This is a genomic window from Streptomyces olivaceus (assembly GCF_000721235.1).
Taxonomy (GTDB): Bacteria; Actinomycetota; Actinomycetes; order Streptomycetales; family Streptomycetaceae; genus Streptomyces; species Streptomyces olivaceus.
Map to the genome: position 1 here is coordinate 1 of NZ_JOFH01000011.1, position 115343 is coordinate 115343.

The following is a 115343-nucleotide window of genomic DNA, read 5'->3' on the forward strand; positions in this document are numbered from 1 at the left end:
TCCCCGACCAGCTCGAACTCCCCTACGACCGCCCCCGCCCCGCCGTCGCCACCTACCGCGGCGACCGCATCCCCTTCGAAATCCCCGCAGAGCTGTACGACGGGATCGCCGCCTTGGCACGGGACACGCAGGCGAGCCCCTTCATGGTGCTCCAGGCGGCCCTCGCCGCCCTGCTGACCCGGCTCGGTGCCGGCGAGGACATTCCCATCGGCACCCCGGTCGCGGGCCGTACCGACGAAGCGCTCGACGACCTGATCGGCGTGTTCATCAACACGCTGGTGCTCCGGACGGACACCTCCGGGCGTCCCTCGGCGCTCACGCTCATCGAGCGCGTCCGGAACCAGACCCTGGAGGCGTACGCGCATCAGGACCTGCCGTTCGAGCGGCTGGTCGAGGCGGTCAACCCGGAGCGTTCACTCGCCCGGCACCCCCTCTTCCAGGTGCTCCTGGCCTTCAACAACACGGACACCGCCGCCGTCGAGGGCGCGGTCGCGAAGCTGCCCGGACTGTCGGTCTCCCGTGCGACGGCCGACACCGGTGTGGGCAAGTTCGACCTCTCCTTCGCGTTCGCCGAGCATGCGGGGTCGGGCACCGGGCTTCAGGGCGTGCTGGAGTACAGCAAGGACGTCTTCGACCGGGAGACCGTGCAGACACTGGGCCTTCGCTACCTGCGCCTGCTGCGGGCCATGGTCGACACCCCGCAGAAGCCCGTCGACGAGGCGGAGTTGCTGGACGAGGCCGAGTCCCGCACCCTGCTCTCCGAGTGGAACGACACGGCGTGCGAGGTGCCGGGGCGTTCGACGGTGGAACTGTTCGAGGAGCGTGCGGCCTCGGACCCGGCTGCCGAGGCCGTGGTCGCCGGTGCCCACACCCTGTCCTACGGCGAACTCAACGACCGCGCCGACCGTTTGGCCCGAGTACTGGCGGCGCGCGGAGCCGGCGCCGAACGCTTCGTCGCCGTCGCCCTGCCCAGGTCCACCGACCTCGTCGTCACCCTCCTGGCGGTCTGGAAGACCGGTGCCGCCTACCTTCCGCTGGACACCGAGTACCCGGCCGAACGGCTGGCGTACATGCTGGACGACGCCAACCCCGTCCTGCTCCTCACCACCAGCGACCTGACCCCCGTACTGCCGGCCGCCACACAGGTTCCCCGGGTCCTCCTCGACGAGCCGGGCCTCCAGGAAGAGCTGTCCGCGCCGGCCGGTCCCGGCCCGCTGCGCGGCATCCACGATCCGAGCGCCTCCGCCTATGTGATCTACACGTCGGGGTCGACGGGACGCCCGAAGGGCGTGGTCGTGCCGCACGGCCCGCTCGTGAACTTCCTGACGGCCATGCAGCGCCAGTTCCCACTCGGCGACAACGACCGCCTGCTGGCCGTCACCACCGTCGGATTCGACATCGCCGGACTCGAACTGTTCCTGCCGCTGCTCACCGGCGCCTCCACCGTGATCGCCGAACGCGACACCGTACGAGACCCCGCCGCCCTGTGCACCCTGATCCGCACCAGCGGCGCGACCACCATGCAGGCCACCCCCAGCCTGTGGCGCGCCGTGCTCGCCGAAGACCCCACCGCCCTCACCCCCCTGCACGTCCTCGTCGGCGGCGAAGCACTGCCCGCGGACCTCGCCACCGCCCTCACCCATCACGCCACCTCCGTGACCAATCTCTACGGACCCACGGAAACCACCATCTGGTCCGCCCACTGGCCCGCCACCCCCGACACCGCACACCACCCCCGCATCGGCCACCCCATCGCCAACACCCAGGTCTACCTCCTCGACCACACCCTCCAGCCCGTCCCCACCGGAACCCCCGGCGAGCTCTACATCGCCGGCCACGGCGTCGCCCGCGGCTACCACAACCGCCCCGACCTCACCGCCGAACGCTTCACCGCCAACCCCCACGGCCCCGCCGGCACCCGCATGTACCGCACCGGCGACCTCGCACGGTGGACCCCTGACGGCAACCTCGAATACCTCGCCCGCGTCGACGACCAGGTCAAACTCCGCGGCTTCCGCATCGAACTCGGCGAGATCGAGACCGCACTCACCACCCACCCCCACGTCACCCAAGCCGCGGTACTCGTCCGCGAAGACCACCCCGGAGACCCGCGCCTCGTCGCCTACCTCACCCCCACCACACACCAGCCCATCCCGACCACGGACCTGCGCCAGCACCTCGCCACGCACCTGCCCGACTACATGCTCCCCACCGCCTACGTCACCCTCGACGCCTTCCCCCTCACCCCCAACGGCAAGCTCGACCGCCGCGCCCTCCCCACACCCGACTACGCGGCCCACACCGAAGACGGACGAGCCCCCCGCACCCCGCGCGAGGAGCTCCTGTGCACCCTCTTCGCCGAAGTACTCGGCGTCGACGCCGTCACCATCGACGACGACTTCTTCACCCTCGGCGGCCACTCCCTCCTCGCCACCAAGCTCGTCAGCCGCATCCGCACGGTCCTGGACACGGAACTGGCCATCCGGCAGCTCTTCGAGGCGCCGACGGTGGCACGGCTGGCCGGGGTGCTGGACTCCTCGGCCGCCGCTCGCGGCCGGCTGGTCGCCGCGCCGAGACCGGCCCGGGTACCGCTCTCCCACGCCCAGCAGCGGCTGTGGTTCCTCCAGCACCTTGAGGGGCCGAGCGACGCGTACAACGTGCCGATCTCGCTCGACCTGACGGGAGAGCTGGACCAGGAGGCGCTGCGGCTGGCGCTGGCGGACGTCGTCGACCGGCACGAGAGCCTGCGGACCGTCGTCGTCGAGGACGGTTCCGGCGCCGCCCACCAGGTCGTACTGGGCCGGGAGCAGACGCGGGTGCCGCTGGCCGTGGAGCACCTCGCCTCGGACGCGGAGGTCGACGCACGGATGCGGCGTGCCGCCGGGTACGTCTTCGACCTCGCCTCCGAGATCCCCCTGCGTGCCACCCTGTTCGAGGTCGGGGAGGGGGAGTCCACGGACCGCTGGGCCCTGCTGCTGCTCACCCACCACATAGCCAGTGACGCCTGGTCGCGGGGCATTCTCATCCGGGACCTGGTGGCGGCGTACGCCGCGCGCACCACGACGGGCCGGGCGCCCGACCTGGCGCCGCTGCCCGTCCAGTACGCCGACTACAGCCTCTGGCAGCGCAGCGTCCTCGGCTCCGAGGACGACCCCGCCAGCGAGGCCACGCGCCAGCTCGACCACTGGAAGCGGGCACTGTCCGGGCTGCCCGAGGAGCTGTCGCTCCCGTTCGACCGCCCGAGGCCGGCGGTGGCCTCGTACCGGGGTGACCGGGTCGCCTTCGACCTGCCGCAGGACGTGTACGAGCGGCTCGTCCGGGTGGGCCGCGAACAGGGGGCCAGCCTGTTCATGGTGCTGCAGGCGGGGCTGGCCGCACTACTGACCCGGCTGGGGGCCGGCACGGACATCCCGCTGGGCACCCCGATCGCCGGCCGCACCGACGACGCCCTGGACGACCTGGTCGGCTTCTTCGTGAACACGCTGGTGCTGCGCACGGACACCTCGGGAGACCCGACGTACGCCGAGCTCGTCGACCGGGTCCGCGCCGAGTCCCTGGCGGCGTACGCGCACCAGGACCTGCCGTTCGAGCGGCTGGTGGAGGCCGTCAACCCGGAGCGTTCGCTGTCCCGGCACCCGCTGTTCCAGACCATGCTCAGCTTCGACAACGCCGGTCGTGCCGCGTCGCACGCGGAGCTGGCCGGGCTCGCGGTCTCCGGGCGGACCCTCGGTGCGCCCGCCGCGAAGTTCGACCTGTCCTTCGAACTCGCCGAGCGTCCGGCGGGCCCGGACCGGGCGGCGGGTCTGAGCTGCGCGCTGGACTACAGCACCGACCTGTTCGACCGCGGGACCGCGCAGGACGTCGCCGACCGCTTCGTCCGCGTGCTGACCGCGCTCGCCGACGACCCGGGGCGCCGGATCGGCGAGACGGAGATCCTCGGCCGGGACGAGCGGCGGCGGATGCTCGTCGAGTGGAACGACACCGCGGTCCAGCACGCGGACCGCACCGCGGTCCACGTCCTCTTCGAGGAGCGTGCCGCCGCCGAACCGGAAGCCCTCGCGGTCGTGTCCGGTGAGGAGCGGCTCAGCTACGGCGAGCTGAACGCGCGGGCCAACCGGCTGGCGCACCGGCTGCTCGGCCGGGGCGTCGGCAGGGAGAGCCGGGTCGCGGTCTTCCAGGAACGCTCCGTGGAACTGATCGTCGCCACCCTGGCCGTGCTGAAGGCCGGCGGTGTGTACGTGCCGATCGATCCGCAGCAGCCCGCGTCCCGGTCCGAGTTCATCCTGCGGGACACCGGGGCCGTGGCCCTGCTCACCGACCGCGACCCGGGTGACCTGCCCTTCGCGGTGGACGTGCCGGTCCTCGACGTCGGTCCCGGCACGGACCTGTCCGGGGAGGCGGACACCGACCCAGGGGTGCCGACGGACGCCGAGCAGCTCGTGTACGTGATGTACACCTCGGGCTCGACCGGTACTCCCAAGGGCGTGGCCAACACCCATCACAACGTGGTGCACCTGGCGGCGGACCGCTACTGGCGCGGTGGGCGTCACGAGCGGGTGCTGATGCACTCGCCCTACGCCTTCGACGCCTCGACGTTCGAGATCTGGACGCCCCTGCTGACGGGCGGCACGGTCGTGGTGGCCCCCGCCGGGCGGCTGGACGCGGCCGACCTCGCCGCCGCCATCTCCGGGCACGGGGTCACGGGGCTGTTCGTCAGCGCCGGTCTGTTCCGGGTGCTCGCCGAGGAGCGGCCCGAGTGCTTCCGCGGAGTCCGGGAGATCTGGGCCGGCGGCGACGTGGTGTCCCCCACGGCCGTCCGCCGGGTCCTGGAGACCTGCCCGGGCACGGTCGTCGCCAACGAGTACGGGCCCACGGAGACCACGGTGTTCTCCGCGGTGAACCCGCTGCGCGACCCGGCGGAGGTACCGGAGGCGGTCGTCCCGATCGGCCGGCCCCTGTGGAACACCCGGCTGTACGCCCTCGACGAGCGGCTGCGGCCGGTGCCCGTGGGGGTACCCGGCGAGCTGTACATCGCGGGCACCGGTGTGGCCCGTGGCTACCTCGGCCGGGCGGCGCTGACGGCACAGCGCTTCGTGGCCGACCCGTTCGCGGGCGCCGGCGAGCGGATGTACCGCACCGGTGACGTCGTACGCTGGCTGGCCGACGGGCGGCTGGAGTTCCTGGGCCGGGTCGACGACCAGGTCAAGCTGCGGGGCTTCAGGATCGAACCCGGCGAGGTGGAGGCGGTCCTCGCCGGCCACCCCGAGGTGAGCCAGGCGGCAGTGGTGCTGCGGGAGGACCGGCCCGGCGACAAGCGGCTCGTGGCCTACGTGGTCGCGGGGGCCGGGGCCGAGCCCGAGGCTTTGCGGGCGCACGTGGCGGGCACCCTGCCCGAGTACATGGTCCCCTCTGCCGTGGTCCTGCTCGACGGGCTGCCGCTCACCCTGAACGGCAAGCTCGACCGGCGGGCGCTGCCCGCCCCCGACTACGGTGCCGACACCGAGCGGCGCGGCCCGCGCACCGAGCGGGAGAAGGTGCTGTGCGCGCTGTTCGCGGACGTCCTGGGCCTGGCCGAAGTGGGCGTCGACGACGGGTTCTTCGACCTCGGCGGCGACCATGCGGTGGTTCCTGGAACGCGGCGGTCCGGCCGACCAGTTCAACCAGTCGCGGCTGGTCCAGGTCCCGGCGTCGCTGCGGCTGCCGGACCTCACGGCCGCCCTCGGCGCGCTGCTGGAGCACCACGACGCGCTGCGGGCACGGCTGACGGACGGTTCGGAACGACGGCTGGAGATCCGCGGGCCGGGGGCGGTCGAGGCCGACTCCGTCGTCCGCCGGGTGGACGCCGCCGGTCTGGACGACGACGCCCTGCAGGACCTCGTCCGCGGGGAGACCGTCGCGGCGCGGGAGCGCCTGGACCTCGGTGCGGGACGGGTCGTGCAGTCGGTCTGGTTCGACCGCGGGGACACCCGGCCCGGCCTGCTGCTGCTGATCGTCCACCACCTGGTGGTCGACGGGGTCTCCTGGCGGATCCTCGTACCGGATCTCGCCGAGGCGCACCGTGCCGTGGCGGCGGGACGACCGGTCGAGCTCCAGCCCGTGGGGACCTCGCTGCGCCGCTGGGCGCAGCGCCTCACGGAGGTGGCGGGTGATCCGGCCCGCACGGCGGAGGCGGACTGGTGGCGGTCGGTCCTGCGGCCCGCGGACCCGCCGCTGGGGCGGCGGCCGCTGGACACGGCGCGGGACACCTACTCCTCCGCCCGCCATCTCACCCTGACCCTGCCGGCGGCGGTGACCGAGCGGTTGCTGACCCGGGTGCCGGCGGTGTTCCGGGCCGAGGTCAACGACGTCCTGCTGGCGGCGTTCGCGCTCGCCTGGGCTCGCCGCGGCGGCGGACGGGGAGCCGGGGTGCTGCTGGATCTGGAGGGGCACGGGCGCGAGGAGGAGCTGGTCGGCGGCGCGGACCTGTCCCGCACGGTGGGCTGGTTCACCAGCCTGCACCCCGTGCGGGTGGACGCGGGGCCGGCCGACCTCGCCGACGCGTTCGCGGGCGGACCGGCTGCCGGTGCCGTCGTCAAGCGGGTCAAGGAGCAGCTGCGCGAGGTGCCCGAGAAGGGCATCGGGTACGGGCTCGTGCGCCATCTCAACCCGCGCACGGCACCCGGCTTCGCCGGGCTGCCGACACCGCAGGTCGCCTTCAACTACCTCGGCCGGTTCACCACCGCGGGTGTCGAGAACGCGGGCAGTGAGGCGGTCCCCGACTGGACGGTGCTGGCCACCGCGTCCGGTGTCGGCGGCACCGACCCCCGGGTGGCGCTCGCCCACCCGCTGGAGCTCAACGCCCGTACCAACGACGGGCCGCGCGGGCCCGAGCTGTCGGCCACCTGGTCCTGGGCCGGCGGAATCCTCGACGAGGACGAGGTGCGGGAGCTGGCCGAACTGTGGTTCAGGGCGCTCGAGGCGCTCGCCGACCACGCGGAGAACCCGGAGGCGGGCGGGCTGACCGTCTCGGACGTGTCGCTGAGCCTGCTGGACCAGAGCGAGATCGAACTGCTGGAAGACGAGTGGAGGAACCTCTGATGACGAAGCAGTCCGGACTGCAGGACATCCTGCCGCTGGCACCGCTGCAGGAGGGCCTGCTCTTCCACAGCGTGTTCGACGAGAAGGCACCCGACGTCTATCTGGTGCAGCAGGCCATCGACCTGGAGGGTGATCTGGACACGGCGGCGCTGGCCGCCGCCTGCCGGACCCTGCTGAGGCGGCACGCCAATCTGCGCGCGGCCTTCCGCTACCAGGGACTGAAGCGGCCGGTGCAGCTGATCCCGCACCAGGTGGAGCTGCCGTGGGAGGAGACGGATCTGTCCCACCTCCCCGAGCCGGAGCGGTCGGCGGCCGCGGACCGGCTGCTGGAGGAGGACCGGCTGCGCCGCTTCGACCTGGGCCGTCCACCCCTGATGCGCTTCACGCTGATGCGTCTCGGGGACGGCCGGTACCGCTTCGTGCTGACCAACCACCACATCCTGCTCGACGGCTGGTCGCGTCCCATGCTGGTGCGGGAGCTCCTGGCGCTCTACCGGACGAAGGGCGACGACGGCGCGCTGCCAAGGGTCCGCCCCTTCCGTGACTACCTCCAGTGGCTCGCCGGGCAGGACCGGGACAGCGCGGTCGCCGCCTGGCGGGAGGTGCTCGCCGGACTGGACGGGCCCACCCTGGTCGCCCCGCAGGCGGGCGAGCGGACGCCGGTGGTGCCCGGTCGCCTGGAGACGGAGCTGGCCGACGCCGACCACGCGGCGCTGACCAGGCTGGCCCGGGAACGCTCCCTCACCCTCAACTCCCTGGTGCAGGGCGCCTGGGCGGTGGTCCTGAGCGGGCTCACGGGACGGGACGACGTGGTGTTCGGCACGACCGTCTCCGGGCGGCCGCCTGAGGTCGCCGGGATCGAGACCATGGTGGGGATGTTCATCAACACCCTGCCCGTGCGGGTGCGGTTGCGGCCCGACGAGCCGTTCCTGGACGCCGTGCGCCGCACCCAGGACGAACAGACCCGGCTCCAGTCGCACCAGCAACTGGGCCTGGCCGAGGTGCAGCGGCTGGCGAGCGAGGGCGAACTCTTCGACACCACCATGGTGTTCGAGAACTATCCGGTCGACATCGGCGCCGAGCGGGACGAGCCCGGCGGCATCGGCGGGGTGACCGTCACCGGCACCCGCAACCGGGACGCCACCCACTATCCGCTGGCGCTGGTGGCCGTGGGCCGCGACGGGCTGCGGCTGCGTCTCGACCACCAGCCCGACCTGGTACCGCCGGCGGCGGCCCGGGCCGTCCTGGAGCGGTTGGTGCGCGTCCTGCGCGGGGCGGCCGCTGAGCCGCACCGCACCGTCGGACAGCTTGAGCTGCTCTCCGCCGAGGAGCGCGGCGCCGTGCTGTCCCTCGGCCGTGGCACGGACACGGGCCCCGCCGACGCGACGCTGCCCGCGGCCTTCCGGGCCCAGGCCGCGCGCACTCCGCACGCGGATGCCGTCCGCTGCGGTACGACCGTGCTGGACTACGCCGAACTCGACGCCCGGTCCGACCGGCTGGCGCGTGCCCTGGTGGCGCACGGGGTGGGGGCCGAAACCCCGGTGGGGCTCCTCATGGACCGCTCCGAGCATCTGGTCGTCGCGCTGCTGGCCGTGCTCAAGGCGGGCGGCGCCTATGTGCCGCTCCGGCAGGGCGATCCGCTCGACCGGCTGCGGCAGGTCACCGCCCTGGCCGGCGTCTGCCACGTCCTCACCGACGCGGAACACGCGCCCCGGGCGCAGGAGCTGGGCCTGACCGCCGTGCGGGCCGACGCGACGGACGCCCCGGCCGGGGGTGCCGCATTGCCCTCCGGCCCCGGGCACGCCGACCGGCTGGCCTACGTGATGCACACCTCCGGCTCGACCGGGATGCCCAAGGGGGTGGCCGTCACCCACCGGGACGTGGTCGAGCTGGCCCGCGACCGGTCCTTCGCCGGCGGCGCCCACGCCCGCGTGCTGGTCCACTCCCCGCACGCCTTCGACGCCTCCACGTACGAGGTGTGGGTGCCGCTGCTGTCCGGCGGGACCGCCGTCGTCGCCCCGCCGGGAGACCCCGTCGCGGACACCCTGGGCAAGGTGCTGACCGAGCACGAGGTGACCGGGCTGTGGCTGACCTCCGGGCTCTTCCAGCTCGTCGCCGACGAGGCGCCCCACCACCTGGCGGGGGTACGGGAGGTGTGGACGGGCGGCGACGTCGTCCCGGCGGCCGCGGTCCGCCGGGTCCGGGAGGCATGCCCCGGCACGGTGGTCGTCGACGGGTACGGGCCCACCGAGACCACCACGTTCGCGGTGCGCCACCGCATCCCGGCCGACGCCCCGGTGCCGGACACCGTGCCCATCGGCACGCCGCTGGACAACACGCGGCTGCTCGTCCTCGACACCGCCCTGCGCCCCGTCGCCCGGGGCGTCGCGGGTGAGCTGTACCTCGCGGGGGCGGGGCTCGCCCGCGGCTACTGGCGGCGGCCGGGCCTCACCGCGGAGCGGTTCGTCGCCGATCCCCACGGCCCGGCGGGCACCCGCATGTACCGCACCGGCGACCTCGTACGGTGGACGCCGGACGGCACCCTCGAATATCTGGGGCGCGCCGACGAGCAGGTCAAGATCCGCGGGTTCCGCATCGAACCGGGCGAGATCGAGGCCGTGCTGGGCCGCCACTCCGAGGTCGCCCAGGCCGTCGTCACGGTGCGTGAGCCGCGCCCCGGCGACAAGCGGCTGGTGGCGCACCTCGTGGCGGAGCAGGGCAGCGACCCGACGCCCGCCTCCCTGCGGGCCCACCTCGCCGCCGAACTGCCCGACTACATGGTCCCGTCGGTCTATGTGACCCTCGACGCGCTGCCCCTGACCGGCAACGGCAAGATCGACCGCAGGGCGCTGCCGGTGCCCGATCTCACCACCGCCGACGCCACCGTCGAGAGCCGGGCTCCGCGCACCCCGCGGGAGGAGATCCTGTGCGGCCTCTTCGCCGAGCTCCTCGGCATGCCGCGGGTCGGCGTCGACGACGACTTCTTCGCCCTCGGCGGGCACTCGCTGCTCGCCACCCGGCTCGTGGGCCGGATCCGCGCGGTCCTCGACGCGGAACTGACCGTGCGGCAGCTGTTCGACGCGCCGACGGTGGCGGCCCTGTCCCGCGCCCTCGACACCGCGGGTGCGGCCCGTCCGGCCCTGCGTCCGGCCGAGCCCCGCCCGGAGCGCGTCCCGGCCTCCCCCGCGCAGCGCCGGCTGTGGTTCCTGCACCGGTTCGAGGGCCCGAGCCCGACGTACAACATCCCCTTCGCGCTGCGGCTCTCGGGCGACCTGGACCGGTCGGCGCTGCGGGCCGCGCTGGCCGACCTGACGGGCCGGCACGAGAGCCTGCGGACGGTGTTCGCCGAGGATGCCGAGGGACCCCGGCAGATCGTGCGGCCGGCCGCCGAGGCCCGGCCGGAGCTGACCGTCGTCCCGTCGGTGCCGTCGGACGCCCTGGAGGCGGAGATCACCCGGGCGGCCTCGCACTCCTTCGACCTCGCGGCCGAGATCCCGCTGCGGGCCTGGCTGTTCGAGACGGGCGAGCGGGAACAGGTACTGCTCCTGCTGGTCCACCACATCGCCGGCGACGGCTGGTCGGTGCCCCTGCTCGCCCGTGATCTGACCACCGCGTACACGGCCCGTCTCGGGCAGCGCGCGCCGGAGTGGCGCCCGCTGCCCGTCCAGTACCCCGACTACACCTTGTGGCAGCGCGAGGCGCTGGGCTCGGAGGACGACCCCGAGAGCCCCGCGGCTCGGCAACTCGCCTACTGGCGTGACGCTTTGGCGGGGCTGCCGGAAGAGCTGGCGCTGCCCGCCGACCGGCCGCGTCCGGCGACGGCCGGGGGGCGGGGCGGCCGGGTGCTCTACGAGGTGCCCGAGGAGCTGCACGCCCGCATCGTGACCGTGGCGCGGACCTGCCAGGCCAGCCCCTTCATGGTGGTGCAGGCCGCCGTCGCCGCTCTGCTCACCCGGCTCGGCGCCGGCGAGGACATTCCGCTGGGCACCCCCGTCGCCGGACGCACCGACGACGCCCTCGACGGTCTCGTCGGTTTCTTCGTCAACACCCTGGTGCTGCGCGCCGACACCTCCGGCAATCCCGCCTTCCGTGACCTGGTGGCCCGGGTCCGCGAGACGGACCTGGCGGCGTACGCGCACCAGGACGTGCCCTTCGAGCGGCTCGTGGAGGTGCTCAACCCGAAGCGCTCACCGGCCCGGCACCCGGTCTTCCAGACCATGCTGACCTTCAACAACACGGACCGCCGGCCGGGCGACGGCCTGCGTCTGCCCGGCCTGGACGCCGAGTCCCTGTCCGCCGACACCGGCACCGCCAAGTTCGACCTGCTGTTCTCCTTCGCCGAGCGGCACGACGCCGAGGGGCGCCCGGCCGGACTCGGCGCGGGTCTGGAGTTCAGCACCGACCTGTTCGACCCGGACACCGCCGAGGCCCTGGTCGCCCGGCTGCTGCGCCTGCTGGACGCGGTGACCGCGGCACCGGACCGGGCCATCGGTGAGGTGCCACTCCTCGGCGACGAGGAGCGCGCCCGCGCCCTGTCCGCCTCCCTCGGGCCGACGCGCGTACCGGTCGGCGGGTCACTGCCGGAGCGCTTCGCGGTGTCGGTCGCGCGGGCCCCGCACGCCGTCGCGGTCGAAACGGCGGAAGGCGTGCTGACGTACGCCGAGCTGAACGTCCGGGCCAACCGGCTGGCCCGGCTGCTCGTCGAGCGGGGGGTGGGGCCGGAGAGCCTGGTCGCGGTGGCCATGCACCGGTCGGCCGAGCTGGTCACCGCGTGTCTGGCGGTCCTCAAGGCGGGCGCGGGCTACCTGCCGGTCGACCCCGAGTACCCGGCGGACCGGATCGCGTACATGCTCGACGACGCGCGGCCGGCCTCCGTCCTGACCACCCGGGACCTCGCCGGCGCGCTGCCCTCCGGGCCGGCCGGGCCGCCGCTCGTGGTGGACGATCCCGCCATCGTGACCCGCCTCGGCTCCCTGTCCGACGCCGACCTCACCGACACCGAGCGGACCTCCCCGGCCGGTCCGGCCCATCCCGCGTACGTGATCTACACGTCCGGCTCGACGGGGCGCCCCAAGGGCGTCACGATGCCGGTGCGCGCGCTGGCCAACCTCCTCGACTGGCACGAGCGGACCCTGCCGGGCGGGCCCGGCACCCGGGTGGCGCAGTTCACCGCGGTGAGCTTCGACGTCTCGGTCCAGGAGATACTCTCCGCGCTGCTGGCCGGCAAGACCCTGGTCGTCTGCCCCGAGGACGTCCGCCGCGATCCGGAGCGGCTGGCCGGGTGGCTGGGAGAGCGGCAGGTCCAGGAACTGTACGCGCCCAACCTGGTCATCGACGCGGTCTGCGAGGCGGCCGTCGCCGCCCGCCTCGATCTGCCCCACCTCACCGACCTGGTGCAGGCCGGGGAAGCGCTGACTCCGCACGGCGCCATGCGCGCCTTCTGCGCCGCCCGGCCCGGCCGCCGCCTCCACAACCACTACGGTCCCGCGGAGACCCACGTGGTGACGGCCCACCGGCTCCCGGCCGACCCGGCCGGCTGGGGCCCCTCCGCCCCGCCGATCGGCCGGCCCGTCGACAACACCGCCGTCCGGCTCCTGGACCCGTGGCTGAATCCGGTTCCGCCGGGCGTCCCGGGTGAGCTCTACATCGGCGGGGACGCGCTCGCCCGCGGCTATCTGGGCCGGGCCGACCGTACCGCCGAGCGGTTCGTCGCCGACCCCTACGGTGCGGACGGCGCCCGCATGTACCGCACGGGCGACCTCGCCCGGCTCACCCCCGACGGGCTGCTGGTGTACTTGGGCCGGGCCGACTCGCAGGTCAAGATCCGCGGCTTCCGCATCGAACCCGGTGAGATCGAGGCGGCGCTCACCGCACACGCCTCGGTGGCACAGGCCGCCGTCGTCGTGCGGGAGGACCGTCCGGGGGATCGCCGGCTGGTCGGCTACGTGGTGGCCGCTCACCAGGAGGCCCCCGACTCCGCGCGGCTGCGCGAGCACCTTTCGGGGCGGCTGCCCGCCCACATGGTGCCGGCCGCGTTCGTCGTCCTCGAAGCGCTCCCCCTGACCCCCAACGGCAAGCTGGACCGCACCGCGCTGCCCGTGCCCGAGTACGCGGCGGGCGGCGGGTCGAGGGCGCCCAGGACGCCCGCGGAGCACCGGGTGTGCACGCTCTTCGCCGAGGTGCTGGGCGTCGAACGGGCCGGTGTGGAGGAGGACTTCTTCGAGCTGGGCGGGCACTCCTTCCTGGCCGCACGCCTGGTGGCACGGCTGCGCGAGGAGTTCGGCCAGGACCTTCCCGTCCGTACGGTCTTCGACTCCCCCACGCCGGAGGGCGTCGCCGCCGTGCTGACCGGAACGGCCGACGGCGGCCCGGGGCGCTCCTCCGAGAGCCTGCTCGGGCTGCGGGCGCGCGGCACGGCCGCCCCGCTGTTCTGCCTGCACCCGGGCGGCGGCTTCAGCTGGTGCTACGCGGGGCTCGTCCGCCATCTCGGCCCGGACGTCCCGGTCTACGGCATCCAGGCGCGAGGTCTCGACGGGAGCGGCCCGCTGCCCTCGTCCATGGCGGAGATGACCGCGGAGTACCTCGCCCTGATCCGTTCCGTGCAGCCGAGCGGTCCCTACCGGCTGGCGGGGTGGTCGTTCGGCGGCCTCGTCGCGCACGCCCTGGCGACCGCGCTGCGCGCCGAGGGCGAGGAGGTGTCCCTGCTCGCCCTGCTGGACGCGTATCCGCCGGGCGAGAACGCGGACACCTCGGAACCGGTCGAGCACGAGGTGGTCGCGCACAATCTGCGGGCCATGGGCTTCGAGTTCGACATGGCCGAGCTCATAGCAGACCAGGAAGGCGTCCTGCGACGTTTCCGGGAGTTCCTGCAGTCGGGTGACCAGGCACTGGCGCAGCTGGAGGCCCGGGACATACTCGCACTGAAGGACGTATACGTGAACAATGTCCGGCTCATGCGGAAGTTCACACCGGAATTCTTCGACGGGGACGTCCTCTTCGTCTCCGCCGAGCGGAAATCCGCGGACGACCGGGAGGGCCGCCTGAATGTCAGCTTGTGGCAACCGTTCACGGGTGGTTCGGTCGAGGTGTGCGCCATAGACTCGACGCACGGAAATCTGATGACGGATGCCCGTCATATGGCCCGGATCGGCCAATTCCTCGCGGACCGCCTGTGACCTTTCACGAGGTACCCGAAACCCCGTCCCAGAGAAACAGTCAGCGCTGAGAAGGAGCGATGGAATGAGCAGCAATCCCTTCGAGGACCCCGAGGGCACCTACCTGGTCCTGGTCAACGACGAGGGGCAGCACTCGCTGTGGCCGGCGTTCGTCGAGGTGCCCGCCGGCTGGCGGACCGTCCTCGAGGAGAGCAGCCGGGACGCGGCGCTCGAGTACGTCAACACCCAGTGGACCGACATGCGTCCCAAGAGCCTGGTCGACGCGATGGACGGCGCCGCCTGACCCGAGCGCCGCACGACCCGCGGCCCCGGGCGTCCGGGGCGCGGGTCGCCTGCGTGTGCGGGCACGTACCGCACGACCACCACGAAAGGGGAGAGGCACCATGCCGGTCATTCCCGTGAACGGGATTCGGCTCAGCTACGACGAGGCCGGCACCGGCGACCCGGTGGTGATGATCCAGGGCACCGGCGGCGGCCGTACCGTGTGGCAACTGCACCAGGTACCCGCGCTCACCGCGGCCGGTCTGCGCGTGATCACCCTCGACAACCGGGGCATCCCCCCGTCCTCCGAGTGCCCCGAGGGGTTCACCCTCCAGGACATGGTCGGGGACGTGGCCGGTCTCATAGAGCGTCTGGACCTCGGTCCCACCGCCGTCGTCGGCACGTCCATGGGCGCGTTCGTCGCCCAGGAACTGGCACTGGCCCGTCCCGACCTGGTCAGCCGGGCCGTACTGATGGCCACCCGGGGCCGCACCGACTTCCTGCGCGCCGAGCTGACGCGCACGGAGATCGACCTGTACGACTCGGGGGTGCGGCTCCCGGACCGCTACGCGGCCGTGCTGCGCGCCCTGAAGTCGCTGTCGCCGCGGACGCTCGACGACGACTCGGCCATGGCGGACTGGCTCGACCTGTTCGAGCTGACGTCCGTGCCCGGGCCGGGGCAGCGGGCGCAGATGGAGGTCAGCCGGCTGGCGAACCGGCTCGCCGCGTACCGGGGCATCCGCGTCCCCTGCCAGGTCATCGCCTTCGCCGACGACCTGGTCACTCCGCCCCGGCTGGGCCGCGAGGTCGCCGACGCCGTCCCCGGCGCCCGCTTCGACCTCGTCGAGGGCTGCGGGCACTACGGCTACCTGGAGGACCCGGAGACGGTGAACAAGCTGCTCGTGCAGTTCCTCACCGGTCCCTGAGGGCCGGCCCGGCGGACGCCGGGCCCCTCCGCCGTGGTGTCAGGCGCTCGGCGCGAGGGAGGCCGCGTAGCCCTTCAGGTAGGCGGTGGGATAGAGGAGCCCGTTGGCCCACAGGGTTCCGTCCGCCGTCGGGTACAGGGCCGTCACCTCGGAGCCGGGCGTCGCCCCCGGGGCCGCGGCCGTCTCCCAGGCGGAGCCGTTCCAGCGGGCCAGGCCGCGGTCCTTGGTGCGGTCCGCGTACAGGCCCGCCCAGACGGTTCCGTCGTGGACAGCCAGGGCCTGCACGGACATGCGGTCCTCGGACGCGTCGCCGGTGGGTGCGGGCACCGGCACGTAGGTCGTCTGCCAGTCGGTGCCGTTCCCGCGCAGCACGAACGCCCCCGGCGTGCCGCTGTCGGTGTAGATGTTGCGGTCGGTGCCGCCGATCCACACCTCGCCGTCCCGCACGGTCACCGCGTTCGCGGTCGCCGAGAGCCCCGACAGCCGGGGCAGGGCCACCTCCTGCCAGGACGTGCCGTCGTAGTGCGCGGCGTAGGGGCGGCCGCCGCCCGAGCCCACCACCCAGACGTCGTGGGCGGACACGACGTGCACGGCCTTGATGTCGGTCCAGGCGTCGGGCGCGCCGAGCTTGGTCAGCGTCCAGGCCGAGCCGTTCCAGTGGGCGACCGCGCCGGGCACGCCCCCGTCGCTCTCCCGGTAGTTGCCGACCGCCCACACGTCGGTGCGGGAGACGGCACGGGCCGCCAGCACCTCGAAGTCCGGGAGGGTCCGGTCCGTCCACCGCGAGCCGTCCCAGTGGTACTGCCCGAAGTCGCCCCGCTCGCCGCGGCCGAAGGCCCACACGTCGTGCGGGGCGGTGCCGGTGAGCACGTCCGTGGAGGCGCCGGCGGGGGGCAGCGGGAGGCTGCGCCAGGCACCGGCCTGGCGGGTCCACAAGGTGTGCTCGTACTCGCAGGGCAGGCAGGTGGTGCTCGTCTGTACCGTGCTGCGCGCCACGGCCGACGTCGCGTCGAAGGGGACGTACGCGCTGACGCCGGCCGGGGCTGGCGGTGGCACGGCCTGCCATTGGGCGGCAGCGTGGCCCTGAGCCGCCGCGGTCAGGCCCGCCAGAAGCGCCAGGAGCAGCGCTGCCACCCCGTGCAGCGCCGCCCGTAACCGGTTCGTGGGTCTCTGTTCGATCCGCATGCTCACTCCGTCGAGGTCGGTTGAGCCTCCACCGTTGCCGCGGAACGGGCCGAGCGGGACGCGTTGGCAGCTAGTTGCCGGGCAGGGCGTCGCGAGCACGGCGGCGGGCACGCGAGAAGAAGAGGAAGGAGGGCCGTCTCCGTCCGGGGGTGACGGGCGACCCTCCTTCCTCGCCGGAAGGACCTGGCTCTACTGCTGGTAGTAGCCGGGTCGCGAGGCGTCGTCGCGGTACGGGCCGGACTGCTGGTAGCCGCCCTGCTGGTAGGGATCCTGGTGGTACGGCTGCTGGTAGACGCCCTGCTGGTAGTGCTGCTGCGGAGCCCGCTGGTACTGCTGCTGGTCGGCGGCGAACCGCGCGTACTGGGGCTGCTCCTCGGCGTGGCGGTTGCCGGGCTCGGTCTGGTCCGGGAGGGGGGCCGGTCCGTCGGGGCCGGCGGAGAGCTTGCCGGGCCACCAGTTCCACTTGCCCAACGCCGTCATCAGGGCCGGCAGTACGTAGATCCGAATGATCACGGCGTCCAGCAGGATGGCGGCCGCGAGACCGACGCCCAACTGCTTGAACTCGACCATGCTCAGGGTGCCGAAGATCGCGAAGACTCCGACCATGACGATCGCGGCGCTGGTGACCACGCCCGCGGAGCGGGTGATGCCTTCACGGACGGCGGTCCTGGTCGGGGCGCCCGCGAGGGCTGCCTCGCGGATCCGGCTGACCACGAAGACGTGGTAGTCCATCGACAGCCCGAACAGGACCACGAACAGGAACAGCGGCAGCCAGGAGACGACCGCGCCCGAGCTGTGGAAGTCGAGGAAACCCTCGGCCCAGGTGTTCTGGAAGACGGCGACCAGCACACCGAAGGAGGCCGCGGCGGAGAGCAGGTTGAGCAGGATCGCGGAGAGCGCCACGGCGATCGACCGGAAGATCATCACCATGGTGACGAAGGTCAGCAGCAGGACGAAGCCCACCACCCAGGGCATGCGCTCCTCGAGGTGCCCCGTGAAGTCGACGCCCTGCGCCACCTTGCCGCCGACCGCGCTCTCGGCGCCGGGCACGTCCGCCATCGCCTGCGGCACCCACTCGCGCAGCAGGTCCAGCGACTGGCGGGCTCCGTCGCTCTTCGGCTGGTAGGGGGTGCCGACGTCGACGGTGTGGACCCTGCGGTCCTCGGACACCTTGACGGTGGGGGTGGAGTCGTGGGCGAAGAGTTCGTCCTTCGCGGTGCGCTCCAGGAGGCCGTTCAGCGCGCTCTCCACATCGTCGGCCCGGTCGGCGGGCGACCGGACCGCGACCTGGTGCACGGTGCCCTTGCTGGGGAAGTGGTCGGTGAGCCGGTCCATCGCCCGCACCACGGTGATGTCCCGGGACAGGTCGTCGGAGCCCGGCTGCTTGAGCTTCATGTCGAGGGCCGGCACCGCCAGCAGCAGCAGCACGCCCACGGACACCACCAGCGTGATGAACGGCTTGGACAGCGCCGGACGCAGCAGCGCGGGCCACACCCGCGACTCGCCCGAGCGCATGGTGAGCCGCCACAGGAACGGCACCTTGGGCCTGTCGACCCAGCGTCCCAGCTTGGCGAGGAGGGCGGGCAGCACGGTCAGCGAGGCCAGTACGGCCACCGCCACCACGAGGATCGAGCCGGTGGCCAGGGAGGCGAAGGTCGCCTCGTTCGCCAGGTAGAGGCCGGCCATGGCCACGATGACGGTGGTTCCGGACACCACGACGGTGTGCCCGGAGGTCTCCGCCGCGACCTCGATGGCGTCGACGTGGGACTTGCCCGCGCGGCGTTCCTCGCGCTCCCGCTTCAGGTAGAAGAGCGAGTAGTCCACGCCCACGGCCATGCCCATGAGCAGGATGACGTTGCTGACCGCGCTGGTCTCGGGAAGTACGTGGGAGGCGAGCGTCGACAGTCCGATGGCGGCGCCCACACACGAGAGGGCCAGGATCACCGGCACACCCGCCGCGATAATCGCTCCGAAGACCACGAGCAGGATCAGGAGGGTCAGCGGCAGACTGATCAGCTCGGCCTTTTTGAAGTCCTCGCCGAGCGTCTCCGACAGACCCTTGGCGGTCGAACCGGTGCCCACCTCGTCGACCCGCAGGCCCTCGTGGGCGTCCTGGACCGACGCGCTGGCGTCGAGCAGCGGCTGCACACGCCGGTCGGCGTTCTCGGTGTCGCCCTTCATGGTCACGGGGACCAGCAGGGCCTTGCCGTCGGGCGCGGGGACCGGGTCGCCGACGGCCTCCACCTCGTCAAGGGCCTTCATCCGCTCGACGACGTCCGCGGCGGCCTCGCGGCCAGCCCCGGGGTCCAGCTTCCCGCCGTCCTCGGCGGTGATCAGCACGTTCTCCTCGGCCTTCTCTGGGAAGTCACCGGAGTGCACGATCTTGCCGGCCCGGCCCGACTCGCGGACCCCCGACTCCTCGTCGCTGATCGAGTTCGTACCTGCCGCTCCGCCCAGAACGAGGCACGCGGCGACGAAGACGACCCACAGGCCGATGGCGGACCACGGGTGCGTGGCACTCCATCGCGCAATCCGTACCGTTGCCGGCTTCTTTCGCACCTTGCTTCCTTCCGTTGCTGCAGGTCCGGCCCTGGAAGCCGGTCGGATCTCGATGAGCAGAACGCTAGATCCACCGACAGTCGGGGGGATACGAGGTAAACCGTCGTGCTGACCGTTGCTTCCCGCAGGTTCACCGTACGGAAAACCGCAGGTCCGCCTTGCGGGAAACCGCAGTGAGAAACCTGCGGAAAACCGTAACGCACCTTGGAATCCTTGACCATTAAAAGCCGGACGGTTATGTTCGGAGCGCGAATTGACCGGCACCCCCGAAAGGGTACGCAATAGCTTCCTGCTTGAAGTGTCGGCCGAGCGCGGATCGTAGCTCATCGAATGACAGACGCACATTCCTTAGCAATTAGTTGCCGAGGAGCGACGACAATTGAGGGGAGAAAATGGAAACCACGGTCCTCACCCGGCAGCATGTTGCCAAACTCGTCAAGGAGAGCGGCAACGACCGCTTCATGGACCGGATGATCGTCCGGCTCCAGGAGGCCTTCACCGCTCCGGACAAAGGCGTGAGCCCCACCCGGGACGGTTTTCTGCGCGGCCCGGGGAACACGGCCATCCTCGAGTGGATGCCGCACCATGATCCGGGGCGTTCCATAACGATCAAGACGGTGGCCTACACACCGTCGAACCCCGGCACGTTCCAGCTGCCCACCATCATCGGGTCCCTCACACGCTACGACGACGTGACGGGCCGTCTGCTGGCGGTGTGCGACGGCATCCTGCCCACCGCGATCCGCACCGGAGCCGCCTCGGCGATCGCCAGCAGGATGCTGGCCCGTCCCGACAGCCGGGTCCTCGGCCTGGTCGGCGCCGGCGCCCAGGCGGTGACCCAGGCGCACGCGCTGAGCCGGGTGTTCCCGCTGGAGCAGATCCTGGTGCACGACATCGACCCGGACCACGCGCGTTCGTTCGCGGACCGGGTGGACTTCCTGGACCTCGACATCAAGGTCGTGGAGTTGGCCGAGCTGGAGTCGGCGGCGGACATCATCTGCACCGTCACCTCCGTCGGTGTGGGCGACGGCCCGGTGCTGAGCGGCACGAACCTGCGGCCGCACGTGCACATCAACGCGATCGGGGCCGACCTCATCGGCAAGTTCGAGGTCCCGGTGCCCGTCCTGAAGTCGGCGTTCGTGACGCCGGACCACCTGGCGCAGGCGCTGCGGGAGGGAGAGTGCCAGCAGCTGGAGGAGGGCGATGTCGGGCCCGACCTCATGACGATGTGCGCCGACCCGAAAACCGCAGCGCCGCACCGGGACGGTGTCACGGTCTTCGACTCGACGGGGTTCGGGCTCGAGGACCACGTGGCCCTCGACGTGCTGCTCGAACTCGCCGAGGAGGCCGGTATCGGCGACCGCGTCCAGATCGAGCACCTGCCGGACGACGCGCTGAACCCGTACTCGTTCCAGTGACGGGGTCTGAGTGACCGGTGAGCCGTCGGGCCGGTGACGACGACGAGCCGGGCGACGGGGACGACCCGACGCCCGGCTCTTCACGCGTCAGGACTCCAGATACCGCAATACGGCCAGGATCCGGCGGTTGTAGCCGGTGGCGTGGACGAGTTCGAGCTTGTCGAAGATCATGTTGAGGTTTTTCTCGACGGTACTCATGGAGACGTGCAGTTTCTCCGAGATCGCCGCGTTGGTGTACCCCTGCGCCAGCGTCTCCAGGACGCTGCGCTCCCGAGGGGTCAGCCGGGCCAGCGGGTCGCTGTGCGTCGTGCGGATCACCAGCTGCCGTACGACCTCCGGGTCGATGGCGGCGCCGCCCGCCTCGATCCGTTCCAGTGCGTCGAGGAACTCCTCCACCTGGGCGACCCGGTCCTTCAGCAGGTAGCCGACCCGCTCCGCGTTCGAGGTGAGCAGCTGCGCCGCGTAGTTGCGCTCTATGTGCTGGGACAGGACGAGCACCCCGACGCTGGGCCACCGCTTGCGGATCTCCAGCGCCGCCCGCAGTCCCTCGTCCGTGTGGGTGGGAGGCATCCGGATGTCCACGACGACCATGTCCGGCCGCAGCTGCTCGATCTCCCGCAGGAGGGCGACGGCGTCGCCCACCGCGGCCAGGACCTCGTGACCCTCCTCGCTGAGGAGGCGGACCAGCCCTTCCCGCAGCAGGGTCGAGTCCTCGGCCAGCATTACGCGCACGGCAGCTCCGCGGTGATCGTGGTGGGGCCCCCTGAGGGGCTGTGGACGTGCAGCCGGCCGTCCAGGGCGCCGACCCGGCTGTGCAGCCCGGTCAGTCCGCTGCCCTCCGGCCTGGCGCCGCCGACGCCGTCGTCCTCGACCTGGACGAGGAGGACCGGTCCGTACTTGCGGACGCTCACCTGGATCTCCGTGGCGGCCGAGTGCTTGGCGGCATTGGTCACCGCCTCCGACACGACGAAGTACGCGGCGGTCTCCACGGAGGCGGGCAGCGGCTCGGCGAGCGCGAAGTCGGTCCGGATGGGGATGCTGCACCGCTCCGACACCCCGGCGAGCGCCTCCTGGAGCCCCAGGTTGTCCAGCGCCGTCGGATACACCCGCCAGGCCACTTCCCGCAGTTCCGTCAGGACGTCCTGTGATTCCTTGTGCGCCTGTTCCAGCAGGCTGCGCGCCTGCTCGGGCGTGCGGCCGCCGCGCCGGGCCCGCCCGAGGAGCATGGCCAGCGCGACCAGACGCTGCTGCACGCCGTCGTGCAGGTCCCGCTCGATGCGCCGGCGCTCGGTGTCGACGGCCTGGAGCACCGCCGCCCGGCTGGTGGCCAGTTCGTCGATGCGCTGCTGCATCAGCTCACGCTCCGAGGGCCCGAAGCACTCGCGGGCCATCCGCGCGTCGAGCGCCTCCAGCGAGAACAGGCCCTGTACGTCCAGGAAGAGCAGCACCCCGCCCAGCACGACCTGGGTGACCAACTCCCGGCCGTCGAGGGTGCCCCGGGCCAGACTCGCGACGAGCAGGCCGGCGAGGACGGCGCCGAAGCCGAGGAGGCCGAGCACCACGCCGGTGATCAGGCCGGCGTAGGTACGGGCGGCGAGGTAGCGCAGGATCTGCTGGTCGGGCACGGGACGATCGGGGAAGGAGTTCCCGAAGAAGACCGAGCGGCGCCACCGTTCGAAGGCCGTCAGCCGCCTGGCTCCGGAGGTGAGGACGACGAACGCCCGGCGCCGGGTACGCGGCCACAGCAGGAGCGGGCCGAGCGGGACACCGGCGATGACGAAGTAAAGGAGTCCTAGCACCGCGGTCAGGCAGCCCAGGAAGACCCCCGCGGCGCGCAGGGGCAGCGCCGGGGCGGGCTTCGCCTCGGGCTCGCCTCCCGCCAGCGCGGTTCCGGGCACCGTCGGGAGGGGCTGGATGGTCGTGTCCGCCGGTTCCCCCTGCACGTTCGCCGAGCCTAGTGGGGCGGTGCAGCCGGGGCAAGATCGCTCGGTCCGGGTCAGGAGGGGACTGGTCACGACGGGCGGCGGTGCTGGGCGGTGCCGCGCGAGCGCAGCCGGACCACGATGTAGAAGGCCAGGGCGAGGACCACCATGACCAGGACGGCCTTGCTGATCACACCGACGTAGTCGCCGACCTTGTCCCACTGGTCGCCCAGCCAGTATCCCGACAGGACGAGCACGGCGTTCCACACCAGTGAGCCCAGGCCGGTGAGGACCAGGAAGGTCGGTAGGGGCATGCGCTCCAGGCCGGCCGGCACGGAGATCAGGCTGCGGAAGATCGGCACCATGCGGCCGAGGAAGACGGCCTTGGTGCCGTGCTTGGCGAACCACTCCTCCGTCCGCTCCAGGTCGGCGGTCTTGACCAGCGGCAGCTTCGCCCAGATCGCGTACATCCGCTCTCGGCCGATCAGTGCGCCGATCCAGTAGAGGGCCACGGCACCCACCACGGACCCGAGAGTGGTCCAGAAGAGGGCCGCGAACAGGCTGATGACTCCCTGTCCGGCGGCGAAGCCGGCCAACGGCAGGATGATCTCGCTCGGCAGCGGCGGGAAGAGGTTCTCCAGGGCGACAGCGAGGCCGGCACCGGGCGCGCCCATGGCGTCCACCAGGTCGGCCGCCCATCCCGCGATGCCGTCCGCGGGCTCCTGTGGCAGCGCAAGGGTGATGTGGTCCATTCGAAGTCTCCAGGTACGAAGCACACGCCGCGGGCTGGTGCCGCGATCCGTTGACCACGCTAGAAGTGCCAGCTCAGTGCCGGTATGCGGTTAGCCCTCGAACTCGTGCGGTTTCCCCCACCTCGGACCATACGGTTTTCCGCAGGGGCGGGCGGGGAATTGGCAGCAAGGTGCCAGCGGAACGGCATGCGTTGGACGCCCTGTTTCCGGTCAGGTCAGTACCGCCCCACGTACCCCTCAAGTCCCTTTGCATAAAACGGACTTGACTTGGCGCTCATCCGGACGAACGGCGTGACCGTGCAGCTGACAGTCGCTCCGGCCACCGAGCTCGTCGTGGCACCGGTGACGATCACTCCGACCAAGCCCCCACCCAAGTCAAGGGCCTGCTGTGGACCGCCGTACTCGTCAAAGCGAGCGCCCGGACCGACGGGGTGCGGCTGGTGGGAGCTGACCGCGGCCGTCGGCGTGGAGGACATCGACCCGGCTGCGTTCGTCGCCGGCGCCGGAGCCCGGCTCGCGGACGGGCTGGTACCGCACCGCCTTCCTCGCCGGCCGTGGCCGCAGCTGATCGCCGTCCTCGTCTGGAACAGACCCTCACCTCCCTCTACCTCCCCCGCGTAGGGGAGACCTTCCGGCCCGGTGTCCAGCTCTTCGCGGCTCCCGTCGCGTCCTGCGAGGCGTCGGATCCGCTCCGACCATCAACTCCGTCACGGCCATGGCGCTGGGCAGCGTGCACCGCATCTGACGGGCATGGCCAGCGCCACCACCCACGTGCTGCGCCACCTCGGGTCCGCCGTCGAGTCCAGTCCGGTCGTCCTCGGCGCGGTCACCCCAGCGGCGCGGGGTCGGCGTTTCCCGGGCGGCGGCCTCATTACCGCGTTCCTGGTGCGCGCCGCGACGCCGCTGTCGCCGCGGCATTCACCATCTCCGGCGTGATCGGCGCCGCGCCGACGAACTCGCATGGGACGCGGTGTTTTCTTGTACCGCCCGGCCACAACGGCCGGGCGGCGCCTGATGCCGTCGCCGCGCGCCCCTCACTCCCGTGCCCGCCGATAGCCGACGGGCGGATCTTCGCATCCGCTGCTGCCGCCAGGAAGTCCGATCGGCGCGTCCGCTCAGCCCCTTCTGCCGGCAAACGCAATCGCGGCCGCGTCGACACAACGTCGGGCCGACCTCCACTCGCGACGAGCCACCCGTGCCGACGACATCGCAACTCCCCGCCCTCCCGGCAACGGCGCCCCGGTGCGGGCCATCGACGAGGATGTCGTACAGCTTCCGTGCGTGTTCAGGCCGATGATCGCGTGGGTGGCGGCGCTGCACGGTTGGCGCTCCCCAGCGCTGATCCGGCCTCCGTACTGGTGGCACTCTCCAACTTCGTCCTCCACGACGTTACCGGCAATTTGGTCGCTAGGTTGGTGCTGCTGGCCGCCACTACTGGCTAGCAGCGTGCCCGTACCCGATGGCAGGTGCGTCGGGTGCTTCCCAGCACCATCGAAAGAGACGATCCCCCGTCTGATCCTCGCCGAGCCCACCGGGGCCTCGGCCGCTTGTTCTCACAAGCAGCCGAGGAGGGCCGGTTGCCCCTGGTCGCGTCCCACTTGACTCGCAAATCCGCAAGTCAGATCCCTTTGCGGCAAGCTCCAGTATTGCCCCGCATCGCACATGATGCGCTCTCGTCTCTTCGAGCGTCAGGAAAGGGGGAACCAGATCGAGAGGCGCTTGGCGACAGCCGGTACATCGACGTTGTCCTGCGCGACTTCCTCGACGAAAGGACCGGCGACGGAGACAGGCGGCGGGGCAGCACTGGCACTGACGCCGTTGAACCGCAGGAAGACGCGCATCGCGAGCCAGGCGGTGCGTATGTTGCCGTCGATCAGCGCGCGATTGCGGGCGACGGAGTGCAGCAGCGCCGTCGCCTTCTCGTGCAGCGTGGGATACAGCTCGGCTCCGAACACGTTGGTCCGGGGCCGTTCAACCGCCGATACGAGAAGACCCAAGTCACGCACACTGTGCTCGGTACCGTTGACTGCGCGGGCGATGGCCAGGATCTCGTCGACCTGGAGGTAACGCACGTCCGTCACTTCAGGTAGTCCAAGATCTCCGCATCGCTGTCCGTCAGCTCGGCCAGGACGTCATCGACCTTCAGCTCGGCCCGGTCCTGGGCCTGACGGATGGCCTCGATGGCAAGCTCCTGCTTGCTGCGACCCTCCCGACGAGCCCGCTCGGTGAGCTTCGCGTCAAGGTCGTCGGGGAGCCGGAGTGTCATCGCTATACACAGATGATACCTGGCCGGTATCAGAGTGGTGCGGTCGGGCCGCGTTCCCGGCCTCCAAGGAAAGTGGGGCCGGAATGGTCACTCGCATCGCCTGCGGCGGTGCAGCAGAGACTTCCGCTTCGAGCGTCATCCGAGCGTCACGAATCTCCGAACGCCCCTCTGAAGGCGTCGCCGATGCGGGCACCTCGCTCACGAATCCGCAGGTCAGCGAGGTACAAGAGTGATCCGTCCGCTCGAACCCGCTGCACGGAGGGCAACAGGTCGAGCAACCCACCACAACAACAAAACCGCAGGTCAGGCACCCTTGGTCGCAGGCTCAAGGATCGCCACGCACTCCACATGGTGCGTCATCGGAAACAGGTCGAACACCCGCAGTGTCCGCACCCGGTACCCCCCGTCCCGGAAGTACGCCAGGTCGCGGGCCAGGGCGGCCGGGTCGCAGGCGACGTAGGCGATGCGGCGGGCGGAGAGGGTCGTGAGGTGCTGGACCGTCTTGCGGCCGGCGCCCGCGCGGGGCGGGTCGAGGACGACGAGGTCGACCTCGGAGATGCCCGTGCGGGGCAGGACCGCCTCGACCTTGCCCTGTTCCACCCTGACCCGGTCGAAGCCGGCGAGGTTGTGGCGGGCGTCCTCGACGGCGCGCTTGCCGGACTCGATGCCGAGGACCGCGCCCTGGTCGCCGACGCGGTCGGCCAGCGCGCCGGCGAAGAGGCCGACGCCGCAGTACAGGTCCAGGGCCATGTCGCCCTTGCGGGGCAGCAGGCCCTGCATGACCGCCGTCACCAGCGTGTCGGCCGACTTCGGGTGGACCTGCCAGAAGCCGCCGGAGCCGACCCGGTAGGTGCGGCCGTCGGCGCGCTCGCGGACGAAGGAGCGGCCGTGGACGCGGTGGACGCCGCCGTCCTTCTCGTCGACGCGCATGACCGAGACCGGGCGGTCCAGTTCGACGAGGGGGAGGCGGGCCCCGGGGCGGGGGGTGAGGATGACCTGGCGGTCCTGGGAGCCGGTGGCCGCGATCGCCTCGACCGTCGCCATGCCGGGCCAGTCGCGCTGCTCGACGCCCAGCTCGCTGACGCCGTCCGCCGCGATCAGGCAGTGGTCGACCGGTTCGACCTCGTGGGAACGGTGGCGGCGCAGGCCGGCGCGGCCGTCCGCGTCCACGGCGTACTGGACGCGGGTGCGCCAGGAGGGGACCTGCCCGGCGGGCAGCTTGTCGCCCTCCGCCGGCATCACCGTGCCGTCCCAGCCGGCCTCCTCCGGGGTGAGGCCCGCGAGGCGCTGGAGCTGCTCGGCGACGACCTCGCCCTTGAGGCGGCGCTGGGCGCCCGGCTTGGCGTGCTGCCAGTCGCAGCCGCCGCAGCGCCCGGGGCCGGCGAACGGGCAGGGCGCCTCGATGCGGTCCTTGGAGGCGTCCAGGATCTCCACCGCGTCGGCACGCAGGAAGCGGGCGCCCTCCTCGCCCTCCGTCACCCGGGCCACGACGCGCTCGCCGGGCAGCGTGTGCCGGACGAACAGCACCTGGCCCTCGGAGGTGCGGGCGACGCAGTGGCCGCCGTGGGCGACGGGCCCGACCTCGACCTCGTACTCCTCGCCCACCAGCGAGGCCGGTCGCTCGGCCGGCTGCGGCGTCGCTCGCGTCTCCGCCTGCGTATTCGTCGGTTCTGCCTGCATGGCGGGGTGACTCCAGAGAACGGGGGTGACGGCTGAGGACAACAGCCGTCCAGTCTACGTGGACGAAGAGGTGGACGAGGACGAGTCCTTCGTGCGGTCGTGGTGGGCGGGGCCCCGGCGGACCGCGCCGGGGGCGCTCCAGTTCTGGCGTCTGCGGGCCCGGCGCCTGGCCGCCTCGGAGGACTCCAGCTGGTAGGGGACGGACGTGACCATGACGCCGGGGGTGAACAGCAGGCGGCCCTTGAGGCGCAGCGCGCTCTGGTTGTGCAGCAGGTGCTCGTACCAGTGGCCGACCACGTACTCGGGGATGATCACGGAGACGGCGTCGCGCGGGGACTCCTTGCGCAGGCCCTTGACGTACTCGATGACCGGCCGCGTGATCTCGCGGTACGGCGAGTCCAGGACCTTCAGGGGTACGGCGATGCCGCGGCGCTCCCACTCCTCGCGCAGGGCCTTCGTCTCGGCCGGGTCGACGTTGACGCTGAGCGCCTCCAGGCTGTCGGAGCGCATGAGCTTGGCGTAGGCGAGGGCGCGGAGCGCGGGGCGGTGGATCTTGGAGATCAGGACGACCGAGTGGACGCGGGAGGGGCGGACCATGTCGTCGCTCTGTGCCTCCTCGGGGTCCTCGGGGGCCGCGATCTCCTCGGCGACGCGGTCGTAGTGGCCCCGGATCGCCGTCATCGTCGCGAAGAAGATGCACATGCCGAGCAGGGCGACCCAGGCACCGTGGGTGAACTTGGTGGCCAGGACGACGACCAGCACCAGGCCGGTGAAGAAGGCGCCGAAGGCGTTGATCGCCCGGGAGCGGATCATGTGGCGGCGCCTGGCCTGGTCGCGTTCGCCGGTCAGGTTCCGGTTCCAGTGGCGGACCATGCCGATCTGGCTGAGCGTGAAGGACACGAACACGCCGACGATGTAGAGCTGGATCAGCCGGGTGGAGTCGGCGCCGTAGACGACGACCAGGAGCATGGCGGCCCCGGCGAGGAGCACGATGCCGTTGGAGAAGGCCAGGCGGTCGCCGCGGGTGTGCAGCTGCCGGGGCAGGTAGCGGTCCTGGGCGAGGATCGAGCCGAGCAGCGGGAAGCCGTTGTACGCGGTGTTCGCGGCCAGGAAGAGGACGAGCGCGGTGGCGGCGGCGAGGACGACGAACAGGAAACTGCCCTCGCCGAAGACCGCCTCGGCGACCTGCGAGATCACCGGGTGCTGGACGTAGTCCGCGCCGACCGCGACGCCGTTGTGGAAGAGGTCGGTGGCCGGGTTCTCCGACATGCGGACGTCCGTCGCGGAGGCGAGCGCGATGATGCCGCAGAACATGGTCACGGCGAGCAGGCCCATCATGGCCAGGGTGTTGCCCGCGTTCTTCGACTTGGGCTTGCGGAAGGCCGGGACGCCGTTGGAGATGGCCTCGACGCCGGTGAGCGCGGCGCAGCCGGAGGAGAAGGCGCGCAGGAGGAGGAAGACCAGGGCGAACCCGGCCAGGCCGCCGTGCTCCGGTTTGATCTCGTAGTCCGCCGTCGGGGAGCGCATGGTGTCGCCCAGGACCAGGCCGCGGAACGCGCCCCACACGATCATGATGAAGACGCCGGCGACGAAGACGTACGTCGGAATCGCGAAGAGGGTGCCCGACTCCCTGACCCCGCGCAGGTTCATCAGCGTCAGCAGCAGGATCACGGCGACCGCGCACAGGACCTTGTGCTCGACGACGAAGGGGATGGCCGAGCCCAGGTTCTCGATGCCGGAGGAGATGGAGACGGCGACCGTCAGGACGTAGTCCACCAGCAGGGCGCTGGCCACGGTCAGCCCGGCCTTCGGGCCCAGGTTGGTGGTGGCCACCTCGTAGTCGCCGCCGCCGCTCGGGTAGGCGTGCACGTTCTGCCGGTAGGAGGCGACGACCGTGAACATCAGGACGACGACCGCGACCGCGATCCAGGGACTGAAGTGGTACGCCGACACGCCCGCGATGGACAGGACCAGCAGGACCTCGCCGGGCGCGTACGCCACCGAGGACAACGGGTCGGACGCGAAGACGGGGAGGGCGATGCGCTTCGGCAGCAGCGTCTCGCCCAGCCGGTCGCTGCGCAGGGCGCGCCCGATCAGGATCCGCTTGGGCACGTCGGTCAGTTTGGACACAACAGAGGATCGTAAGCGTTCGAACGAGCGGCCGCCCACCCGCCACCCCCGATCCGGCCGCCGTCTGCCCTACGGGTGAACTCGGGGGGCGGGGCGGCTGCGGATTGCGCTGGTGGCGGGGTTCGCATGCCTATATGACCAACACCGGCCGAACCGCTGTCCGTCGCGCTGAGGGAGACTCCATGCACCTGTCCGCGGAGCTGATCGGCGGCGGCGTCACGCTCGTCGGCCTCGGAATCCTGACCTTCGCCAGCGTGCGCAGCATCGGTCGGCGGGGAACTCCGGCGGAGGGCTGGCACGGGCGGCCCTCCGTGCACGTGGGGGACGAACTTCGCCGTCCGTGACGTACGCCGAAGAGGAAGTAGGAAGTAGGAAGCAGGAACGACACGGCGGCGTACATCCCTCGCCCCGCTTCTGTCCCGGCCGGCCCGAGTCATCGTCGGGTCCGCGGCCTCGTCCGGCGCGCGTCCGTGCCTCGTCTGCCCACCCACCCCGGCGGGGGCGTGCCGCGGCGGGCGGGCATGATGGTGGCATGCGGCTCCCAGCGGGGCCGCATGTGTGTGCCCGTCGAGCCGAAAGAGGAAGATGAACGGGACGTTCACCCCGCTCAGTGGGCTGAGAAGAAGAGTGGTGTAAGCCGTGCACATTGTCATCATGGGCTGCGGGCGGGTCGGCTCCGCTCTCGCCCAGAACCTGGAACAGCAGGGGCACACGGTCGCCGTGATCGACCAGGACCCCACCGCCTTCCGGCGCCTCGGTTCCTCGTTCGGCGGTCGCCGGGTCACCGGCATCGGCTTCGACCAGGACACCCTGCGCGAGGCGGGCATCGAGGACGCCGGCGCCTTCGCCGCCGTGTCCAGCGGGGACAACTCGAACATCATCGCCGCCCGAGTGGCCCGCGAGATGTTCGGCGTCGAGAACGTCGCCGCCCGCATCTACGACCCCCGCCGCGCCGAGGTCTACCAGCGCCTGGGCATCCCGACCGTGGCCACCGTCCGCTGGACGGCCGACCAGATGCTGCGCCGGCTGCTCCCCTCGGGCGCCGAGCCGCTGTGGCGCGATCCCACGGGCGGCGTCCAGCTCGCCGAGGTGCACACGTCGTCGTCCTGGGTCGGTCACAAGATCAGCCGGCTCCAGGAGGAGACGGGCGTGCGGGTCGCCTTCGTCACCCGGCTCGGGGAGGCGATCCTGCCCACCTCGCAGACGGTGCTGCAGGAGGGCGACCTGGTGCACGTGATGATGCGCACCGACGAGGTCCACAAGGTCGAGGCGGCGTTCGCCAAGGGTCCCGAAGAGGAGGGCGGTCACTGATGAGGGTCGCCATTGCCGGTGCCGGCGCGGTCGGCCGTTCGATCGCGGGCGAGCTGCTGGAGAACGGCCACGAGGTCCTGCTCATCGACAAGGCGCCGACCGCCATCTCGGTCGAGCGGGTCCCGATGGCGGAGTGGCTGCTCGCCGACGCGTGCGAGATCACGTCCCTGGACGAGGCGGCGCTGCAGCGCTGCAACGTCGTCATCGCCGCGACGGGCGACGACAAGGTCAACCTCGTCGTGTCGCTGCTGGCCAAGACGGAGTACGGCGTCCCGCGGGTCGTCGCCCGGGTGAACAACCCGAAGAACGAGTGGCTCTTCAACGAGTCCTGGGGCGTGGACGTCGCCGTCTCCACCCCGCGTCTGATGTCGGCCCTGGTGGAGGAGGCGGTGAGCGTCGGCGACCTGGTCCGGCTGCTGCGCTTCAGCCACGGCGACGCGAACCTGGTCGAGCTGACGCTGCCGGAGGAGTCGGCGCTGGCCGGTACCCAGGTCGGCGACGTCCAGTGGCCCGAGGACACGTCCCTGGTGACGATCATCCGCGGCACCCGGGTGCTGACGCCGTCGCGGGAGGACTCGCTGGAGGCCGGTGACGAACTGCTGTTCGTCGCGGCGCAGGCCCGTGAGGAACAGCTGGAGGACCTGCTGTCGGCGCGGCGGCGGCCGGACGGCACGGTCTGAGCCGAGACGGCACGGCCCAGGCCGGGGCGGCCCAGCGGGCCGGTTCACGGCGGCCGGTACGTCCCGGGCAAGGCGATACGGCGGTGGGGCGCCCCGAGATCTCGGGGCGCCCCACCGCCGTATCGCCTTGGTCGCCTTGGTCGTCCTGCCGGTCAGGCCTTGCGGTGCCTGCCGCCGCGCAGGTCGGCGCCTTCCCCGTCGGCTCCGTCGGCCCCGGCGGCCCCGGACGGCGACCCCGGCAGGGTGCCGTCGGCCTCCTGCTCGCGCCGCTCCCGCCCGGCCTTCTCAGCCTTCTCGGCCTCCTCCGCCGCCTCCATCTCCGCGAACACGTCGATGGGTGCCGGGGCCTTGGCCAGGAAGACCCAGGTCAGCCACACGGCGAGCAGGAAGGGCGGGATCTTCAGGGTGACCAGGACCCAGCCGAGCTGCTCGGTGTCGGCGAACCAGTACAGCGGGAAGAGGATCGCGGACTTGGCGAGCAGGATGAGGCCCCAGGCGTAGCTGGCCTTCGTGTACGCCTTCTTGCGGCCCGGGTTGCGGGTGCGCCAGGAGAGGTTCTCCTTGAAGACCGGGCCGAGGATCAGGCCGATCAGCGGCACCCCGGCCAGCGAGGTGACGATGTAGGCGAGGGCCAGGCCCAGGGTGTACAGCATGCCCGGCAGGTAGAAGTTCTTGGCGTTGTCGGTCATCATCGCGAAGACCACGCCGAAGGCGACGCCGAAGACCCCGCTGAACGCGTGCTTGACGGTGTCCTTCATCACCAGCCGGACCACGACCAGCACCAACGACACGGCCAGGGCCGCGATCGCCGACATGTGCAGGTCGTTGTTGAGCGTGAAGATGGTGACGAAGAGCAGGCCCGGAAGCACCGTCTCGATCATGCCCCGCACGCCGCCGAACGCCTCGAACAGCGCGGCCTCCGTCACCGCCCGGGAGTCGTCGGCCTCTGTCGTGTCTTCGGTCGGCTTGTCGAGCGACGTCACCGGCTACTCCCGTCCGAGGGGTCTCAGTTCGTATTTCGGGTTGAAGAGCACCCGGCGGCCGTGGCTCATCGAGACCCGGCCCGATGCGATGAGCTTGCGCCCCGGCTCTATGCCCACGATGGAGCGTCTGCCCAGCCACACCACGTCCAGGGCGGCGGACCCGTCGAACAGCTCGGCCTCCAGGGCCGGGACGCCGGCGCGTGGCCGCTGGGTGACCGTGCGCAAGGTACCAGTTACCGAGACGACCTGCCGGTCCTGGCAGTCTCCGATGCGGGTGCAGCCGGTGGTGTCCGTGTCCTCGCGCAGTTCCTCCGACTCCAGGTCCTCCTGGGACGAGGAGAGCCGGTCGAACATGCGCCGGAACCGGCCCACCGGCTTGTCGGAACGCGGAGCAGCACTCATATCTGAAGCGTACCGGGGCCCGCCGACAGCCACGCACCCCGCTCGGGGAGGGATGGCGAGGCTCACGTTCCGCTCCCCCGGCCCCGCCTTCACTTCTCGAAGCGGTACCCCATGCCCGGCTCGGTGACGAAGTGCCGGGGGTGCGCCGGGTCCGCCTCCAGCTTGCGGCGCAGCTGGGCCATGTAGACCCGCAGGTAGTTCGTCTCCGTCCCGTACGACGGCCCCCACACCTCCTGCAGCAGCTGCTTCTGGCTGACCAGGCGCCCGGTGTTGCGCACCAGCACCTCCAGCAGGTGCCACTCGGTGGGCGTCAGGCGTACGTCCCGCCCGCCGCGGTGGACCTTCTTCGCGGCCAGGTCGACGGTGAACTCCGCGGTGTCCACGATCACGTCGTCCTCGCCGCCGGGGACCGGCTCGGAGCGGCGGACGGCGGCCCGCAGCCGGGCCAGCAGCTCGTCCATGCCGAAGGGCTTGGTGACGTAGTCGTCGGCGCCGGCGTCCAGCGCCTCGACCTTCTCGTCGGAGGAGTGCCGGGCGGACAGCACCAGGATCGGCACCCGGGTCCAGCCGCGCAGGCCTCTGATGACCTCGACGCCGTCCATGTCCGGCAGGCCCAGGTCCAGCACCACCACGTCGGGCTGGCGGGCGGCGGCCAGCTGGAGGGCGGTGGCACCGTCGTGGGCGGCGTCGACCTCGTAGTGGCGCGCCTTGAGGTTGATCACGAGGGCGCGCACGATCTGCGGTTCGTCGTCGATCACGAGGACGCGGGTCATCCGGCGGCCTGCCTTTCTGCTGTCGCTGGGTGGGGTGCCGGCGCGGGCCGGGCCACCGCGCGGAGGGTGAGCACCATGGTGAGGCCGCCGCCGGGCGTGTCCTCGGCGTTCAGCGTGCCGCCCATCGCCTCGGCGAAGCCCCGGGCCACGGCCAGACCGAGCCCGACCCCGGCTCCGCGCGGAGCGTCGCCGTACCGCTGGAAGGGCTCGAAGATGCGGTCCTTGGCCTCGTCCGGCACGCCCGGCCCCCGGTCGACGACCCGTACCTCAACGCGGTCCGCGAGGGCGCTGGCGGCGACCAGGACGGCCCGCCCGGCCGGGCTGTACTTGACGGCGTTCTCCACCAGGTTGGCCATCGCCCGCTCCAGGAGCCCGGCATCCACGGCGACCATGGGCAGCGTCTCCGGGATGTCCAGCTCCGCGCTCCCCTCGGGCACCCCGCCGAGCGCCATCGGCGCCACCTCGTCCACGTCGATCTCGCGGATCAGCGGTGTGACCGTGCCGGTCTGGAGGCGGGACATGTCGAGCAGGTTGCCCACCAGGTGGTCGAGGCGGTCGGCACCCTCCTCGATGCCCTCCAGTAGCTCCGCCCTGTCCTCCTCGGACCAGGCCACGTCGTCGGACCTGAGGCTTGTCACCGCCGCCTTGATGCCGGCCAGCGGGGTGCGCAGGTCGTGGCTGACGGCGGCGAGCAGCGCGGTGCGGATGCGGTTGCCCTCGGCCAGGGCGCGCGCCCGGTCGGCCTCTTCGCGCAGGCGGCGCCGGTCCAGGACGACGGCGGCCTGGGCGGCGAAGGCCGCGAGGACCCGGCGGTCCTCGGCGGGCAGGACGCGGCCGGTCAGCGCGAGGGCCATGTGGTCGCCGACGGGCATGTCCACGTCCGCGTCCTCCGGACGGTCGACCGGCGGTCCCGACCCGGCGCGGCCTGCACAGGTCCAGGGCGCCACGTCGCCCTCCCGCTCCAGCAGCGCGGCCGACTCCATGCCGAAGGTCTCGCGCACGCGCTCCAGGAGCGTCTCCAGGCTGGTCTCGCCGCGCAGCACGTCACCGGCGAGGAAGGACAGGATCTCCGACTCGGCGCGCAGCCTGGCCGCCTGGTGGGTGCGGCGGGCGGCGAGGTCGACGACCGAGGCCACGGAGAGCGCGACGCCCACGAATATGGCGAGCGCAAGGATGTTCCGGGGGTCGGCGATGGTGATCCGGTTGACGGGCGGCGTGAAGAACCAGTTCAGCAGCAGCGACCCGACGGCGGCCGAGGCGAGCGCCGGGTACAGCCCGCCGAGCAGGGCCGCGGCCACGGTGAGGGCGAGGTAGAGCAGGACGTCGTTGGCGAGCCCGAGGTGCACGGCGCTGAGCAGCAGGGTCAGCAGCACCGGTCCGCCGATCCCCGTGAACCAGCCCCAGACGATCCGGGAGCGCCCGAGCCGCGCGCCCCTGGCCACCGGCAGTCCGCGCCCCTTGGCGACCTCCTCGTGGGTCACGATGTGGACGTCCAGGTCGGCCCCCGACTCGCGGGCGACGGTGGCGCCGACGCCGGGCCCGAACACGTACTGCCAGGCCTTGCGGCGCGAGGAGCCGAGGACGATCTGGGTGGCGTTGACGCCGCGCGCGAAGTCGAGCAGGGCGGCGGGTATGTCCTCGCCGAGCACGTGGTGGAAGGTGCCGCCGAGGTCCTCCACCAGGGTGCGCTGCACCGCCAGCTCCTTCGGGGAGGCCGAGGTCAGGCCGTCGCTGCGGGCTATGTACACGGCCAGCACCTCGCCGCCGGCGCCCTTCTCGGCGAGGCGCGCGGCCCGCCGGATCAGCGTCCGGCCCTCGGGGCCGCCGGTCAGGCCGACCACGATGCGTTCGCGCGAGCCCCAGATCTTCGAGACGCGGTGCTCGCTGCGGTACTGCTGGAGGTACTCGTCGGCCCGGTCCGCCACCCACAGCAGCGCCAGCTCGCGCAGGGCGGTGAGGTTGCCGGGCCGGAAGTAGTTGGACAGGGCCGCGTCGACCTTGTCCGGCTGGTAGATGTTGCCGTGGGCCATGCGGCGGCGCAGTGCCTGGGGCGACATGTCGACCAGTTCGATCTGGTCGGCCCGCCGCACCACCTCGTCCGGCACGGTCTCCCGCTGCCGCACACCGGTGATCGACTCCACGACGTCGCCGAGTGACTCCAGGTGCTGGATGTTGACGGTCGAGACGACGTCGATCCCGGCGGCCAGCATCTCCTCGACGTCCTGCCAGCGCTTGGCGTTGCGCACGCCGGGGACGTTGGTGTGGGCCAGTTCGTCCACCAGCGCCACCCGGGGGGCGCGGGCCAGGACCGCGTCCAGGTCCAGCTCGGTGAAGGCCGTGCCGCGGTACTCGACCTCCCGGCGCGGTATCTGCTCCAGGCCGCTCAGCATCACCTCGGTGCGGGAGCGGCCGTGGTGCTCGACGAGGGCCACGACGCAGTCGGTGCCCCGCTCGACGCGCCGGTGCGCCTCGGCCAGCATCGCGTACGTCTTGCCGACGCCGGGTGCCGCACCCAGGTAGATCCGAAGCTTGCCGCGTCCCATGGCCTCATTGTCTTCCGGTCTGCGCCGAGTGCGCAGCGTCGACCTTACGACCCGCAATCACGACAAAACGGGGCGGGATGCGGTCACCGGCCGTCCTTGACGGAACTCTGACGCCGGAGCGTCACGCTCGGACGCGGCTCCGACGCCGCAGTGTCACTGCTGTCACTGCTGTCACTGCTGTCACTGCTGTCACTGCTCGACGATCTCGCCGTCCCGCAGCTCCAGCACCCGGTCGGCCAGGTCGAGCAGGGTGGCGTCGTGGGTGGCGACCAGGGCGGTGACCTGTTCGCTGCGAACGACGGCCCGCAGCAGCTCCATCACGGAGTGCCCGGTCTCGGCGTCCAGCTGGCCGGTGGGCTCGTCGGCGATGAGCAGGGCGGGGTTGTTGGCGAGGGCGCGGGCGACGGCGACACGCTGCTGCTGGCCTCCGGAGAGCTCGCCGGGCCGCTGGGCGGCGTGGTCGGCGAGGCCGACGAGGGAGAGCAGCAGTCCGACGCGCTCCTCGCGCTCGCGCGGGGCGGTCCGGCGCAGCCGCATCGGCACGCCGACGTTCTCGGCGGCCGTGAGGATCGGGACGAGCCCGAAGGACTGGAAGACGAAGCCGATCCGGTCCCGGCGCAGGGCGAGCAGCCCGTCCTCGTCCAGCTCCGCCAGCTCCCGGCCGTCCACCTCGACCCGCCCGGCGTCGGGTGCGTCGAGCCCGCCGACGACGTTGAGGAGGGTGGTCTTGCCCGACCCCGAACGGCCCTTGAGGGCGACCAGCTCACCGCGCGGCACCTCGAAGGAGACGCCGCGCAGGGCGTGCACGGCGGCGCCGCCCTGCCCGTACGCCTTCCGTACGCCCTCGACGCGCACCATGGTCTCCGCGACCACCTGGCTCATGTGCCCCTCCCCCGGTGCGACCGGGCGCCAGTATCACCGGCGGGGACGCGGTGGTTCAACGGCCGGTACCGGATCCGCCGCGGCGCCGGCCCGGCCCGGAGGGCCGGCACCACGCGCCCGAGGCTTCCGAGCACCCGTCTTCCGAGGGCCCCGAGCGGGGCCGGCCCCGGGACGGAGCGGCGCGCCCGGGCGGCCACGTCGCCCCACCACGCGCGGAGCCGAACCCCTTCCGCATCCGCGGAGCGGAACCGAACCCCGTCTCCACGCGGAGGGCCACCCACCGCCCCACCCCCTCACGACACGGAGGGCCGCACCCCTCGGGGCGCGACCCTCGCCGCGGGCGTACGGAAAATCGTACGGGACCCTTGCCTAACGGACCTCGGTGATCTCCGGTCCGCGCTGGAGCTGGCCCATGCCTCCGGAGAAGCGGGAGGCCTCCTCCTGCTGGACGCCCTCGGGGACCATCTGCGCGTCGTTCGGCAGTTTGAGGACGAGCGGGTCGCGGGGGGCCATCGGGCCCTCGCCGCGGACCACGACCGTGTCCCGGAAGATCTGCTCCAGCAGACCCGCGGCCTGCGGCTGCACCGCGCCCTGGCCGGAGATCACTCCGCGCAGGAACCAGCGGGGCCCGTCCACGCCGACGAACCGCACGACCTGGAAGCCTCCCGTGCCGTCCGGCAGCTGCACCGGCACCTGGGCCCGCAGCTCCCAGCCCAGCGGGCCCTCGACCTCGTCGATGATGCCGCCCTGCTGGGTGATGCCGGAGGCGATCTCCTCGCGCACCTCGCCCCAGATGCCCTCGCGCTTGGGCGCGGCGAAACCCTGGAGCTGGATGGCGCTGTCGCGCAGGACCACGGTCGCGGCGACGATCGCGTCGCCCGCGACCTCCACCCGCAGTTCCATGCCGTCGACGCCGGGGACGAACAGGCCGCCCAGGTCCACCCGGCCCTCGGCCGGATCGCGGACCTCACTGCTGTCCCAGGGTCCGTCGGGGCGCGGCTCGGGCTCGAGCCGTACGCGTTCGCGCTCTTCGTCCGCCTCGGTGTCGGCGCTGTCGACGACCTGCTCGGTCTCGCCGGCCGCGTCCTCGGCGGCATCCATCTTCTTGCGACGTCCGAACACGTCACTGTCCTTCCCGGTCGGATACGACCGAAGCGTATCGATTCCCACCCGTCGGGCCGCCCTCGGCGACCCGACCGCTTGTGCCGCTTGCACGGTCCAACCCGGCGTGCCCGCCGGTGGACCCGAAGCCCCCCTCGGCCCGCGCCGAGTCGGGAAGTTCCGCGACCTGACGGAAGCGGACCCTCTCGACCTGCTGGACGACCAGTTGGGCAATCCGGTCGAAGCGCTCGAACCGCACGCTTTCGCGCGGGTCGAGATTCACCACGATCACCTTGATCTCCCCACGGTACCCGGCATCAATCGTCCCCGGGGCATTCACGAGGGCGACACCGCAGCGGGCGGCGAGACCGGAACGTGGGTGCACGAAGGCCGCGTACCCCTCGGGCAGCGCCACAGACACGCCCGTGGGCAGTACGGCGCGTTCGCCGGGCGCCAGCTCGCAGCCGACGGTGGTGCGCAGGTCGGCGCCCGCGTCGCCGGGCTGCGCGTACGCCGGGAGCGGCACGTCCTCGTCGACGCGCCGGATCAGCACCTCGAGGCCGGCGCCGCTCACGGGTTCACCTCGAAGGCGCGGGCCCGGCGGACCTGGTCGGGGTCGTCCATGGCGGCGCGGATCTCCTCGTCACGTCCGTTCTCGACGAAGTGATCGACCTTGACCTCGACGAACAGGGCGTCCGCGCGAACGGCCACGGGGCCGTCGGGGCCGCCGATCCGGCCGGTGGCGGTGGAGTAGATCTTCCGGCCGGCGACCGCGGTGACCTCGGCCTCCAGGTACAGCGTCGTGTCGACCGGCACCGGCCGCCGGAAGTCGGTCTCCAGCCGTCCGGTCACCGCGATCGTGCGCAGCAGCCAGTTCAGCGAGCCGAGGGTCTCGTCCAGGGCGCTGGCCAGTACGCCGCCGTGGGCCAGGCCGGGGGCGCCCTGGTGGGCGGGGCGCACGGTGAACTCGGCGGTGATCGACACGCCTTCACCCGCCCGCGCCTGGAGGTGCAGTCCGTGGGGCTGGTCGCCGCCGCAGCCGAAACACTGGCCGTAGTGCGCGCCGAGCAGTTCGCCGGGGGCGGGCGCCTCGGGGTGCCGTACGGGCTTCACGGCGTCGGCGGGGGGCTGAAGACCTGGGGAAGTACCACTCACAGGCGCAGACCTTACCCGCGCGTCGGCCGAACACCGATACCGTGCCAAGCTTGTTCCATGCAGCTCTCGACGGCCCCGTACGAAGAACGCCTCACCGCGCCCCGCTCCTGGTGGCTGGTCTCCTTCCTCGTGGGGCTGGCGTTCGCGCTGATCCTGCTGCCCTTCGGCACGCTGCCCATGCTGGGCGGCCTGGCGGGCGGTACGGCGGTGGCGGCGGTGGCGGCCAGTTCGTACGGCGCGGTGCGCATCCGCGTGGTGGGCGGTTCTCTGATCGCGGGCGAGGCGAAGGTGCCGGTCACGGCGCTGGGCGAGGCGGAGATCCTCGATCCGGAGGAGGCCCGCGCCTGGCGCACGTACAAGGCCGACACCCGGGCGTTCCTGCTGCTGCGCGCCTACATCCCGCGGGCCGTGCGGGTGATGGTCACCGATCCGCAGGACCCGACTCCGTACCTGTACCTGTCGACGCGTGAGCCGGAGCGGCTGATCGAGGCGCTGACGGCGGCGAAGGCGGCGGCCGCGTAACGCGGGACGGCTTCGGCGCCGAGGGGCAGCGGTCCTCTTTCGGGGGTCGGGCATCGACGGCGGGGCCGGGGTCAGCGGTCTTCTTTGCCGAAGCTTTCCCCGTGGCCTCCGCGGTGGTCCTGGTCGCCTTCCCCGTGACCGCCGTCGCCGCTGCGCCCGGCGATCTCGCCCATGCCGCCCACGCCTCTCATGTCCAGGGCGTCCTGCGGCTTCTCCAGAGCGGGGAGATTCTCCAGGGCGCTCCAGGCGACCTGGTGCTTGCGCAGGTCGGTACGGATTCTCGCGGCCAGCTTGCCGGTGTCGCGGCGGTTCATGACGGCGCCGACGGCGGCGCCCACCATGAAGGGCATCAGGTTCGGCAGGTTGCGCACCATGCGCTTCATGATCTGCTGCCGCAGCTGGCGCTTCATGTGGCTGTTCATCGCCGAACCGAGGGTCGACGGCTTGGACACGTCGACGCCGCGCTCGTCCGACCAGGAGTTCAGATACGCGGTGCTGCGCTGGGCGAGGCTTCCCGGCGGGCGTACGCCGTAGACCTCGTGGAGTTCGGCGATCAACTTGAGCTCGATCGCCGCGACGCCGGTGACCTCGGCGGCCAGTTCGGTGGGCATCGCGGGCGGCACGGGCAGCATCGCGGCCGCTCCGATTCCCGCTCCCACGGTCGCCGTGCCCTTGGTCGCGCCGGCCACGAGCCGGTCGGCGATCTCCTCGGGTCCGAGGCCGGGGAACTGCCTGCGGAGCGTCGCCAGATCGCGTACGGGCACGCGCGGGGCCAGTTCGATGATCCGGTCGGCGAGGTGGGCCAGGGCCGCTCTGGCACGGGCGCCGCCGTTGCGGACGCCCTGCCCGGCCCGGTGCCGGAAGGCCGCTGCCCGGCGCCGGGCAGCGGCTGCCGGAGGCTGCGTGGTCGCCGGGTGGTCACTCCGGTCGGCCACTGCTTCGAGCGGGACCGTCCCCGTGTCGGTCGGGCCCCGCTCGTCGTCACGCGCGCTGTACGGACCGTCCAGCGGCCCTTGGTCCGCTCCCCGCCTGGAGAAGCGGCGCTTCCAGGGAGGGGTCGAGCCAGTCACGGCCGACCCCGCCTCAGTCGCAGTCGCGGCAGATCGGCTGGCCGTTCTTCTCCCGGGCCAGCTGGCTGCGGTGGTGCACCAGGAAGCAGCTCATGCAGGTGAACTCGTCCTGCTGCTTCGGCAGCACGCGGACTGCCAGTTCCTCGTTGGAGAGGTCGGCGCCGGGAAGTTCGAGGCCTTCCGCGGCCTCGAACTCGTCGACGTCGACGGCCGAGGCGGACTTGTCGTTCCGCCGGGCCTTCAGCTCTTCGAGGCTGTCCGAGTCGACGTCGTCGTCGGTCTTGCGTGGAGTGTCGTAATCGGTTGCCATGGTCGCTCTCCCCCTCTGGGTGTCTGCGGTGTCTTCAGCGCACGTAACGCGTGAGAGGCCGGACTTGTGCCCGACCTGAGGCGGAGATTTTGCCTCACATCAAGGTCTGTTACTCAATCGACACCCAACCGGACTCCTCCTGAGTGATCGGCTTGGATGGCGATGGGGACCGTACACGGTCGTAATACCGCACTTCAAAGGCGTCTCACCGTGTACTTCCCGTGATCAGGACCCTCGAAAACCGGGATTTTCCCGGCTTTCCGACAGGGTGCATGATCACGGAGAGTTGATGACGAGAAAGCCTCCGCTGTGATCGATCACACAGGCGACGCCCGGGCCGACAGCCTGGGAATTCCGCTCAAAGCGAACATCCTCGGGCTCTGGCGAGATGTCGGGGTCATGATCTCAGATCTCAGACGGGCAGGGCGACTCGCATCACGAGTCCCCCGCCCTCGCGCGGCTGCGCGTAGATGTGACCGCCGTGCGCGCGGGCCACGGACCGCACGATGGACAGCCCGAGACCGACGCCCTTGTCGCTGCCCGTCCGCTCGGTGCGCAGCCGCCTGAAGGGCTCGAAGAGGTTGTCGACCTCGTACGCCGGTACGACCGGGCCCGTATTGGTGACCACCAGCACCGCCTGACCGTTCTCCAGGGACGTGGTGACCTCCACCCAGCCCTGCTCGGCCACGTTGTAGCGCACGGCGTTCTGGACGAGGTTCAGGGCGATCCGCTCCAGCAGGACGCCGTTGCCCTGGACGACCGCGGCCTCGCGGGTGCCGCGGATCTCGACGCCCTTGGCCTCGGCCTCGCCGTGCGCCTGGTCGAGTGCCTGGCCGGCCACCTCCGCGAGGTCCACCGGCTTGCGCTCGACGATCTGGTTGTCGCTGCGGGCGAGCAGCAGCAGGCCCTCGACCAGCTGCTCGCTGCGTTCGTTGGTGGCCAGCAGCGTCTTGCCCAGCTGCTGGAGCTCCACGGGCGCGTTCGGATCGGACAGGTGCACCTCGAGGAGGGTGCGGTTGATCGCCAGCGGGGTGCGCAGCTCGTGGGAAGCGTTGCCGACGAAGCGCTGCTGGGCGGTGAAGGCGCGCTGCAGCCGCTCCAGCATGTCGTCGAAGGTGTCCGCCAGCTCCTTCAGCTCGTCGTCCGGGCCGTCCAGCTCGATCCGGCGGGAGAGGTCGGAGCCCGCCACCGCGCGCGCGGTGCGGGTGATCCGGCCGAGCGGCGAGAGGACGCGTCCGGCCATCGCGTAGCCGAAGGCGAAGGCGATCACGGCCAGGCCGAGGAGCGCCAGGAGCGAGCGGCTGAGCAGGTTGTCCAGGGCGACCTTGCGCTGGTGGTCCATGCAGTCGCTGATCGCGGCGTTGAAGTCGGACAGCGACAGGTTGCCGTTGTCGACCACGGGGCAGTCGCTGCTGGAGACCCTGAGGTCGGTGAAGTCGACGATCTTGTACAGCGGCTGGTTGCCGCTGCGCACCGCCTGGGCGGCGAGCAGGTAGATGATCGACAGCAGCAGGATGCCGGCGATCAGGAACATGCCGCCGTACAGCAGCGTGAGCCTTATCCGGATGGTGGGGCGCAGCCACGGCAGGGGGGTGGCCGAGCGCGGGTCCCACGTGGGCTTCGGAGGCGCCCCGGGGGGCGCGGGTGTCGTCGCCACGGTCGATCAGATCCGGTAGCCCGAGCCGGGCACGGTGACGATGACCGGTGGCTCGCCCAGCTTGCGGCGCAGGGTCATGACGGTCACCCGCACGACGTTGGTGAACGGGTCGGTGTTCTCGTCCCAGGCCTTCTCGAGGAGCTGCTCCGCGGAGACCACGGCGCCCTCGCTGCGCATGAGCACCTCCAGGACCGCGAACTCCTTGGGCGCGAGCTGTACCTCCTTGCCGTCGCGGAAGACCTCGCGGCGGTTGGGGTCGAGCTTGATCCCGGCCCGCTCCAGGACGGGCGGCAGGGGCACGCTGGTCCGCCGGCCGAGGGCCCGCACGCGGGCGATCAGCTCGCTGAACGCGAAGGGCTTGGGCAGGTAGTCGTCGGCGCCGATCTCCAGGCCCTCGACCCGGTCGCTGACGTCGCCGGAGGCCGTGAGCATCAGCACGCGCGTGGGCATGCCCAGCTCGACGATCCTGCGGCAGACGTCGTCGCCGTGCACGAGGGGGAGGTCGCGGTCGAGGACGACCACGTCGTAGTCGTTGACGCCGATGCGCTCCAGGGCGGCCGCGCCGTCGTACACGACGTCGACGGCCAGGGCCTCCCGGCGGAGTCCGGTGGCCACCGCATCGGCGAGCAGTTGCTCGTCCTCGACGACGAGTACGCGCACGTCGCTGTCCTTCCTGTGTCCACCCGCGCGGCGCCCGTCGGGCGCACGAGGGCAGGGGCCTGGTGGGTGTGGTGCCTCCATCCTGCCCTTTTCGGCCATAAGTCGGCTGTAAGACAGGGGACGAGGGTGAGGACCCGGGGCGCGGGAACGAGGGGCCGGGAGCGAAGAAGAGCGCGGGAGCGGGAATGCGGGATTTTCTCGCGCGGTTGAGGTTTCCGCGAAGGGGAGCTGGGGGAGGACGGCTTTACACCCCGCGATCACGCTCTGCCTGTACCGCGTCACCGCGCGGTACGCGGCGGTCCGCTTCCGCAGAGCGGGCGTGGGTGTCCGGCACCGTCGCCGCCCGGCCGGGCAGCGCTGGGCACTCCACAGGAGACGTGATCGCCCCTTCCGAACGGCACACCCCCGTGCCAATGACCCACGACCAGGACGAGGGGGCGCAGCATGGACGCTTTCACCGCAGGACTTCTGCAGCGCATAAAGACGACCGAGTCCGACCTGTCCCGGGCCCGCGACGAGGGCGACGAGTTCCTTGTCGAGGTGGAGCTGGGAGAGCTCGACGATCTGCGCCGCCTTGCTGCCGAGCACGGTGTGGAGGTCAGCGCGACCAACGCCTGACCGGTTCGTGAACAGTGTTCGAACGACGAAGCCCCGGCGGGGTCCAGCGCCGGGGCTTCGTCGTGCCGGGTGATCGCCCGGCGGGGGCCGCACGCGGGGTGCCCGGCCGCGGCACGGAGACCGGCGGGGCGGGCCCGGAGTGCTGCGGTGCCGGCCCACGCCGAGGCGCGGACACGAACCGCCCCGGGCCGGGCAGGCCTACGCGCCGAAGTCCGTCAGGAGGTGCTGCAGGGGCTCGAAGACGGACGGGGTGGCGGCGATGGTCAGGGTGCCGGACGGACGCTCACCGGGGCGTCCGCCGGTCTGCGCGCCCGCCTCCCGGGCGATCAGGTCGCCCGCCGCGAGGTCCCAGGGGTGCAGACCCCGCTCGTAGTAGCCGTCGAGGCGCCCGGCGGCCACGTCGCACAGGTCGATCGCGGCGGAGCCACCGCGCCGGATGTCCCGCACCAGCGGGATGAGCCGCCGCGCGATCTCGGCCTGCTCCGCGCGGACGTCGGCCACGTAGTTGAACCCGGTGGAGACCAGCGCCTGGTCCAGCGGGGCCGCGGCCCGGCAGGCGAGCCTGCGCTCGCCCTCCCAGGCACCCGTCGCCCAGGCCCCGCCGCCCAGCACCGCGTGGAAGGCCTCCCCCCGCATCGGCACCGCGACCGCCGCCGCCACCCGCTCGCCGTCCTGCTCGGCGGCGATGGAGACCGCCCAGGTGGGGAGCCCGTAGAGGTAGTTGACCGTGCCGTCCAGGGGGTCGACGACCCAGCGGACGCCGCTCGTGCCCTCGGTGGCGGAGCCCTCCTCGCCGAGGATCCCGTCTTCGGGGCGCCGGGCGGCGATCAGCTCGGTGATCAGCTTCTCCGCGGCGATGTCCATCTCGGTGACCACGTCGATCGGGCTGGACTTGGTGGCGGCGACCGCGAGGTCGGCCGGGCGGCCGTCCCGCAGCAGTGTGCCCGCGCGGTGCGCGGCCTCCCGGGCGATCTCCAGCAGGTCGGCGTGGAGCGGGTCGGTCGTCACGTCGGTCACGGGTCTCCTCACGCGTAGGGACTGTCGGCGCCCGCGGCGGCGGGCCGGGGAGCACGGGCGGGGCAGCAGCCGACCGGGCACAGATTGTGGCTCGCGCCCAGGGAGCCGAGGACGCACGGCGCGGCGGGGCGGCCGCGCTCGGCACCGGCACGCTCGACGACGAGGTCGCGGACCGCGGCGGCGAACCGCGGGTCGGCGCCGACGGTGGCGGAGCGGCGCACCGGCAGCCCCAGCTCCGCCGCCTTGGCGGTGGCCTCGGTGTCGAGGTCGTAGAGGACCTCCATGTGGTCGGAGACGAAGCCGATCGGGGCCATCACCACCGCGGGGGCGCCGGCCGCCTGCCGCTCCTCCAGGTGGTCGCAGATGTCGGGCTCCAGCCACGGGATGTGCGGGGCGCCGGAGCGGGACTGGTAGACGAGCTGCCAGGGGTGGTCGACGCCGGTGCGCTCGCGGACGGCGTCGGCGATCACCTGCGCCACGTCCAGGTGCTGGCGCACGTACGCCCCGCCGTCGCCGTGCTCCTCGACCGGGCCCGAGGTGTCGGCGGCCGAGGTGGGGATCGAGTGGGTGCAGAAGGCGATGTGGGCGCCGTCGCGCACCTCCTCGGGCAGCTCGGCGAGGGAGCGGACGAGTCCGTCGACCATGGGCTCGACGAAGCCCGGGTGGTTGAAGTAGTGCCGGAGCTTGTCGACCTCCGGCAGCTCCAGTCCCTCGGCCTCCAGGGCGGCGAGGGCGTCCGCGAGGTTCTCGCGGTACTGGCGGCAGCCGGAGTAGGAGGCGTAGGCGCTGGTGGCGAGGACCAGGATGCGGCGGCGGCCGTCGCGGACCATCTCGCGCAGGGTGTCCGTCAGGTACGGCGCCCAGTTGCGGTTGCCCCAGTAGACCGGCAGGTCCAGGCCGTGCTCGGCGAAGTCCTTGCGCAGGGCGTCGAGGAGGGCGCGGTTCTGGTCGTTGATCGGGCTGACGCCGCCGAAGAGGAAGTAGTGCTGCCCGACTTCCTTGAGGCGTTCCTTGGGGATGCCTCTCCCGCGGGTCACGTTCTCCAGGAACGGGACCACGTCGTCCGGGCCCTCGGGGCCGCCGAACGAGAGCAGGAGCAGGGAGTCGTAGGGGCTGGCATCGAGCACGTCTGGCATGTGTCGATCCTGCCACCCGGCACTGACAGCGGGGAAACGGCGGGGTACCGAGCGTGTGTTCCGCCTGGTGCGCGGGGGTGTTTCCGGGCGTTTTGACGCGTAAGCTGTGTCAGCTGTATTCGCGCCTTACCCAGCCGTGAACCACGCTTGCCCAACCGTGAACCGCGCTTACTCAGCCGTGAACCGCGCCTTGCCCAGCCGTGACCTCGCCCTGCCCGGCCCTGTCCGAAGCCGCTCCCGGAGACCTCGTTGGCCAGTCCCTACCGCGCTCTGTTCGCCCTCCCCGGCACCAGGGGTTTCTCCGCCGCGGGCTTCCTCGGCCGGATGCCGCTGTCGATGATGGGCATCGGCGTGGTGACGATGATCTCGCAGCTCACCGGACGGTACGGGCTCGCGGGGGCGCTGTCGGCCACCGTCGCGCTCGCCGCCGCGGTGGCCGGGCCGCAGGTGTCCCGACTGGTGGACCGGTACGGCCAGCGCCGGGTGCTGCGACCGGCGACCCTCGTCTCACTCACCGCGGCGGCCGTGCTGCTGCCGGCCGCGCACTACGGGTGGCCGGACTGGGTGCTGTTCGCGGCCTGCGCCGGCGTCGGCTGCGTGCCGAGCCTCGGCGCGATGGTCCGGGCCCGCTGGGCGGCCCTGTACCGGGGAACGCCGCAACTGCACACCGCGTACTCCTTCGAGTCCGTGGTGGACGAGATCTGCTTCATCTTCGGGCCGATCATCTCCATCGGCCTGTCCACCGCCTGGTTCCCGGAGGCCGGGCCGCTGCTCGCCGCCTGCTTCCTGGCGACCGGTGTCTTCTGGCTGACCGCGCAGCGCGCCACCGAGCCGGAACCCCACCCGCGCGAGCACAAGGGCGGCGGCACGGCGCTGCGCTCACGGGGACTGCGGGTGCTGGTCGGCACGTTCGCGGCCACGGGGGCGATCTTCGGGTCCATCGACGTCGTCACCGTGGCGTTCGCCGAGGAGGAGGGGCACAAGGCCCTGGCCAGCCTCGTCCTCGCGCTGTACGCGGCGGGATCGTGCACCGCGGCCATGGTGTTCGGGCTGCTGCGCTTCGCCGGGCGGCCCGAGCGCCGCTGGTTGCTGGGCGTCTGCGCGATGGCCGTGAGTATGATCCCCCTCCTACTGGTCGGGAACCTGCTGTTTCTGGCCGTGGCGCTGTTCGTTGCGGGTCTGTCCATCGCTCCCACGATGATCACGACGATGTCCCTCATCGAAGAGCACGTACCACGCGCGCAGCTCACCGAGGGCATGACCTGGGTGAGTACCGGGCTCGCGGTCGGGGTCGCCCTCGGCTCCTCCGCGGGCGGCTGGGTGATCGACGCCTCCGGTGCGCGTGCCGGGTACGGGGTTCCGGCGGTGGCCGGGGCCGTCGCGGTGGCGGTCGGTTTCCTCGGGTACCGCCGGCTCAAGCGGCCGGACTCGCGTCGGGGAGGCACTGTTGAGCAGCACACGCACGGCGAGCGGCAGGGCGAGCGGCCGGAACGGCACCTGGCGTAACTGGGGCGGAAACGTCTCGGCGCGTCCCGCGCGGGAGGCCACTCCGGCCTCCGTCGACGAGCTGGCCGCGGCCGTGCGCGGGGCCGCCGAGGACGGGCTGCGGGTCAAGGCGGTCGGCGCGGAGCACTCCTTCACGTCCATAGCCGCGACCGACGGGGTCCTGATCCGCCCGCACCTGCTGACGGGCATCCGCAGCCTCGACCGCGACGCCATGACGGTCACGGTCGAGGCCGGCACTCCGCTCAGGCGGCTCAACATGGCCCTCGCCCGCGAGGGGCTGTCGCTGACGAACATGGGCGACATCATGGAGCAGACCGTCGCCGGGGCCACCAGCACCGGCACGCACGGCACGGGCCGCGACTCCGCCTCGATCGCGGCCCAGATCCGGGGCCTGGAGCTGGTCACGGCGGACGGCTCGGTGCTGACCTGTTCCGAGCGGGAGAATCCCGAGGTGTTCGCCGCCGCCCGCATCGGCCTCGGCGCGCTGGGCGTCGTCACCGCGATCACCTTCGCCGTGGAGCCGCTCTTCCTGCTGACGGCCCGCGAGGAACCGATGCCGTTCGAGCGGGTCCTCGCGGAGTTCGAAGAACTCTGGGCCGAGAACGAGCACTTCGAGTTCTACTGGTTCCCGCACACCGGCAACACCAACACCAAGCGCAACAACCGCAGCGCCGGTCCGGAGCGGCCGGCGGGGCGGTTCCAGGGCTGGCTGGACGACGAGTTCCTGTCCAACGGCGTCTTCCACGCGGCGAACTGGGTCGGCCGCGCGGTGCCGGCCACCATCCCGACGATCGCCCGGATCTCCAGCCGGGCACTCTCCGCGCGGACGTACACGGACACTCCCTACAAGGTCTTCACATCGCCGCGCCGGGTGCGGTTCGTGGAGATGGAGTACGCCGTCCCGCGCGCGGCCGTCGTCGAGGCGCTGCGCGAACTGCGGGCGATGGTCGAGCGGTCGCCGCTGCGGATCAGCTTCCCGGTCGAGGTGCGCACCGCCCCGGCCGACGACATCCCCCTGTCCACCGCCTCCGGCCGCGACACCGCGTACATCGCCGTACACATGTTCCGGGGGACGCCCTACCGGGCCTACTTCACCGCCGCAGAGCGCATCTTCACCGCGCACGAGGGCCGGCCGCACTGGGGCAAGGTGCACACCAGGGACGCCGAGTACTTCTCCCGGGCGTATCCGCGCTTCGGCGAGTTCACCGCGCTGCGGGACCGTCTTGATCCTGACCGCCTGTTCCTGAACGACTACTTGCGCCGGGTTCTGGGGCCGTAGCCGAGGGATCCGGGGCCCCGTCGGATTCCTCGTCCCCGGTGGCGTCCGGGGTGGGCGCCGCGCTGGACGCCGTACCGTCCTGTTCCGCGGAGCCGCCGTCCGGCGCCGTACCGCCCTGCGAGGCGTCCGGTGTTCCGGAAGGGGTGGAGGCCGGGGCGTCGCTCCCTCCCACGCCGCCGTCCCCCGCGTCGCCCGAGCCGTCCGGGCTCTGGGCGCCTCCCGGGCTCTCGGCGTCGCCGGACCCGCCCGAGTCCCCGGACCCGCCCGAACCTCCAGGATCGGCGGCGGACTTGCCGTGGCCGGAGAAGGCGCTGCCGACCGTGGTGCTGTGGCCGCCGCTCAGGTTCTCGCCGGAGGCCAGCTCGTAGGTGGTGATCCCGGTCATGGTGACTCCGAAGACCAGGGCCGCCGCGATCACCGGACGCCGCCAGCCCGTGGCCCGGGCACGGTAGACGGTGCCCTCGGTGAACACTCCGGGCGGGCCCGGCGCCGCAGCCCGCACCGCGCCGGAAGTCGCCGCGGCGGCGGACGCCCCGCCCGGCCGCGCGGTGCCGGTCGTGCGCTTCACCCGGATCTGCTCCCCGGTGCGCTTGAAGAAGTGCTGGAAGACCGAACCCCCGCAGGTGGCGACCACGCTGATCAGACCGGCCCCCAGGATCGTGCCGTACACGCCGAAGGAGGAGGCGAGTTTGGCGGCCACCACCGCGGCGAGGGCACTGCCCGCGACCTGGGGCACGCTCAGGTCGATCCGCTTCACCCGCCCCTCCGTCCCCACATCCGTCTCACCTGCACCGTCGGACTTTCCACGCATCCTCGGACCTTGCCTGCCTTTCCCGTACGGGGTCGATCAACTGCACGAGAAAGGGACGTGCGGACGAAACCATTAGTTCCGTTTCTGGTGATTGCGTGAAGTACACCACGTACAAGATCGCGAAAAATCGCCCCGGGGACGGCCGAGTACCCCTCTTGCAGGAAGTCGGGCGGCGCGCCAATCCACGCACGTGGTCCGAATGGAGTACTGTGGCGAGCCCTGGGTCCGGTCTCCCGACAGGGGGTTCGGCGCCTCGAAGGACCGCCGGGAGGGGGCTAGTTGCACAGGGTGACCGAGTCGGTCACCCATCGTTGTGAATAGGTAACCGTGCCATAACGGCGATCCAGGGCCCGTGCCCGACACGCCGGGCAACTCGGCAAGGTTGTGGCAGGCTGCACCCGGGCAGGTCACACTCGACAGAGCGGAAGCAGCGACGCACGTGACGTCGGCAGGCACCACCCGGGAGGTCCCCATGCCCGAACTGCGTGTCGTGGCCGTCTCGAATGACGGCACACGGCTGGTGCTGAAGGCTGCGGACAGCACGGAGTACACGCTGCCGATCGACGAGCGGCTCCGGGTCGCCGTACGCGGTGACCGTCCTCGCCTCGGCCAGATCGAGATCGAGGTGGAGAGTCATCTCCGCCCCCGCGACATCCAGGCACGTATACGAGCCGGCGCGACCGCGGAAGAGGTCGCCCAGATGGCCGGCATCCCCGTCGACCGCGTGCGGCGCTTCGAGGGGCCCGTGCTGGCGGAGCGCGCCTTCATGGCAGAGCGCGCCCGCAAGACGCCCGTCCGCCGTCCCGGCGAGAACTCGGGGCCGCCCCTCGGCGAGGCCGTGCAGGAGCGGCTGGTGCTGCGCGGCGCCGACAAGGACACGGTCCAGTGGGACTCCTGGCGTCGCGACGACGGCACCTGGGAAGTGCTCCTTGTCTACATGGTCGCGAGTGAACCGCACTCGGCGAGCTGGACGTACGATCCGCCCCGGCGGCTCGTCCAGGCCGTCGACGCGGAGGCGCGCGCGCTGATCGGCGAGTCCGACGACCTCGCCGCACCCGAGCCCAGCTTCCCCTTCGTGCCGCGCATCGCCCGGCTGCCGCGCGACCGGCCGCTGGACCGGACCCTCGACCGGGAGCAGCGTGAGCGGCCGAGCCTGCCCGCGGCGCCCTCCGAACCGGACGACGAGGGTGTGGCCACGGCGGCGACCGCCTCGGTCGAGCGTGAACGCGACTCGCTCACCAGCCTGCTGGAGGCCGTCCCGAGCTTCCGGGGCGACCTGGTGGTGCCCGAGCGGGCCCCGGAACCGGCTGCGGAGCCCGTCGAGGAACCCGAGGTGGAGGAGCCCCCGGCGCCCGCGGCATCGGCCGGTTCCGCCTACGCCGACGTGCTCATGCCGCGCTCGGTGGCCAGCCACCGGGACCGCCTCACCGGCTCCACCGACCGCCAGGCCGAGGCCGACGGCGTCCGTCCGGGACGCCGTGCGGCGGTGCCGAGCTGGGACGAGATCGTGTTCGGCACACGCCGGAAGAAGCAGGAGTAGCCGACCGGTCGTCGGCGTACGAGAGCGGGGCCGTGCCCAGGTTGGGCGCAGCCCCGCTCTCGTACGCCGGGATCCGCGTCCGCCGTCCGGCGGGAGCCCCGCCCGACCATGACGACGGTTCCCCTGACAGGGACGCGTACGGCTGGCCCGCACGGCGGGGACCCACGCGGCGGGAGACCGCTCGACCGCGGCTCGCTCGGACTCGGCCCTCCCGAAGCAGCCCACCGCCCCCGTGAAACTGCCCTACTGCGGCTCCGGGCCCACCGCCACCGGCCGGGACGGGTCCGACGACCACTGGGACCAGGAACCCGCGTACAGCGCCGCAGGGATCCCCGCCACCGCCAGTGCGAGCACCTCGTGGGCGCCCGACACGCCCGAGCCGCAGTAGACGCCGACCTCGCCGTCCCCCGTAGCGCCCAGGGTCTCGAAACGCGCGCGGAGTTCGTCGGCGGCCAGGAAGCGGCCGTCGGCCGCCACGTTCTCCGTCGTCGGCGCGGACACGGCGCCCGGGATGTGGCCGCCGACCGGGTCGATCGGCTCGACGTCACCCCGGTACCGCTCCCCCGCGCGGGCGTCGAAGAGCACGCCGGAGCGGGCCAGCGCGGCGGCCCCGTCCGCGTCCAGCAGCCCGGACTCTCCGGGGACCGGCTCGAAGTCGCCCTCCGCGGGCGTCGGCGCGTCCGTCGACAACGGCCCCTCCCAGGACGGCAACCCGCCGTCGAGGACCCGCACGTTCGGGTGACCTGTCCAGCGCAGCAGCCACCAGGCGCGAGCGGCCGCCCATCCCTGGCCGCCGTCGTAGACGACGACGGGCCGGCCGGACGACACGCCCGCCCGGCGCATCGCCGCGCCGAACTCCGCGACGTCGGGCAGCGGATGCCGGCCTCCCGCACCGGGCGCGGCGGCGAGTTCCCTGTCCAGGTCGACGTAGACCGCGCCGGGAAGGTGCCCGGCGGCGTGCTCGGCACGGCCGTCGAAGGGCGGGGCGCCGGCGGCCTTGGCCGCGCTCAGCTGCCAGCGGACGTCGAGCAGGACGGGCGGGGTGGGGCCCGCGAGTTCGTCGGCGAGTTCGGGTGCGGAGATGATGGCGTTCATGGCCCCATCCTGGCGTACCGAGTGGCCGAGAAGTCGATGTCGGGCTACTCTGCCCGCCGGACAGTACCGATCACGAGGCGTACGGGTTCGGGCACATGCTGTACCACTCGGACTCCCGGGCTGCCCTACGAGCGCGCCCGGCGCGCGGCCCCGGCACGGGTACCGGCCTCGGCGCGGGGTCCGTCGGAGCGCAGCGCAAGCGGACGCACGGCCCGCGCAGGGCCGAGAAGAGAGTGACGATGACCGGAGCACGGGGGTCGGACGACGGCCCGAGCGGCGGGGCGAACGTCCGGAACAGATCCGGGACGCCCTGCTGGGTGAGTCTGATGGTCCACGGGCCGACCACGACCCACAGCTTCTACGGCGCCCTGTTCGGCTGGGAGTTCCAGCCCGGCCCCCAGCAACTGGGCCCGTACGCACGGGCGCTGCTGGACGGGCGCGAGGTGGCGGGAATCGGCCAACTGCCCGGGGACCGCCAGCTTCCCATCGCCTGGACGCCCTACTTCGCCTCCGACGACGTCAACCGGACGGCCGAGACGGTGCGCCTGTGCGGGGGCACACTCGGCGTCGGGCCGCTGGACGCCGGCGAGGCGGGCCGGATGGCCATCGGCTCGGACCCGTCGGGCGCCGTCTTCGGCATCTGGCAGGCCGCGGCGCACCTCGGCACCGCCGTCACGGGCGTGCCCGGCACCCCCGTCTGGAACGAGCTGACGACGTTCGAGACGGCAGGCGTCGCCAAGTTCTACGAGACGGTGTTCGGCTTCGAACTGGACCCGGCGGCCCCCACCGACGCCGACACGGGCGCAGACCACGTGACCCTGCGCCTCGGTGGCCGCCCCGTCGCCGCGATCCGCGGCGTCGGCAACGCCCTGGCCCGCGACCGGGGTCCGCACTGGACGACGTACTTCAAGGTGGCCGACACGGAGGAGTCCCTGAGGCGCCTCACCGAGCTGGGCGGACACGTCGTCGAGCCGGCCCACGACACGCCCCACGGCCGGGTGACGACGGTGACGGACCCGGAGGGCGCACGCTTCGCGCTACTGGAGACCGGGCACTGACGTCGGGGTTCCGCGGCCTGCCGGTGTCCTCCGCCTGCCGGCGGCCGTGGAGCGGAGGAGCGAAGCGGCTCAGCCGAAGAACGCGGTCAGCCGGACGACACCGGCAGCACGTCCGGCGACAGGGCTGCCGCGCGGGCCGTCGCGGCGGTCGTGCGGCGGCGGTGGTGGCGTCGGCACAGCACCTCGTAGCCGATCTCGTCGGCGGACTGGGCGACGTCGCCGACGACCACCTGGGCGCCCTCGACGACCATGACGCCGCCCACAGTGCGGGCGTTGTGCGTGGCGCGGGCTCCGCACCAGCACAGGGCCTCCACCTGGAGCACCTCCACGCGGTCGGCGAGTTCGACCAGCCGCTGCGAGCCGGGGAAGAGCTTGGAGCGGAAGTCGGTGGTGATGCCGAAGGCGTACACGTCGACGTCCAGGTCGTCCACCACACGCGCGAGCTGGTCGATCTGCTCCGGCACCAGGAACTGCGCCTCGTCCGCGATCACGTAGTCCACGCGGCCGCCCTGGGAGAGGTGGTCGACGACGTGGGCGTACAGGTCCTGGCCGTCCCCGACCTCCACCGCGTCGGTGACGAGGCCGAGGCGCGAGGAGAGCTTGCCCCGGCCCGCGCGGTCGTCACGGGTGAAGATCATCCCGGCCAGTCCGCGTGCGGAGCGGTTATGCTCGATCTGGAGAGCCAGTGTCGACTTCCCGCAGTCCATCGTTCCGGAGAAGAAGACCAGCTCGGGCATGAGGGGGTGGGCACCTTTCGGCGAGGGAGGGTGGACCGGGGTGTCAGGAGCGTACTTCCAGGAGGGGCACGAGCTGCTCGGCAGGGGTCATCGAACCGTGGTTGCCGACCATCGCCGACTCCTTCGGTTCGCGCTCGGAGGCGATGAGCAGGACGTCGTCGCGGGCGGCGGCGACGACGTCGCCGATGCGGGCGTACACCCGGTCGTCGATGCGGGGGCCGAACCAGCCCGCCGCGATCGCCTCGTCCCGGGACGCCACCCAGAACTGCTCGCCGAGCACCTCGCGCCAGCAGGTCAGCACGTCGTTCTGCGCGCCGTGAACGGCGTAGACGTGCCGGGCGCGGCCCTCGCCGCCGAGGAGGGCGACGCCCGCCTTCAGCTCCCAGTCCTCGTCGAAGTCGATGCGGTGGTCCTCGTCGAAGGGCACGTCGATCATGCCGTGGTCGGCGGTGACGTAGAGGGCGCTGCGCGGGGGCAGTTGCTCGGCGAGGCGCTGGACCAGCCGGTCGACGTGCCCGAGCTGGCCGCGCCAGGTGTCGGAGTCGACGCCGAAGCGGTGGCCCGCGCCGTCGACCTCGGCGTAGTACGTGTAGACGAGGGCGCGGTCGGCGGCGGCCAGTTGCCCGGCGGCGCAGTCCATCCGGTCCTCGCCGCTCAGCCGTCCGTGGAACTCGCCGCCGCTGAGCGCGACCTTGGTCAGCGGGGTGTTCGCGAAGGTCGGGGAGGAGACCTGCGCGGCGTGCACGCCGGCCTCGTGGGCGAGTCCGAAGACGGTGGGGTACGGCTGCCAGGGGCCCGGCGGGGTCCAGGGCTGCCAGCGCAGCTGGTTCATCAGCGCGCCGGTGTCCGGGTCGCGCACCGTGTAGCCGGGCAGGCCGTGGGCGCCCGGCGGCAGTCCGGTGCCGACGGAGGCGAGGGAGGTCGCCGTGGTCGCCGGAAAGCCGGCCGTGATCGGGCGCCCGGTGCCACCGCGCGAACTGCCCAGCAGGGAGCTGAGGAAGGGGGCGTCGTCCGGGTGGGCGCGCAGCTGCTCCCAGCCGAGGCCGTCGATCAGGAACACGCAGTTGCGGTCGGCGGGGGTGAGTTCGGCGATGCCCGCGGTCATGCCGGGGACGCCCAGGCCCGCGGCCAGGGTGGGCAGCAGGTCGGCGAGCGAACCCGTGCCGTACTCGGGTACGGGGGCGGAGTCGACGGAGAGGGGCTCGGGGTCCGTGTCCCAGGCGGCGGGCTGCACCATCAGCGGCCGGTGTCCGCGGTCGCCTCGGAGAGCGACTGGGCGAAGGCGAGCGCCTCGCGCACGGTCTCGGGGCCGTCCCCGGCCTCGCTGACGCGGAGGCTGAGGTCGTCGGCCGTCGAACTGCCCGTGTAGCCGTGGTCGGCCTCGCAGTTGGGGTCGCCGCAGGCGGCCGGCTCCAGGTCGAGGCGGGAGACGGCGCCCCAGCCGATGGTGAGCACGATCTCGCGGGGCAGCGTGCCCGGCTTGTACTGCTCCGGGTTGGCGACGACACGGCTGACGACGATGGACGAGATCCGGCCGAGCTTGACGGACTCCGTGGACGTCGTGGCGTAGGGCGTCGGGGAGGTGTCGTCGGCGGCCTGTTCGTCGGTGTGGCTGACGATGAAGCGGTTGCCGGTGAGCACCAGCACGGTCACGTGCCGGCGCACCTCGTTCTGGTCGAACGTCGTCTCCTGATGGACCAGGTACGACCGCATGGGCTCGCCGCCCACGGCGGCCTCCACCGCCTCGGCCACGAGGGCCGGGTAGTAGCCGCTGCGCTCGATCGCCGCTCGCAGCCCCTGGGTCGTCGTACTGGTCTTGGCCATGCCGTCCATCCTAAGGGGACCCGCTGACTGCGAGGGACGCTGCCGCGGTGCCCGGCGCGGGGCGCGCCCACCAGGAGCCCGGCGGGTGCCGGGTCAGTAGGCGGGCAGGGTCCGCGGGCCGAGGTCGTCCCTGGCGGGAGGGGGTGCGAGGCGGACGGAGGCGCCCAGGACGCTGAGGCCGTGCGGGGCCACGACCACCGGTTCCAGGGTGACCGCGACGACCTCCGGATGGTCGTCGACCAGCCGGGAGACCCGCAGCAGGAGCTCCTCCAGGGCGGCCGCGTCCACGGGGGCCGAACCGCGCCAGCCGAAGAGGAGCGGGGCGGTGCGGACGGAGCGGATGAGGGAGGTGGCGTCCCGGTCGGTGACCGGAATCAGCCGGTGGGACATGTCGCCGAGCAGCTGCGTGGCGGCACCGGCGAGTCCGAAGGAGAGCACCGCGCCGGCCGCCGGGTCGATCACCGCGCGGACGACGGTGTCGACACCGCGCGGCGCCATGCCCTGCACCACCGGCCGCAGCTCCGCCGGCTTCCCGAAGAGCTCGGTCAACTCGTCGTAGGCCCGGCGCAGTTGCTCCTCGTCCGCGAGGTCGAGGCGTACGCCGCCCAGGTCGGCGCGGTGGCGCAGGTGCGGGGCGGTGGCCTTGAGTGCCACGGGGTAGCCGATGGCCCGCGCGGCGGACACGGCGTCGTCGGGGGCCGGGGCGGGCAGCGCGCGGTGGACGCGGATGCCGTACCTACCGAGCAGCTCGCAGGTCTCCCGCATCCCGAGCGTGAGCCCCTGCCCTCGCGCGAGGAGTCCGGCTATCTGCTGGGCGGCGCCCTTCTCGTCGATGTTCTCGTACTCCGGCACCCTGCCGGGGTCGAGTGCGTCGCGCCGCCACTGGGCGTAGGAGACGGCCTGCCCGAGGGCGCGGACGGCTCGCTCGGCGGCGGGGTACGCCGGGATGAGCCGGGCCTCCTCCGCGGGGGCGCGCGGCGCGACGGGCGGCGGGACGGGCGAGGGGGCGACGGAGGGCGGCGGTCCGGCGGGCCGGGCCCCGGGGGGCCGGGAGGCGGGGCGACCGGCCGATGGGGGCGACTGCGGGCCCGGGTCCGGGGCGGTGGGCCGGGGCGTGTCGTCGGGCGCCGGCTCGTCCGGCGGGCGGAGTGCCTGCGGGGCGGTGCTCGTCGCCGCCGAGAGGGCCTGGGCCAGGCCGCCCAGCTCCACGTGGACCACCAGCACGGGCTTGGTCGGGACCGCTGCCGCCGCCGAGCGCAGGGCCTCCGCCAGCGCGGCGTCCCCGGCCGCCCCCTCCCCCACCGTCGGGATCGCCGTCACCACCACCGCGTCGCACGTGTCGTCGGCCAGGGCCCGGGACAGCGCCGCGTGGAAGTCGTCCGCCGAGGCGGCCGTCGTCAGGTCCCGGGGCGGGTGCGGGCGCAGTCCCTCGGCGAGGCACGCGTCGTACGTCAGCAGTCCCAGTGACTCCGAGTTGCCCAGGATGGCCACCCTGGGTCCGGCGGGCAGCGGCTGGCGGGCGAGGAGCAGCCCGGCGTCCACCAGGTCGGTGATGGTGTCGACGCGGATCACGCCGGCCTGCCGCAGCAGCGCGGAGACCGTGGCGTGCGGCAGCCGCGTCGCCCGTACGGCGTGTCCCTGCGGCGCGACGCCGCCGTGCCGGGCCCCCTGGACCACGACCAGTGGCTTGGCGGCCGCGGTCCGCCGGGCCAGCCGGGTGAACTTGCGCGGGTTGCCGATGGACTCCAGGTACATCAGGGCGACGTCGGTCTCGGGGTCGTCGTACCAGTACTGCAGGACGTCGTTGCCGGAGACGTCGGCGCGGTTGCCGGAGGAGACGAAGGTCGACACGCCGGTGACGCCGGTGACCCCGCCGCCGCGCCGGTGCAGGCGGGACAGGAGCGCGATGCCGATCGCGCCGGACTGGGCGAACAGGCCGATGCGTCCGGGGCGCGGCATCTCGGGGGCGAGGGAGGCGTTGAGCCGCACGTCCGGAGAGGTGTTGATGATCCCGAAGGCGTTGGGCCCGATGATCCGCATGCCGTACGTGCGCGCGTGCCGCACGAGCGCGCGCTGGCGTTCGCGCCCGTCGGGGCCGCTGTCGGCGTACCCGGCGGAGACGACCACCAGCCCCTGCACTCCGTGTTCGCCGCACTCGGTGACGACCTCGGGGACGTGCTCGGCGGGCACGGCGACGACGGCGAGGTCGACGGGGCCGTCGATGTCGCGCACGGAGCGGCGTGCCGGGACCCCGTCGAGTTCCTTCTGGTCCTCGGGGAAGGCCTTGTTCACGGCGTACAGGCGGCCCGGGAAGCCCGCGTCCCGGATGTTGCCGAGGACGCTGCGGCCGACGCCGCCGGGGGCGCGGCCGGTGCCGACGACCGCGACCGAGCCGGGCTGCAGGAGCCGCTGGACGGAACGGGCCTCCGCGCGGTGCTCGCGCGCGTACTGCACGGCGAGTGAACGGTCCGTGGGTTCGAGGTCGAACTCGAGGCGGACGACGCCGTCCTCGAAGCTGCGCTTCTGCGTGTACCCGGCGTCCATGAAGACTTTGATCATCTTGGTGTTGGCGGGCAGCACCTCGGCGGCGAAGCGGCGGATGCCGCGCTCCCGGGCGACCGCCGCGATGTGCTCCAGGAGCGCCGAGGCGACGCCGCGCCCCTGGTGGGCGTCCTGGACGAGGAAGGCGACCTCGGCCTCGTCGGCCGGTGCCGGGGCGGGTGTTCCCCCGGCGCCGATCCGGTCGTAGCGTACGGTGGCGACGAACTCGCCGCCGATGGTGGCCGCGAGTCCCACCCGGTCCACAAAGTCGTGGTGCGTGAAGCGGTGGACGTCCTTGGCGGACAGGCGGGGATACGGCGCGAAGAAGCGGTAGTACTTCGACTCGTCGGAGACCTGCTCGTAGAAGCTGACCAGGCGCTCGGCGTCATCGACGGTGATGGGGCGGACGCGCGCGGTGCCGCCGTCGCGCAGCACCACGTCGGCCTCCCAGTGGGCGGGGTACTCGTGCCGGTCCGACGAGGTCTGCATGGGCCCCAGCGTACGGCTCGCGTACGGCGGGGGCGCGGGGCGTTCCGCGGCCCGCCCCGCGATGTGGGAAACTGGTCTAGACAAGACTGGTCTAGACAACTTGAGCCAAGCACCAACGTCGACAACTCAAGCTCTGCACCACGTCAAGCCCCTGCAACACCCGCACGCCTCTGAACACCTGAAGGGCAGCATCACATGGCTGAGCGCCGCGTCAACGTCGGCTGGGCCGAGGGTCTCCACGCCCGCCCCGCCTCCATCTTCGTCCGGGCCGCCACGGCCACCGGCGTCCCGGTGACGATCGCCAAGGCCGACGGGTCCCCCGTCAACGCGGCCTCCATGCTGGCCGTCCTCGGCCTCGGCGCCCAGGGCGGCGAGGAGATCGTCCTCGCCTCCGACGCCGAGGGCGCGGACGCCGCCCTGGACCGGCTGGCGAAGCTGGTCGCCGAGGGGCTCGAGGAACTGCCCGAGACCGTCTGACGGACAGCGACACCGCTCCGGAGGCAGCAGTACCTCTCCGGACGGAGCAGCACGGAAAGGCCCTCCCGGACCACCGGGTGGGCCTTTCCCTTTTCGGCCGCCCGAAAAGCGCGCGACGCCGACCCGTCCGCGCTTTCCGGGCAGCAGGAAAAGAGCTTCCGCATTTCCCGCTCTTTGTATACGGCGCCCGTGTTACTGCCGAACGCTCGCCGTGTTTACGCGAGGTTGCGCGTTCCTCACCCGCTCCGTCCGACCGCCCCCGGGGGCGAAGCGCAGCCGGTGCGCCGGCGTGGACCGCTCGGTGTGCAGCGCCATCAGCGCCCGGGCCCGTTCGCCGTCGCCCCTGGCCACCGCGTCGACGATCGCGCCGTGCTCCGCCCAGTACTCCACCGGCCCGGCCGGCGCGTCCACGGTGTACATCCAGGCGATCTTGTGGCGCAACTGGGTCAGCAGGGCCGTGAGGGAGGGACTGCCCGCGGCCTGGGCGAGCGTCTCGTGGAACCAGCCTCCCAGCGGGCGCAGTTCCTCGCCCGCGCCCTGCCTCGCCCGCTCCTGACCGAGGCGGACCAGTCCGCGCAGCACCCTGAGGTGGGCGTCGGTACGGCGCCGGGCGGCCCGGGCGGCGCCGAGCGGCTCCAGCAGGGCGCGGGTCTCCAGGAGGTCGGCGGCCTCCTGCGCGCTCGGTTCCGCGACGCACGCGCCCGCGTGCCGCCGGGTCACCACGAACCCCTCGGCCTCCAGGGTCCGCAGCGCCTCGCGCACGGGGACGCGCGAGACGCCGTACCGGCGGGCCAGGAGCTCCTCGGTGAGTCTGCTTCCGCGGGCGTGGACTCCGGTCACGATGTCGTCCCGGATCGCCGTACACACCGAATGCGCCGGAATACGCATGCCCGACCTCCGTCTTAATCCCCGTGCAACGTCGACGATTGACGTATTCAAACGACTCTAGGCCAATCGTGCGGGTATTCCGGCGGCGGAGCAGATTTCATGGATATTTTTTGGCCACGCGGGGCCGGCGCGTCGGCTGGAATGCGAAAACCCCGGCCCTCCCGTGGTTCCGGGAGGGCCGGGGCTCTCGGTGCCGTACCGTCCGCCGTCAGACGTCGACGCCGTGGGAGCGGAGGTAGGCCACGGGGTCCATGTCCGAGCCGTACTCGGGGGTCGTACGGGCCTCGAAGTGCAGGTGCGGTCCGGTGACGTTGCCGGTGGCGCCGGAGAGGCCGATCTGCTGGCCCGGCTCGACCGCCTGGCCGACCGAGACGCCGACGGAGGACAGGTGCCCGTACTGCGTGTACGTGCCGTCGTGCATCCTGACGACGACCTGGTTGCCGTAGGCCCCGCCCCAGCCCGCCTCGACGACGGTGCCGACGCCCACCGCGTGGACGGTGGTCCCGCTGGAGGCGTGGAAGTCGATGCCGGTGTGGCTGCCGGAGGACCACAGGGAGCTGCCGGCCTGGTAGGCGGTGGAGACGTAGGAGGCCGTGATCGGCGGGACGAAGGTGTTGAGGCGCTTGCGCTCCGCCTCCCGCGCGGCGCGCTCCTTGGCCTCGCGTGCCTCCTTGGCCGCCTCGGCGGCCCGCTCGCGTGCCGCCTCCTGGGCGGCCTCGCGGGCTGCGGCGTCCGCGGCGGCCTGCTTCTGTGCGACGGCCTGGGCGTCGATCTCGTCGGCTATGGAGTCGCCGATGGTGACGACCGGGGTGAGGCCGCTCTGCTCCACCTCGGGCTCGGCGGCGAGCGCCGGAGCCGCGAGGGTGCCGACGACGCCGGTGGTGGCGAGGGCCGCGACTCCCGCCGCGCGGGCGGTGGAGCGGTGCACCCTGCCGGCACGGCGGTGCTTCCCGGTGGCGCGCGTGAACGCCATGTAGAGGCTGGTCCTTTCCTTCCCTCTCGCCTACCGGGTTAGCTGACGGGTTCGGAGCAGGAAGGTCTCCTACGGACCCCCTCGCTGCGCGCGCGGGCGTCCGATTCACCCCAGGGACTGCGGTGGGTCCCCGGCTCCCCTGGCTCGCGCCGTACGGGGACTCGGCGATGACTGTCCGGTGCCGCGGATGCGGCGCACTGCACCTGACGGACAGCCCGGACGAAGCTAAGCGGGGCTGTCTTCAATCCTCAAACACAACCGGCCTTTTGTAGCGCACGCCACAGGGCAGAAGGGCAGCCACTCCCCCAATTCGGACAAACGGCGGCCCTGGTGACACTCCGGTCACCAGGGCCGCACATTCGCGCGCCGCTACTCGGCGGCCACCACGGTGACTTCACCGATGCCGAGGGCCTCCACGGGCTCCTTGATCTGCGCCGCGTCACCGACCAGGACCGTCACCAGGCCGTCCACCGGGAAGGCGTTGACGACCGCCGCGGTGGCCTCCACAGTGCCCGTGGCGACGAGCCGGCGGTAGAGCGTCGCCTGGAAGTCGTCGGGCAGGTGCTGCTCGACCTGGTCGGCCAGGGTGCTCGCCACGGCCGCCGCCGTCTCGTACTTCAGCGGCGCCACGCCCACCAGGTTCTGCACGGCCACGTCGCGTTCGGCGTCGGTGAGCCCCTCCTCGGCGAGCGTGCGCAGCACCGTCCACAGGTCCTCCAGCGCGGGACCGGTGTTGGGCGTGTCGACGGAGCCGCTGATGGCGAGCATGGCGGCACCCGTGCCGTCCGGCGCGGACCGCAGCACCTGCCCGAACGCCCGGACGCCGTAGGTGTAGCCCTTCTCCTCGCGCAGGACCCGGTCCAGGCGGGAGGTGAGGGTGCCGCCGAGGCAGTAGGTGCCGAGCACCTGCGCGGGCCACACGCGGTCGTGCCGGTCGGAGCCGGTGCGGCCGATCAGCAGCTGCGTCTGGACGGCGCCGGGACGGTCGACGATGACGACCCGGCCCCGGTCGTCGGCGGTGACCGCGGGCACGGGCCGCGGCTGCGCGGCCGAGCCGGTCCACGCGCCCAGGGTGTCGCCGAGCAGCGCGTCGAGATCGAGGCCGGTGAGGTCGCCGACGACGACCGCGGTGGCCGTGGCGGGCCGGACGTGCCGCTCGTAGAAGGCGCGTACGGCCGCGGAGTCGACGGCCTCGACCGTCTCCTCGGTGCCCTGGCGCGGGCGCGACATGCGGGAGTCCGCCGGGAACAGCTCCTTGGAGAGCTCCTTGGCGGCGCGCCGGGAGGGGTTGGCCAGCTCGTGCGGGATCTCGTCGAGCCGGTTGCGCACCAGCCGTTCGACCTCGCCGTCCGCGAAGGCGGGCGCCCTGAGGGCGTCGGCGAGGAGGCCGAGGGCCTTGGCGAGGCGGGAGGCGGGCACCTCCAGGCTCAGCCGTACGCCGGGGTGGTCGGCGTACGCGTCGAGGGTGGCGCCGCAGCGCTCCAGCTCGGCGGCGAAGTCCTCGGCGGAGTGCTTGTCGGTGCCCTCGGAGAAGGCGCGCGCCATGATGGTGGCGACGCCGTCGAGACCGGCGGGCTCGGCGTCCAGGGGCGCGTCGAGCAGCACCTCCACGGCCACGACCTGCTGGCCGGGCCGGTGGCAGCGCAGCACGGTGAGGCCGTTGCCGAGGCTGCCGCGCTCGGGGGCCGGGAAGGCCCACGGCTTGGGCTCGCCGGCCTGCGGGCGGGCGTGGAATTCCATGGTGGCGAGCTCGGTCACTTGGCCGCCTCCTCGTTCTCGTCGGTGGCGTCGTTCTCGTCGGCGGGGGCGGTGGGCTCGTAGACGAGCACCGCGCGGTTGTCGGGGCGCAGGCGGGCCTTGGCGACCTCCTGGACCTCGTCGGCCGTCACCTCCAGCACTCGCCCGACGGCGGTGAGGGCGAGCTGCGGGTCGCCGAACAGCACGGCGTACCGGCACAGTTCGTCGGCGCGGCCCGCGACCGTGCCCAGCCGGTCCAGCCACTCCCGCTCCAGCTGCGCCTGGGCGCGCTCCATCTCCTCTGCCGTGGGGCCCTCCTCGGCGAAGCGGGCCAGCTCCTCGTCGACGGCGGCCTCGATGACCGGCACCTCGACGTCCCCGGACGTCTTCACGTCCAGCCACCCCAGGGAGGGCGCGCCGGCGAGCCGCAGCAGGCCGAACCCGGCGGCGACGGCCGTGCGGTCGCGGCGCACCAGCCGGTTGTAGAGGCGGGACGACTCGCCGCCGCCCAGGACGGTGAGCGCGAGGTCGGCCGCGTCGCACGCGCGCGTGCCGTCCTCCGGGAGGCGGTAGGCCGCCATCAGGGCGCGGGCCGGCACCTCCTCCTCGACGACCTCGCGCAGCTGCGCGCCCATGACGTCGGGCAGCGAGCCGTCGCGCGGCGGCTGCTTGCCGTCGTGGGAGGCGATGGACCCGAAGTACTTCTCGACCCAGGCGAGGGTCTGCTCGGGGTCGATGTCACCGACGATCGACAGCACCGCGTTGTTCGGCGCGTAGTAGGTGCGGAAGAACGCGCGCGCGTCCTCCAGGGTCGCCGCGTCCAGGTCGGCCATCGAGCCGATCGGCGTGTGGTGGTAGGGGTGGCCCTCCGGGTAGGCGAGGGCGGTCATCCGCTCGAAGGCGGTTCCGTAGGGGACGTTGTCGTAGCGCTGGCGGCGTTCGTTCTTGACGACGTCCCGCTGGTTCTCCATCGACTCGTCGTCGAGGGCGGCCAGCAGGGAGCCCATGCGGTCGGCCTCCAGCCAGAGGGCGAGCTCCAGCTGGTGGGCGGGCATGGTCTCGAAGTAGTTGGTCCGTTCGAAACTGGTGGTGCCGTTGAGCGAGCCGCCGGCGCCCTGCACCAGCTCGAAGTGGCCGTTGCCCTTGACCTGGGCGGAGCCCTGGAACATCAGGTGCTCGAAAAGGTGAGCCAGGCCGGTGCGTCCCTTGACCTCGTGGCGGGAGCCGACGTCGTACCAGAGGCACACCGCCGCGACCGGGGTCAGGTGGTCCTCGGAGAGCACCACGCGCAGGCCGTTGGCCAGGCGGTGCTCGGTCGCTGTCAGGCCGCCGGAGCCTGCCTGGGCTGTGGCCGTGTGACCCATGGGCATGTACGTCCCTTCGATCGCGAAATCCTTGGCGGAATCACTGGTGGAATCAGCGGGCGGAACTGCGGGATTCCGCCGGTCCTGCCACTGTATGCAAGCGTGCGGGACACCGGTGGAGTTCCCGGCCGCCGTACGCCGAGAGCGAGAACGCGGTTGACGGTCCGGCGCGTCCGAGGGCGTACCCTGCGGGCAGCGCCGGGCCGGGGGCCGGGCAACCCGTGACGGGTCCTGGTCGGTCGCTGTCAGTGCCGCAGTCCACAATGGACCTCGTCAGATCACCGTTCACGCTTCAGCAAGGAGCCGGCAGCGATGGCCCGCCGTAGTACGAAGACCCCGCCGCCCGACGACTCGTACGAGGAGAAGATCCTCGACATCGACGTCGTCGACGAGATGCAGGGCTCCTTCCTCGAGTACGCGTACTCGGTCATCTACTCCCGCGCACTGCCGGACGCCCGCGACGGCCTCAAGCCGGTGCACCGGCGCATCGTCTACCAGATGAACGAGATGGGGTTGCGCCCCGAGCGCAGCTACGTGAAGTGCGCCCGCGTCGTCGGCGAGGTGATGGGCAAGCTCCACCCGCACGGCGACGCGTCCATCTACGACGCGCTGGTGCGCATGGCGCAGCCGTTCTCCATGCGGGTGCCCCTGGTCGACGGCCACGGCAACTTCGGCTCCCTGGGCAACGACGACCCGCCGGCCGCCATGCGGTACACCGAGTGCCGGATGACCGAGGCCACCAGCCTGATGACGGAGTCCATCGACGAGGACACCGTCGACTTCGGACCCAACTACGACGGCCAGGAGCAGGAGCCGGTGGCGCTGCCCGCCGCCTTCCCCAACCTGCTGGTCAACGGCGCCTCCGGCATCGCCGTCGGCATGGCCACCAACATGCCGCCGCACAACCTGCGCGAGGTGATCGCGGCCGCCCGCCACCTGATCCGGCATCCGAACGCCGACCTCGAAGCGCTGATGAAGCACGTGCCGGGCCCGGACCTGCCCACCGGCGGCCGGATCGTCGGCCTGCCCGGCATCCGGGACGCGTACGCGACGGGCCGCGGCACCTTCAAGATCCGCGCGACCGTGTCCGTGGAGACGGTGACGGCCCGCCGCAAGGGCCTCGTCGTCACCGAACTGCCCTTCGCGGTCGGCCCCGAGAAGGTCATCTCGAAGATCAAGGACCTGGTGGGCTCGAAGAAGCTCCAGGGCATCGCCGACGTCAAGGACCTCACCGACCGCGCGCACGGGCTGCGCCTGGTCGTCGAGATCAAGAACGGCTTCGTGCCGGAGGCGGTCCTGGAGCAGCTCTACAAGCTGACGGCCATGGAGGAGTCCTTCGGCATCAACAACGTCGCCCTGGTGGACGGCCAGCCCCTCACCCTGGGTCTCAAGGAGCTGCTGGAGGTCTACCTCGACCACCGGTTCACCGTCGTACGGCGCCGCAGCGAGTTCCGCCGGACCAAGAGGCGGAACCGGCTGCACCTCGTGGAGGGCCTGCTCACCGCCCTGGTCGACATCGACGAGGTCATCCGGCTCATCCGCTCCAGCGAGAACTCGGCGCAGGCCAAGCAGCGCCTGATGGAGCGCTTCGGACTGAGCGACACCCAGACCCAGTACATCCTGGACACGCCGCTGCGCCGCCTCACCAAGTACGACCGCATCGAGCTGGAGTCCGAGAAGGACCGGTTGAACGCGGAGATCGAGGAGCTGACCCGGATCCTCGACTCGGACGCCGAGCTGCGCAAGCTGGTCTCTGCCGAACTGGCCGTGGTGGCCAAGAAGTTCGGCACCGACCGGCGCACGACGCTGCTGGAGTCGAGCGGTACCCCGGTGGCCGCGGTGCCGCTCCAGGTGGCGGACGACCCGTGCCGGGTGCTGCTGTCCTCGACGGGCCTGCTGGCCCGCACGGCGAACGACGACGCCCTCGTCACGGAGAAGGGCGCGGGGCGCGTCAAGCACGACCTGATCGTCTCGGCGGTGCCGGCCACGGCACGCGGCGAGGTGGGCGTGGTGACGTCCGCGGGGCGCCTGCTGCGGGTGAACGTCGTGGACCTGCCCCAGCTCCCCGAGTCCATGCCGACGCCGAACCTCGCGGGTGGCGCGCCGCTCGCCGAGTTCGTGTCCCTGGAGGACGACGAGGACGTCGTCTGTTTGAGCACCCTGGACGAGTCCTCGCCCGGCCTGGCGCTCGGCACGGAACAGGGGGTCGTCAAACGGGTGGTGCCGGACTACCCGTCCAACAAGGACGAGTTGGAGGTCATCGCCCTCAGGGACGGCGACCGGGTCGTCGGCGGGGCCGAGTTGCGCACCGGGGACGAGGATCTGGTCTTCATCACCGACGACGCGCAGCTCCTGCGCTACCAGGCCTCGCAGGTACGCCCACAGGGCCGTCCGGCGGGCGGTGTGGCGGGCGTGAAGGTCGCCGACGGCGCCAAGGTCATCTCGTTCACCGTGGTGGACCCGGCGGCGGACGCGGTGGTCTTCACGGTCGCCGGTTCGCGCGGCACGCTGGACGACTCCGTGCAGACCACGGCCAAGCTCACGCCGTTCGACCAGTACCCGCGCAAGGGCCGCGCCACGGGCGGTGTGCGCTGCCAGCGGTTCCTGAAGGGCGAGGACTGCCTGGCCTTCGCCTGGGCGGGCACCGTCCCGGCCCGTGCCGCGCAGAAGAACGGGACACCGGTCCAGCTCCCGGACATCGACCCGCGCCGTGACGGCTCGGGCGTGTCGCTGCCGAAGACGGTCTCGGTGGTGGCGGGGCCTGCCTGAGGACCTGGCCTACTGAGGAACTTACGCACTGAGGAACATGCGCGCTGAGGGACCGCCTCAAGGAACGGCAGGCGGTTCCTCGGCGCCGGGGCCGCCGGCGCGGGAATCGGCCCCGTCCGGTTCCTCGCCGCCCGGCACCTCGCCGTCCGGTTCCTCGCCGTCCGGGGTGCGTACGTAGCGCAGGACGCCCCACATGCCGTGTTCGTCGGCGGGCGGGGCGTCGGCGGCCCTGCGGCACGCGTCGAGTTCCCCGCCGAGGGCCGGTGCGTCGATGCCGGAGCCGATGAGGACGAGCTGGGTGCTGCGGGCGCCGGCCGGGCCCGCGGCCGTCCAGGGCTCCGGGTAGAAGCGCAGGAAGCGGCCGACGGCGTGGACGGCGTACCGGTTGCGGGTGTCGTACGGGCCGAAGTCGACGTACCCCTTGATCCGGTAGAGGCCCTCGGGCCGGCTGTCCAGGAACCGCATGAGCCGGCGCGGGTCGAGCGGCACGTCGGAGACGAACGAGAGGGTGTCGTAGTCGGCGTGCAGATGCCCGGCGTGCGCGGCGCCGCCCGCGGCGTGGTCGTGCAGGTCGTCGAAGGAGAGCTGGCCGACCCGCTCCTCGGCGGGCCGGCAGTCGTACAGGAACTCGGGGTCGACACGGCCGTAGGTGGCGGGCACCACGGCGGCGCCCTCGGCGAGCGAGCGGACGAGATCCAGTACGCGTCCGGCGTCCGGGGCCCGGTCGGTCTTGTTGACCACGACCAGGTCGGCCAGCGCCAGGTGCCGGTCGATCTCGGGGTGCCTGGCGCGGGTGGCGTCGAACTCGGCGGCGTCGACGACCTCGACGAGTCCGCCGTAGACGACCTGGGGCTGTTCACTGGCGAGCAGCATGCGCACCAGCTCCTGCGGCTCGGCGAGACCGCTGGCCTCGATGACGACGACGTCGATACCCGCCTCGGGCCCGGTCAGCCGCTCCAGGTACCCGTCCAGTTCGCTCACGTCGACCGCGCAGCACAGGCATCCGTTGCCGAGCGAGACGGTGGAGTCCCCGAGGGCGCCGGCGACGGCCATCGCGTCGATCTCGATCGAGCCGAAGTCGTTGACGACGGCGCCGATCCGGCTGCCTCCGCTGCGGTGGAGGAGGTGGTTGAGGAGTGTGGTCTTTCCGGAGCCGAGGAATCCGGCGAGTACGACGACCGGAACCTGCTGCGGAGTCGGGCGCTGCCCCACCGTGCGACCTCTCTCTCACCTACGCGTACGCCGGTCCCCGACGGGAGTACACCCGCGTACCGGACTGCCCTGTTCAGGATACGAGTCGGCCCGGTATCCGCGGAGTGAACGATTGTCAGCAGGGCGTGCCGGGCAAACGTTCTGCAGGCGCGGGACCGTGCGACCCTCGTTCCCTCCGTGCGCCGCCTCTCCGCCTCCCCGCCGGTCAGCGCCGCTCGGCACTCTGGAGGCGGCAGCACCACCCATCGCTCGCCGGTCCCCGTCAGCCGACCCGCACTCGACGACCGGTGGGCGGTCGCCCGAAACGGGGGTTGACATGGTCACACGCAAGAAGATCACGGGGAGGTTCGGCTCCGCGGCGGCCGGCATGCTGGCCGCCACGGCCGGGGTCTCGCTGGCCGCGCGGCGGCGGCTGGCGGCGGCCCGGGCGCGGCAGTTGGAGCTGGACGAGACGGCCCTGCGGCGCACGTCGCTGGCGCATCAGCAGCGCATGCACTGGGAGCTGCTGACCAGGGCGCTCGACGATCCGTCGCTGGCCGAGGTGATGGATCCGTACGACAAGGGCATCCCGGCCGAGAGGCGCCGTCAGTTCATCTACGCCAACGCCTGGTACGTGTACCTGTACCACGTGCACCAGGCGGGACTCGTGAGCCGGGACGAGCTGTACGCGGCCCTGCGGGAGTACTTCCAGAGCCCGATCTTCCGTGAGTACTGGGAAGCGTCGCGGCACATGCGGGCCTCGCTCGACGCGGACTCCGCCGAGGCGCGGATGGGACGCATGGTCGACGGCCTCGTGGAGGACATCGACGCGGCCGACACGGACGAGTGGTGGGTCGTCGGCACGCCTCCGAGCGACTGATCCACCGGCGCGTTCGCGCGTGGCCGACCGGCGACAGGGGCCGGCCGGCGGCGGCACGCGACACGACGGCGGGCATTTCGGCCTGCGACGCACCGCGACGCCGTGAACACCAGTACCGTGTGCGATCTGACACTCTGTCACTTCGTCACTCTGTCCAGAGTCATTCTGGCCGAAGCCAAGGATCGGTCCCTTTGAAGATTGTGCGCCGCATCGGTGTGCCTCCGAGCGCCCGGGGCAGTACCTCGACCTCCACCTGCCCCGACGTGTTCGAACTGAGCGACGGCAATTTCGCCGTCATCGGCACCGAGGCCACCGAGGCACTGGAGCGTGAACTGCCCGCCGACGCCGCCCGCGCCGACTACGAACGCATCGTCGTCGTGAGCCGGGAAACCCTCGTCCGGGCGAAGGAGGACATCCCCGACGCCTGACGTCACCCGTGTCTCCGGCCGCGCCCACCGCCGTCCGTGCCGGACACCACCACCCGGCGAGCAACCCGGCACCCCGTCCCTGCTCGACGCTCCCCGAACAGGCCTGGCGCCCGAACGGCACCAGGCCGCTCGTATTCCTCGGGCCACCACCGAACCGCCCCGAGCGAGAGGACGGGCGGCGCGCCCGGCACATCGCCGTGCAGGACGGCCCGGGGCCTGCGCTTCCAACCTCAGGAACGCAGGGCGACCGCGAGTTCCTCGGCCAGGGTCGCGGGCGGTCGGCCGATCAGGCGGCGCAAGTCGCCGGAGTCGGTGTACATCTCGCCGCGGTTCATGCCGCGGTCGGCGTCGGCGAGGACCTCCGCCAGCTCCGCGGGCAGACCCGCGGCGGACAGCACCTGGGCCAGGTCGGCCACCGGGAGGTCGGCGTAGGCAACCTGCTTCCCGGCCGCAGCAGAGATCGCGGCGGCGAGGTCAGTCAAGGTGAAGGATTCGTCGCCGCCGAGCTCGTACACGGCGCCGATGTGGCCTTCGGGCGCTCAGTCGGTGACGGTGACGCCGAGGGAGAAGTCGTAGTTCCCCACGCCATGGCGTCCCAGGCCCATCATCAGTACTCCGGCCCCCTCCAGCCACTGCGCCATCTGCAGGTCGCCGGTGTCCAACGGGCGTAGGCCGAGGCTCTGGATGAACGCCGCCGTGTTCACCTTGGCCTGCGCGTCGTCACCGGCGATGAACACGTCCAACGGGCCTCCCTTGGCCAGGACATGACCGAAGACGGTGTTGAACGCCTTGACGACGTGGGCGCCGGCCGGAGCGGCCTTGGCGACTTCCTGCGCGACGGAGGTGCCGTCGGAGGTGACAACCCCCGTGGCACTGGCGTTGAAGGGGTTCGTGATGTCGACGAGGACCTTGCCGGCCAGCGCGTCCCCGTACCGGCTGACGACCGGAACGGCGCTGCCGTGGGGCACGGCGAGGACGACGATGTCCCCGGCCGGGGCCGCGCCCGGTGTTCCCGCCGTGGCGCCGTGGCCGAGGGCGCCGGCCACGTCCGCGGCCCTGGCCGCGTCACGGCCGATGACCTCGACGGTGTTGCCGCCGTCGAGCGCGCGGGCGGCGAGGACGCGGGCCATCTGGCCCAGGCCGATGATGCTGATACTGCTCATGGTGAGTGCTCCTTTTGGTGATGCTGTCCTGTGCTCGCGTCGCCCGTCAGGACCAGCGCGCTCCACCGTCGACGTGGAGGGTCTCGCCGTTGATGTACGGGTTGACCAACAACGCCCGGGCGGCGGCCGAGACATCGGACGGGTCCCCGACCCGGCGCGCCGGCGCGGAGGCTGCGACCTGTCGGAACAACTCCTGCTTGTCGGCCGCGACGACGTCCCAGTTGCTGGTGTCGATCACACCGGGCGAGAGGGCGTTGACACGCGTGGGCGCCAATTCGACCGCGAGAGCGGAAGCGAGGGTGCTCACACTGCCGTTGGTGGCCGCCATAGCGGCGAGTCCCGGCGATGGCCGCCACGCGGCCAGGCCCGAGAAGAACAGCAGCGACCCTTCCTCGGCGATCAACCGCGCGAAGTGCTTCGCCAGCAGGATCGGGCCCACGACCTTGGCGTCGAAGGCCGCGTGCAGCGCGCCGCGCTCAAGGGAGGCGACCGGCCCGTTGGCGCGCTCCGTAGCGACACTGACGAGATGATCCAGCCCCCCGGCGGCCCGGACCTGATCGGCGGCGGCCCGGATCGACTCCTCGTCCGAAAGGTCGAGCGAAAGGGGCCGGACGGCGTCCCCGAGTGCCTTCGTCGCGGAGGCGGTCTTCTCGATGTTCCGGCCCGCGAGCGTGACCCGCGCGCCTTCCCGGAGGAGATCGGTCACCAGGGCGGCAGCGATGTCAGAGCCGCTCCCCACGATCAGAACGCGTTTGTCCCTCAATGAATACGGCATCGGATGCTCCAGGCATGTTCCGCGGGACAGGCGTTACGCCCGTCCTCGTCGAACACTCCAACCGCCAGGGAGGTAATGCCCTTCCCGTCCGCCCATCGATAGAAGTACGCGTTGCGATAGATCCTTCTCATACCTGGACGGCGAGCGGCAGGCCGACCTCGGGAGCGGCGTGACGGAAGCCTTCATCGCACGCCATTTCCACTAGCGGGCGGGGAATTCACATCAGTTCCATGAGGACGTCGGCGCGGGCGTAGTAGTCGGACACGGGGAGACGGTCGCGAGTGATCCCGACAAACCCCGCGTTCTCGTAGAGGCGGATGGCGGGGGCCAGCTTGGTGTTCGTACCGAGGAACAGCCGTGTCCCACCGAGTGCCTTGGCGCGGTCGACCGCTGCGGCCACGAGCAGCCGGCCGATGCCGCGTCCCTGCGCGGCGGGAGCCACGGCCATCTTCGCCAGTTCGAACACGTCATCCGGATAGGCCAGCAGCGCGACGCAGCCGACCGCAGCCCCACGGCCCGGCTCTCGGGCCACGAGCACGTCGCCGCCCGATGCCACGATGCGGCCGAACGGATCACCGAGCACCGCTCGGTCCTCGCCCTCCAGGGTGAAGAGGCGCGAGATCCACTCCTCGTTCAGCACGTAGAACGCGTCAGCGTCACTTTGCGAGGCGATCGAGGAGATCTCGACGGGGCCAGAGGCGTCGTACGACATGGGGCAAACTCCCTTTCGGTATTGCTCCCCACAGCCTCCGGCCGTACTCACCCATATGTCCAATACGCACCCGGGTGGCCATCAATAAGCTGCCCCTATGGATCGACGTATCGAGCTCCGCCATCTCCGGTACTTCCTGGCGCTGGCCGAGGAACTGCACTTCGGCCGCGCCTCCGGTCGGCTGCATATCGCCCAGCCCGCCCTGTCCCAGCAGATCAGACAGCTTGAGACGATCGTCGGCGTCGAGTTGTTCCGCCGGACTTCCCGGAGCGTCCGCCTCACAGAAGCGGGGGCGGCGTTCCAGCCACGGGCGCGGAGTCTGCTGGACACTCTGGCGGCCGACCTCGACGAGGCCGGGCGCGTCGGCCGTGGCGAGGCCGGCCGCCTGGATGTCGCCTTCATCACCTCCGCCACCACCATCGTCGGCGAGTACCTCGGTGAATTCTCCCGCCGCCGCCCCGAGGTCCAGGTCAAGCTGCACGACGGCTTCACCACCGACGTCCTGGCGGCCCTGGAGCGAGGCACAGCCGACGTCGGAATCGTCCGGGACGCCGAGAGGCGGGACGACATCGACCTTTCCCTCCTGGCGTCGGAACGGTTCGTCGCCGTCGTTCCCGCAGACCACCCCGCCGCCGGGGGCGAGCGGGTGGCAGCGCGAGCGCTGGCCGCCGACCCTCTGATCCTCTTCCCGCGGTCAGCGGGTCCCGAGGCCTTCGAGACGAACACCCGGCCGTTGCGGAATGCCGGCATCGACGTTCAGGTCGCGCAGGAATGCTCGAACTGGCACACCATCGTCACGTTCGTCGCGGCCGGCCTCGGTGTCAGCATCGCTCCCTACAGCGTCACCACACTGCTTCCGCCGGGCGCCCGAAGGCTCGAACTCGACGAACCTCCAACAGTGAGCCAGATCCTCATGGCCACCCGCCGCGGAGACGACCGCCCTCTCGTACGGGCCTTCATCGCGGCATCCGCCTCGCCCCCGTCGAGGCGACCGGACTGAACCCGGTCGGGTCGCTCCTGCGCGCCGGTGAGTCCCCCTGCTCGACCGACCGCCGCTCGCCCTCGGCCGGGACATCAGCGGCGCGGTAGCGGAACGGTCACAGTGCGGACGCCCGGCCTTGCTGTAGACGACCGGTCTAATCAACTACTAGGGTCCAAGCATGTCTGCCACCAAGACGGAGACGCGCCAAGCCCTCCTGGAGGCCGCACAGCGGATCGTGGCCGCGAAGGGCTACGCCGCGGTCGGCATCAACGAGATCCTCACCGCAGCCGGCGTCCCCAAGGGGTCGTTCTACCACTACTTCGCCTCCAAGGACGCCTTCGGCGAGGCGATGATGAAGAGCTACTTCGACGGCTACCTCACGTCCATGGACGCCATCGTCGCCGACACGGGCAGGAGTTCGGCAGAGCACCTGATGAGCTACTGGCAGAGGTTCTACGACACGCAGGCTGCGGACGACTGCCAAGGCGGGTGCCTGGTCGTCAAGCTCGGCGCGGAGGTCGCCGACCTCTCCGAGGTGATGAGGCTGGCGACGAAAGCCGGGACCACCGGGATCGTCGACCGCCTGGAGCGGATGATCGCCGACGGCGTCGCCGACGGGTCCGTGTCCGTCGACGAAAGCCCTCGCACGACGGCCGAGGCGCTCTACGACCTATGGCTCGGAGCGAGCATGATGACGAAGATTCACCGCAGTGCACACCATCTCGACCGCGCCATGACCGTCACCCGTCAGGTCCTTCTCCCCTGACAAGCCTCACCGCATGTCCTGCCGGCCCCGACACACCGGTCCAGGCGGCGGATTCACCGACTAGTAGACCGGTCTAAAACAGGAGGCCACTGTGACCACCGACCTCATCCACTCCGACGCGAGCGAACTCGCTGAACGGATCCGCGACAGGGAGGTGTCGTCCGTCGAGGTGGTACAGGCGCACCTCGATCGCATCGAGGCCACGAATCCCAGCGTCAATGCCGTCGTCACGCTCGCCGACGGAGCCTTGGAGGCCGCCGAAGCCGCCGACGCGGCAGTGGCGGCCGGCGTCGAGATCGGGCCGTTGCTCGGCGTCCCGTTCACGGCCAAGGACTCGTTCGACACGGCCGGAGTACTGACCCAGCGCGGTTCCCCGATCTTCGAGGGCCGCATCCCGGACACGGACGCCACCAGCGTGGCCCGCCTCAAGCGTGCCGGCGCGATCCTCCTCGCGAAGACCAACCTGCCGGAGTTCTCGTACTCGACCGAGTCCGACAACCTCCTGACCGGCAGGACGAACAACCCCTGGAACCTCGACCGCACGCCCGGCGGTTCCAGCGGCGGCGAATCAGCGGCGATCGCGGCCGGCATGTCGCCTCTCGGACTCGGCAGCGACCTGGCGATCTCGGTGCGCGGGCCGGCCGCTCACACCGGCATCGTCGCCCTCAAGGCAACCCACGGGCGCATCCCGATGACCGGGGTCTGGCCACGAGCACCCCGCCGCAACTGGCACGTCGGCCCGATGGCCCGCACCATCCGCGACCTCGCACTGGCCTACTCGCTGCTGTCCGGGCCGGACGGCGCCGACGGCTTCGCCACTGCTCCGCCCGGATTCGACGCAGGCCTGGGCGCGTCGCCGGACCGCCCCGTCCGCGTCGGATGGCTGACCGACTCCGGACTCGGCCCTATCGACTCGGAGGTCGCGGCCACCGTGCAGAAGGCCGCCGAAGCTCTGAGGAGTGCCGGGGCCGTGGTCGATGCGGTGGGCATCCCGGCACTGGAACGGGACAACCCGCTCGACCTCTTCTACCGACAGCACGTCATGGAGATCAAGCCGGCCTTCCAGGACGTCACCGCCGGCCGTGAAGACCAGATGGCCAAGGTCTCGAAGTACGTGCTCGCACGCCCCGACACGCCCCTCCGCGACTACGTCCTGGCCGAACAGGGCGTCGAACGCCTCCGGGACGCGTTCGCCGCGTACTTCCAGCAGTACGACGCCCTCCTGCTCCCGGTACTGCCCATCCCCGCGCACGAGCACGGGCTCTCCCGGTTCACCATCAACGGCCGGACGGTGAAGGCTGCCCACATCCAGACAGCGACCATTCCGTTCAACCTGACCGGACTCCCCGCACTGTCCATGCGATTCGGCACCAGCAGCGACGGCATGCCGATCGGCGTGCAGCTGGCAGCGAGCTGGCACTCCGAGTCGACGATCCTGCACCTCGCCTCGCTGCTGGAGTCCCTCAGCCCGGTCCGTGGCCTGTACCCCGCGCTCTGACAGGCGCGGAGGGCCGCACTGGTGCACCCGGGGCGGCCGCGCCGTACCGAGGGCGCTGCCCAGTCAGCCGGTCCGTGCGCGCGACCGGTCAGCCACGGCCCCCAGAACGGCGGCCCGCCTCGACGTGGCCGCTCTCTTCACGGGTCAGAATCGCGCTCGTGATCAGGTCGAAGAGGTGGCCGGCGCGTGGGGCGAGTGAGGGCTGGTCGCCGAGCCAGGCCAGCGCCGCCACCAGCGCGAACAGACCGGCTCCGTCGATGTCGGTCCGCGCCGCGCCCGCGCTCTGGGCGCGCGCGAGGAGCCGCGCGCCGGCTGCGCGCAGACTGACGCACGAGGCGTGGAGGGCGGATTCGGTGTCGTTGATGGCGGCCGCCATCAACACGGTCACGCCCCGGTACTCGGTTGTCCACGCGACGCAGTCGCGCAGCCACAAGACCAGAGCGTCCCCGGGTTCGCTCGCCCTCTCCAGCGCGTCCGCCTCTGCCGTCAGCTCGTCGAAACTCGCGCGGAGCAGTGCGTCAAGCAGCGCCTCGCGCGTCGGGAAGTGCCGCAGCAGCGTGGCGAGCCCGACGTCTGCCCTGCGCGCGATGTCGCGCAGGGACACGTCGACACCCTGCTCGGTGATGGCCGTGCCCGCTACTGCGAGCAACTGTTCGCGGTTCTTCCTGGCGTCGGCCCGCATCTGCCTCTCGCACTCTTGACTTTCCGGATCAGTGGTCCATATATTCGCACCAGCGATCCACTTATATGGATCGCCGATCCGAATAAGAGTACCCCGCTGTCCGGACAGGTGAAAAGCATGCCGACACAGACGATGCGAGCAATCCGGCTCCACGAGCACGGCGGCCCTGAGGTGCTGCGCTACGACGAGGTGCCGATTCCCGAGCCGGCGCCGGGCGAGGTGCTCGTCCGCGTGCACGCCGTCGGCGTCAACCCTCCGGACTGGTACCTGCGCGACGGGCTGACCACGATGCCCGGGGAGCCGGAAGCGACGGTCAGCCTGCCAACGGTTCCGGGGACAGACGTGTCCGGCGTCGTCGAGGCCGTCGCCGCGGACGTACACGGCCTCGCCCCGGGCGACGAGGTCTTCGGCCTCCTGCGCTTCCCCAGCTTCAGCGGCAGCGCATACGCCGAATACGTCGCCGCTCCTGCGTCGGACCTCGCCATCAAGCCGGCCGGCATCGACCACGTGCACGCAGCCGGGGCACCCATGGCCGGCCTCACCGCGTGGCAGTTCCTGATCGACGTCGGCCACGACCTCCCCTCGCCCTTCCAGAAGGCACGGCACCGCCCGACGACGCTCGACGACGGCACGACGGTACTCGTCAACGGCGCCGCGGGCGGCGTGGGCCACTTCGCGGTGCAGCTCGCGAAATGGAAGGGCGCACGAGTCATCGCGGTGGCGTCCGGCACGCACGAATCGTTCCTGAGGGATCTCGGCGCCGACCGGTTCATCGACTACACCAGAAGCCGTCCCGAGGAGCTCGTCCACGACGTCGACCTCGTGCTCGACACCGTCGGCGGCCCCCGCAGCGACCGCTTTTTGCACACACTCAAGCGCGGCGGCGCCCACTTTCCCGTATTCCCCGGGAACTTCGACGAAGAAGAAACCACGAAACTGGACGTCACGGTCTCCAGCGCCCAGGTCCGATCGAACGGCGCGCAACTCGCCGAACTGGGACGCCTGCTCGACACGGGAACGGTCCGCGTCTCGATCGACAGCACGTTCACACTTGCCGATGCCCGAGCCGCACACGAACGCGCCGCTCGGGGGCACATCCGCGGCAAGATCATACTCACGGTCGCCTGAAGCCGGGCAGCGCCACCCACCGGGCACCAGACGGCCGTTGCCGCCTGGAACCCCTTCCTGGCCGGAGGGCACTCCTACCGCCTCCGACCGGCCCCGCTCTCCAGCCGCTGCGCGGCCCGCTCCCCGCGCCGGCTCACAGGCTCGACGCCCCACGCCTCACCCAGACCGGCCGGCGGGATGTCGATGTAGATCGACTCGTACGAACCGGCCGGGACGACGTACGTCTCGTGCCAGATACCCACGGCACCCTCGCTGCCCCGCACTCGGCGGTTGAACGCCGCCCAGGCGGGCCGGTGTTGCCCGCCCTGGTCCGAGGCATAATGGAGACCGCTCGCCGCTCGGTGGAGGGGCTGCTGGAGCACCTCGGCTGGTCCGCCGAGCCGGGCCTGAGCATGCTGAGCAGATCGAGGCGGCCGTCGCCCTCACGGTGCTGTACGAACCGGTGCTCCTGAGCTTGAGGCGCATGGCTCACGCGGAGGAATCGGCCCGGCGGTTCTGAAGCGGGCACCGCGGAGGACCCCCCTTGCGCCGCCGCCAATGACCGCGGTGCAAGGGGGTTGGGGGGCCGACTCTCCCGGCGTTCCCGCGTTCGTGGAGGTCAGGCTGCCGGCTTGGCCACTGCGGCCTCTGCCGCGCGGGCGAGGCGCTCGACCCAGTCCTGGTGGTAGCTGTAGAGCGCACCGGGATACTTGTGTCCGAGCTCCTCGACGAAGAACGGTCCCTGCTGTGTCTCCTCGGTCAGTACGTGACAGCCGTAGTCCGTGGGCGTGATGACCCAGCCGTGGTACGCGCTCGACCCCGTTTCGTCGCCGTCGACTGTCGTCTCCCACGCGAGCCTGGTGAACGGTTCGAACTCGGTCACGTGGAGGCTCATGGGAAATCCGACCGTCACCCGGCTGAACCTGGTTCCCCGAGCCAACTCCGTGTCACCGGACAGAATCTTGACGCGGTCCTCGGGAGGGAAGTAACTCGACCAGTTCTCGGCGTCGACAAGCAGCTCCCACACCACCTCGGGCGGCGCCTTCACGTCGATGTCATTGAGCGCGTAGAGAGCCGACGACTTCGGGTCGTACTGCTCCGGCCACACAACCTTGTCATACATGGGCCATTTTCCCCTTTGAATGTCTACTGCCAGTCTTTCTGCATGTTCACTGCGAGTCCTTCGGGCACCTCACCGGTCAACCGGCCTGGTTCTCACGCTCGGTCGCCACCTTGGCGAGCGCCGCGAGGAGGTTCTCGTGCGTGCGCCAGAAGACTTCGGGGTCCTGCTTCGCCAGTTCGATCCAGAGCGGTCCCTGCATCGTCTCCTCGGTCCAGAGATGGCTCCCGTTCGGCGTGGGCGTGATGATCCAGGCGTGGTACGCCCTGGACTCTTCGGACGCCTTGGGAAAGCCACCCCATGCGATACGCGTCTCGGGATGGAATTCCTGTACGGACGCGAAGACGTCCTGGCCGGCCAGGTTGGTCTCGAACCGGGTTCCGAGACGCAGTGCGTCATGGCCGTCGAGCAACTGGACATGTCCGACGCCCGGGTAGAAGGAGGGCCAGGTGCGTGGGTCGACGAGCAGGGACCATATCGTTGCCGAAGAGGCCTCGACCTCGAGTTCGTTGGTGAAGTGAATGGGTGAGCGGCTCGGAGTCATGGCCTCCGGCCAATTGATCGCCTCAAACAAAGGAATCTCCAAATATCGGGGGGACGGTCTTGGGGTGGTTGACGTTTCAGGTGCGGTCGGCGACCACCGAGTTCCTGACCGCGTCCAGGCCGGCGGCGTGCTCGACGACGGGCTCGTATCCGAGCTCGAGCACGGCTTTGTCCGTGTGCAGGGTGCATTCCTGTCCGAGGAACCATCGAGCGGGAACGGGGACCTCGCCGGCGGCGGTCTCGGCGTCCATGTCGGGGATCGCGGCATCGGCGCCGTAGATCTCGAACTGGGTCTCCAGGAAGTCGCGGAGGGTGACGCGGTGCCGGTCGGTGACGAAGTAGGCCTGCCCCGGCCGGCCGCGCTGCCATCCGAGTACGAGTCCCTCGACGGCGTTCTCGACGAACGTGACGTCGGTGGTGTGCCGGCCTCCGTCGATCCAGGCGAACTGTCCCGCCTTCGCGGCCGCGGCCAGGCCCTCCACGAGGAAGCTGCCGGGCCCCCAGACGAACCGCGGGCGGATCGACACCGTGGCGAAGCCCGGGGCGTTCGCGTCGAGCACGATCTTCTCGGCCACGGCCTTGGTGGCGCTGTAGGCGGCTTCCGAGTCGGGCCGCAGCGGCGCGGTCTCGTCGATGTCCACGAGCGGGGCCCCTGCGAGCAGGGCGGCCTCGCTCCCGCAGTGGACGAAACGGGGAACCCCTGCATGGCGGGCCGCTTCGACGGCCGCCCGGGTGCCGCGAACCGTCACCAGTTCATGGCGTGCACGGTCGGCGGTGACGTCCGTCTCGGCGGCGAGGTGGAACACCACGTCGCGGCCCGTCAGTTCGTCCCGCCACGTGAGCGGGTCGGTCAGCTCGCCCCGCACGGGCTCCGCTCCCAGCGCCTTGATCTTCGCGGCCGACGCCTCACTCCGCACCAGGACGCCTACCGAGTGCCCCGCGCCGAGGAGCCGGCGTACCAGTACCTGGCCGATGAACCCGGAACCGCCGGTGACGAACACACGTGCCATGACCTCTCCCTCGCTCTGCATGAGCCCCTCGCCGGTCCTGGCGAGAAGGTCTCGTGGGAGAGAGCAACCAGGGGCGCGGATGGCTTCCCTCGATCACAGTCATGCTTCGAAGGCTTGCGATAAAATCCATGGATGGCTTCACTGCGGGCACTGGAGTGCCTTGTCGCCGTCGCGGACTCCGGGTCGATCACGCAGGCCGCGCTGCTGCTGCATTCGTCGCAGCCCGCCGTCTCCCATCAGCTCGCTTCGCTGGAACGCGAGACCCGAACGGTCTTGCTCCGCCGCGAGCCCCGGGGGGTCAAACTCACTGCTGCGGGCCGCGCCGCCGTGGCGGACGCCAGACGAGCGATCGAAGCGGCCGCTTCCGCGGTCAGGTCGGCACGCGCAGCGGGGCAAGCGGCCGGCGGTGTCCTGCGGCTGGCCTGCGCGCAGAGCCTCACGGTGCCGCTGCTCGCCGCGGTCGTTCGCCAGTGGCACCGCCGTCACCCCGAGGTCGCGATCACGCTGCGCGAGTCGACGGCGATGGACGAGGCACTCGGGTACGTCGACTCCGACGAAGTCGACGTGGCGGTGCTGACCGCTCCCTCGGCCGGCCGTTTCACGGTCACCGCGCTCGCGCAGGAGGAGATCGTGCTGGCGGCACCCTCCGGACATCCGCTGGCCGAGCGGCCGGCCGTACGCCTGGAGGACCTCGAAGGCGCGCCGCTCGTTCACTTCGCGCCGGACAACGGCCTCAGCGCCTGGCTCGACCAGTCCTTCGCCCGTGTGGGAGTCCACCCGGAGACGGTGATGAGGACGTCGGTGACTGCGACGGCACCGCAGCTCGCGGCCGCCGGACTGGGCGTCGCCGTGTGTCCCGTCAGCGCGGTCAGCCACGGCTTTCCAGGAGCGGTGCGCTCATTCTCCCCGCGGTGGGTCAGGGAACTGGTGGCGGTGACGTCCACGGAGCCGGACCCGCTCGTCGCACGTTTCATCGGCGATCTGCGCAAGCACGGCCTGAGCGTGCCTCGCGACGTGCGGAACCAGCTCGCACCGGGCGGCCCGCCGGACGAGACACCACCACCCCCCGCCGAGGGGGCCCACTCCGGAACGGGCCAGGAGCGGACCTGAGACACGCCAGGCTCAGTCGGCCCGTTGAGCGGAGCCGAGAAGCTCGCGGTACCGCTTGGCGTGCACGGCGAGGTTCTTGTCGGAGACGGTGCGGGCGCCGTGCAGGACCAGCGGCTCGGCGAGACGCATGCCGGTCAGGCGGGCGGTGGCGTCGAGGGGCGCCAGCAGCTGGGTCATCGTGAAATGGGAGGTGGGATCGACGGTGGCGTACGACTCTGCCGGCCCGCCGGTGGAGGTGACCAGCTGGAGGGTCTTGCCGCGCAGTGCGGAGCCACTACTGCCATAGGCGAAGCCGTGCGTGAGGACCTGGTCCATCCATGCCTTGAGCACTGCGGGGACCGAGTACCAGTACCAGGGGAACTGCAGCACGACCCGGTCGTGATCGCGCAGCAGTCGCTGCTCACGGGCGACGTCGAAGCGGCCGTCGCGGCAGGCGGGACCGAGCTCGTGCACGGTGACGTGTGCGAGGCCGCTCACGGCCTCGGCCAGGCGGGCGGTGATGCGGGAGGAGGCCAGGTCGGGGTGGGCGACCACGACGAGGGTGCGCGAGGGGTGCGGGGCTGAGCTCGCGGAGAGAGGGCTGGGGCGGCGCATCAGGGTTGGTCCTTGGCTTGGTCGGACGGCTGTTGTGACGGATCGTTCCCTCCCTGAGTTTGTGACGGAACGCTCCGTCCGTCAAACTGGTGCAGTGTTCGACGCGGGGTAGGCGGGTCCGCCGCACACCGCACCGCATCGCACCGCACCGTGTCGGTTCGACGAGACGTACGACAGGCAGAAGGAGCGCGTCATGGCCCGCAAAACGGCGGAGGAGAACCGGCGCCACGTCCTGGCCGTGGCGAGCCGCCTGTACTACCAGCACGGCATCCGCGCCGTGGGAATGGACCGGGTGGTCAAGGAGAGTGGCGTCGGCAACGCCACCGTCTACCGGCAGTTCCCCAGCAAGGACGCTCTTGCCAGCGCTTACACGCAGGAGCGCGCCGACGCCTGGTTCGCGCGCATGCGCCAGGCCGCCGACCGGGCCGACGACCCGCGCGAGAAACTGCTCGCGATCTTTACGGCCGTCATCGAGGAGACCAGGCTGCCCTCCTTCCGCGGCTGCCCCATGCTCAACACCCACACCGAGTACCCCGACCCGCAGCACTCCGCGAACCGTGTGGCGGTCACCCACGAGCAGCGGGTCCGCCAGTGGATGCGTGACTTGGCAGCCGACGCCGGTGCCGCCGATCCCGAGCAGCTCGCCGACGAGCTGGTCCTCGTCCTCAACGGCGTCTACGTCACCGCCACAACCCTCGGCCCCCACGGACCCGCCCAGCGCACCGGCGAGCTCGCCCGGCGGCTCATCTGGAGCGCCTGCGACGGCAGTTGACTGCCTCAGCAGCGACTGCGATCAGGCGCCCGGAGCAGTCCAGTCCGTCGACGAGATCCGTGCCGTTGGACTGCTCGTCGAAGACGAGTCCGTCGGTGTGGGGCTTGAGGGAGCCGACCATGGTGGGAGTCGCCTGAGCGCGCGAGGGGGCGAGCACGCGAGGGGGCGAGCGCCTCAGCCACCGACCTCGCGTTGCCGTGTCCGTCGGCCGTGTCCAGTCGGCGGCGCGCCGGGCTCAGGTGTCGGCCACGGCCACTCACCGCACCCCACCGCACGCCGACGCCTTCCGGCCGAACGCCGACGCCGACCGGGTGCTCGCCGTGCCCATCGTGCCCATCGTGCCCACTGTGTCCTCGGGCCTGCGGCCGAGTGGGCTCTGTGCGGGCCCGAGGCCGCCGTGCCCCCTGTCGGAGCAGCGCTCGGGCGCGGCCGGAACTCAGCGCCCGGCAAGTCAGGTTAGGCTCACCTCTGTGAGTACGTGCTCAACCGTCTCCCGGGACCTCGACGAGCCCGTCTCGGGCACCGCGCCCGTGGCGAGGACCTGGTTGCTGCTGGAGCAGCCCGGTCCCTGGGGTGCCAAGGCGCTCACTTCGAGCCACCTGGAACCCGCGCTGGGGCGTGCCCTGGAAGCGGCGGCGAAGGGGACGGGCGTGCGCGTCGCGCTCATCCGGCGGCCTGGACGCCACGCGGACCGCGACGCGCTCGCCGAGCGCCGGGTGTACGCGGGCCACACCGTGCCCGGGAACGTGTGGGTGCACGGCGCCACGGTCACGGACCCCGGCCGGCTGCTCGACCTCGATCTCGCGGCCCTGGGCCGGGGCGACCACCGCGTCTTCGACGCGACCCTCGACGGCGGCCCCCATCGAGGTGATCCGCTCGCCTTCGTCTGCACCAACGGCAAGCGCGACCGGTGCTGCGCCCTGCTGGGCCGGCCCCTGGCGGCCGAACTCGCCGCCTCCGGCGCCCAGGGCGTCTGGGAGGTCACCCATCTGGGCGGCCACCGTTTCTCGCCGACGCTGCTCGTACTCCCCCACGGATACGTCTACGGCCGGGTCGACGCCCCCGCCGTCAAGGAGATCCTCAACGAGGCCCGGGAGGGGCGGACGGTCGTCGAGGGCTGCCGTGGGAACTCTGCGTGGGAGCGTCCCGGCCAGGCGGCCGAGCTGGCCGTGCGCTCGGTCCTGGGCGAGGAGGCGGCGCAGGCGCTGCGCGTCGTACGGACGGACGGCGCCGCCCCGCACTGGGAGGTGACCCTGGCCCACTGCGACGGACGGCGCTGGCAGGTCACCGTGGTGCACGGCACGCCGGGCCCGCCGCGGCCGGAGAGCTGCGGGGCTTCGGTGCTCGGGGCGCCGGCCCGGATGGAGGTCACGGCGGTACGCGAACTGTCGGTGGCGGCGGCACTGGCGAGCTGACGTCCGGGCTGTCCGGCAACCCGGCTGTCTGGCTGTCTGGCTGTCTGGCTGTCTGGCTGTCTGGCTGTCTGGCAACCAGCCTGCTCGACGAGGGCCTGCCCGACCACCCCGCGCTCGTCGAGGGTGTGCCGTCGATGGCGTGCTCGTCGACGGCATCCGCTCGGCGCGGGCGGGAGATCCGCCTCACACCCCTCTGCGGAATGCCCCCGTCACCCACGTACCGTCATGGGTATGAGCTCCACTCCCCCCGTCCGCCGCAGGCGTCTGGGCCTGCCGCGGCGGGTGTTCTCGCAGGTGCTGCTGATGCAGCTGGCGATCGCCGCGGGAGTCGCGGTGCTCGCGACCGGACTGTTCCTCGCCCCGCTCGGCGACCAGCTGGACGACCAGGCGATGCGCCGGGCGCTGGCGATCGCGCAGACGACGGCGCAGCAGCCGCAGGTGGCGGATGACCTGCGCACCACCCGACCGGCGGCGGACGGCCCGGTGCAGACGGAGGCGGAGCGGATCCGCAGGGCCACGAAGGCGGAGTACGTCGTCGTGCTGGACCGGCAGGGCGTGCGCTGGTCGCACACCGACCCTCGGCGGATCGGTGAGGTCGTCTCGACCGACCCCGGCCAGGCGCTGGCCGGGCAGGAGATCATGGAGATCGACAACGGCACCCTGGGCCGCTCCGCCCGCGGCAAGGTGCCGTTGCGCGACGCAGACGGCGAGATCGTCGGGGCGGTCTCGGTGGGTATCGCCTACGACAGCGTCCGGGCACGGCTGGTCCACGCCATTCCCGGGCTGTTCGCGTACGCCGGCGGTGCGCTGGCCGTCGGCGCCCTGGCGGCCTGGCTCATCTCGCGCCGGGTGCAGCGGCAGACCCGTGACCTGGCCTTCTCGGACATCGCGGGGCTGCTCGCGGAGCGCGAGGCCATGCTGCACGGCATCCGGGAGGGGGTGGTCGCCCTGGACCGCGGCGGCAGGGTACGGCTGCTGAACGACGAGGCGCAGCGGCTGCTGGACATCGGCGGCGAGGCCGTCGGCCACTCCCCCGAGGGGGCACTCGGGACGGGACGCACGGCCGACGTGCTGGCCGGCCGCGTGACCGGCACCGACCTGCTGACCGTGCGCGGCCAGCGGGTCCTGGTCGCCAATCGGATGCCCACCGGCGACGGCGGTGCCGTGGTCACCCTGCGCGACCGTACCGAGCTGGAGCAGCTCGGCCGGGAGCTGGACTCGACGCGCGGCCTGATCGACGCCCTGCGCGCACAGGACCACGAGCACGCCAACCGCATGCACACGCTGCTGGGCCTGCTCGAACTGGAGATGTACGACGACGCCGTGGAGTTCGTCGGGGAGGTGGTCGGCGACCACCGGGTCACCGCGGAGCAGATCACCGAGCGGATCCAGGACCCGCTGCTGGCCGCCCTGCTGGTCGGCAAGGCGACCGTCGCGGCCGAGCGCGGAGTGGCTCTGGTGGTGTCCGACCGGACCCGGCTGCCGGACCGCCTGGTCGATCCCAGAGGGCTCGTCACCATCGTCGGGAACCTGGTCGACAACGCGCTGGACGCCGTGGCGGGCACGCCGCACGCGCGCGTGGAGGTCGAGTTGCGGGCGCAGGGGCGCGCCGCCACGCTCCGGGTGCGCGACACGGGGCCCGGGGTGGCGGTGGACCACCGCGAGCTGGTCTTCACGGAGGGCTGGTCCACCAAGGAGCCTCCGGCCCACCGTCAGCGGGGCATCGGGCTGCCGCTCGTACGCAGGCTGGCCGAGCGGCAGGGCGGCAGCGCGACCGTCGACGCGGCGCACGGCGGGGGCGCGGCGTTCGTCGTCGTCCTGCCGGAGGCGCTGACCGAACCCGACCTGGAACCCGCTCTGTCCGCCCCTGTCCTCCCCGGCTCCGCGCCCGGCCCTGCCGCCGCACCCGACCCCGCCGCCGCTTCCGAGAACGCCGCCGAGAAGGAGTCCCGATGATCGAGGTCCTGGTCGTGGACGACGACACGCGGGTCGCGCGGGTCAACGCCGCCTATGTCGAGAAGGTGCCGGGCTTCCACGTCGCCGGGCAGGCGCACAGCGCGCTGGAAGCGCTGCGGAGCGTGGAGCGGCTGCCCCGGGTGGACCTGATCCTGCTGGATCACTACCTGCCCGACCGGACCGGTCTCGAGGTCGTCCAGGAGATGAGGCGACGCGGACTGCAGGCCGACGTGATCATGGTGACGGCCGCACGGGACGTGTCCACGGTCCAGGCCGCGATGCGCCAGGGTGCCCTGCAGTACCTGGTGAAGCCGTTCGCCTTCGCGGGGCTGCGCGCCAAGCTGGAGGCGTACGCGGGGCTGCGGCGGACGCTCGACGGCGGCGGTGAGGCCGAGCAGGCGGAGGTCGACCAGATCTTCGGCGCCCTGTCGACGCCCTCGGAGCCCGGGCTGCCCAAAGGGCACTCCCCCACCACGGCCGAACTCGTGCGCCAGTGCCTGCTGAAGGCGGACGGCCCGCTCTCCGCCCAGGAGATCGCCGAACGGACCGGAGTGAGCCGCCAGACCGCGCAGCGCTACCTGAAGCTCCTGGAGCGCACCGGACGGGCCAGACTGACTCTCAAGTACGGTGACGCGGGCCGACCGGAGCACCGCTACGAGTGGGCGACCCGCTCCTGACGCCGGTCCGGACGTCGCGCGCCGCCCCGTCGTCACACGGCTCCCGCGCCGGTCAGGGACCGCACCTCCGTCTCGGCGTGCTTGGCCTCGTCCGGGGCCTCCGGCGACGTTCGAGTGCCCAGCCAGCCCGCGAGGAAGCCCAGCGGGATCGAGACCAGGCCGGGGTTCTGCAGCGGGAAGTACTGGAAGTCGAGGCCCGGGAAGAGCGACTGCGGGCTGCCGGACACCACCGGGGACAGCAGCACGAGCACCACGGACGGAACCAGTCCGCCCCAGACCGCCCACACCGCCCCCCGCGTGGTGAAGCGGCGCCAGAACAGCGAGTAGAGCAGCACGGGGAGGTTCGCGGAGGCGGCCACCGCGAAGGCGAGACCGACGAGGAACGCGACGTTCAGGTCGCGGGCGAGCAGACCCAGCCCGATGGCGACGGCCCCGATGCCGACGGCGGCCAGACGCGCCACGGCGACCTCGCTGCGCGGCTCGGCGTCGCGGCGCCGCAGGGACGCGTACAGGTCGTGGGCCACGGAGGCCGAGGAGGCCAGGGTGATGCCGGCGACCACCGCGAGGATCGTGGCGAAGGCCACGGCCGCGACGACCGCGAACAGCACGGTCCCGCCCGTGGAGTCCGCACCGCCGCCCAGATCGAGCGCGAGCAGCGGCACCGCCGTGTTGCCAGCGGCGTTCGACGCGCGGACGGCGTCCGGCCCGACCAGGGCCGCCGCGCCGAACCCGAGGACGATCGTCATCAGGTAGAAGCCGCCGATGAGGCCGATCGCCCAGACGACGGACCGCCTCGCCGCCCGCGCCGTGGGCACGGTGTAGAAGCGGGAGAGGATGTGCGGCAGCCCCGCTGTGCCCAGGACCAGAGCGATCCCCAGGCTGATGAAGTCGAAGCGGGAAGTCCAGTCCCCGCCGTAGGCCAGCCCGGGTGCCAGGAACGCGTCCCCGTGGCCGCTACGTCCCGCCGCGGTGCGCAGCAGTCGGTCGACGTCGCCGTGGAAGCGCACCAGGACGAGTGCGGTCAGTGCCACGGTGCCGCCGAGCAGCAGTACCGCCTTCACGATCTGGATCCAGGTGGTGGCGCGCATCCCGCCCAGCGACACGTAGATCACCATCAGGGCGCCGACCCCGATGACGGTCCAGGTCCGGGCCGCGTCGGTGGTGCCGCCGAGCAGCAGCGCGACGAGGCTGCCCGCTCCCACCATCTGGGCCACCAGGTACAGGACGGAGACGGTGACCGAGGAGGTACCCGCCGCGATCCGGACCGGCCGTTCCCTCATCCGGGCGGCCACGACGTCGGCGAGGGTGAACCTGCCGCAGTTGCGCACGAGTTCGGCGACGAGGAACAGCACGACGAGCCAGGCCACCAGGAAGCCGACCGAGTACAGCATGCCGTCGTAGCCGTAGAGCGCGATGAGTCCGGAGATGCCGAGGAAGGAGGCGGCCGACATGTAGTCGCCGGAGATGGCAAAACCATTCTCCATGGGCGAGAAGAGTCGGCCGCCGGCGTAGAACTCCTCCACCGAGCCCTGCCGGTGGCGGCCGACCCACGTCGTGATGCCCAGCGTGACGGCGACGAAGCTGCTGAACAGCAGCAGGGCCAGGGTCTGGTGGTCGCCCGTCATGAGGCACCGCCCCGGGCGCCACGCGTCAGCTCCTGGGTGTCCCAGCGCAGTTCGAGTGCGGCTCGGTCCCTGCGCAGCCGGGCGTGCCGGGCGTACGCCCAGGTGAGCAGGAACGTGGTGAGGAACTGTCCGATCCCCGCCAGCATCCCCACGTTCACCGCCCCGGCCACCGGGCGGGCCATCAGCGCGGGCGCCGTGGTCGCGGTCACCACGTAGGCGATGTACCAGACGAAGAAGGCCGCACCGGCCGGCACCACGAACCGCCGGTACCGGCTGCGGACCTCCTGGAAGGCCTCGCTGCGCTGTACCTCCAGGTACACATCGGCCGCTGCCCGGGGAGGCTCTTCTCCCACGGGCTGCCGCTGCCTCGGCGGCTGCCCCTCCTCGAGCGCACCGGCGCCGGCCGACTCGCCCCACCCCGAGGCGAGCGCGTCGTACCAGGGGTCGTCGTACCGCGGGTCGTCCTGGTAGGGACCGTCGTGGTGCGAACCGGGGGGCGTCTCCACGTATGCCCGCCCCGGCACGGCATGCTGATCGACCGCGCTTCGGGGACCGCCTCCCGTGCTGCCGCGGCGGTCGTTGCTTGACTGCATGCCCAAGGATGGACAGAACGGGAAGACGCCCGGCTCTTCTTCCCTGCGCACTTCACCCCATCAGGTGACTCACCCCTCCGAAGGTCGCACCAGCCCCTTTCGATAGGCGTAACGCACCGCTTGAGCACGGTCCCGCAGACCGGTCTTGGCGAACAGGTTGTTGATGTGCGTCTTCACCGTCGCCGTGGAGACGTGCAGCCTGCTCGCGATCTGCTGGTTGTTGAACCCCTCGGCGATCAGGACCAGTACCTCGGTCTCCCGGGTGGTGAGCCCGTCCGGTGGCTCGGTCGGGCCCGCGCGCCGTGGCTCGGACTCCGACAGGCGCTCCAGGAGCCGCCTCTGGATGCTCGGTGAGAATCCCGCGTCTCCGGACAGGACGCTGTGCACCGCTCGGACAATCTCCTCCCCGTCCGCGTCCTTGGTGAGATAACCCCGCGCCCCCGCTTGCAGCGCGGGGAACAGCGACTCGTCGTCCGCGTACGTCGTGAGCACGACGACCTGGGTCGCGGGGTGCCCGGCCCGGATCCGCCGGGTGGCCTCCACCCCGTCGCACCTGGGCATGCGCAGGTCCATCAGCACGACGTCCGGCGCGAGTTCGGCGACCAGTCGCACCGCTTCCTCGCCGTCGCCGGCCGAGCCCACGACCTTGATCCCCGGCAGCAGTCCGAGCAGCATCACGATTCCCTCCCGCACCACGGTCTGGTCGTCCACGACCACCACCCGCGCGGACCTGCCTGCGGCCTCGTCCGTCATACCGGCACCTTCAACGTCACCACGAACCCCTCCTCGTCCGGTCCCGCCCGCAGCGAACCGCCCAGCAGCTCTGCACGCTCCCGCATGCCGAGCAGACCGTACCCACCTCCGACGGCGGTGAGTTCGCCCGGCGGACCTCCCGAGTCCCGCACGTCCAGCATCACTTCCCGGGTGCCGTAGTCCAGCCGCACCCGTAATGCCGCCCCGGGGGCATGCTTCCGGGCGTTCGTCAACGCCTCCTGAGCCACCCTGCGCACCGCCTGCGACGCCTCGGCCGGCAGCGCTCTGCGCTCCCCCGTAATGGTGACCTCGGCAACGCTCCCGGTCGCGTCGACGAGGTGGGCCAGGAAGTCCTCCAACGGCGTCAGCTCACCCCGCAGAGCTGACAACGCCTGCCGGGTCTCGGCGAGTCCGTCGCGGGCCATACCGCGCGCCGCCACCACCCGGTCGAGGATCTGCTGCCGGTCGGCGTCCCGCTCGATCAGCAAACGGGCCGCCTCCAGGTGTACCAGTTGCGCCGAGAGGCTGTGCGCCAGCACGTCGTGGATCTCGCGGGCGATACGGGCCCGTTCCCCGAGCGCCGCGGACTCCGCCTCGGCCGCCCGCGCGGCTCGCTCCTGGGCCAGCAGCCGATGCGCGTTGCCACGGGCCTCGGCGTCCAGTCGCAGGACGTATCCGACGAGCACCAACCCGGTCGCCGTCGCCACCGTCGTCAGCCAGGCATCGTCGTTGACCAGGGCGTAACACGCCAGGGCCAGCGCGGTCACGGGCAACGCCGCCGCGAGGGGCATCCGCTCCAGCGCTACGACGGCGCAGCCGCAGAAGATCACCAGTGCGGGGACGCGGAAGCCGAAGGGCTGGGCGGCGGCCGCGACACCGAGCAACAGGGCGACGAGGGCCAAGGACGGCCACAGCCGGTGTGCGAGCGTGGTCCGGAAGAAGGCCAGTGCCCCGCACACGGCCGCCAGCAGCCCGCCGGCCGCCGCGACCGCTCCCCAGCCGTGCAGATGGCTGCTGGTGAACGCGCCCCACAGCAGCATCCCGAACACGAGCACACGCACGGCCAGGGTCAGCAGGCGCCGGGGGCGCGAGACGTCTTCGGGGCGGAGCGCCTCCTTGGAGGGCCAGCTCGTCCACGCAGTCCCCGTCACGCGGGCTCCTTCCGTGCGGGACGGCACACGACGTCACCGTACGCGGGACGGGACGCGCCGACCGGAGGCGTGGCCCGCACGCGCCAGGCCAGCACTCCGGAGCGGACCAGCAGGGTCGCCGCGAGGGCGAGCAGCAGGGCGGAGCTGTCCTGGCGGACCCCCAGCACCGCGCCGACGCCGAAGAGGGCGGCACGCAGCGCGATACCGACGCCCCATACCGCGACGCTCGCCCGGGTGCCCCTGCTCCACACGGCGCCGTCCGCCTCCGCCCATATGCGGGTGGTCCAGGCCCAGCCGGCTCCGGTGGCCAGACCGACGACCGTCTCGGCGGCGAGCAGCAGCACGGACGCCGTGTGGTGCTGGGCATCGATCATGCCCGGTTCGCGCAGGGCGACGGCGCCGAGCACGGCGGGCAGCACCCACCATCGCCGGTCGGCGTCGATCCGTGCGGCGCGGAACTGGCGGGCGATGACCAGGCCGGCCACCGCCGTGATCACCAACGCGTCGACGAGCCCGGACATGGTGCCTCCGTGAGCGGGAGAAGGAGGGTGCCGGCGGCGGAACCCGCCGACGCCTTCGACTCTACGGAAAGGCCGAGGTCACGGGATCGGAGCCCGGGTGGATCATGGGTGGAGTCCAGCGGCGGGGATCTCCACCCGGGGGTGGAGGAAACAGCGGCGACCCGCCGACCGCCCCTTGGCGCAGCGCTCGGGCACGGGGCCCGCGGGGGAAAGGGACGGGCAACGGCCGCCGAACGAGCCCCGGGGCCGCCGGGCCCGCCCTGGGGCCCGCTCGACGGGACCGACGGCCCCGGAACGCCGGAACCGGGCCCGGGCGACAGCCGGGCCCGGTTCGCGGGCGGAGTGCGGGACGGGATCGGTCAGGCGTCGATGCGCGACCGGTCCAGCGTCGCGGCCGAGTTGGAGATGAACTCCTTGCGCGGGGCGACGTCGTTGCCCATCAGCAGGTCGAAGACCTGCTCGGCGGATTCCAGATCGGTGAGGTTGATCCGCCGCAGGGTCCGGCGCCGCGGGTCCATGGTGGTCTCCGCCAGCTGGTCGGCGTCCATCTCACCGAGTCCCTTGTAGCGCTGGATGGAGTCCTTGTACCGGATGTTCTTGCTCTGGAACTCCATGAGCCTGTCGCGCAGCTCACGGTCCGAGTACGTGTAGACGTACTTGTCCTGCCCCTTCTTCGGCTGGACGAGCTCGATGCGGTGCAGCGGCGGCACCGCGGCGAAGACCCGGCCCGCCTCCACCATGGGCCGCATGTAGCGGTGGAAGAGGGTCAGGAGCAGGGTGCGGATGTGGGAGCCGTCCACATCGGCGTCGGTCATCATGATGATCTTGCCGTAACGCGCCGTGTCGATGTCGAAGGTGCGGCCCGAACCGGCTCCTATGACCTGGATGATCGCGCCGCACTCGGCGTTCTTCAGCATGTCGGTCACGGACGACTTCTGGACGTTGAGGATCTTGCCGCGGATCGGCAGCAGCGCCTGGAACTCGGAGTTCCGGGCGAGCTTCGCCGTACCCAGCGCCGAGTCGCCCTCGACGATGAAGAGCTCGCTGCGGTCGACGTCGTCGCTGCGGCAGTCGGCGAGCTTCGCGGGCAGCGAAGAGGACTCCAGGGCCGTCTTGCGACGCTGGGCATCCTTGTGCTGGCGGGCGGCGATGCGGGTACGGGCCGCGGCGACGGCCTTCTCCATGACCACGCGGGCCTGCTGGGCCGCGTCCCGCTTGGTGGAGGTCAGGAACGCCTTGAGTTCCTTGGTGATCACGTTGTTCACGATCCGGCGGGCCGCCGAGGTGCCGAGGACCTCCTTGGTCTGCCCCTCGAACTGCGGCTCCGCGAGGCGGACCGTGACCACCGCGGTGAGCCCCTCCAGGGCGTCGTCCTTGACGATGTCGTCCTCGGCGACGCGCAGCATCTTCTTGGTCCGCAGGACCTCGTTCATCGTCCTCGCCACCGCCTGCTCGAATCCGGCGACGTGGGTGCCGCCCTTGGGCGTGGCGATGATGTTGACGAAGGACCTGAGGGTGGTGTCGTAGCCCGTGCCCCAGCGCATCGCGACGTCGACACCGAGGTCGCGGGTGACCTCGGTGGGCGTCATCTGGCCGCTCTCGTCCAGGACCGGCACCGTCTCCTTGAAGGACCCCTGCCCGCTGAAGCGGAGGACGTCGCAGACGGGCCTGTCACTGGCCAGGAACTCGCAGAACTCGCTGATGCCGCCGTCGAAGCGGAACGACTCTTCTCCCTTGCTGCCGCCGTCACCGAGCCCGAACTCGTCCCGGACGACGAGGGTCAGTCCCGGCACCAGGAACGCCGTCTGGCGGGCCCGCTGGTGCAGCGTGTCCAGGGAGAGCTTGGCGTCCCTGAGGAAGATCTGCCGGTCGGCCCAGTAGCGCACCCGCGTGCCGTGGCGGCTCTTGGGGACCTTCTTGGCCTTGCGCAGGCCACTCCCGGCGTCGAACTTGGCGTCCGGGCCCACTCCGGTGAAGGCTCCAGGAACCCCGCGGCGGAAACTGATGGCGTGGGTGTGCCCCCCGAGGTCGACCTCGATGTCCAGGCGGGCGGACAGGGCGTTCACCACGGAGGCGCCGACACCGTGCAGACCGCCGGAGGCGGCGTAGGCGCCGCCTCCGAACTTGCCGCCGGCATGCAGCTTGGTCATGACGACCTCGACACCGGACAGGCCGGTCTTGGGCTCGACGTCGACCGGGATGCCCCGGCCGTTGTCCCGGACCTCCACCGAGGCGTCGTCGTGGAGGATCACTTCGATGTGGTCGCAGTAACCGCCCAGGGCCTCGTCGACGGAGTTGTCAATGATTTCCCACAGGCAGTGCATCAGGCCACGGCTGTCGGTGGATCCGATGTACATGCCCGGGCGCTTGCGTACGGCCTCGAGCCCCTCGAGGACGAGCAGGTGCCGCGCGGTGTAATTGGATCCGTCCCGGTCTGCTCCTGCCAGCAGCGCAGTGGACGGCACGGATGTCTCGGCGGTCACGCGGTTCGCTCCTCGCTGAATTTCAGATGGGGCCCCGCTGGGTAAGGGCGCGGCTCTGTTCACCGGTCAGAGGGTACCGAGGCCTGGTAGAGCCGTTGTAACGCCACCCTCGTCACGGACCCACCCTAGTCCACGGTCGCATACCTGTTCGATCCCTCGATGGGGTGAAGCACACATCACGTTCCCTTTGAGGCATGAACCATTTAGGCTCCGGGCACGTCCTCATGAACAAACCGGCAACCCAGCCGGCGGGACCGACACTGACCGACTGCGCGAACCCGTACGACACAGAGACACGCACTACGGCACATTCGCCGCCAATCGGCAACAGCCGGCCCCTCGGAAGTTTTTTTCGAGGAAAAGCCACGAGCGGGAACGTTTTGGGGCTGGTTGGATGTTGACCCTGGTACGACAGCTCGTCGAGCTAGAGAAGAGGCGACGTGACTACTGTTCTGACTTCCGCAAGCCCGCTGACGGCCGCCGATCGCTGCGACCGCTGCGGCGCCCAGGCATATCTGCGCGTCGTCCTGCTGAGCGGCGGAGAACTGCTCTTCTGCGCCCACCACGGGCGCAAGTTCGAGCCGGAACTCAAGAAGATCGCCGCTGAGATACAGGACGAGACGGAGCGGCTCACGGCCGTTCCGGAATCTTCCGCCGAGGAAGAGCGCTAGACCTACGCGCCCGACGACGAGCCGCCCCGGCACAGGCCGGGAAACGGGCGGCCGCCTCCCATCCGGAGGCGGCCGCCCGTACTCGTGCCCTGAAGGCTCCCAGAGGCCCTCAGGAGCCCTCGCGCTGCCGCGCGGCAGCGGTGTCCCAGCCCAGCGTCCGCAGGACCGAGGAGACGCGTGTGTAGACCCCTGGACTGCCCGGGCGTCCGCAGCCGCTCCCCCAGGAGACCAGGCCGATGAGCCTGCCCCCGCCGACCAGCGGCCCTCCGCTGTCCCCCTGGCACGCGTCGCGGCCGCCGGCGTCCTGCCCCGCGCAGAGCATGGTGGCGGAGAGATATCGCCCGTCGTCGTTCCCCGGGTACGCCTGCTCGCAGGCGGCGTCGGAGAGCACCCGCACCCGGGCCGCCCGCAGACCGTTCGCATAGTCGCCGGCGCCCGAGGTGTCCCCCCAGCCGTAGACCAGCGCCCCGGTGTCCGGCGTGTACGCCGGGTCGCCCTCGCCGGCCATCCCTATGACCGAGCCGGCGGGCAGGGCTTCGGACAGGGTGAGCACGGCGAAGTCGCCCGCGTTGCTGACGTCGTCGTGCTCCGGGTTCACCCAGACGGAGCGGACGGGTACCTCCTGGCCCTGGTCGGTGAGCAGATCCGTCCGGCCCGTGATGACCTTCAGGTCGTCGACCTGGTCCGGCGTCGACCCGAGCACCTGCTCCCCCAGGCAGTGGGCCGCCGTGAGCACAGTGGTGCGGCCGACGGCCACTCCCCCACAGAACTGCCCCGCCCGCGTACCTCCGAACCGGTCACGACTGGACAGGGCCACGGTCCACGGACTGTCGGACACTTCGACCGGAAAGCCGCCGACGACGATGCTGTCGGCGGACGCGTGCGCGGCGGATCCCAGCGGTATCGCGGTCGCCGCGGCCGCCAGGACCAGCGGCCGGGCCAGTGCCCGGGCAAAGAGGCGACGCATGCAGGCTCCTCACTCCTAGGTGGTCGTGGGACACCCAGAGTGATCCAGCGCGCCGCGCCGCGCACCCGCTGATCAACGCGGAGGCCCGGTTCCGCACCTGGGAACCGGGCCTCCGCGTTCGAACGACCGTGGGCACGGTCGTGAGCACGCCTGTGACTAGTCGAGGTAGTCCCGGAGCACCTGGGAGCGCGACGGGTGACGCAGCTTCGACATGGTCTTGGACTCGATCTGGCGGATGCGCTCACGCGTGACGCCGTACACCTTGCCGATCTCGTCGAGGGTCTTCGGCTGACCGTCGGTGAGACCGAACCGCATAGAGACGACGCCCGCCTCGCGCTCGGACAGGGTGTCCAGAACGGAGTGCAACTGCTCCTGCAGGAGTGTGAAGCTGACCGCGTCGGCCGGGACGACCGCCTCGGAGTCCTCGATCAGGTCACCGAACTCGCTGTCGCCGTCCTCGCCGAGCGGGGTGTGCAGCGAGATGGGCTCGCGTCCGTACTTCTGGACCTCGATGACCTTCTCCGGGGTCATGTCGAGCTCCTTGGCCAGCTCCTCCGGGGTGGGCTCCCGGCCCAGGTCCTGGAGCATCTGGCGCTGCACGCGCGCGAGCTTGTTGATGACCTCGACCATGTGCACCGGGATGCGGATGGTGCGCGCCTGGTCGGCCATCGCGCGGGTGATCGCCTGACGGATCCACCAGGTGGCGTACGTGGAGAACTTGTAGCCCTTGGTGTAGTCGAACTTCTCCACCGCGCGGATCAGACCGAGGTTGCCCTCCTGGATGAGGTCCAGGAAGAGCATGCCGCGACCGGTGTAGCGCTTGGCCAGGGAGACCACCAGGCGGAGGTTGGCCTCCAGAAGGTGGTTCTTGGCGCGGCGGCCGTCCTCGGCGATGATCTCCAGCTCACGCTTGAGCTTGGGCGCCAGCTTGTCGGAGTTCGCCAGCTTGTCCTCGGCGAACAGACCCGCCTCGATGCGCTTGGCGAGCTCGACCTCCTGCTCGGCGTTGAGCAGGGGGACCTTGCCGATCTGCTTGAGGTAGTCCTTGACCGGGTCGGCGGTGGCGCCGGCGGCGGCGACCTGCTGGGCCGGGGCGTCGTCCTCGTCCTCGTCGGACAGCACGAAGCCCGCGTTCTCGGTGCCCTCGGGCTCCTCCGTCGCGGCCTTCGGCTCCTCGGCCGACTCGTCCTCGAGAAGCTCGCCGTCCTCCTTCTTGGCGGCGGTCTTCTTGGTGGCCGCCGTCTTCTTGGCGGTCGTCTTCTTCGCCACGGCCTTCTTGGCCGTCGTCTTCTTGGCCACCGCCTTCTTGGCGGGCGCCTCTTCCTCGGCGGCGGGCTCCGCGGGCTGCGCCACCGGGGCGGCAGGAGCGGCCGGAGCGGCGGCCTTCCTGCTGGTCGCCGCCTTGGCCGCGACCGTCTTGGTGGCGGTGCGCTTGGCGGGACTCTTCGCTGCGACGCTCTTTCGGGTGCGCTTGGGCTCTGCGGCACTGACCATCAGCGTCACACCCTCTTCCTCGAGGATCTGGTTGAGGCTGCGCAGTACGTTCTTCCACTGAGTGGCCGGAATCTGGTCAGCTTCGAAGGCCCGACGCACATCGTCGCCGGCGATCTGCCCCTCAGCCTTTCCCCGCTCAATGAGCGCCATGACAGAGACGGACTCGGCGATCTCCGGCGGGAGCGTACGGGATGTGCTGGCCGACACGAACAACCTCTCGGAACGTTGAAAAACGGCTTCCGGCCCCGTCCGGGCGGACAGGAGCCGACCACCGGCTTGGGGATGGGCCGACGGTGCGGGCGGGGCCGGGGAGGAACACAGCGCCCTGAACGGCGTCCGTATTCCCTCCGCGGCTGTCACCTCTTAGGTCATCGTGTTGTTCCCACGAGCGTTACGCCCAATCCGCGTGGCCCGAGTCACACCCCGTAAGCGATCAAAATCGGCCATACACGGATAAAAAAGGTAAACCACTTGCGCGACCCGGCCGTACCGAGGGCGCCCGAGGAGGCTCAGCCTCTCATCAGACCGTCGGACCCCGCGGAGTCATGAGAGGACTCCACGGGGTCCGCGGTGGCGGCGACGGGCGGGCAGCACCACAGGAGGGATTGGCGTGCCCGGCCCACGCCGGTCCGGCAGAACCAGGTCAGTGCTCGCGCGGGGCGGGCACCACGCGTTCCACCTCGGGGTGGACGGTCAGAAGCTGACGCATGGCGGCCTCCGCCGCCGCGCCGTCCCCGGTGGCGAGGGCGTCGACGATCCGGCCGTGCTGCGCAAGCGAGACGTCGTTCGGCCGGTCACAGCCCGTGACCGGGCCACCGGAGACATGCAGAGCGGCGGAGACGATGCCCGAGAGGTGGTCGAGCATGCGATTGCCCGCGACCTGGATCAGCAGCGCGTGGAATTCGGCATCGGCACGCGAGAAGGTGAGCGCGTCACCCTGCCCCATGGCGTGCCCCATGATCCCGACCATGTCCGACAGCCGCTGCTGAACCTCCTCACGGCCGTGCCCGGCGGCCAGGCGCGCGGCCAGCGGCTCGATCGTCCAGCGCAGCTCGCTCAGCTCGCGACGCTGGTCGTCACGCTGCGGACCGAAGGCACGCCATTCGATGATGTCCGGGTCCAGGAGGTTCCAGTCGCTGACCGGGCGCACGCGCGTACCGACGTTCGGTCGCGCGCTGACCAGGCCCTTGGCCTCCAGCACCCGGAGCGACTCACGGACCACGGTGCGGGACACCTCGAAACGCTGGCCGATCTCCTCGGGCACCAGCGGACGGTCGGCACCGAGGTCGCCCGAAACGATCATCTGGCCGAGCTGCTGGACGAGTTGCCCGTGCAGCCCGCGGCCACGGTTGCCCGCGGTGCGCCGGCCCACGCGGCCCAGCTCGGGCTCCACCCCTTCCCAGGAGGGCGCCCCGACGCGGTCGACGCCGGGCGTCTCCGCGTAGGGATAGCGGTCGAGTTCGCCCGGATTCGCGAGGCCGGAGTCGGCGGAGCGGGCGGCGGTCATCATGGTGTGCGCAAGGGTACTCACGCATCCTTTGTCGGCGTCGTTCCCAACTCCCTTGAGGTCTTTGGTGAAAAGCACACGAAAGGGTGATCGCTCACCCCGTCGCAATTGACGCCTTATCGGAAAGAAATGGGCTTTCCCCGGGGGAGTTGCGCACACGGTCGGACCCGAAGGGTGAGACAGGTGTCACCGAACCCTGCCGCGCAGGGTCATGAGCAGGTAGGCGCAGAGCAGCGTCGTCAGGGACAACGTCAGGGCGCCACCCACGGGTTGGGCGAGCATGCGCAGCACCTCGCCCACGTACCGCTCGCCGCCGAAGGGCCACTGCGTCAGGAGGGTCTCGCGCACCCGCATCGGGAGACCGGCGGCCGTCCGCACGGATGGGCCCGCCCAGACCCTCTGTACGAGCGGAACGACCACGACCGGGACGGCCACCACGGCGGCGAGCCCGGCCGTGGTGGACCGGAAGATCCCCGCGGCGAGCACTCCGGACCAGGCACATCCGACGACGAACCCCAGCCAACCGGCACCCAGCGCCGGCCAGTCGGCGGGAAGCGCCGCGACCTCCCGCCCGTAGAACAGGTGCAGCAGCTCCGCGTTGCTGCCCACCGTCAGCACGGCCAGCAGTACGGCGACGACCGCGGAGACGAGGAGTTTGGCGGTCAGCAGTCCCATCCTGCGCGGTACGGTGCCGCGGTCCGCCGCCAGCGCGGGGTGGCGGAACTCGTCGCCGAAGGCCAGCGCGCCGAGCAGCCCCGCGCCGAGCGCCGCCGGGGGCAGCGGCAGTTCGCGCGGCCACGCCGCGAGCAGCCGCTCCTGCGGGGTGTGCCCGACGCGGGCGAGGACCACCGCGGTGACGGCGGACACCAGGAGCACCACGGCGCCGGTGACGAATCCGGTACCCACGCCGACTGTCCGACGAAGCTCGTAGCGGAGGGGACGCAGAGGGCTGGGGGCGGAGCGGACGGCGATGGGCGGCGGAAGCGTGGCAGCCGTGTCCCGGGCCGCCGTCGTACCGGGGCGGGAGGTGAGGACGGCGAACGGGCGGAGCGCGCTACGGGACGCGGCAGGGCCGGAGGAAGGGGTGCGGGCGGTTTCGGCACGGACTGCGTCGGCCGGGGTGCCGGGCGAGGTGCGGACGCCTGCGGACGCCGGATTGCGGGGCGCGGGGCGGTCGCCGTCTTTGGGCGGGCCGTCGGCCGCGACCTGGGGGTAACCGACCGTGGCGCGGTGATCGGGCGCGGTGCGGTGATCGGGCGCGGTGCGGTGATCGGGCGCGGTGCGGTGGTCTGGCTCAGCGCAGTGGTCTGGCTCAGCGCAGTGGTCTGGTGTGGTGACTTCGCCGGGTGCCGCCGCCGGGACGGGCTCCGAGCGGGCCGCCGGCCCGTTCGCCGACGGTCCGTTCGCCGACGGAGACACCTGCGGGCCTGTCTGCCCGTCGGCCTGGCAGGTGGCCTGTGTGTCGGCCTGCCCGTCGCTCTGCGCGTCAGAGTGGGAGGGGGCCTGCGGGCCCGTCTGCCGACCGGTCTGCGTGTCGGCCCGGGAGAGGGCCTGTGGGGCGCAGTCGCCCGGTGAGCCGGGAGGGTCGGTCGACGAGGCGTCGGTGGCGGTGGGGCGCGGTGGGCCCGTGGGCGACGGGCGGGTGACGGTCGGCCTGCGGGGCGCGGGCGCCCGGCCGCCGAGTACCGCCTCGTGCCGGGGTCCGGTTGCCGGGCCGGCACCGGGCCCCATGTCGCCGATCTCGTCGGCGAGTTGATGTACGAGGATCCGGTGACGGAACGCGGTCTCACCGATGTCGGCGCACGTACTGCCGTACACGGCGAGGCGATTGCCGGCCTCCGGCACGACCTCCACGGAACGGCGGGCCGCGCGGGCCTCCTTGGCCAGCAGTGCCGCGAGGCGGGCCGCGTGCGGGGTGCGCACGGCGACGCGTGGACGCAGCCGGGTCCGGGAGAAGTCCGCCGCCTCCTGGTCGGCGACGACCCTGCCGCCTTCCAGGGTCACGACGTGGTCGGCGGTGCGCGCCGCCTCTTTGGGGTCCGCCGTGCTGAGCAGGACGGTGCCTCCCTGGTCGGCGTGGGCACGCAGGGTTCCGTGCAGCCAGCGGGCCTCGTGCGCGGAGAGTGCGCCGGCGGGGTCGTCGAACACCAGGGTGTGGGGGTCCGGGACCAGTGCGCAGGCCAGCCCGAGGCGCCGGTCCATGCCGCGGGAGAGTGTGCCGAGCCGTTCGTCGCGCAGGCTTGCGAGGTCGACCGACTCCAGGACCTCGTCGGCGCGCCGGACCGGGACGCCGGCCGCCGCGCACAGCATGCGCACATGACCGCGCACCGTGCGCGACGGGTGTCCGGGGACGTCTCCCAGCAGTACGCCGACCTCGTGCGAGGGGTGGGCGATGCGGTGCAGGGGGCGCCCTCTGAAGTAGGTGAGACCGCGGCCGTGTTGCAGTTCGAGCATGAGTCTGAGCGCGGTCGTCTTGCCCGCGCCCGGCGCTCCGAGCAGTGCGGTGACGCGGCCCGCCCTGGCCTCGAAGGAGACGTCGTCGACGGCGGGCGGAAGCTCCTTGCGGGGGGTGCTGGTCAGTCCGAAGGCCTGGATCACCCGCAGCAAGATAGCGCGCCGTGTCCGTTTTTTCGGTCATCGCCCGGCTTGCCGAGCCCGGGGATCGGACCTTTCGTCGGTCACCTGCCCGCCTTTCGGCCCGGGGCGGCCCCGCTCCACGTCAGACCTCGGGACGCAGCATCGGAGGGTTGAGGAGGGTCGCGCCGCCCGCGCGGAAGAGCTGGGCGGGCCGCCCGCCCTGGCGGGTGGTCGTCCCTCCCGTGGGCACGAGGAAACCCGGTGTGCCCGTCACCTTCCGGTGGAAGTTGCGCGGATCAAGCGCCACGCTCCATACCGCCTCGTAGACGCGGCGCAGCTCGCCGACGGTGAACTCGGACGGGCAGAAGGCCGTGGCCAGCGACGAGTACTCGATCTTGGAACGGGCCCTCTCCACGCCGTCGGCCAGGATCTGGGCGTGGTCGAAGGCGAGTGGCGCCGCCGGTTGACCGGCATGGCCGTAACCGCTCTGCTCCAGCAGTTCCCCGACCGCCGCCCAGCGGGCGTTGCTGGCGTCGCCGCCCGCCCGTGGTGCGGGCAGGTCCGGAGCGAGCGCCAGGTGGGCGACGCTGACCACCCGCATCCGGGGGTCGCGCCCGGGGTCGCCGTACGTCGCGAGCTGCTCCAGGTGGGCGCCGTTGTCCTGGGTGGGCGCGGCCGGGTCGTGGACGCACAGTCCCGTCTCCTCGGCCAGCTCCCGGGCCGCCGCCTGCGACAGGTCCTCGCCCTCCCGCACGAAGCCGCCGGGCAGGGCCCAGCGCCCCTGGAAGGGCGGCTCGCCCCTGCGCACCGCCAGCGCACACAGCGAGTGGCGGCGAACGGTCAGCACGACCAGGTCCACGGTGACGGCGAAGGGCGGGAAGGCTGACGGGTCGTAGGGCATGCGGTGATCATAGTCGTCTGCCTGACGATAATCAGTCCCTTCAGCTGCTGCTCCGGGTATTGATCCACTGCGGACGGTGGGCGCCCGGCCGGACGCGTCCATGCGGGCGCGCGGCCTCACCCGTGCCGACGCGCGGGGCCCTGCAGCGACTGGTCGGGACGTCCTGGATCATGGCCTCCCGCGCCGAAGTGTTCCTCCGGTCCGGCCGTCCGCCTCAGGCGCGTTCGCCACCCCCTTCGGTCCGCTGCTCTCCCCCGCGGCTTCCCTCCAAGCGGGGCTCCTGGTGACCCGCGGTGTGCGATCCCGGGAAGCGCGCACGCGTCCGGCCGGGGTGTGTGGCGCCCGGACGGTCGGTCCCGGCCGGAGTACGGGGACGCCCGATCTTCGCGGCGGGGCCGGCATCCCGCGCCCTGGTCCGACGGCGGGCAGCGCCGGACGGGCCCTGGGGACGCTTGCGGCGGCGAGAGCCGGGCTGTGGGCCCGACGCCGGTTCGGCGGGCTCCCGCTCCACGCAACCGGTGCTCTGCCCGACACCGTCCGAAGCGTCGGCTTCCGCGCCCTCCGGGCCGGCACGCTCCGCACGCAGGCAGCGGCGGATCGACTCGGGATCGAGCCCCTCATTGCACGCCTGATGGAGGAGCCGGGCGAAGAGATAGCCGGGGTCGGCGCCGAGTGCCATGGCCAGGGCCTCTCGGGCCTCCAGTTCGTCGCCGGTGGACCAGGCGACCCATCCGGCGAGGGTGAGGGGCGCGGCCGCGTGCTCGCCGTACGCCCCGACGCAGCGGCGTGCCAGGGCCCGCCACAGGCGCAGCGCCGGTCCTGCCTCGTCGCCCTCCATCCAGGCCGCCGCGCGGTCGCGTGTCGTGCGGTCCTGCAGGCCGAGGATCAGCGCCGCCGCCTCCTCGTGGGCGAGCAGCCGGTCGTCCCGCAGATCCTCGGCCTGCACTCCTGACACGGGCTGGGCCTCGGCAAGGTGCCGCATCGCTCGCTCCGCCGCGGCCAGCGTCTCCTCGGCCACCTCTGCGCGGCCGGCGTCGTCGAGGATCCGGGAGACCAGTGTCGTGGCCGCGGCGTCCAGCGCGGCCGCCTGCTCGACCGCCACGGCGCCCTCCCGGGGCAGCAGGCGCGCGTGCAGGTCGCTGAGCGGGCCGCGTACCTGGATACCGGCGTAAGTGGCCGCCGCGGCCAGCACCGACGTACCTGGCAGCCCCATGGGGAGGCCCTCGGGCGGGCAGCAGGCCGCTTCGTCGCAGCAGTAGGACCAGAAACGCCCGGCGGAGATGCACAGCGCCTCGACCACCGGGATGTCGAGGGCGCCGCACTCGACCCGCAGCTTCTGGGCCAGCGGCCTCAGTCGCTCCATGACCTCGCGGCCGGTCTCCCCGCGAGCCGGTTCCTGACAGAGGTAGGCGACCATCTGCTCGGGCCGGGTTCCGCGCCGCTCGGCGCCCGTCACCAGGCCGCGGACCAGTTGCCCGGCCGCCCCCGCCCAGTCGTCCGGGTCGGGCGGAATGCCAAGCCGCGCCCGGCCGCCGAATCGCCCGCGCCCCTCCCTTTCGCGGAGGGCGGCCAGGACGATGCTGTCCTCGGGTCGGTACCCCAGCAGGTAGGGCAGGGCGTCGGCGAGTTCGGCCGGAGTGCGCAGGGTGACCTGGTGTTCGTCGGGGCTCGCGTGGAAGGCGGGCTGCGCGGAGCAGGGATTGTCGCCGTTCTCCGAGGAGCCGACCGGACCGTTGTGGTTCGTCATGACTCGACGATCTCGCGAATCACGAATCTCCGTTTTGCCCTGTGGATAACTTCGGTCAGGGGCACGTCAGCCAGGCACAGCCGTCCGCACGCGGAGCCGGACGGCGGGCGGCTTCTCGTGGCTTCGGCGCCGTCCGGCTCGGCCCATCACTCGGCGCGTCCGGCATGACCCCTCCGGCTCGGCCCGCCCCGCTCGGCCTATCCGGCCAGCGCGAGGACGAGTGGGAGAACCGGGCCGGCTCCGGCCTGGCGCAGGAGGCGCGCCCCGACGGCCAGGGTCCAGCCGGAGTCGGTGCGGTCGTCGACGAGCAGCACCGGGCCGGGGTTTTCGGCCAGGGCGGTCTCGAGTTCGCCCGGCACCGTGAAGGAGGCGGCCAGAGCCCGCAGCCGCTGGGCGGAGTTGCTCCGGTGGGCGGCGTATTCGTCGGCGTGAGGCGTGTAGGCCAGGCTGCCCAGCAGCGGGAGCCTGCCGACCCGGGCCACGCCCTCGGCCAGGGACGTGACCAACCGGGGGCGGGTGCGGGAGGGCATCGCCACGACGCCCACGGGCCTCGCCACGGCGTCGGGAGAACCGTCGGCCCACCCGCCCGGCGAACGGGCCCAGTCGGCCAGCACCGTCACCACGGCGGCCAGCACGTCGTCCGGGACGGGGCCGTCGGCCGCCTGCTCCGCCAGGATCGGCCGCAGCCGGTTGCCCCAGCCGATGTCCGAGAGCCTGCCCAGCGCACGTCCCGTGGTCGCCTGCTGGCCGACGGGGATACGGCCCTTCAGGTCCATGCCGACCGCGGCGAGCCCGGTCGGCCACATCTTGCGGGGCTCGACCTCGACGCCCGGGCGGTCCAGCTCGCCCGTCGCCGCCGCGAGGGCCTCGGGAGAGACGGCAGGATCGAGCCAGGGGCCGACGCAGGTGTCGCAGCGACCGCACGGGACCGCCTTCTCGTCGTCCAGCTGCCGCTGCAGGAACTCCATCCGGCACTCCGTGGTCGCCACGTAGTCCCGCATGGCCTGCTGCTCGGCCTCGCGCTGCCGGGCCACCCACGCATACCGCTCCGCGTCGTAGGTCCACGGCTGTCCCGTCGCCGTCCAGCCGCCCTTCACACGCTGGACGGCGCCGTCCACGTCCAGCACCTTGAGCATCGTCTCCAGCCGCGAACGCCGGAGGTCCACCAGCGGCTCAAGGGCCGGCAGCGACAGTGGGCGCCCCGCCTCCTCCAGTACCGCCAGCGTCCGCCGTACCTGCTCCTCGGGCGGGAAGCCCACGGAAGCGAAATACGCCCAGATCGCCTCGTCCTCCCGCCCCGGGAGCAGCAGCACGTCCGCGTGGTCCACCCCGCGCCCCGCGCGCCCCACCTGCTGGTAATACGCGATGGGGGACGAGGGCGAGCCCAGGTGCACGACGAACCCGAGGTCGGGCTTGTCGAAGCCCATGCCCAGCGCGGAGGTCGCCACCAGTGCCTTCACGCGGTTCGCCAGCAGATCCTCCTCCGCCTGCAGCCGGTCGGCGTTCTCCGTCTTCCCCGTGTAGGAGGCCACCGGGTACCCGCACTGCCGCAGGAACGCCGCGACCTCCTCCGCCGCCGCCACCGTCAGCGTGTAGATGATCCCTGATCCCGGCAGCTCCCCCAGCCGCTCCCCCAGCCACGCCAGCCGGTGCGCCGCGTCCGGCAGCCGCAGCACCCCGAGCCGGAGGCTCTCCCGGTCGAGCGGTCCGCGCAGCACGAGAGCATCCTCGCTACCCGTACCCAGCTGCTCCGCGACGTCCGCGGTCACGCGCGCGTTCGCGGTCGCCGTCGTGGCCAGCACCGGCACTCCGGCCGGCAACTCGGCCAGCATGGTGCGCAGCCTTCGGTAGTCGGGGCGGAAATCGTGCCCCCAGTCGGAGATGCAGTGTGCCTCGTCCACCACGAGGAGGCCCGTCGTGGCCGCGAGCCTGGGCAGTACCTGGTCACGGAAGTCGACGGAGTTCAGGCGCTCCGGGCTGACGAGGAGGACGTCGGTCTCGCCGCGCTCCACCTCACCGTAGATCGCCTCCCACTCCTCCGGGTTGGCCGAGTTGATCGTGCGCGCCCGGATCCCCGCGCGTGCCGCCGATTCGACCTGGTTGCGCATCAGCGCAAGCAGCGGCGAGATGATCACCGTGGGACCGGCGCCGCGTCGGCGCAGCAGCGCGGTGGCGACGAAGTACACCGCCGACTTGCCCCAGCCGGTTCGCTGCACCACCAGAGCCCGCCGACGCTCCTCGACGAGTGCGGCCACCGCCTGCCACTGGTCCTCCCGCAGCCGCGCCGACCCGCCGGGGTCACCGACGAGCTCGGCGAGGACGGCGTCGGCTTCGGTGCGCAGTTCCGGATGGTCCATGCCTCCATGCAACCCGATGACACTGACAATCGGCGAATCCGGACCCGGTCCGGACGACGGGCCGTGTCTCCTCCGGAGGGGGCTCGCGAGGGCGACTCGTGCGTCACCCGGCGCCTCGGCGGGTAGGGATATAGCACGCGCATCACCCGATATCGGCCGCCGGTCGCAATTGCTCGTTGCCGCATTCCAGTTCGACAGGAAGAATTGAAGTCCGCTCCCCGCACGGCCCGTCGGTGATCCGGCAGGGCTCCGCTGCGGTGGGCGCTCCCCGAATCCGACCCTGCCCGCAGTGTGGGCGCGTAGCCGAAGGGAGGAACGTGACCTTCGGATTCGCTCCGTCCTCGGCGGCCTCGTTCTCGTCGTCCGCCGCGTCCGCCACCCGCATACTCGAACCGGCGGAGTGGGCCGCCGCCGGAATCCCGCTGCTGCGCAGTCCGCGGGAGGTCGTCAGTGGGCTGCACACGCGGCACCGCCCGGCGCCGGCCACCGCGGTCGTCGCCGTACTGGATCCGGACGAACGGCTGTGCGCCAGCGCCTCGTTCACCAGTCGGCGGTCACCGGCCGACGGCTGGGTCTTCCGCAACGCGCTGTTGTCCCAGCTGCGCCGGGTCATACCGCACGATCTGCGCCGGCGCACGCCGGTGCGCACGGCCGTGCTGCTCTACTGCCGTGAGGGCGACGCGCGTTGGACGGAGGAGGACGGCGCGTGGATGTGGGGCCTGCGAGACGCGTGCACCCTGCACGGGCTGCGCTGCGGCGCGTACATCACACTGACCCGGGACGGCTGGCAGGTCCTCGGCGAGGGCCGCGGCGGGCGCAGACCGCACGCGGCGTCGGCACCCGAGCCCTTCGCCACCGCGGAGACGCCGCCACCGCCGCCGCGCACCGGCGGGGTCGCCTCGGACGTGCTGCGCCGCGCGGCCGCCCGCTGAGCGTCACCGGCGCGGCAGGCCGGGCCCCCGCCCCGTTCCGCACTGGGAACGTGTCAGGACCTGGCACACAGGGCGTTCGTCCACGCAGGGCGTACGCCGTCCCCGTTGTTCCCACGGAGTCGCACTCCGCGCCGGAGCGCAGCCCCGACACCGACTCCGCGCGCCGGCAGGGACCGCACCCGCGGATGCCGCGTGAAGCAGGCCCGTACCTAAGACGCCCGGCGAGCCGGGAGCACCGTCGCGCGAAGGCCCGGGACGGCACTGTGCGCCGCCCCGGTGTCCGCCGCACGCGGCGGAACGGCGGTCAGACGCCCGCGCCCAGCACCGAGTTGACCCGCTGCGGGTCGCCGCAGACGATCAGCAGGGTGCCGGCCCGGGAGCGGGCCAGGGGCAGGACGGTGGCAGCGGCGGCTTCGTCGCCGCCGTTGAGCGCGACCACGACAACGGCCCGTGACGCGGCACGGTCCACGGCTGCGGCGTCGGTGTAGAAGACGTCGTCGCCCGCGTCGTGCTGCGCCCAGTAGGCGGCATCGCCGAAGGACAGTTCGTGGGTGGCCCACGGGTGGGGCTCACCGGTGGTGACCACCAGCACGTCGCCGGGGGCACGACCCGAGTCCAGCAGCAGGTCCACGGCCTCTTCCGCGGCGTCGAGCGCGCCTTCGGGAGTGGCCGGGATCAACTGGATCTGCGGGGCCGACCTGGCGGGCGCGGCAGCGGCGGGGCCCGACGGCGCGGGCTTGGCGGCCGTGTCGCGCGACGCGCGCTGCGCCGGAGCCGCCGGCCGCGCCGGGCCGGGACGGCCGGGGCGCGGCGGAGCCGCGGGACGGGGGCCGGGTACGGGGCGAGGGGTCGGCGCGGTGCGGCCACTGGCCGGAGTGGCGCGGGGACCCTGGGCCTTCTCGTGAATCTGAGGCTCCTCGGGAATGAGAGGCATGAGCTGATATTAATCAAACGTTGGTGCGACTCGCGTCGGCGGGTGGCACTTGACTGCGACCGGAACCGTCAGAAATCGAAGCCGAGCTGACCCTCGATCTCCGGAACGCTTCCCTCCGCCCAACTGCGGGCCTTCTTGAGGTGCCGCCACTGGGGCAGCGCATCAAGATACGCCCACGACAACCGGTGGTGCGGGGTGGGGCCCCGCTCCTCCAGTGCGGCCTTGTGCACGGGCGATGGATACCCGGCATTGTCCGCGAAACCGAAGTCTGCATGTTCGAGACCCAGTTCGGCCATCATTTTGTCGCGCTGGACCTTGGCGAGCACCGAGGCCGCGGCGACGGCCACACAGGACTGGTCACCCTTGATCACCGTACGGACCCGCCAGGGCACCCCGAGATAGTCGTGCTTGCCGTCGAGGATGACGGCCTCGGGACGAACGGGCAGGGCCTCCAGGGCACGTACCGCCGCCAGTCGCAGCGCGGCGGTCATCCCCATGGCGTCGATCTCCTCCGGGGAGGCGTGTCCCAGCGCGTGGCACGTCACCCAGGTCTGCAACACCACGGCAAGTTCCGTGCGTCGCTTGATGGTGAGCAGTTTGGAGTCGGTCAGTCCGGCCGGAGGCCGGCGCAGTCCGGTGACCGCGGCACAGACGGTGACGGGTCCGGCCCACGCGCCGCGCCCCACCTCGTCGACACCGGCAATGACCTTCGCTCCGGTCGTGGCGCGAAGAGAGCGCTCGACGGTGTGAGTGGGTGGTTCGTACGGCATGGCGCCTCTAGCGTACGCCGCCGTGATCCCCCGGCGACACCCCGGTCTCCCAAGACGGACCGGCGACGCCGAAGGGGGCGCTCAGGCTCCGTCGGGCCGCAGCAGCGGGACCATGAACTGGTCGATCATCCCCTCCAGCTCCTGGTCTTCCCATTCGCTTGCACAAACCTTCGAGCGATACATCATCATCGCCGGGATGGCGTCGAAGACGAATCCGTTGGCGGCGTCACGCCGGACCTCTCCTCGCTCTATTCCACGGTTGATGACCTCGCAGAGCAGCTTGAGGGTCGGTTCGACCAAGCCTTTGACGATGACCGAATGGAAGCGTTCGGCCTCCATGCTGTCGCATTCGTGAATGACCGAGCGCAGAGCGAACCCGGGCCGGGAGTACATCGCGTCGCGCGCCCTGCGGCACAGCTCCAGCAGGTCCTCGCGCACGCTGCCGAGGTCGGGCACCTTGTCGAAGTCCGGCAGCCCGGACAGCAGCGCGTCCGCCACGAGGTCCTCCTTGGAGGGCCAGCGCCGGTAGACGGCGGCCTTGCCGGTCTGCGCGCCCGCGGCCACCCCCTCCATCGTCAGACCCTTCCATCCGACCGTGCTCAGCTGGTCCAGCGCGGCGTCGAGGATCGCGCGTTCCAGTACCGCGCCACGCCGGCGGGAAGGGGTCTGGGCGGAGGCGGCCACCCAGTGCGAAGCAACCATGTCGGGGGTCTCCAGAGTGCGGGGGAAGCGGGCATTCGGTGACAAAGTGCGCGTCGCGCGGCCTGAGCCGGGGGACCGGACGCGCGACAACGCGCTAAGTGAACGGTTGCGTTCACTGTCCGCGGGTCACTAACGTGGGAGCAACAGTGAACGCAAGCGTTCACTAATCCGTTCGTGGGGGACACACAGTGACAACCTCTTCTCTGATACCGGATCAGAAGCCGGGAGCCGCCCGCCGGGAGGGGCATCCCGGCATCGCACTCGCCGTCATCGCGGCCTGCCAACTCATGGTGGTACTCGATACGACGATTGTGAACATCGCGCTCCCGCACATCCAGAACGCGCTCAGTTTCAGCACCACCGACCTGACCTGGGTCGTGAGCGCCTACACGCTCACCTTCGGCGGACTGCTCCTGCTCGGCGGCCGGGCCGGGGACATTCTCGGCCGGCGCCGGGTGTTCGTGACGGGCATCCTGCTGTTCACCTTCGCCTCGCTGCTCGGCGGCTTCGCACAGGAGCCCTGGCAGCTGCTGGCGGCACGCGTCCTGCAGGGTGTGGGAGGCGCAATCGCGTCGCCCACGTCGCTCGCCCTCATAACGACCACCTTCCCCGAGGGACCCGAACGCAACCGCGCCTTCGGCGTCTTCGCGGCCGTGTCGGCGGGCGGCGGTGCCATCGGCCTGCTGGCCGGCGGCATGCTCACCGAATGGCTCGACTGGCGCTGGGTGCTCTTCGTGAACGTGCCGATCGGCGTACTGATCGCCGTACTCGCGCCGTTGTACATCAGTGAGTCCGAGCGGCACTCCGGACGCTTCGACATCGCCGGGGCGGTGACGTCGACGGCGGGTATGGCGTCCCTCGTCTACGGCTTCATCCGGGCCGCGGACGAGGGCTGGCGCGACAGTCTGACCATCGGATCCTTCGTGGCCGCGGCGGTCCTGCTGGTGGCCTTCGTCCTCGTCGAGTCGCGGGCCAAGGAGCCGATCACCCCGCTGAGGATGTTCGCCGACCGCAACCGGTCCGGCACGTACGTGATCATGCTGAGCCTGGCCGCGGCGATGTTCGGCATGTTCTTCTACATCGTACTGTTCGTGCAGAACGTACTGGGCTACACGCCCATCGAGGCCGGTCTGGCCTTCCTGCCGGTCACGGTGGTGATCGCGCTCGGCGCGGGCCTGTCCCAGCGGTTCCTGCCCGTCTTCGGCCCGAAGCCGTTCATGATCGCCGGGTCGTCGCTCGCCGCGCTCGGGCTCGGCTGGCAGGCGCTCATCAGCGCCGACAGCTCCTATGTCGGCGGAATCCTGGGGCCGATGCTGGTCTTCGGATTCGGCATGGGGCTGAACTTCGTGACACTGACGCTGACCGCGGTCTCCGGGGTCGCCCAGCACGAGGCGGGCGCGGCGTCCGGTCTGCTCAACGCGATGCAGCAGGTGGGCGGGTCGATCGGCCTCGCCATCCTGACGACGGTGTTCGGCACCGCCAGCAAGGACGAGGCGAAGCAGCAGGTGCCGGACCTGCTCACGAACGGTTCGGCGGAGCAGAAGGCCGAGTTCGCCCGGACTCAGCAGTTGCCGGCGCCCTGGGGGCACGAGGTGCTCGCGCAGGGGATCTCGGCGGCCTTCGTCCCGGCCGCCGCCATGGCGGTCCTCGCCCTGGCCACGGCGTGGCTGGTGATCAGGGTGCGCAAGAGCGACCTGGAGGCGCTGTCGGGCTCGGCCGGTCCGGGGATGGGCTGACCCTGCGGCCGCGCGGGCGGGGCGGGGACGGTCGGCGGGGGTTCCACACCTGTCGGCACCCGCTCCGCCCGGTCGCGGGCGAGGCGCCCGGCCGACGGTCGGGCACGGGGATCCGCGTCGCGGTACGCGGCGTCCTTCGAGGAGGTACGCGGCGGGGCTCCGTCGCGATGACCGGGGACTCCGTCGTACGCGCCGCGTCAGGTCGCCGCCGTCAGCCAGGCGGGCAGCGCCTCGACCCGCTCCGTCCACGCGGCCGGCGGTGCTCCCGCCTTGCCGGCGGCCACCACACCGCCCACGATCGCGCAGGTCGTGTCCACGTCACCGCCGACCTGGGCGGTGGTCCAGAAGGCTTCCTCGTAGGTACCGAGGGCGCGGGCGGCGGACCAGAGGGCGAAGGGCACCGTGTCGTGCGCGGTCGTACGCCTTCCGCAGCCCAGGACCGCCGCGACGGTCCCCGCGTCGTCGTAGTCGAGCATGTCCCGGGCACGCCGCAGTCCGGCGCCCACCGCGCTCTTCGGCACCAGGGCGATGACCTCGTCGAGGAGTCGGTGCGGGCCGGGCGGGCCCGACGGGGCCGCGGCCAGCGCGGCGGCGGCAGCCACGGCCATGGCGCCGACGACGGCCTCGCGGTGCTGGTGCGTGGGGTAGGCCGAGATCTCCGCCTGGTGGGTCGCCTGCTCCGGATCGTCCGCGTACCAGGCGCCGAGCGGAGCGATGCGCATGGCGGCGCCGTTGCCCCAGGAGCCCTGGCCGTTGAACAGCGCCGCGGCCAGCTCGCGCCAGTCGCCGCCCTCGCGGACCAGCCGCAGCAGCCGGTTGACCGCGGGTCCGTATCCCCGGTCGAAGTCGTGGTGGTGGGCGAAGGAGTGCGCCAGGGCGTCCTGGTCGACGCGGTGGTGGGCGGCCAGTACGGCGACCACGGAACAGGCCATCTCCGTGTCGTCCGTCCACTGCCAGGTACCGGGCGGCAGCTCGCGGCGCCCCAGCAGCGGATAGTTCGCGGGCACGAAGAACTGGGAGCCCAGAGCGTCCCCCACCGACAGGCCGCGCAGGCTGGCAAGGGCCCGGCCCAGGGGCTCGTCAGGAGATGAATGAGCGGTCATCGCCCTGCCACTCTATCCGGTTGTTCCGTACGGTTCCGGATCTCGCCAGCGTTCGAAGGGCCGGTCGAGGGTGTACCTGCCGTCGTCACCGAGAACGAGCATCCGGGTCTCGGCGTTCCCGGGGTTGGACAGCGACTCGAACTCGGCGACCGTCCAGTGGAACCACCGCATGCAGAACAGCCGCATGGCGAGCCCGTGCGTCACCAGCAGGACGTTCGGCGGATGGTCGGGGTCCTCGAAGCTGCGGAACAGGCTCTCCAGGAAGCCTCCGACGCGGTCGTAGACGTCGGCGCCGGACTCGCCCTGGGCGAAGCGGTAGAAGAAGTGGCCGTAGGCGTCGCGGTACGCCTTCTGCAGGCGCACGTCGTCGCAGTCCTGCCAGTTCCCCCAGTCCTGCTCGCGCAGCCGGGGTTCCTCGCGGACCCGTATGAGGCCGGGGTCGAGCCGGAAGGAACGGAGCGTCTCGTGCGTGCGGCGGTAGGGGGAGACGTACACGCTGATCCGCTCCCGGCCGAAGACCTCCCGCAGTTCCTTGCCGGTCGCCTCGGCCTGTGCCAGGCCCTGGTCGGTGAGGGCCAGGGCGTGGTCGGGTTCGCGCTCGTACACGGTGTCGTCGACGTTGCCGGTCGACTCCCCGTGCCGGACGAGAACGATGCGCCGTGGTCGTGCCATGCCCAGAACCCTAGATCGGGACAGCCCGAACCGGACACTCGTACGGGCCCTGTACGGCGTACGTCACACAGTCTCCACACCTCGGGGGCCGGGTGGCGGGTCGGAACTCACACCGTCCAGGACGGTTCCAGCCGCACGATGTCTCCCGTCAGGGCCGCGATGTCGGCCTCCGTCTGGGCGCGCAGGGCGAGCCGCTCCACCCGTTCGGTGCGGTACTTGCCGTGCTCGGCGGCCGACAGCCACATGGACAGCACCAGGTACTCGTTGTACCCGTCCCCCGGTGCCTCACCGAACAGACCGCGGATCATCCCGGGCGAGCCGGCCATCGCGGGGTTCCAGACCTTCTCCTGCATGAGGACATAGTGCTCGGCCCGCTCCTCGTGGACACGGCAGAGCGCCACCCGCAGCAGGTCGGCGTCGGTGAAGCGGGGCTCGAAGCCCGTCTTCACGTCGAACCGGTAGTCGAAGAGCCTGACCTGGGCGTCCTTGAAGGTGCCCGCCTGGGACGAGGCCAGCCGGTCGTGGGAGCGGGCCATGAAGGAGTCGTAGAAGGCGCGGCTCTCCCAGAAGGCGAAGACGTGCGCCACGTCCTGCCGTCCCCGGCTCCAGCCACCCCCCTGTCCCCGAAACCCCGGCTCCCCGGGGAGCCCCGCCCACTTTCGCTGCCCCCGTTCGAAACCGCGGCGGTCCACCACGGTGCAGCGAGTCCACTTGACCAGCACCGCGCCATCGTAAGGCCAGGGGACGTGGCACCGGTCACGCTCCGGAGGACCACTCACCACCAACTGGGTCGCTGTGCGTGGCAGGATGGACAACCGGCCGTCACCGCTCGGCACTTGAGGTGGCCGGGCAGGGCGGGGGACCTGGGAAGGGGAAGTCTGTGAACGGCCTCAGCAAAGGCATTGACAAGGTCGAGGTCGCACTGCGGTGGGACCCGGCTCCGGCGGGGCAGCCGCCCGCCGACCTGGATCTCGTCGCCGGAACCTATCCGGCCGACGCTCCGTTCGGCGAGCCCGATTACGTGGTGCACTTCGACAGCCGCTCCCCCGACGGCACCATCTATCTCAACCGGGACAGCAAGGACGGCAAGGGTTTCGGTTTCGACGAGGTCATGACGCTGGAGCTGGAGCGGCTCGACGCCCGGTACGCGCGCGTGGTGATCGGTGTCGCCATCCAGCAGCACACCGAGGACCGGCACTTCGGCGACGTGTCCAACCCCGGCCTGCGCATCCGGGAGGGTTACACGGATCTGGCCACGGACGACTTCGGCGGAGTTCTCGGCGCCACCGCGGCGACCGTCGCCGAGTTCGTCAGGAACGAGGCGGGGGCGTGGGAGTTCCGCGGTGGGGTCCACGGCTTCGACGGTGACCCGGCGACGTTCACCCGCGCGATGGGCGCGGCACGCCGGCCCTGACGGCGTACCGCAGCACGGAGTAAGGGGCACCCGCCATGGCGGGTGCCCCTTACTCCGTGGACCTTCAGGAGCGACGCTCAGGGATGACGCCCGTGAGCGGCCAGGAGCCGCAGGACGTCAGCAGTGCGTCAGCTGCATCCGCTGGTCGAGCCGCAGCCCTCGCAGATGTAGCAGGAACCGGCGCGCTGCATCTTCGTGCCGCACGAGAAGCACAGGGGTGCGTCGGCCTGGATGCCCAGCTGCATCTCCACCAGCTCGGCGCTGGTGTGCGCCTGCTGCGGAGCGGGCCTGGCCGCCTCGGACTCGGCGTTCGGCGTGGCGACGGCCTGCAGTTCCGGGGTGCGCGGAGCCGACTGCGCCAGGCTCTCCACGTCGACCTCGTCGTCGGACGCCTCGTACGAGCCCGTCTCCAGGTGGCGCTGGCGCTCCTCGGCGGAGTGGATGCCGAGGGCGGAGCGCGTCTCGAAGGGCAGGAAGTCCAGCGCCAGGCGGCGGAAGATGTAGTCGACGATCGACTGCGCCATCCGCACGTCCGGGTCGTCGGTCATGCCGGCCGGCTCGAAGCGCATGTTGGTGAACTTCGAGACGTACGTCTCCAGCGGCACGCCGTACTGGAGGCCGACGGAGACCGCGATGGAGAAGGCGTCCATCATGCCCGCGAGGGTCGAGCCCTGCTTGGACATCTTCAGGAAGACCTCGCCGAGCCCGTCGTCCGGGTAGGAGTTGGCCGTCATGTAGCCCTCGGCGCCGCCGACCGTGAAGGAGGTGGTGATGCCGGGACGACCCTTCGGAAGGCGCTTGCGGACCGGGCGGTACTCGACGACCTTCTCGACCGTCTCGCGGATCGCCGCCTCGGTCTTCTCGGTGATCTCCGCCTTCTCCGTGTCCTTGACCGACTTGGTCTTGGCGGAGAGGGGCTGGCCGACCTTGCAGTTGTCGCGGTAGATGGCGAGCGCCTTGACGCCCATCTTCCAAGCCTCGAAGTAGACCTCCTCGACGTCCTCCACGGTCGCCGACTCCGGCAGGTTGACCGTCTTGGAGAGGGCGCCGGAGATCCACGGCTGGATGGCGGCCATCATGCGGACGTGGCCCA

The 115343-nt window shown here is 71.8% G+C and carries 94 protein-coding genes, 3 pseudogenes and 1 riboswitch (1 of these 98 running past the window's edge); of the genes and pseudogenes, 33 read left to right on the forward strand and 64 right to left on the reverse strand.

Going from position 1 to position 115343, the window contains the following annotated elements; translation table 11 throughout:
• The 5 genes and pseudogenes from IG94_RS38585 to IG94_RS0113685 all read left to right on the forward strand — a co-directional run.
• A pseudogene (locus tag IG94_RS38585) lies at window positions 1-5612 on the forward strand (amino acid adenylation domain-containing protein); the annotation flags it as partial.
• 4 nt (window positions 5613-5616) lie between these two features.
• Complete coding sequence (locus IG94_RS43465; RefSeq protein WP_157852253.1) at window positions 5617-7077, forward strand: condensation domain-containing protein; 1461 nt, start codon at window positions 5617-5619, stop codon at window positions 7075-7077.
• Window positions 7077-14252, forward strand: coding sequence for an amino acid adenylation domain-containing protein (locus tag IG94_RS0113675; RefSeq protein ID WP_031035185.1), 7176 nt, complete (start codon window positions 7077-7079; stop codon window positions 14250-14252). The genes IG94_RS43465 and IG94_RS0113675 overlap by 1 nt, the downstream gene beginning before the upstream one ends.
• Window positions 14253-14316: 64 nt before the next feature.
• Window positions 14317-14535: an MbtH family protein gene (locus IG94_RS0113680; RefSeq protein WP_031035186.1), complete on the forward strand. Its 219-nt coding sequence runs from the start codon at window positions 14317-14319 to the stop codon at window positions 14533-14535.
• Window positions 14536-14635: 100 nt separating this feature from the next.
• Window positions 14636-15439, forward strand: coding sequence for an alpha/beta fold hydrolase (locus tag IG94_RS0113685; protein WP_031035188.1), 804 nt, complete (start codon window positions 14636-14638; stop codon window positions 15437-15439).
• Between the two features lie 39 nt (window positions 15440-15478).
• On the opposite strand, the gene IG94_RS0113690 is transcribed toward IG94_RS0113685, so the two are convergent.
• A complete protein-coding gene (locus IG94_RS0113690; RefSeq protein WP_031035190.1) occupies window positions 15479-16624 on the reverse strand; it encodes a hypothetical protein in 1146 nt (381 codons plus the stop codon).
• Between the two features lie 189 nt (window positions 16625-16813).
• A complete protein-coding gene (locus IG94_RS0113695; protein ID WP_031035193.1) occupies window positions 16814-19183 on the reverse strand; it encodes an MMPL family transporter in 2370 nt (789 codons plus the stop codon).
• A gap of 392 nt (window positions 19184-19575) precedes the next feature.
• Between IG94_RS0113695 and IG94_RS0113700 the strand changes: the two genes are divergently transcribed.
• Complete coding sequence (locus IG94_RS0113700) at window positions 19576-20601, forward strand: ornithine cyclodeaminase family protein (protein ID WP_031035196.1); 1026 nt, start codon at window positions 19576-19578, stop codon at window positions 20599-20601.
• 87 nt (window positions 20602-20688) lie between these two features.
• Here the strand turns inward: IG94_RS0113700 and IG94_RS0113705 are convergent, their stop codons facing one another.
• The 7 genes from IG94_RS0113705 to IG94_RS0113740 all read right to left on the reverse strand — a co-directional run bounded on the left by IG94_RS0113705 (window position 20689) and on the right by IG94_RS0113740 (window position 29351).
• Window positions 20689-21324 (reverse strand): response regulator, encoded by a 636-nt coding sequence (locus IG94_RS0113705; protein WP_037768854.1) that lies wholly within the window; start codon window positions 21322-21324, stop codon window positions 20689-20691.
• The gene (locus IG94_RS0113710) at window positions 21324-22544 is read right to left on the reverse strand and encodes a sensor histidine kinase (protein WP_078892293.1); all 1221 of its coding nucleotides are present in this window, start codon (window positions 22542-22544) and stop codon (window positions 21324-21326) included. The genes IG94_RS0113705 and IG94_RS0113710 overlap by 1 nt, the downstream gene beginning before the upstream one ends.
• A 68-nt stretch (window positions 22545-22612) precedes the next feature.
• A complete protein-coding gene (locus IG94_RS0113715) occupies window positions 22613-23275 on the reverse strand; it encodes a DedA family protein (RefSeq protein ID WP_031035203.1) in 663 nt (220 codons plus the stop codon).
• A 1688-nt stretch (window positions 23276-24963) separates the two neighbouring features.
• The gene (locus IG94_RS0113725; RefSeq protein ID WP_031035208.1) at window positions 24964-25356 is read right to left on the reverse strand and encodes a type II toxin-antitoxin system death-on-curing family toxin; all 393 of its coding nucleotides are present in this window, start codon (window positions 25354-25356) and stop codon (window positions 24964-24966) included.
• Complete coding sequence (locus IG94_RS0113730) at window positions 25353-25547, reverse strand: ribbon-helix-helix protein, CopG family (RefSeq protein ID WP_031035210.1); 195 nt, start codon at window positions 25545-25547, stop codon at window positions 25353-25355. Before IG94_RS0113730 ends, IG94_RS0113725 begins: the two co-directional genes overlap by 4 nt.
• Before the next feature lie 297 nt (window positions 25548-25844).
• Window positions 25845-27221, reverse strand: coding sequence for a class I SAM-dependent RNA methyltransferase (locus tag IG94_RS0113735; protein ID WP_043483600.1), 1377 nt, complete (start codon window positions 27219-27221; stop codon window positions 25845-25847).
• 54 nt (window positions 27222-27275) lie between these two features.
• Complete coding sequence (locus IG94_RS0113740; RefSeq protein ID WP_031035213.1) at window positions 27276-29351, reverse strand: APC family permease; 2076 nt, start codon at window positions 29349-29351, stop codon at window positions 27276-27278.
• Window positions 29352-29533: 182 nt separating this feature from the next.
• Between IG94_RS0113740 and IG94_RS42875 the strand changes: the two genes are divergently transcribed.
• The 3 genes from IG94_RS42875 to IG94_RS0113755 all read left to right on the forward strand — a co-directional run bounded on the left by IG94_RS42875 (window position 29534) and on the right by IG94_RS0113755 (window position 31342).
• Entirely contained in the window at window positions 29534-29695 is a 162-nt protein-coding gene (locus IG94_RS42875) for a hypothetical protein (RefSeq protein WP_169752354.1), read from the forward strand.
• A 295-nt stretch (window positions 29696-29990) separates the two neighbouring features.
• On the forward strand, window positions 29991-30662 hold the full coding sequence (locus tag IG94_RS0113750; RefSeq protein ID WP_031035215.1) for a potassium channel family protein: 672 nt from the start codon (window positions 29991-29993) through the stop codon (window positions 30660-30662).
• Window positions 30662-31342: a potassium channel family protein gene (locus IG94_RS0113755; protein ID WP_031035218.1), complete on the forward strand. Its 681-nt coding sequence runs from the start codon at window positions 30662-30664 to the stop codon at window positions 31340-31342. Before IG94_RS0113750 ends, IG94_RS0113755 begins: the two co-directional genes overlap by 1 nt.
• A gap of 152 nt (window positions 31343-31494) precedes the next feature.
• On the opposite strand, the gene IG94_RS0113760 is transcribed toward IG94_RS0113755, so the two are convergent.
• From IG94_RS0113760 to IG94_RS0113795, 8 genes are all read right to left on the reverse strand, one after another.
• Window positions 31495-32325: a DUF3159 domain-containing protein gene (locus IG94_RS0113760; protein ID WP_031035227.1), complete on the reverse strand. Its 831-nt coding sequence runs from the start codon at window positions 32323-32325 to the stop codon at window positions 31495-31497.
• Between the two features lie 3 nt (window positions 32326-32328).
• Window positions 32329-32727, reverse strand: a complete 399-nt coding sequence (locus IG94_RS0113765; protein ID WP_078535994.1) for an OB-fold nucleic acid binding domain-containing protein — start codon at window positions 32725-32727, stop codon at window positions 32329-32331.
• Between the two features lie 89 nt (window positions 32728-32816).
• A complete protein-coding gene (locus IG94_RS0113770; protein WP_031035234.1) occupies window positions 32817-33500 on the reverse strand; it encodes a response regulator in 684 nt (227 codons plus the stop codon).
• Window positions 33497-36043: a sensor histidine kinase gene (locus IG94_RS0113775; RefSeq protein ID WP_031035235.1), complete on the reverse strand. Its 2547-nt coding sequence runs from the start codon at window positions 36041-36043 to the stop codon at window positions 33497-33499. The genes IG94_RS0113770 and IG94_RS0113775 overlap by 4 nt, the downstream gene beginning before the upstream one ends.
• A 189-nt stretch (window positions 36044-36232) precedes the next feature.
• Entirely contained in the window at window positions 36233-36925 is a 693-nt protein-coding gene (locus IG94_RS0113780) for an ABC transporter ATP-binding protein (RefSeq protein ID WP_031035239.1), read from the reverse strand.
• A gap of 369 nt (window positions 36926-37294) precedes the next feature.
• Window positions 37295-38047, reverse strand: a complete 753-nt coding sequence (locus IG94_RS0113785; protein ID WP_031035242.1) for a DUF3710 domain-containing protein — start codon at window positions 38045-38047, stop codon at window positions 37295-37297.
• A 1-nt stretch (window position 38048) separates the two neighbouring features.
• Window positions 38049-38600 (reverse strand): dUTP diphosphatase, encoded by a 552-nt coding sequence (dut, locus tag IG94_RS0113790; protein WP_031035244.1) that lies wholly within the window; start codon window positions 38598-38600, stop codon window positions 38049-38051.
• Window positions 38597-39181, reverse strand: coding sequence for a PaaI family thioesterase (locus IG94_RS0113795; protein WP_031035247.1), 585 nt, complete (start codon window positions 39179-39181; stop codon window positions 38597-38599). The genes dut and IG94_RS0113795 overlap by 4 nt, the downstream gene beginning before the upstream one ends.
• A 57-nt stretch (window positions 39182-39238) precedes the next feature.
• Here IG94_RS0113795 and IG94_RS0113800 point away from each other — a divergent pair, with 57 nt between their 5' ends.
• Window positions 39239-39703: a DUF3093 domain-containing protein gene (locus tag IG94_RS0113800; RefSeq protein ID WP_031035249.1), complete on the forward strand. Its 465-nt coding sequence runs from the start codon at window positions 39239-39241 to the stop codon at window positions 39701-39703.
• 71 nt (window positions 39704-39774) lie between these two features.
• Here the strand turns inward: IG94_RS0113800 and IG94_RS0113805 are convergent, their stop codons facing one another.
• The 4 genes from IG94_RS0113805 to IG94_RS0113820 all read right to left on the reverse strand — a co-directional run bounded on the left by IG94_RS0113805 (window position 39775) and on the right by IG94_RS0113820 (window position 43400).
• Window positions 39775-40773 (reverse strand): hypothetical protein, encoded by a 999-nt coding sequence (locus tag IG94_RS0113805; RefSeq protein ID WP_031035251.1) that lies wholly within the window; start codon window positions 40771-40773, stop codon window positions 39775-39777.
• Window positions 40774-40786: 13 nt separating this feature from the next.
• Window positions 40787-41083: a DUF4193 domain-containing protein gene (locus IG94_RS0113810; RefSeq protein WP_003993510.1), complete on the reverse strand. Its 297-nt coding sequence runs from the start codon at window positions 41081-41083 to the stop codon at window positions 40787-40789.
• Between the two features lie 412 nt (window positions 41084-41495).
• Window positions 41496-42740, reverse strand: coding sequence for a sensor histidine kinase (locus tag IG94_RS0113815; protein WP_031035255.1), 1245 nt, complete (start codon window positions 42738-42740; stop codon window positions 41496-41498).
• Window positions 42741-42746: 6 nt separating this feature from the next.
• Window positions 42747-43400 (reverse strand): response regulator transcription factor, encoded by a 654-nt coding sequence (locus IG94_RS0113820; protein ID WP_031035257.1) that lies wholly within the window; start codon window positions 43398-43400, stop codon window positions 42747-42749.
• Between the two features lie 444 nt (window positions 43401-43844).
• Between IG94_RS0113820 and IG94_RS42880 the strand changes: the two genes are divergently transcribed.
• Entirely contained in the window at window positions 43845-44018 is a 174-nt protein-coding gene (locus IG94_RS42880) for a hypothetical protein (protein WP_007387792.1), read from the forward strand.
• 198 nt (window positions 44019-44216) lie between these two features.
• Here the strand turns inward: IG94_RS42880 and IG94_RS0113830 are convergent, their stop codons facing one another.
• Together IG94_RS0113830 and IG94_RS0113835 are read right to left on the reverse strand one after the other, a co-directional pair.
• Entirely contained in the window at window positions 44217-45035 is an 819-nt protein-coding gene (locus IG94_RS0113830) for an inositol monophosphatase family protein (RefSeq protein WP_031035259.1), read from the reverse strand.
• Window positions 45036-45043: 8 nt separating this feature from the next.
• Window positions 45044-46171 carry a ferrochelatase gene (locus IG94_RS0113835; protein WP_031035261.1) on the reverse strand — a complete coding sequence of 376 codons (1128 nt, stop codon included), beginning with the start codon at window positions 46169-46171 and terminating at the stop codon, window positions 45044-45046.
• A 249-nt stretch (window positions 46172-46420) separates the two neighbouring features.
• Here IG94_RS0113835 and IG94_RS0113840 point away from each other — a divergent pair, with 249 nt between their 5' ends.
• Together IG94_RS0113840 and IG94_RS0113845 are read left to right on the forward strand one after the other, a co-directional pair.
• On the forward strand, window positions 46421-47677 hold the full coding sequence (locus IG94_RS0113840; RefSeq protein WP_031035263.1) for an MFS transporter: 1257 nt from the start codon (window positions 46421-46423) through the stop codon (window positions 47675-47677).
• On the forward strand, window positions 47619-48956 hold the full coding sequence (locus IG94_RS0113845) for a D-arabinono-1,4-lactone oxidase (protein ID WP_031035265.1): 1338 nt from the start codon (window positions 47619-47621) through the stop codon (window positions 48954-48956). Before IG94_RS0113840 ends, IG94_RS0113845 begins: the two co-directional genes overlap by 59 nt.
• Here the strand turns inward: IG94_RS0113845 and IG94_RS0113850 are convergent.
• Window positions 48880-49767 (reverse strand): hypothetical protein, encoded by an 888-nt coding sequence (locus IG94_RS0113850; protein WP_031035267.1) that lies wholly within the window; start codon window positions 49765-49767, stop codon window positions 48880-48882. The two genes, IG94_RS0113845 and IG94_RS0113850, sit on opposite strands and share 77 nt — an antisense overlap.
• 472 nt (window positions 49768-50239) lie before the next feature.
• Here IG94_RS0113850 and sepH point away from each other — a divergent pair, with 472 nt between their 5' ends.
• Window positions 50240-51307 (forward strand): septation protein SepH, encoded by a 1068-nt coding sequence (gene sepH, locus IG94_RS0113855; protein ID WP_031035269.1) that lies wholly within the window; start codon window positions 50240-50242, stop codon window positions 51305-51307.
• A 243-nt stretch (window positions 51308-51550) separates the two neighbouring features.
• Here the strand turns inward: sepH and IG94_RS0113860 are convergent, their stop codons facing one another.
• Window positions 51551-52402 (reverse strand): sulfurtransferase, encoded by an 852-nt coding sequence (locus tag IG94_RS0113860; RefSeq protein WP_031035271.1) that lies wholly within the window; start codon window positions 52400-52402, stop codon window positions 51551-51553.
• A gap of 239 nt (window positions 52403-52641) precedes the next feature.
• Here IG94_RS0113860 and IG94_RS0113865 point away from each other — a divergent pair, with 239 nt between their 5' ends.
• Entirely contained in the window at window positions 52642-53460 is an 819-nt protein-coding gene (locus IG94_RS0113865) for a VOC family protein (protein ID WP_031035273.1), read from the forward strand.
• Between the two features lie 86 nt (window positions 53461-53546).
• On the opposite strand, the gene IG94_RS0113870 is transcribed toward IG94_RS0113865, so the two are convergent.
• From IG94_RS0113870 to IG94_RS0113885, 4 genes are all read right to left on the reverse strand, one after another.
• Entirely contained in the window at window positions 53547-54197 is a 651-nt protein-coding gene (locus IG94_RS0113870) for a thymidine kinase (protein ID WP_031035275.1), read from the reverse strand.
• 43 nt (window positions 54198-54240) lie between these two features.
• Window positions 54241-55434, reverse strand: a complete 1194-nt coding sequence (locus tag IG94_RS0113875; RefSeq protein ID WP_031035278.1) for an alkaline phosphatase family protein — start codon at window positions 55432-55434, stop codon at window positions 54241-54243.
• On the reverse strand, window positions 55434-56030 hold the full coding sequence (locus tag IG94_RS0113880) for a DUF5998 family protein (RefSeq protein WP_031035280.1): 597 nt from the start codon (window positions 56028-56030) through the stop codon (window positions 55434-55436). The genes IG94_RS0113875 and IG94_RS0113880 overlap by 1 nt, the downstream gene beginning before the upstream one ends.
• 84 nt (window positions 56031-56114) lie before the next feature.
• Window positions 56115-59051, reverse strand: a complete 2937-nt coding sequence (locus tag IG94_RS0113885; RefSeq protein ID WP_031035282.1) for a bifunctional acetate--CoA ligase family protein/GNAT family N-acetyltransferase — start codon at window positions 59049-59051, stop codon at window positions 56115-56117.
• Between the two features lie 195 nt (window positions 59052-59246).
• On the opposite strand from IG94_RS0113885, the gene IG94_RS0113890 reads away from it, so the two are divergent.
• Window positions 59247-59528 (forward strand): HPr family phosphocarrier protein, encoded by a 282-nt coding sequence (locus IG94_RS0113890; protein WP_031035284.1) that lies wholly within the window; start codon window positions 59247-59249, stop codon window positions 59526-59528.
• A 192-nt stretch (window positions 59529-59720) separates the two neighbouring features.
• On the opposite strand, the gene IG94_RS0113895 is transcribed toward IG94_RS0113890, so the two are convergent.
• The 4 genes from IG94_RS0113895 to IG94_RS0113910 form a co-directional block, all read right to left on the reverse strand.
• Window positions 59721-60416, reverse strand: a complete 696-nt coding sequence (locus tag IG94_RS0113895; RefSeq protein ID WP_031035286.1) for a GntR family transcriptional regulator — start codon at window positions 60414-60416, stop codon at window positions 59721-59723.
• Between the two features lie 208 nt (window positions 60417-60624).
• Complete coding sequence (locus IG94_RS0113900; RefSeq protein WP_031035288.1) at window positions 60625-61389, reverse strand: M23 family metallopeptidase; 765 nt, start codon at window positions 61387-61389, stop codon at window positions 60625-60627.
• Window positions 61390-61401: 12 nt separating this feature from the next.
• A riboswitch (cyclic di-AMP (ydaO/yuaA leader) is annotated at window positions 61402-61566 on the reverse strand.
• A gap of 192 nt (window positions 61567-61758) precedes the next feature.
• Window positions 61759-63147, reverse strand: coding sequence for a M16 family metallopeptidase (locus IG94_RS0113905; protein ID WP_031035289.1), 1389 nt, complete (start codon window positions 63145-63147; stop codon window positions 61759-61761).
• Entirely contained in the window at window positions 63144-64496 is a 1353-nt protein-coding gene (locus IG94_RS0113910) for a M16 family metallopeptidase (RefSeq protein ID WP_031035291.1), read from the reverse strand. Before IG94_RS0113910 ends, IG94_RS0113905 begins: the two co-directional genes overlap by 4 nt.
• Before the next feature lie 306 nt (window positions 64497-64802).
• Between IG94_RS0113910 and IG94_RS0113915 the strand changes: the two genes are divergently transcribed.
• A complete protein-coding gene (locus IG94_RS0113915; protein ID WP_031035294.1) occupies window positions 64803-67259 on the forward strand; it encodes a DNA gyrase/topoisomerase IV subunit A in 2457 nt (818 codons plus the stop codon).
• Window positions 67260-67316: 57 nt separating this feature from the next.
• On the opposite strand, the gene IG94_RS0113920 is transcribed toward IG94_RS0113915, so the two are convergent.
• Window positions 67317-68471 (reverse strand): CobW family GTP-binding protein, encoded by a 1155-nt coding sequence (locus IG94_RS0113920; RefSeq protein WP_031035296.1) that lies wholly within the window; start codon window positions 68469-68471, stop codon window positions 67317-67319.
• 316 nt (window positions 68472-68787) lie between these two features.
• Here IG94_RS0113920 and IG94_RS0113925 point away from each other — a divergent pair, with 316 nt between their 5' ends.
• Both IG94_RS0113925 and IG94_RS0113930 read left to right on the forward strand, forming a co-directional pair.
• On the forward strand, window positions 68788-69330 hold the full coding sequence (locus IG94_RS0113925) for a DUF6082 family protein (protein WP_031035300.1): 543 nt from the start codon (window positions 68788-68790) through the stop codon (window positions 69328-69330).
• 191 nt (window positions 69331-69521) lie between these two features.
• Window positions 69522-69758 (forward strand): hypothetical protein, encoded by a 237-nt coding sequence (locus IG94_RS0113930; protein ID WP_031035302.1) that lies wholly within the window; start codon window positions 69522-69524, stop codon window positions 69756-69758.
• A 230-nt stretch (window positions 69759-69988) separates the two neighbouring features.
• On the opposite strand, the gene IG94_RS0113935 is transcribed toward IG94_RS0113930, so the two are convergent.
• The 4 genes from IG94_RS0113935 to IG94_RS0113950 all read right to left on the reverse strand — a co-directional run bounded on the left by IG94_RS0113935 (window position 69989) and on the right by IG94_RS0113950 (window position 72408).
• Window positions 69989-70273, reverse strand: a complete 285-nt coding sequence (locus tag IG94_RS0113935; RefSeq protein WP_031035304.1) for a Rossmann-fold NAD(P)-binding domain-containing protein — start codon at window positions 70271-70273, stop codon at window positions 69989-69991.
• 24 nt (window positions 70274-70297) lie between these two features.
• Window positions 70298-70921 (reverse strand): NADPH-dependent F420 reductase, encoded by a 624-nt coding sequence (locus IG94_RS0113940; RefSeq protein WP_031035307.1) that lies wholly within the window; start codon window positions 70919-70921, stop codon window positions 70298-70300.
• A gap of 46 nt (window positions 70922-70967) precedes the next feature.
• Entirely contained in the window at window positions 70968-71696 is a 729-nt protein-coding gene (locus IG94_RS0113945; protein WP_031035309.1) for an SDR family oxidoreductase, read from the reverse strand.
• A gap of 217 nt (window positions 71697-71913) precedes the next feature.
• The gene (locus IG94_RS0113950) at window positions 71914-72408 is read right to left on the reverse strand and encodes a GNAT family N-acetyltransferase (protein ID WP_031035311.1); all 495 of its coding nucleotides are present in this window, start codon (window positions 72406-72408) and stop codon (window positions 71914-71916) included.
• 97 nt (window positions 72409-72505) lie between these two features.
• Here IG94_RS0113950 and IG94_RS0113955 point away from each other — a divergent pair, with 97 nt between their 5' ends.
• The 3 genes from IG94_RS0113955 to IG94_RS0113965 all read left to right on the forward strand — a co-directional run bounded on the left by IG94_RS0113955 (window position 72506) and on the right by IG94_RS0113965 (window position 75654).
• Entirely contained in the window at window positions 72506-73408 is a 903-nt protein-coding gene (locus IG94_RS0113955) for a LysR family transcriptional regulator (RefSeq protein WP_031035313.1), read from the forward strand.
• Between the two features lie 160 nt (window positions 73409-73568).
• Complete coding sequence (locus tag IG94_RS0113960) at window positions 73569-74156, forward strand: TetR/AcrR family transcriptional regulator (RefSeq protein WP_031035316.1); 588 nt, start codon at window positions 73569-73571, stop codon at window positions 74154-74156.
• A 91-nt stretch (window positions 74157-74247) separates the two neighbouring features.
• Complete coding sequence (locus tag IG94_RS0113965; RefSeq protein WP_031035318.1) at window positions 74248-75654, forward strand: amidase; 1407 nt, start codon at window positions 74248-74250, stop codon at window positions 75652-75654.
• Window positions 75655-75742: 88 nt separating this feature from the next.
• On the opposite strand, the gene IG94_RS0113970 is transcribed toward IG94_RS0113965, so the two are convergent.
• Complete coding sequence (locus IG94_RS0113970; RefSeq protein WP_031035319.1) at window positions 75743-76336, reverse strand: TetR/AcrR family transcriptional regulator; 594 nt, start codon at window positions 76334-76336, stop codon at window positions 75743-75745.
• Window positions 76337-76453: 117 nt separating this feature from the next.
• Between IG94_RS0113970 and IG94_RS0113975 the strand changes: the two genes are divergently transcribed.
• Complete coding sequence (locus tag IG94_RS0113975) at window positions 76454-77464, forward strand: NADP-dependent oxidoreductase (RefSeq protein WP_031035322.1); 1011 nt, start codon at window positions 76454-76456, stop codon at window positions 77462-77464.
• Window positions 77465-77538: 74 nt separating this feature from the next.
• On the opposite strand, the pseudogene IG94_RS0113980 reads toward IG94_RS0113975, so the two are convergent.
• A pseudogene (locus IG94_RS0113980) lies at window positions 77539-77790 on the reverse strand (monooxygenase family protein); the annotation flags it as partial.
• A 71-nt stretch (window positions 77791-77861) separates the two neighbouring features.
• Here IG94_RS0113980 and IG94_RS43470 point away from each other — a divergent pair.
• Window positions 77862-77963 (forward strand): annotated as a pseudogene (locus IG94_RS43470) (MerR family transcriptional regulator); the annotation flags it as partial.
• Between the two features lie 99 nt (window positions 77964-78062).
• On the opposite strand, the gene IG94_RS0113985 reads toward IG94_RS43470, so the two are convergent.
• From IG94_RS0113985 to IG94_RS0113995, 3 genes are all read right to left on the reverse strand, one after another.
• The gene (locus IG94_RS0113985) at window positions 78063-78566 is read right to left on the reverse strand and encodes an SRPBCC domain-containing protein (RefSeq protein WP_031035327.1); all 504 of its coding nucleotides are present in this window, start codon (window positions 78564-78566) and stop codon (window positions 78063-78065) included.
• A gap of 76 nt (window positions 78567-78642) precedes the next feature.
• Window positions 78643-79137, reverse strand: a complete 495-nt coding sequence (locus tag IG94_RS0113990; protein WP_031035329.1) for an SRPBCC domain-containing protein — start codon at window positions 79135-79137, stop codon at window positions 78643-78645.
• A 46-nt stretch (window positions 79138-79183) separates the two neighbouring features.
• A complete protein-coding gene (locus tag IG94_RS0113995) occupies window positions 79184-80116 on the reverse strand; it encodes an NAD-dependent epimerase/dehydratase family protein (protein ID WP_031035331.1) in 933 nt (310 codons plus the stop codon).
• Between the two features lie 132 nt (window positions 80117-80248).
• On the opposite strand from IG94_RS0113995, the gene IG94_RS0114000 reads away from it, so the two are divergent.
• The gene (locus tag IG94_RS0114000) at window positions 80249-81226 is read left to right on the forward strand and encodes a LysR family transcriptional regulator (RefSeq protein WP_052410682.1); all 978 of its coding nucleotides are present in this window, start codon (window positions 80249-80251) and stop codon (window positions 81224-81226) included.
• Window positions 81227-81238: 12 nt separating this feature from the next.
• Here the strand turns inward: IG94_RS0114000 and IG94_RS0114005 are convergent, their stop codons facing one another.
• Complete coding sequence (locus IG94_RS0114005) at window positions 81239-81820, reverse strand: NAD(P)H-dependent oxidoreductase (protein ID WP_031035335.1); 582 nt, start codon at window positions 81818-81820, stop codon at window positions 81239-81241.
• Window positions 81821-82013: 193 nt separating this feature from the next.
• Between IG94_RS0114005 and IG94_RS0114010 the strand changes: the two genes are divergently transcribed.
• From IG94_RS0114010 to IG94_RS0114025, 4 genes are all read left to right on the forward strand, one after another.
• Window positions 82014-82592, forward strand: coding sequence for a TetR/AcrR family transcriptional regulator (locus IG94_RS0114010; protein ID WP_031035338.1), 579 nt, complete (start codon window positions 82014-82016; stop codon window positions 82590-82592).
• Between the two features lie 470 nt (window positions 82593-83062).
• Window positions 83063-84007, forward strand: coding sequence for a ferredoxin family protein (locus IG94_RS0114015; protein ID WP_031035343.1), 945 nt, complete (start codon window positions 83063-83065; stop codon window positions 84005-84007).
• Window positions 84008-84238: 231 nt separating this feature from the next.
• A complete protein-coding gene (locus tag IG94_RS0114020) occupies window positions 84239-85963 on the forward strand; it encodes an ATP-binding protein (protein ID WP_052410683.1) in 1725 nt (574 codons plus the stop codon).
• Complete coding sequence (locus tag IG94_RS0114025) at window positions 85960-86640, forward strand: response regulator (protein WP_031035347.1); 681 nt, start codon at window positions 85960-85962, stop codon at window positions 86638-86640. Before IG94_RS0114020 ends, IG94_RS0114025 begins: the two co-directional genes overlap by 4 nt.
• Window positions 86641-86672: 32 nt before the next feature.
• Here the strand turns inward: IG94_RS0114025 and IG94_RS0114030 are convergent, their stop codons facing one another.
• The 6 genes from IG94_RS0114030 to IG94_RS0114055 all read right to left on the reverse strand — a co-directional run bounded on the left by IG94_RS0114030 (window position 86673) and on the right by IG94_RS0114055 (window position 93766).
• Window positions 86673-88265, reverse strand: a complete 1593-nt coding sequence (locus tag IG94_RS0114030) for a solute symporter family protein (RefSeq protein WP_031035349.1) — start codon at window positions 88263-88265, stop codon at window positions 86673-86675.
• Window positions 88262-88858 (reverse strand): DUF485 domain-containing protein, encoded by a 597-nt coding sequence (locus IG94_RS0114035; protein WP_031035350.1) that lies wholly within the window; start codon window positions 88856-88858, stop codon window positions 88262-88264. Before IG94_RS0114035 ends, IG94_RS0114030 begins: the two co-directional genes overlap by 4 nt.
• A 69-nt stretch (window positions 88859-88927) precedes the next feature.
• Window positions 88928-89611, reverse strand: a complete 684-nt coding sequence (locus IG94_RS0114040) for a response regulator (RefSeq protein WP_031035352.1) — start codon at window positions 89609-89611, stop codon at window positions 88928-88930.
• Window positions 89608-90762 carry a sensor histidine kinase gene (locus tag IG94_RS0114045; RefSeq protein ID WP_031035354.1) on the reverse strand — a complete coding sequence of 385 codons (1155 nt, stop codon included), beginning with the start codon at window positions 90760-90762 and terminating at the stop codon, window positions 89608-89610. Before IG94_RS0114045 ends, IG94_RS0114040 begins: the two co-directional genes overlap by 4 nt.
• Window positions 90759-91283, reverse strand: a complete 525-nt coding sequence (locus IG94_RS0114050; protein WP_031035355.1) for a hypothetical protein — start codon at window positions 91281-91283, stop codon at window positions 90759-90761. Before IG94_RS0114050 ends, IG94_RS0114045 begins: the two co-directional genes overlap by 4 nt.
• A gap of 359 nt (window positions 91284-91642) precedes the next feature.
• Entirely contained in the window at window positions 91643-93766 is a 2124-nt protein-coding gene (locus IG94_RS0114055) for a DNA gyrase/topoisomerase IV subunit B (protein WP_031035358.1), read from the reverse strand.
• A 440-nt stretch (window positions 93767-94206) separates the two neighbouring features.
• Here IG94_RS0114055 and IG94_RS0114060 point away from each other — a divergent pair, with 440 nt between their 5' ends.
• A complete protein-coding gene (locus tag IG94_RS0114060; RefSeq protein WP_031035360.1) occupies window positions 94207-94437 on the forward strand; it encodes a DUF7455 domain-containing protein in 231 nt (76 codons plus the stop codon).
• A gap of 109 nt (window positions 94438-94546) precedes the next feature.
• Here the strand turns inward: IG94_RS0114060 and IG94_RS0114065 are convergent, their stop codons facing one another.
• The 7 genes from IG94_RS0114065 to IG94_RS0114095 all read right to left on the reverse strand — a co-directional run bounded on the left by IG94_RS0114065 (window position 94547) and on the right by IG94_RS0114095 (window position 105987).
• Window positions 94547-95404: a S1 family peptidase gene (locus IG94_RS0114065; protein ID WP_031035361.1), complete on the reverse strand. Its 858-nt coding sequence runs from the start codon at window positions 95402-95404 to the stop codon at window positions 94547-94549.
• A 156-nt stretch (window positions 95405-95560) separates the two neighbouring features.
• The gene (locus IG94_RS0114070) at window positions 95561-97105 is read right to left on the reverse strand and encodes an RNA polymerase sigma factor (RefSeq protein ID WP_031035364.1); all 1545 of its coding nucleotides are present in this window, start codon (window positions 97103-97105) and stop codon (window positions 95561-95563) included.
• Between the two features lie 436 nt (window positions 97106-97541).
• Window positions 97542-98429 (reverse strand): sporulation transcriptional regulator WhiH, encoded by an 888-nt coding sequence (gene whiH, locus IG94_RS0114075; RefSeq protein WP_051159808.1) that lies wholly within the window; start codon window positions 98427-98429, stop codon window positions 97542-97544.
• A gap of 162 nt (window positions 98430-98591) precedes the next feature.
• Complete coding sequence (locus IG94_RS0114080) at window positions 98592-101003, reverse strand: ATP-binding cassette domain-containing protein (protein WP_031035368.1); 2412 nt, start codon at window positions 101001-101003, stop codon at window positions 98592-98594.
• A gap of 121 nt (window positions 101004-101124) precedes the next feature.
• The gene (locus tag IG94_RS0114085) at window positions 101125-101883 is read right to left on the reverse strand and encodes an NUDIX hydrolase (RefSeq protein ID WP_031035370.1); all 759 of its coding nucleotides are present in this window, start codon (window positions 101881-101883) and stop codon (window positions 101125-101127) included.
• Between the two features lie 214 nt (window positions 101884-102097).
• Entirely contained in the window at window positions 102098-103630 is a 1533-nt protein-coding gene (locus tag IG94_RS0114090) for a DUF4192 domain-containing protein (RefSeq protein ID WP_031035372.1), read from the reverse strand.
• Window positions 103631-103827: 197 nt separating this feature from the next.
• Window positions 103828-105987 (reverse strand): RecQ family ATP-dependent DNA helicase, encoded by a 2160-nt coding sequence (locus IG94_RS0114095; RefSeq protein ID WP_031035374.1) that lies wholly within the window; start codon window positions 105985-105987, stop codon window positions 103828-103830.
• Between the two features lie 317 nt (window positions 105988-106304).
• Here IG94_RS0114095 and IG94_RS0114100 point away from each other — a divergent pair, with 317 nt between their 5' ends.
• On the forward strand, window positions 106305-106919 hold the full coding sequence (locus tag IG94_RS0114100; RefSeq protein ID WP_031035376.1) for a hypothetical protein: 615 nt from the start codon (window positions 106305-106307) through the stop codon (window positions 106917-106919).
• A 304-nt stretch (window positions 106920-107223) separates the two neighbouring features.
• Here the strand turns inward: IG94_RS0114100 and IG94_RS0114105 are convergent, their stop codons facing one another.
• The 3 genes from IG94_RS0114105 to IG94_RS0114115 all read right to left on the reverse strand — a co-directional run bounded on the left by IG94_RS0114105 (window position 107224) and on the right by IG94_RS0114115 (window position 109325).
• Window positions 107224-107853, reverse strand: coding sequence for a hypothetical protein (locus IG94_RS0114105; protein ID WP_031035377.1), 630 nt, complete (start codon window positions 107851-107853; stop codon window positions 107224-107226).
• Window positions 107854-107921: 68 nt separating this feature from the next.
• Complete coding sequence (locus IG94_RS0114110) at window positions 107922-108623, reverse strand: ribonuclease HII (protein ID WP_031035379.1); 702 nt, start codon at window positions 108621-108623, stop codon at window positions 107922-107924.
• Between the two features lie 81 nt (window positions 108624-108704).
• Window positions 108705-109325, reverse strand: coding sequence for a TetR/AcrR family transcriptional regulator (locus IG94_RS0114115; protein WP_031035381.1), 621 nt, complete (start codon window positions 109323-109325; stop codon window positions 108705-108707).
• 188 nt (window positions 109326-109513) lie between these two features.
• On the opposite strand from IG94_RS0114115, the gene IG94_RS0114120 reads away from it, so the two are divergent.
• Window positions 109514-111061 carry an MFS transporter gene (locus IG94_RS0114120; protein WP_031035383.1) on the forward strand — a complete coding sequence of 516 codons (1548 nt, stop codon included), beginning with the start codon at window positions 109514-109516 and terminating at the stop codon, window positions 111059-111061.
• A 197-nt stretch (window positions 111062-111258) separates the two neighbouring features.
• On the opposite strand, the gene IG94_RS0114125 is transcribed toward IG94_RS0114120, so the two are convergent.
• The 3 genes from IG94_RS0114125 to IG94_RS38590 all read right to left on the reverse strand — a co-directional run bounded on the left by IG94_RS0114125 (window position 111259) and on the right by IG94_RS38590 (window position 113558).
• Window positions 111259-112164, reverse strand: coding sequence for an ADP-ribosylglycohydrolase family protein (locus IG94_RS0114125; RefSeq protein WP_031035385.1), 906 nt, complete (start codon window positions 112162-112164; stop codon window positions 111259-111261).
• Window positions 112165-112176: 12 nt separating this feature from the next.
• Window positions 112177-112836: a histidine phosphatase family protein gene (locus IG94_RS0114130; protein WP_031035387.1), complete on the reverse strand. Its 660-nt coding sequence runs from the start codon at window positions 112834-112836 to the stop codon at window positions 112177-112179.
• Window positions 112837-112943: 107 nt separating this feature from the next.
• Window positions 112944-113558 (reverse strand): YdbC family protein, encoded by a 615-nt coding sequence (locus tag IG94_RS38590; RefSeq protein ID WP_037768974.1) that lies wholly within the window; start codon window positions 113556-113558, stop codon window positions 112944-112946.
• A gap of 158 nt (window positions 113559-113716) precedes the next feature.
• On the opposite strand from IG94_RS38590, the gene IG94_RS0114140 reads away from it, so the two are divergent.
• Window positions 113717-114250 (forward strand): TerD family protein, encoded by a 534-nt coding sequence (locus tag IG94_RS0114140; RefSeq protein WP_031035392.1) that lies wholly within the window; start codon window positions 113717-113719, stop codon window positions 114248-114250.
• A 128-nt stretch (window positions 114251-114378) separates the two neighbouring features.
• Here IG94_RS0114140 and IG94_RS0114145 read toward each other — a convergent pair whose 3' ends face one another.
• A protein-coding gene (locus IG94_RS0114145; protein WP_031035394.1) for a vitamin B12-dependent ribonucleotide reductase crosses the window boundary here: on the reverse strand, window positions 114379-115343 show its 3' end. The gene runs 1939 nt beyond the window's last position; 965 of the gene's 2904 nt are visible here — the last part of the coding sequence; the start codon falls outside the window, past its right edge; it ends in the stop codon at window positions 114379-114381.

Bases quoted from the DNA above. Each gene is read 5' to 3' on its own strand.
- IG94_RS43465 (WP_157852253.1), top strand. From the start codon at position 5,617: ATGCGGTGGTTCCTGGAACGCGGCGGTCCGGCCGACCAGTTCAACCAG.
- IG94_RS0113675 (WP_031035185.1), top strand. From the start codon at position 7,077: ATGACGAAGCAGTCCGGACTGCAGGACATCCTGCCGCTGGCACCGCTG.
- IG94_RS0113680 (WP_031035186.1), top strand. From the start codon at position 14,317: ATGAGCAGCAATCCCTTCGAGGACCCCGAGGGCACCTACCTGGTCCTG.
- IG94_RS0113685 (WP_031035188.1), top strand. From the start codon at position 14,636: ATGCCGGTCATTCCCGTGAACGGGATTCGGCTCAGCTACGACGAGGCC.
- IG94_RS0113690 (WP_031035190.1), bottom strand. From the start codon at position 16,624: ATGCGGATCGAACAGAGACCCACGAACCGGTTACGGGCGGCGCTGCAC.
- IG94_RS0113700 (WP_031035196.1), top strand. From the start codon at position 19,576: ATGGAAACCACGGTCCTCACCCGGCAGCATGTTGCCAAACTCGTCAAG.
- IG94_RS0113705 (WP_037768854.1), bottom strand. From the start codon at position 21,324: ATGCTGGCCGAGGACTCGACCCTGCTGCGGGAAGGGCTGGTCCGCCTC.
- IG94_RS0113715 (WP_031035203.1), bottom strand. From the start codon at position 23,275: ATGGACCACATCACCCTTGCGCTGCCACAGGAGCCCGCGGACGGCATC.
- IG94_RS0113735 (WP_043483600.1), bottom strand. From the start codon at position 27,221: ATGCAGGCAGAACCGACGAATACGCAGGCGGAGACGCGAGCGACGCCG.
- IG94_RS42875 (WP_169752354.1), top strand. From the start codon at position 29,534: ATGCACCTGTCCGCGGAGCTGATCGGCGGCGGCGTCACGCTCGTCGGC.
- IG94_RS0113755 (WP_031035218.1), top strand. From the start codon at position 30,662: ATGAGGGTCGCCATTGCCGGTGCCGGCGCGGTCGGCCGTTCGATCGCG.
- IG94_RS0113765 (WP_078535994.1), bottom strand. From the start codon at position 32,727: ATGAGTGCTGCTCCGCGTTCCGACAAGCCGGTGGGCCGGTTCCGGCGC.
- IG94_RS0113770 (WP_031035234.1), bottom strand. From the start codon at position 33,500: ATGACCCGCGTCCTCGTGATCGACGACGAACCGCAGATCGTGCGCGCC.
- IG94_RS0113775 (WP_031035235.1), bottom strand. From the start codon at position 36,043: ATGGGACGCGGCAAGCTTCGGATCTACCTGGGTGCGGCACCCGGCGTC.
- IG94_RS0113780 (WP_031035239.1), bottom strand. From the start codon at position 36,925: ATGAGCCAGGTGGTCGCGGAGACCATGGTGCGCGTCGAGGGCGTACGG.
- IG94_RS0113800 (WP_031035249.1), top strand. From the start codon at position 39,239: ATGCAGCTCTCGACGGCCCCGTACGAAGAACGCCTCACCGCGCCCCGC.
- IG94_RS0113810 (WP_003993510.1), bottom strand. From the start codon at position 41,083: ATGGCAACCGATTACGACACTCCACGCAAGACCGACGACGACGTCGAC.
- IG94_RS42880 (WP_007387792.1), top strand. From the start codon at position 43,845: ATGGACGCTTTCACCGCAGGACTTCTGCAGCGCATAAAGACGACCGAG.
- IG94_RS0113835 (WP_031035261.1), bottom strand. From the start codon at position 46,171: ATGCCAGACGTGCTCGATGCCAGCCCCTACGACTCCCTGCTCCTGCTC.
- IG94_RS0113850 (WP_031035267.1), bottom strand. From the start codon at position 49,767: ATGCGTGGAAAGTCCGACGGTGCAGGTGAGACGGATGTGGGGACGGAG.
- sepH (WP_031035269.1), top strand. From the start codon at position 50,240: ATGCCCGAACTGCGTGTCGTGGCCGTCTCGAATGACGGCACACGGCTG.
- IG94_RS0113860 (WP_031035271.1), bottom strand. From the start codon at position 52,402: ATGAACGCCATCATCTCCGCACCCGAACTCGCCGACGAACTCGCGGGC.
- IG94_RS0113865 (WP_031035273.1), top strand. From the start codon at position 52,642: ATGACCGGAGCACGGGGGTCGGACGACGGCCCGAGCGGCGGGGCGAAC.
- IG94_RS0113870 (WP_031035275.1), bottom strand. From the start codon at position 54,197: ATGCCCGAGCTGGTCTTCTTCTCCGGAACGATGGACTGCGGGAAGTCG.
- IG94_RS0113875 (WP_031035278.1), bottom strand. From the start codon at position 55,434: ATGGTGCAGCCCGCCGCCTGGGACACGGACCCCGAGCCCCTCTCCGTC.
- IG94_RS0113880 (WP_031035280.1), bottom strand. From the start codon at position 56,030: ATGGACGGCATGGCCAAGACCAGTACGACGACCCAGGGGCTGCGAGCG.
- IG94_RS0113885 (WP_031035282.1), bottom strand. From the start codon at position 59,051: ATGCAGACCTCGTCGGACCGGCACGAGTACCCCGCCCACTGGGAGGCC.
- IG94_RS0113890 (WP_031035284.1), top strand. From the start codon at position 59,247: ATGGCTGAGCGCCGCGTCAACGTCGGCTGGGCCGAGGGTCTCCACGCC.
- IG94_RS0113895 (WP_031035286.1), bottom strand. From the start codon at position 60,416: ATGCGTATTCCGGCGCATTCGGTGTGTACGGCGATCCGGGACGACATC.
- IG94_RS0113900 (WP_031035288.1), bottom strand. From the start codon at position 61,389: ATGGCGTTCACGCGCGCCACCGGGAAGCACCGCCGTGCCGGCAGGGTG.
- IG94_RS0113910 (WP_031035291.1), bottom strand. From the start codon at position 64,496: ATGCCCATGGGTCACACGGCCACAGCCCAGGCAGGCTCCGGCGGCCTG.
- IG94_RS0113915 (WP_031035294.1), top strand. From the start codon at position 64,803: ATGGCCCGCCGTAGTACGAAGACCCCGCCGCCCGACGACTCGTACGAG.
- IG94_RS0113925 (WP_031035300.1), top strand. From the start codon at position 68,788: ATGGTCACACGCAAGAAGATCACGGGGAGGTTCGGCTCCGCGGCGGCC.
- IG94_RS0113940 (WP_031035307.1), bottom strand. From the start codon at position 70,921: ATGAGCAGTATCAGCATCATCGGCCTGGGCCAGATGGCCCGCGTCCTC.
- IG94_RS0113945 (WP_031035309.1), bottom strand. From the start codon at position 71,696: ATGCCGTATTCATTGAGGGACAAACGCGTTCTGATCGTGGGGAGCGGC.
- IG94_RS0113950 (WP_031035311.1), bottom strand. From the start codon at position 72,408: ATGTCGTACGACGCCTCTGGCCCCGTCGAGATCTCCTCGATCGCCTCG.
- IG94_RS0113955 (WP_031035313.1), top strand. From the start codon at position 72,506: ATGGATCGACGTATCGAGCTCCGCCATCTCCGGTACTTCCTGGCGCTG.
- IG94_RS0113960 (WP_031035316.1), top strand. From the start codon at position 73,569: ATGTCTGCCACCAAGACGGAGACGCGCCAAGCCCTCCTGGAGGCCGCA.
- IG94_RS0113970 (WP_031035319.1), bottom strand. From the start codon at position 76,336: ATGCGGGCCGACGCCAGGAAGAACCGCGAACAGTTGCTCGCAGTAGCG.
- IG94_RS0113975 (WP_031035322.1), top strand. From the start codon at position 76,454: ATGCCGACACAGACGATGCGAGCAATCCGGCTCCACGAGCACGGCGGC.
- IG94_RS0113985 (WP_031035327.1), bottom strand. From the start codon at position 78,566: ATGTATGACAAGGTTGTGTGGCCGGAGCAGTACGACCCGAAGTCGTCG.
- IG94_RS0113995 (WP_031035331.1), bottom strand. From the start codon at position 80,116: ATGGCACGTGTGTTCGTCACCGGCGGTTCCGGGTTCATCGGCCAGGTA.
- IG94_RS0114000 (WP_052410682.1), top strand. From the start codon at position 80,249: ATGGCTTCACTGCGGGCACTGGAGTGCCTTGTCGCCGTCGCGGACTCC.
- IG94_RS0114005 (WP_031035335.1), bottom strand. From the start codon at position 81,820: ATGCGCCGCCCCAGCCCTCTCTCCGCGAGCTCAGCCCCGCACCCCTCG.
- IG94_RS0114010 (WP_031035338.1), top strand. From the start codon at position 82,014: ATGGCCCGCAAAACGGCGGAGGAGAACCGGCGCCACGTCCTGGCCGTG.
- IG94_RS0114020 (WP_052410683.1), top strand. From the start codon at position 84,239: ATGAGCTCCACTCCCCCCGTCCGCCGCAGGCGTCTGGGCCTGCCGCGG.
- IG94_RS0114025 (WP_031035347.1), top strand. From the start codon at position 85,960: ATGATCGAGGTCCTGGTCGTGGACGACGACACGCGGGTCGCGCGGGTC.
- IG94_RS0114030 (WP_031035349.1), bottom strand. From the start codon at position 88,265: ATGACGGGCGACCACCAGACCCTGGCCCTGCTGCTGTTCAGCAGCTTC.
- IG94_RS0114035 (WP_031035350.1), bottom strand. From the start codon at position 88,858: ATGCAGTCAAGCAACGACCGCCGCGGCAGCACGGGAGGCGGTCCCCGA.
- IG94_RS0114040 (WP_031035352.1), bottom strand. From the start codon at position 89,611: ATGACGGACGAGGCCGCAGGCAGGTCCGCGCGGGTGGTGGTCGTGGAC.
- IG94_RS0114050 (WP_031035355.1), bottom strand. From the start codon at position 91,283: ATGTCCGGGCTCGTCGACGCGTTGGTGATCACGGCGGTGGCCGGCCTG.
- IG94_RS0114065 (WP_031035361.1), bottom strand. From the start codon at position 95,404: ATGCGTCGCCTCTTTGCCCGGGCACTGGCCCGGCCGCTGGTCCTGGCG.
- IG94_RS0114085 (WP_031035370.1), bottom strand. From the start codon at position 101,883: ATGCCCTACGACCCGTCAGCCTTCCCGCCCTTCGCCGTCACCGTGGAC.
- IG94_RS0114090 (WP_031035372.1), bottom strand. From the start codon at position 103,630: ATGACGAACCACAACGGTCCGGTCGGCTCCTCGGAGAACGGCGACAAT.
- IG94_RS0114095 (WP_031035374.1), bottom strand. From the start codon at position 105,987: ATGGACCATCCGGAACTGCGCACCGAAGCCGACGCCGTCCTCGCCGAG.
- IG94_RS0114105 (WP_031035377.1), bottom strand. From the start codon at position 107,853: ATGCCTCTCATTCCCGAGGAGCCTCAGATTCACGAGAAGGCCCAGGGT.
- IG94_RS0114110 (WP_031035379.1), bottom strand. From the start codon at position 108,623: ATGCCGTACGAACCACCCACTCACACCGTCGAGCGCTCTCTTCGCGCC.
- IG94_RS0114115 (WP_031035381.1), bottom strand. From the start codon at position 109,325: ATGGTTGCTTCGCACTGGGTGGCCGCCTCCGCCCAGACCCCTTCCCGC.
- IG94_RS0114125 (WP_031035385.1), bottom strand. From the start codon at position 112,164: ATGACCGCTCATTCATCTCCTGACGAGCCCCTGGGCCGGGCCCTTGCC.
- IG94_RS0114130 (WP_031035387.1), bottom strand. From the start codon at position 112,836: ATGGCACGACCACGGCGCATCGTTCTCGTCCGGCACGGGGAGTCGACC.